Below are 115343 nucleotides of genomic sequence, written 5' to 3' on the forward strand. Positions count from 1 at the left end.
AGACTTTCGTCCATTGCGGAAGATTCCCTACTGCTGCCTCCCGTAGGAGTCTGGGCCGTGTCTCAGTCCCAGTGTGGCCGATCACCCTCTCAGGTCGGCTACGCATCGTCGCCTTGGTGAGCCGTTACCTCACCAACTAGCTAATGCGCCGCGGGCCCATCCGTAAGTGACAGCCGAAGCCGCCTTTCAACTAAAGACCATGCGGTCTTCAGGGTTATCGGGTATTAGCTCCGGTTTCCCGAAGTTATCCCCGTCTTACGGGCAGGTTGCCCACGTGTTACTCACCCGTCCGCCGCTAACCAAACAGAAGCAAGCTTCTATTCGGTCCGCTCGACTTGCATGTATTAGGCACGCCGCCAGCGTTCGTCCTGAGCCAGGATCAAACTCTCCAAAAGAAAGTTGATTGGCTATTATTTAAATTTCGGTTGACCATACCGAAATTTTTCGATTCACGCTTCGTTTTGTTCAGTTTTCAAAGAACATTGTTCTAATAAAGCAGCTATTAAATGATAACAAATCAATCAGCTAATGTCAATCTTTTTTTATTTTATTCATCCGTTTTTCACGGACATTTTTTATTATACTTATATACCTTACATTAATCAAGTATTTTTTTCTTCTTTACTTCTTTGTCTATGAAACAGAAAAAGCGAAATGGTCACTTTTCTGTCTACTTCTTTAGAATTAAATCCATACTGGACAAAAGTTTAACTAAAAAAGTGTACCCCTATTTGAGAAAAACATGAACAAACGACGTATACATCTCCGCTACCATCAACTGAACATAAAAAATCTGTAAAAGCGAAACCTAGCTTTTTAACGATTATATCTTTAATTCAGAGGTTTATGTTGTTTTTCAACGGTCGGCCCGCTGTCACATATTTATACGATACAAACACCCCCCGGACTTGATCTCCGACCGCCGAATACATTATCTACCCTTTTTAAAAATTTGTATTGATTATAGCTAGATCCTCTTTGATAAAACTAAAAGTATTTCTACTCCTTTTAAAATCATCCTCTATTTTTTAACTGCTTAACACTTGAAAGAAATACAAGGCGCAAATTATGATTTATCTAAATTAATGCTAATTTTTCGATTCGTAAGTCTCTAATCTACTGACTAAGCATAGATATCATTTAACGCTTGCTACTCATGATCGCATCATCAAAAAAGGAATGGGAAAAATAGAGATGGTTTGCTTACTTTCATTAAAATATTTATTCTCCATCCATCTCAGACGAATAAATGACCTCTTCGATAAAAAGATGACGTTGTTCGCTTAATGAAATAAACTCATTTCCATCAATTGTTTTAACAATAGGCCGCGTCGGTTCTTCTCTTTGAACAAACACAATTTCTGCCATTTCGCCATTGGATAACTTCACCTTTGTGCCGACCGAAAACATTGTTAAATGATTCAATAAGATTTGTATGACTTCCATGCTTAGTTTCCCAAAGTTATCTACCTGAATTTGTTCAAGCGCTTTAAACGGTGATTCTTTTTTCCGATAGAGACGCTCAGAAACCATGGCATGATATACATCCGCTACGGAAACAATCTTACTATATGGATGAATTTGCTTGTCATTGATCCCAAACGGATATCCGCTTCCATCATTTCTTTCATGATGCTGTAAAACAGCTAATTTTACTCCTTCCTGTAAAACAGGGATTTTCTGAACCATCTTATACCCTAAAATGGTATGTTCCTTGACCTCTTTATACTCTTCAGCCGTAAGGGCGGATTTTTTCATAATAATTTTTTCATTAATTTTAGCCATACCACAATCACAAAGAATCCCTGCTAGAGCAATTTGATAACATGCTCCTTTTCCATAATTCAGATGCTTCCCTAAAAACCCTGACAATAACCCGATACAGACCGCATGATGGTATAAATAATCTTCTTTCGTTGTATAACGATATAGGGTAAGCAGTTCTGTTCGATTATCGATAAAACGGTCAAGCAAAGGAATAATAATTGAACGAATTTCTCCAACATCAATAGGAGAACCTGACTGCCAAGATTGAAATGCTTTTTTGTATCGTTGTACTGCTTTTAAATAAAGAGCCATAATATCTTCCGTACTTTCATTATTTTGCTCATCGCTTTCCTTTTTTACTTCGATAATTTCTAGAGGCCTAAAGGGTTGGCCATTTGCTAATACCGGCTCTACATAAACATCTTCAATCAAAAATTTTTCCAACACATTTAAAAGCAACGGAGTTAATACAGTGTTCTTAGGAATAATTGTTTTCTTTGTTTTTCCAATTACATCGGCTGCTAGAATACATCCTTCTTGTAACTGATTAATTTTGACACGAATCATTTTATTCCCCCAGTCTAACAAGACACAATTCCCCGTGTATTATAAAAAGCTGACTCGAGGATGCGGGCTCTGTTCCTCGAATCAGCAATGTTAATCCATTAGTCTTCCTGTCTATCCTCAGCTTCCTTTTCTTCCTCTTTTGGTACTTTTGCAACTGTGGCAACATATTCGTGTTCATTATCACCTGATAGCCGGATCAATTTAACTCCTTGCGTATTCCGTCCCATTCTCGAAATATCGCTGACAGCAATCCGGATCAAAACGCCATTGGTGGTGATCAACATAAGATCTTCTTCGCCTGTTACAGTCTTTACAGCTACAACTGTGCCATTTTTTTCAGAAATATTGCATGTTTTTAACCCTTTTCCGCCACGACTTTGCACTCGATATTCTGAAGCACCTGTGCGTTTTCCGTACCCGTTTTTCGTTACTACAAGCACATCATGATCTTCCTCTAGAATCTCCATTCCGACTACTTCATCGCCACCTTCTAACGTGATTGCCTTAACCCCCGTTGCATTTCTTCCCATTGTTCGCACCTCTGTTTCAGGGAAGCGGATGAGCATACCATGTTTCGTTCCAACGATCACGTGTTTAGAACCATCTGTCAATTTTACAGAAATAAGCTCATCTCCTTCACGCAAGCTAACAGCAATCAAGCCATTATTGCGAATATTGGCGAATGAAGATAGCGGAGAGCGTTTAGCAATTCCTTCTTTTGTTGTAAAGAATAAAAAGGAATTATCGTCAAATTGGTCGATCGTAATAATCGTATTGACCCATTCATCTTTATCGATTTCTAATAAATTAATAATTGGTATTCCTTTAGCTGTTCGGCCGAATTCAGGAATTTCGTATCCTTTCGAACGATATACTTTCCCTTTATTTGTGAAAAATAAAATGGTATGGTGGGTCGATGTGATCAAAAGGTGCTCCACAAAATCGTCTTCACTTGTATTCATTCCTTGAATTCCTCGGCCGCCACGCTTTTGACTCTTGTAGGTAGATAAAGGAAGGCGTTTAATATAGCCTTTATGCGTGAGCGTCACGACAATATTTTCACAAGGAATCAGATCCTCATCATCAAATTCTTCAACGCCTCCGCTTACAATCTCGGTTCTCCGTTTATCATTAAATCGCTCTTTTATTTCTGTGAGCTCATCACGAATAATTTGCAGCACTTTTTCTTCATCCGCTAAAATCTCTTTAAGTTGGGCAATCAACTGAACCAACTCTTGGTATTCTTGTTCAATCTTTTCTCTCTCTAACCCTGTTAGTCGTTGCAGGCGCATGTCTAAAATGGCTTGTGCTTGTCTTTCCGTAAGTGAAAATTTTTGCATCAAACCTTCTTTAGCGATTTCTGTCGTTTGTGAGTGCCGAATTAAATGGATCACTTCATCCAAATGATCCAAAGCGATGCGCAGCCCTTCAAGAATATGAGCTCTCGCTTCCGCCTTTTTCAGCTCATAAGCTGTCCGGCGGCGAATGACGATCTTTTGATGATCTAAATAATGCATCAGACACTCTTTTAGGTTTAAAACTTTTGGCTCTCCATTCACGAGCGCAAGCATATTGATTCCAAAGCTTGTTTGCAGTGCTGTTTGTTTATACAAGTTGTTTAAAATCACCTTGGCATTAGCGTCTTTTCGAACCTCTATTACGATTCGCATGCCGCTACGATCCGATTCATCACGCAAATCGGTGATTCCATCGATTTTTTTCTCGCGTACAAGTTCAGCAATCCGCTCGATCAGCTTGGCTTTATTCACCTGATAAGGAAGCTCCTGAACAATGATCGTTTCTTTCCCATTTGCTTTTTGCTCAATTTCCACTTTCGCTCTTAAGGTAATTGAGCCTCTTCCTGTTTCATATGCTTTCCTGATTCCGCTGCGCCCAATAATTTGTCCTGCAGTAGGAAAATCAGGTCCCGGTATAAATTCCATTAATTCAGCAACGGTCATTTCCGGATCTTGACTTAAGGCTAAAAGCGCATCAATTACTTCTCCCAGCTGGTGGGGAGGAATATTTGTCGCCATTCCGACTGCAATTCCTGAAGATCCATTGACTAGCAAATTAGGAAATCTCGATGGTAACACCGCCGGTTCCTTTTCCGATCCATCATAGTTATCTTGGTAATCAATGGTGTCCTTATTGATATCCCGCAACAGCTCCATCGATATCTTAGACATTCTTGCTTCTGTATAACGCATGGCTGCGGCTGCATCGCCGTCAATAGAACCGAAGTTACCATGTCCATCCACCAGCATATAGCGATAGTTAAAATCCTGAGCCATCCGCACCATCGTGTCGTAAACAGCTGCGTCACCGTGCGGATGATATTTCCCGATCACTTCACCAACAATCCGTGCTGATTTTTTATAAGGTTTGTCCGCTGTCATCCCTAAATCATGCATCGCATATAAAATACGACGATGGACTGGCTTTAATCCATCCCGAACATCTGGCAAAGCCCTTGAAACAATAACACTCATAGCATAATCAAGAAATGACGATCTCATTTCTTGGCTGATATTCACTTCGCGAATTCGAGGATTACGATTTTCTGACATGTTTACGTACCTCCCTTATAAACTCATTTTCCAGATGGGGAGGGTGGCATTTGAACACTCTCCAATACATAATGAAGGATTAACCTATACGAAGCCAACACTTTTCTTTTCATCCACGCCGGCAAGGTGTTCTTGCCGACATGGATAGATCTGGACATTGCTTCTTTATGCATATCAATGATAAAAACCATCAAAACCGATGTTCCGTAGATATAGAAATCGATTCTCAAACATCCATCTTAAATATCTAGATTTTTGACATACTTTGCGTTTTCCTCGATAAATTGTCTTCTTGGCTCAACCTTGTCTCCCATTAAAACCTCAAATATCTCGTCAGCTTCAATCGCATCTTGAAGGCTTACTTGAAGCAGCGTCCGCGTTTCAGGATTCATGGTTGTTTCCCATAGCTGCTCAGGATTCATTTCACCAAGACCTTTATACCGTTGAATGGTCGGTTTTGGAGTTTCTGGCAGTTCGGACAAGACTTGCTCTAGTTGACGATCATTGTAAGCATATTCCACCCGCTTGCCTTGCTGAATTTTGTAAAGAGGCGGTTGAGCAATATAAACGTATCCCTTTTCAATAATTTCCCGCATATAACGGTAAAAAAACGTTAGCAGCAGCGTCCGAATATGCGCTCCATCGACATCGGCATCCGTCATGATGATGATCTTATGATATCTTGCTTTTGTAATATCGAAATCTTCACCAATTCCTGTTCCTAACGCTGTTATAATTGTTCGCACTTCATTGTTCGATAAAATTTTATCTAGACGGGCTTTTTCAACATTGATAATTTTTCCGCGCAACGGTAAAATCGCTTGAAAATGGCGATCTCGTCCCTGTTTCGCAGATCCGCCCGCTGAGTCTCCCTCTACTACATACAATTCGCTAATAGAAGGATCCTTTGAAGAACAATCTGCCAGTTTCCCTGGCAAATTGGATATTTCAAGCGCACTTTTTCTCCGCGTTAGCTCGCGCGCTTTTTTTGCCGCTAAACGGGCACGCGCTGCCATCATTCCTTTTTCGATGATCTTCTTGGCAACAGTTGGATTCTCTAGCAAAAAGGTTTCAAACTGCTCTGAGAAGATGGCATCTGTTACTGTTCTTGCATCGCTATTTCCAAGTTTCGTCTTTGTTTGCCCTTCAAATTGCGGCGCAGGATGCTTCACAGAAACAATCGCCGTGAGCCCTTCCCGCACATCTTCCCCGGTTAAGTTAGCATCATTGTCCTTAAAAATGTGGTGTTTGCGTGCATAATCATTAATAATACGGGTTAATGCTGTTTTAAAACCCGATTCGTGTGTTCCGCCTTCATGTGTATGAATGTTATTAGCGAACGAATAAATATTGCTGCTGTAGCTGTCATTGTATTGCAAGGCGATCTCAACGGAAATTCCATCTCGTTCCCCATCGATATAAATAGGCTCATCATGAAGCACTTCTCTTGTTCGGTTTAAGTGTTGAACGTATGATTTAATTCCGCCTTCATAATAGTATTCGTTCTTTCGGTTTTCGTCTCGTTTATCTTCAAGACTAATTTTAATCCCTCGATTTAAAAAGGCTAATTCCCGTAATCGAGTGGCCAGCGTCTCGTAATCATACTCTGTCGTTTCGGTAAAAATCTCAGGATCTGGTTTAAACCGAGTAGTAGTGCCTGTCCGATCCGTTTCGCCAATAACTTGTAAATCCGCACAAGGAATCCCGCGTTCATATTTTTGATAATGAATTTTTCCTTCACGATAAACAAATACTTCTAATTCTTGTGACAGGGCATTTACAACAGAAGCACCAACTCCATGAAGCCCTCCAGATACTTTATATCCGCCGCTACCAAATTTTCCGCCGGCATGGAGCACCGTCATAATGACTTCAACAGCCGGTCGACCCATTTGTTCTTGAATGCCGACTGGAATACCACGACCATTGTCAACCACGGTAATACTGTTATCTTTTTCGATTGTTACAGAGATTTCTGTACAATACCCAGCCAACGCTTCATCAATACTATTGTCAACAATTTCCCAAACTAAATGATGTAAGCCTTTGGGACCCGTTGATCCTATATACATGCCTGGCCGTTTCCGTACAGCTTCAAGGCCTTCCAATACCTGAATTTGCCGTTCATCATACATATGTTCGATTTTTTGTTCCATTGTCATGTTAATCACCTACGCTTTCCTTTGAAAAACGATCAAACATCCCCGGTGTCCGGGGAACAAATATGACCGGAACTCACTTGATAGATCGCTGCTTCCTTTATGACATCATGTTGAATTCCGTCAATACTTGTTGTAGTAACAAAGGTTTGAACTTTCTGGCGGATGGTGTTAAGCAGATGTGTTTGCCGAAAATCGTCCAGTTCCGAAAGTACATCGTCTAATAAAAGAATGGGATAATCGCCTGTTTCAGAAAAGATCAGTTCAATTTCGGCCAATTTGATCGATAAAGCTGTTGTTCTTTGCTGTCCCTGTGAACCAAATGTCTGTACATCTCTTCCATTGACATCAAATGACAAATCGTCACGGTGAGGACCAGCAAGTGTCGCACCTCGCTGAATTTCCTTCTCCTTTATTTTAACAAATTTTTCAGTATATGCTTCTATTATTCTCGACAATTCCAGCTCTTCTGATACCTGAACAGAAGGATGATATTGGATTTGCAGCTTTTCCAATCCTCGGCTGATTTCGCGATGAATGGGCTCAGCCCATTTTTGCAGCAGCTGGGAAAATTCATATCTCTTTAATGTAATTTTCGCGGCAAGCTCTATCAGCTGTTCTGTTAATACATCTAAAACAGCTTCATCATGATGCTGCTTCGTTTGCAACAGCTTCAAATAATGATTCCGCTGCTGCAATATCTTTTGGTAGCGGCTTAAATCATGCATATAAACAGGGGAAATCTGCCCCATTTCCATATCAATAAAACGTCGTCTTACTTGCGGCCCGCCCTTGACTAAATGCAAATCTTCAGGAGCAAATAAAACCACATTAATGTGTCCGATATATTGACTTAATTTTTTTTGTTCAATATGACTTATTTTTGCTTTTTTCCCTTTTTTTGAAATCACAAGCTGCAAAGCTGACGGCCCATTTTTTTTAACGGCCTTCCCTTCTATTTTAGCATATTCCTCATCCCAACGAATCAATTCTTTATCATTCGATGTCCGATGAGATTTAGCCATCGCTAAAACATAAATAGCTTCCATCAAATTCGTCTTTCCTTGCGCGTTTTCTCCCAAAATCACGTTGACTTTATTCGTAAACGACAGCTCCTGGCTGATATAATTCCGGTAATTTTTTAACGATAGATGTGTTAAAAACAAAGATTCTTCACCTACTCCAAACCTTTTACCATAAAAGTTCCGAAATCGCGAATATCGACAACATCCCCATGCTTCAGTTTTCGTCCGCGACGATTTTCTCTATCGCCGTTGACATATACTTCTTTTGTTTGTAAAAACCATTTTGCCATACCGCCTGTATCAATCGCTTGCACAAGCTTTAAAAATTGGCCAAGAGTAATCGTTTCCGTTGTGATCTCTATCGTTTGTTTCATCATTTTCACCGCTCTTCAAAAAAATGTCCATCACTTCATTTTACTAAAAAATTGATCAATAGCAAATAAAGCTGCTAGAGAGTCGGAGTAGTTCTAGCAGCTTTATTATACATTAGTACGTTCTGACTGGTAAGATCAGCTGGAGCATGGAATCGCTGTGTAGTGGACGAAGAACAAATGGACGCATGGCTCCGGTAAAGCTGATCTTGATTTCAGCTCCCTCCAGTGCTTTAAGAGCATCCATCATGTATTTAGCACTGAAAGAAATTTTTAGCTCTTCCCCTTCGACAGATTCACTCTGGATCTCCTCAGTAACTTTCCCGATTTCTGGGGATATCGATGAAATTTCTACAATGCCATCCTGTAATGTTGTCAATTTCACCACATTGTTTCTTCCTTCTCTAGCAAGCAAAGAAGCGCGGTCAATCGCTTGGAAAAACTCCTTCGCATTCACAATTACGTCTGTTTGGCTATCTGCCGGAATTAAGCGGGACGTATCAGGATAGTTTCCATCAAGCAATCGCGAGAAAAATAAAAGGTGTTTCGTTTTAAATAAAACCTGATTTTCTGTAATGACAATTTCTACATTTTCATTACTGTCATCAAGAATTTTACTTAATTCGTTTAAGCTCTTCCCAGGGATAACCACGTTATAGCCTAGACTTGCATCCATTTCGATTTTTGCTTTCCGTAAAGCAAGGCGATGACTATCTGTTGCAATACAGATCAGTTCTCCATTCTCTACCTTCCAGTTTACACCTGTCAAGATCGGTCGTGTTTCTGAAGTAGAAACCGCAAAAACCGTTTGACGAATCATCGTTTTTAGTAAATCCGTTGGAAGTTTGAACACATTCTCTTCTTTAATTTGTGGAAGTCTTGGATACTCTTCTGCATCTAAGCCGTTTAAGCTAAACTCCGCTTTTCCTGAACGGATGATTGTAACAAATTGATTTTGAACTTCTATTTCGACGTTGTCTTCTGGAAGTTTTTTAACGATTTCGGCAAAAAAACGAGCCGGTAATACAATACTGCCTGGTTGCAGGACTTCTGCAATAATTGTTCCTTCTTCTTCAGCTGGAATAGATGATTCAATAGATATATCTGAATCGCTTCCAGTCAGTGTCACTTCTTGAACAGTTGCTACCATTTTAATACCAGAAAGAATCGGGATCGTTGTGCGTGAAGAAACAGCTTTCATGACATCTTGAACGCTACGAACTAAGTGATCTTTTTGAATGGTAAGTCGCACGAATCGCACCCTCCTAAACTAGAATAAAAGTAAATTTATTTTATATAAAAAATAAGTAATAGTAGTAATAGTAGCTGTTAACATGTGGATAAGCCGAAAAATCGCAAAGGAAACACAGTCATCCACATGTGGATAGACTGTGCACAACTTTTTATATTATTCACACTATCTATCAATGTTTCAATTTTTCTTGAATCTCTTTTATTTGTTTTTGCAGCTGCACATCCGTTTGCAGCAAAGTTGAAATCTTCTCATGAGCATGGATCACAGTTGTATGGTCGCGTCCTCCAAATTCTTCACCGATTTTTGGCAAAGAACAGTCCGTCAGCTCCCGAGATAGGTACATAGCGATTTGCCTCGGAAAAGCAACCGATTTTGTTCGTTTTTTCGCCTTGAAATCTTCCAGCTTGAGATTGAAATGCTGCCCGACTACGCGTTGAATATCTTGAATGGTGATGACCTTCGGTTTGGAGCTTGGGATGATATCCTTTAGTGCTTCTGCAGCAAGATCCGCGTTAATTTCTTTATTAATAAGCGATGAATATGCCACAACTCGGATGAGAGCTCCCTCAAGTTCACGAATGTTGGAATCAATTTGATTAGCGATGTAAAGCATAACCTCATTCGGAATATCGAAGCCTTCTGCCTTTGCTTTTTTGCGAAGAATAGCAATTCTCGTTTCTAAATCTGGAGGAGTTATATCGGTTATAAGTCCCCATTCAAATCGTGAACGCAGGCGGTCTTCAAGAGTTGGGATTTCCTTTGGCGGCCGATCGCTAGAAATGACGATTTGTTTACTTTCTTCATGAAGCGTGTTGAATGTATGGAAAAATTCTTCTTGTGTTTGTTCTTTTCCAGCTAAAAACTGAATATCATCAATTAATAGGACATCAACATTTCGATATTTGTTGCGAAAGTCATCGGCTTTATTGTCACGAATTGCATTAATAAATTCATTAGTAAATTTTTCAGAAGATAAATAAACGACTTTGGCTGATGGATTATGTTCAATCACATAATGGCCGATCGCATGCATGAGATGGGTTTTTCCCAAGCCGACTCCTCCATATATGAAAAGAGGGTTATATGCTTTTGCTGGCGCTTCTGCTACTGCTAAGGAAGCGGCATGGGCAAAACGATTTCCGGATCCGATGACGAACGTATCAAATGTATATTTTGGATTTAGCATGTTTTGCGGAAAATCTACCTGCTCATCATCCAATTTACGCTGCTTTTTCGTCACCTGTTTAAGATCGATATCTTCCTCGTTCGAGTTGTGAGGAATGATAAATTTAATAGTTAGCTCTTCTCCAGTGATATCATAAATGGTTTCGCCGATTAAATGAGCATAGCGGGAATCCAGCCAATCTCTTGCAAATTCATTTGGGGCTACAATGACGAGTGTATCACCTTTTAGGGAGTGAGCTTTCGTTGATTTCAGCCAGGTTTCAAAGCTGGGTTTACTGATTTTTTTTTCGATCTCCGCAAGCGCCTTATTCCATAAATCATCAATATTTTCCACCCGTTGGCCCTCCTTTTTACACAAAGGGTTGTTCAATCTTTGTACAACTTTTTTAAGCGATGCATATAAATTTATAAAAATACGCTGTGGAAAAATAATATAATTAGGAAGGAAAACGACATTTCGACAGAATCCACTTAGTGTGGATAGCTTTTTCTACAACCGTGAATAAATTGTCCACACATTATCCACATTTTGTGGATAAAAAAATTATACACAAGAATAATCCAGAGTGAAAACAAGAATATGATATCAAATAAACTAGCGTGTTGCAATGATTTTTGATAAATATCCACAACGCCCATACACTGTGGAAAATTATTATCCACATGGTAAGAAGTTGTGAAAAAAATGTCGATAAATGTTGTGAATAAATGAAAAGCAAGAGAAAATATATCCACAGGATAAAAAGTGACTGAAAGATCCACCTGGAACGGTTGACATTTCACTAAATTGTTCAATATAATTAGAAAGACTGCCTGTAACAGTTATTCCTCAGGGAGGTGTCATATAATGAAACGCACATATCAACCAAATAAGCGCAAACGCAGTAAAGTTCACGGCTTTCGCGCACGCATGAGCACAAAGAACGGACGTAAAGTGCTTGCACGTCGCCGCCGTAAGGGAAGAAAAGTATTATCCGCGTAGGCCACTGAAACCTCAGTGGTCTTTTTTCTAAGCTATCTGCCCAAACTCTACGGAAGAATATGGAGTGTTGCGATTGGGGATGAAAAAAAAATACCGCATAAAAAAGAATGAGGAATTTCAACAAGTATTCCAAAAAGGCCATTCCATGGCCAATCGTCAATTTGTAATTTATGTATTGGATCGGCCAGAGCAGCCGTATTTTCGGATTGGCTTGTCCGTAAGTAAAAAAATTGGAAAAGCGGTCGTCAGGAATCGAGTAAAGCGTTATATTCGCCAGACTTTTCTAGAATTGCGAGATCAGGTTGCTACTGCAAAGGACTATGTGATTATTGCAAGACGGCCTGTTTCTGAAATGAATTATGCGGAAGTGAAAAAAAGCTTAATGCATGTGCTGAAAAAAGCTGGAGTATTAGAGAATCATTCTTTTTGATCAGAATGATGGTAAAATACATATACAGAAACCGGATTTTGGACATGTTAGGAGGGAAATGTAGTGAAAAGGCGAATTTGGTTAACGATCGCACTTGTTGCATTTATAGCTCTATTAGCGGGGTGTTCACAAGTAAATCAGCCGATCACATCGGAGAGTAAAGGGTTTTGGAACGAGTATATTGTTTATCCGCTTTCGTGGTTGATTAAATATGTGGCGCACCTATTTGGTGGAAACTACGGTTTGTCGATCATCATTGTTACCATTTTGATCCGGCTTGTTATTTTGCCTCTGATGATTCAACAGACGAGAAATGCGAAAGCGATGCAGGCATTGCAGCCTGAGTTACAAAAGCTTAGAGAAAAGTATAGCTCTAAAGATATGGAAACGCAACAAAAATTACAGCAAGAGACGATGATGCTATTTCAGAAACATGGCGTGAATCCATTAGCCGGTTGTTTTCCGCTCATTATCCAAACCCCGATCTTAATTGGTTTTTACCATGCCATTATGCGAACAAGAGAAATTGCCGATCATAATTTCCTATGGTTCGATCTTGGAGCTAAAGATCCGTATTTTATTTTGCCTGTTGTAGCTGGGGTAGCGACATTTATTCAACAGAAAATAATGATGGCAGGGACTGAGCAGCAAAATCCGCAGATGGCGATGATGCTTTGGATTATGCCGATTATGATTATTGTTTTTGGTATTAACTTTCCAGCTGCTTTATCTCTTTATTGGGTAGTAGGAAATATCTTTTCTATTGTACAAACCTATGCTATTAAAGGTCCTGATTTAAAATCTAATCATTCAGGGGGACAGAAAAAGTGAAGGAAGTAACCGCGACCGCTTCGACTGTTGATGAGGCTATTCAGCTTGCATTAAATCAATTAGGCGTTTCAAGAGATCGCGTGGAAATTGACGTATTAGAGCAAGGGAAAAAAGGGTTTCTTGGTATTTTAGGCAATAAACCAGCGGTTGTAAAGGTAAAAGTACATCCTGATCCAATTGAAGAGGCAGAAATTTTTTTGAAAAATGTGATTGAAAAGATGGGGATTCCAGCGAGTGTGACGAAAAGTGAAGCAGGACATGACAAAGAAATTCAGTTTACCATTAGCGGTGAAAAGATCGGTTTGTTAATTGGCAAACATGGACAAACATTGAATTCTCTCCAGCTATTGACACAGCTGGTGGCGAACCGCTATGCCAATGGCTATGTTCATATCACAGTTGATGCTGAAAACTATCGGGCGCGGCGTCGCGATGTGTTGATGCAGTTGGCTGAAAAATTGGCGGAAAAAGCGGTGAAAACAAAAAAAGAAGTGAAATTAGAACCGCTGCCGGCATATGAGCGAAAAGTCATTCATTCTGCTTTAGCTAATAATCGGAAAGTTAAAACTTTTTCCGTTGGAACAGAACCTCATCGGTATATTGTTATAGCTCCCGTGCATGAGCAAATAAGCAAGGAATAAGATGTTTAAACATTCATAAAACGCGGGGGAAGGGGCTATCTCATCATTTGAGAAAGCCTCTTTTTTCTGTTGCTTTCGCAAAAAATAAGATCCATGCGCATAGAGACTGTCCTTGCGCTTAGTTCCATGAAAAAGAGATTATCGACGGTTGAAGCATGTGATATGCGCCCGCTTTTTGAACAATGAGCGATTTCTTGGCAATCTGCTTGTCCGCTCTCCCTGATTAAATCATGAGTTTTGTTTTTGTAATAAAGGAATAAATCATCCATGGGCAAGAGATAAAACGTTTATTTTGTTATTATTGTTATTCACATGTGGATAAGTTAAAATTGATAATGATTACTTTGATTACTTCCTGAATTGTGGATTATTTAATGATTGCAAGCGATTCTCTTGTTTACAATATAGATCATAGACAAGGATAGAAGAGAGGTGAAAATATATGGAGTTTGATACAATTGCTGCGATTTCTACTCCGATGGGGGAAGGCGCCATCGCCATTGTTCGTTTGAGCGGAAGCGAAGCCATTGCTATTGCGGATCGCCTTTTCAAAGGAAAAGGGAAAAAACGTCTGAATGATGTGCCTTCACATACCCTCCATTATGGGCATATTATTGACCCGGCTGATGGTCGTACGGTGGAGGAAGTAATGGTTGCTGTTATGCGGGCGCCTAAGACGTTTACAAGAGAAGACGTCGTCGAAATTAACTGTCATGGGGGGCTAGTTTCCGTTCACCGTATCTTGCAGCTTGTTTTGACAAATGGGGCTCGTTTGGCTGAGCCGGGCGAATTTACAAAGCGGGCATTTTTAAATGGTCGCATTGATTTATCTCAGGCTGAAGCGGTGATTGACTTAATTCGTGCAAAAACCGATCGAGCGATGAATGTGGCTCTTAATCAAATGGAAGGGCGATTATCAAAAATGATTCGCCAGCTGCGGCAAACGATTTTAGAAACGCTTGCTCATGTGGAAGTGAACATTGATTATCCTGAATATGATGACGTAGAGGAAATGACGCATCGACTGCTTCTCGAGAAATCGCAGTATGTTCATTCGGAAATCGAACGGCTTTTACAAACGGCGCACCAAGGAAAAATATTGCGAGAAGGGCTGGCAACCGTCATTATCGGTCGCCCGAATGTTGGAAAATCATCTTTGTTAAATAGTCTTGTTCATGAAAATAAGGCAATTGTCACAGATATTCCGGGAACGACAAGAGATGTTATTGAAGAATATGTCAATGTCCGTGGTGTTCCGTTAAAACTGATTGATACAGCGGGAATTCGCGAAACAGAGGACGTCGTCGAGCGAATCGGTGTTGAACGTTCAAAGCAAATGGTGAAAGAGGCGGATTTGGTTTTATTTGTTTTAAATTACAATGAGCCGCTGACTGAGGAAGATGAGCAGCTTTTTGAAAGTGTAAAAGAGAAGGATGTTATCATCATTGTGAATAAAACGGATTTGCCGCAAAGAATCGATATGGAACGTGTAAAACAGCTTGCAAATGAACATCCGATTATCGCCACTTCTTTATTAGAGGAAAAAGGCATTGACCAATTGGAAGAGGCTATTTCTACGTTATTTTTTGCCGGAGCGGTGGAAGCTGCGGATTTGACATATGTGTCAAACTCAAGGCATATCGCTTTGCTCCATCAAGCGAAAAAAGCGATTGAGGAAGCCATTGCGGGAATAGAGGCAGGAGTCCCAATTGATATTGTACAAATTGATTTGACAAGAGCATGGGAATTGTTAGGAGAAATTGTAGGGGATACGGTACACGAAAGTTTGATTGATCAGCTGTTCTCTCAATTTTGTTTAGGGAAATGAAAAGGAGGTTGTTTCAAATGGAGTATCATGGCGGATCATATGATGTCATCATTGTCGGTGCTGGCCATGCCGGATGTGAAGCAGGACTGGCTGCAGCGCGAATGGGTGCCAAGACGTTAATGATTACGTTAAACCTGGATATGGTCGCTTTTATGCCATGTAATCCGTCTATCGGCGGCCCTGCCAAAGGAATTGTTGTTCGAGAAATTGATGCACTAGGCGGGGAAATGGGGAAAAACATCGATAAAACATACATTCAAATGAGAATGTTAAATACGGGAAAAGGTCCGGCTGTTCGCGCGTTACGAGCGCAGGCAGATAAATTTTTGTATCAGCATGAAATGAAGAAAACGCTTGAGCGTGAACCGAATTTGACGCTTCTTCAAGGAAAAGTAGAGCGGCTAATTGTTGAAGAAGGCGTGTGCAAAGGGGTCATGACTCATACGGGCGCTCAATATTACGCAAAGACGGTTGTCATTACGACGGGAACATTTTTGCGTGGAGAGATTATTATTGGCGATATTAAGTATTCAAGCGGTCCAAATAACCAACAGCCGTCCATTAAGCTGTCAGAGCATTTAGAGGAGCTCGGTTTTCAGCTCGTACGATTCAAAACGGGAACTCCTCCGCGAGTCAATAGCCGTTCGATCGATTATAGCAAAACAGAAATCCAGCCGGGAGATGATACTCCACAGGCATTTTCATATGAAACAACGGAATACATTACAGATCAGTTGCCGTGCTGGCTGACTTATACGACGGAAGAGACGCATCGCATAATTGATGAAAACTTGCATTTATCGCCGATGTACTCGGGAATGATTAAAGGAACGGGCCCGCGTTATTGCCCATCAATTGAAGATAAAATTGTCCGTTTCCACGATAAACCGCGTCATCAAATTTTCTTGGAACCAGAGGGCCGGAATACGGAAGAAGTATATGTACAGGGGCTTTCCACCAGCTTGCCAGAGCATATTCAACGAAAAATATTGTCAACGATTCCGGGACTTGAGCAAGCGCAGCTGATGAGAGCGGGCTATGCGATTGAGTACGATGCCATTGTTCCAACCCAACTATGGCCAACGCTAGAAACAAAAGTAGTGAAAAACTTATATACAGCTGGACAAATCAACGGTACCTCCGGCTATGAAGAAGCGGCGGGGCAGGGCATTATTGCTGGAATTAATGCGGCCCGCAAAGCGCTTGGAAAAGAAGAGCTCATTTTAAGCCGCTCTGATGCTTACATTGGCGTACTGATTGACGATCTTGTGACAAAGGGAACCAATGAGCCATACCGCTTGTTGACATCCCGGGCAGAATATCGCTTGTTGCTCCGACATGATAATGCCGATTTGCGTCTTACAGAAATCGGGTATAAAATGGGATTGATTTCCGAAGAGCGTTACCAGAAGTTTTTAGCGAAGAAAGCAGCGATTGAAAAAGAGAAAAAACGTCTTCAAGCATGGATCATTAAACCAACAGACCAAGTTCAAGAGGTCATTCGTCAGGCGGGAGGCAGCGAATTAAAAGATGGCATTCGAGCTTCTGATTTATTGAAGCGTCCAGAAATGACCTATGAGCATATTCAGCTGCTTGCTCCAGCTGAAGAACAGCTTCCGTCCGATGTGGTGGAGCAAGTAGAAATCCAAATCAAGTATGAAGGATATATCGAAAAGTCACTTCAGCAAGTAGAACGTTTAAAGAAAATGGAAAACAAAAAAATTCCTGAAGATATTGATTATGATGCAATTACAGGCCTTGCGACCGAAGCTCGCCAAAAATTAAAACAAGTCCGGCCTCTTTCTATTGCGCAAGCTTCGCGCATTTCAGGAGTAAATCCTGCAGATATTTCGATATTATTAGTGTATTTAGAACAAGGAAGAATTGCTCGCGTGTCGAATGAATAACATAGTGAAGGGATTGGCATATGGATACCAAACAGTTTCAGAGCCTATTGGAGGAGAAAGGGATTTCTCTTTCTCCCCGACAATTGGAACAATTTCAAATCTATTATAAGCTGTTGATTGAATGGAACGAAAAAATGAATTTAACAGCGATTACGGATCAATCGGGGGTTTATTTAAAGCATTTTTTTGACTCCATTTCTCCTGCGTTTTATTACGATTTTTCAAAGCCAATGTCGCTTTGTGATGTCGGGGCTGGAGCCGGATTTCCGAGCATTCCGTTGAAAATTTGCTTTCCGCATCTGAAATTGTCGATCGTCGATTCGCTGCAAAAGCGCATTACTTTTCTTCACGCTCTTGCCTCAGCGCTCGAATTGGAAGATGTCGCTTTTTATCATGACCGTGCCGAAACGTTCGCTAGACGAGAAGGGATCCGAGAGGCATTTGACGTTGTCATGGCTCGGGCGGTTGCTCGAATGTCTGTGCTCAGTGAGCTATGCCTTCCATTGGTGAAAGTAAATGGGACATTTATTGCCATGAAAGCAGCGGCCGCTCAAGAAGAATTGGAACAAGGAAAAACAGCGATTAAAGTTCTTGGTGGAGAAGTTGCAGCCACTCATTCATTTACGTTGCCGATCGAAGAGAGCGAGCGGACCATTATTTTTATTCATAAGAAACGGAAAACAACCAAGCAGTATCCTCGGAAACCAGGGATTCCAAATAAACTTCCAATTGAATGAGAACGCCGACTGGGAACATTGTTAAAACAGGGGAGAGTTTTTAAAGGTGGTGTAGAGGGGAATGAAGCATCCTTTTTCGCGCTTCTTTAGTTTTGGAGAAAAGGAACAAGAAGAAATGATTGAAAAACATGAGAATGAAGAAGTAAGAAAAATTCCAGTATCGCAAATTGTTCCGAACCGTTTTCAACCACGAACCATTTTTGATGATGAGAAAATTGCCGAGCTCGCTTTAACGATTCGAACACATGGAATCATTCAGCCGATTGTTGTTCGTGAATGTGAAAATGGCAAATATGAAATCATTGCAGGAGAAAGGCGCTGGCGTGCCGTTCAAACGCTGGGATGGACAGAAATTCCAGCCATTATCAAAAATTTAAATGATAAAGAAACCGCTTCAGTTGCTTTAATTGAAAATTTGCAGCGCGAAGAATTAACGCCGATTGAGGAGGCGCTGGCGTATGCCAAGCTATTGGAATTGCACCATTTGACGCAGGAAGCGCTGGCGCAGCGGTTAGGGAAAGGTCAGTCCACTATTGCCAATAAGCTTCGTTTACTAAAATTGCCTCAAGAGGTTCAAGAGGCGCTATTGCAACGAACGATTACAGAGCGGCATGCGCGAGCGCTCATTGTTTTAAAGGATCGGGACAAGCAATTAAAGCTTTTAAAAGAGATTATTGAAAAACAATTAAATGTCAAACAGACAGAAGATCGCGTATCAAAGATATTAGAAGCCAATCGTCCAAAGCCCAAGCCGAAACGAAAAGCTTTCAGCAAGGATATGCGAATCGCTGTCAATACCATTCGCCAGTCATTAGCGATGGTGGCTGATAACGGTCTTTCGATCGATTCTGAAGAAGAAGATTTTGAGGATTATTATCAAATTACAATTCGTATCCCGAAAAAATAAATGATTCAATGCGACCTCATCATATCGCGTGTGATGAGGTTTTTATTTCATGCGATGCATAGAAAATACATCCATTTTTTTTGTTTCATGATAAAATAGGACATATGAGTACGATTGTTAGAGGTAGGTGTCACCGTGGGCAAGATCATTGCAATTGCAAATCAAAAAGGCGGAGTAGGGAAAACGACAACGGCTGTGAATTTAGCAGCTTGCTTGGCACATATAGGAAAAAGGGTCTTGCTTGTCGATATTGATCCACAAGGGAATGCTACAAGCGGCATCGGAATTGAAAAAGGCGATGTAGATGAGTGCGTTTATAATGTCCTAGTAGAAAATATGAAAGCCAAAGATGTAGTAAGGCCGACAAATATTGAAAACTTATATATGATTCCAGCTACGATTCAATTAGCTGGGGCAGAAATTGAATTAGTTTCTGTGGTTTCACGCGAAATTCTTTTAAAAAAAGCTCTTGAGCCTTTAAAAAATGTATATGATTTTGTATTGATTGATTGTCCTCCATCCCTTGGGCTGCTTACATTGAATGCATTGACAGCCGCAGATGCCGTATTGATTCCTGTGCAATGTGAGTATTATGCGCTTGAAGGATTAAGCCAATTGTTGAATACGATTCGCCTCGTGCAGAAGCATTTGAATACGCAATTAAAATTGGAAGGCGTCGTGTTAACGATGCTCGATGCCCGAACGAATTTAGGGCTTCAAGTCATTCAAGAAGTGAAAAAATATTTTCGGGAAAAAGTATATGACACGATCATTCCGCGCAATGTTCGCTTGAGCGAGGCACCGAGCCATGGAAAGCCGATTATCCTTTATGACGTGCGTTCAAAAGGGGCAGAAGTGTATTTAGAATTGGCAAAGGAGGTGGTCGCGCGTGGCTAAAGGACTTGGAAAAGGGATTAATGCGCTATTTTCGAATTTGGAAGTAAGCGAGGAAGAAACGATTCAGGAGATTCAGATTAAAGAGCTGCGTCCCAATCCTTATCAACCTCGGCAAACATTTCATCCGGAATCGATTGAAGAGCTGAAGCAATCGATTATCCAGCATGGAATTTTGCAGCCGCTCATTGTGCGAAAAAGCATTAAAGGCTATGAAATTGTAGTGGGAGAGCGGCGATATCGCGCTGCTAAAGAAGCGCATTTAAAAACGGTTCCTGTTGTGGTGCGCAATTTGACAGAGCAGCAGATGATGGAATTTGCGCTCCTTGAGAATCTTCAGAGAGAAGATTTAACTCCTATTGAAGAAGCCAAGGCCTATCAAACTCTTATGGAACATCTTCAATTAACGCAAGAGGAGCTGGCCCAACGCATTGGAAAAAGTCGTCCGCATGTTGCGAACCATTTGCGGCTTTTATCGCTGCCAAAAGAAATTCAGCAATTGATTACCGATGGAACGTTATCGATGGGGCATGGCCGCGCTTTGTTGGGATTAAAAAGAAAAGAAAAAATGAAAGCGATTATTGAAAAGGTGATAGCGGAGCAATTAAATGTTCGCCAGCTTGAAAAGCTTATTCAGGAGACGAACGAGCGTGTTTCACGTGAAACAGTCAAACCCAAAAAAGAAAAGAGCGTTTTTGTTAAACAAAGTGAGTCATTATTAAGAGAAAAGTTTGGCACAAATGTGACGATTAAGCAAAATCGTAAGAAGGGCAAAATTGAAATCGAATTTTTCTCCAATGAAGATTTAGAACGAATTTTGCAGTTATTAAATGTACAACTGGATGAATAGCCGAGCCATCAGCCTTTGATGGTTTATTTTTTTCTTTCTTCGCAGTTGGTGCCAATAACATAGTATATCTTTTATGAGACTGTCTTTGAAGAAGAGCTACACATATTATGAACAGAAAGATCCGTTTTTCTTTTTTGGTGATTTTACTTTATTTACGAACAACAGACATTGGAAAAGCATGGATGCATATTGAGCATCATCCGCTTTATCTAGGGAGGCAAATTGTTTTGGTGTTATTAGGAACAATTGTGAATGGGATTTGCATTATCATCGGATCTTTATTAGGTAAAATATTCCACAAGATTCCTGAGCAAATGAAAGGGACCGTTATGAGCGGAATTGGTCTTGCTGTGACCTTGCTTGGAATACAAATGGGGCTAAAAAGTGAGCATTTTTTAATTGTCATTTGCAGTCTTGTTTTTGGCGGTATGATAGGGGAACTGTGGAATCTGGATCATCAATTAAACAAGCTTGGACAATGGCTGGAAAGAAAAGTAGGAGGACACAACCAAGGAAATATAGCCAAAGGATTTGTAGCAGCTACATTGCTGTTTGTGGTTGGAGCCATGGCGATTATTGGAGCTATGGACAGCGGTTTACGAGGAGATCATCGGGTTTTATATACTAAATCGATGATTGACGGATTTACAAGCATCATTCTTACAACAACAATGGGAATCGGAGTCATTTTTTCTGCTGTTCCTGTTATGCTATATGAAGGAATCATCGCTTTATTAGCAACACAAATCCAAGCATGGGTTCCGAAAGAATTAATGAATTCATTTATTGCCGAATCAACTGCAGTAGGCGGTATTTTAATTATGGCTATCGGCTTGAATTTGTTAGGAATCACAGCGATCCGTGTCGCTAATTTGTTGCCAAGCATCCTTATGACCGCTGTGATTATAACCGCTCTTCATTTCTGGTAAAGTAAAAATCCCTTCTTGTATTATAGAATCAAGAGGGGATTTTTGCTTTAGAAAGGCTTCATTTGTTCTTGATTTAGGGCGGTAGCGGCTAAATACTCTTGACGCTTCAGATAGCGGTCTGCTTCATAAATGCCGTTTGCAATCGTTTTAGCCATATTCATTACTAAATGAAGACGGGTATTTTGCAAAACAAAAAATTCCATAAATCCACTGACATTGACGACTCCTGTAATATGAAGATCTCCAACCGGAGGAAGTTGCTTGTTTACACCGGCACCTGGCCGGACGGGCCCTTCAGCAACTGTAATGGCGCCAACGCTTTTTAATCTTCCAAGACAAGCATCAATGGCGATCATAAAAACATTGTCATGAAGAACGCGAATCCCATTAATTTTCTCCTCTAAATTTACTGCATGAATCGGTTCTTCCAATGTTCCATATACTTGAAAATAAGACAAATTCTTTTCTTTGAGCATGGTCCCGACAAGAGGACCGAGCGAGTCTCCGGTTGATCGGTCTGTTCCAATACAAACAATGGCTAATGGTTGCGTGATCGGCGAAGAAAGCAGGGAAATAAGGCGCATCGCAATCCAAGTAGAGGCTCCTTGTTCATCATGGAAAACTCGTTCTTTTTCATTTTTGGAATGAAAAAAAAGCGAAGAGATACTCATGAATATTCACTCCTGATATCAAGTAAGTACTAAACAGTATACGGAAAAAACAAGAATTATATACATTGGGATTCTAGTTTTCTTATACGGCACAGGATGCTGTGAAACGAGGAAGTTATAACAGAGCTTAATCGGAAGCTGTCACGCTACAAAATCATTTGAAATATTGGTACAATGATTGGTATGTATAATAGTGATTAAGAGGTAATTTAACGTATGTAGGAAGAAGATGAAAGGTGAAAGAGGATGAAAAAAGCTTATGAAAATGTTTGGGAATTTTTTTCTAATGAAGATTTTTGGGCCAAGATTGGCATTGGAAGTGTAAAAATCATTGCGATTATTTTGGTGGCAATAGTGATCTCCAAGATTTTAAAAATGGCCGTTCATAATATTTTTAAAATGCGCCAAAAAGCGCCGATTCGTTTTTCAGAAAGACGAGAAGCGACATTATTAAAACTGCTCGATAACACGATTACGTATGTTATTTACTTTATAGCATTTGTGATGATTTTAGATACATTTGACGTGAAAGTAAGAACGCTGCTTGCTGGCGCAGGGATTGTTGGGTTGGCGGTTGGTTTTGGTGCCCAAAGCTTGGTGAAAGATGTCATTACAGGGTTTTTCATTATTTTTGAGGATCAGTTCTCGGTGGGTGATTATGTTCGAATCGGCAATTTTGAAGGATATGTAGAAGCCATTGGACTAAGGGTAACCAAAATAAAAAGCTGGACAGGCGAAGTTCATATTTTGCCTAATGGAACCATTACACAAGTAACGAACTTTTCATTGCATAATAGTGTCGCAGTTGTTGATGTGAGTGTTTCTCACGATGGAGATCTTGAACGAGCAGAGGAAGTCATTCGCCAGCTGTTGAGCGAACTTCCAGAGAAATATGAGGATATGGTGGCTGCACCTGAGCTTTTAGGTATTCAAAATTTGACAAGCTCAGAGGTTGTCCTTCGAGTGACCTGTGAAACAAAACCGATGCGCCATTTTTTTGTGGCTCGGGCATTGCGCAAGGAGATTAAACTGCGCTTGGATGAAAATGGAATTGAAATTCCATTTCCAAAGCTTGTTCTGTATAATCGCGAAGGCGAAGAAGGTTTGCCTCAACCACGAGCAAAAGCTGATGCGTAAAGGAGGAGGAATCAATGGATAAAGAGTTTAGTCTGCATGACATTGTAGAAATGAAAAAAGCGCATCCGTGTGGAACGAACCGCTGGAAGGTGATTCGCATGGGAGCAGATATTCGCATCAAATGTGAAGGCTGTGCCCATAGCGTGTTGCTCCCGAGGAAGGAATTTGTTCGTAAGCTGAAAAAGGTGCTGGAAAAGCATGAGGAGTAATTCCTCATGCTCTTTATTAAAGAGGGGGAATGGAGGAAATGCCAGACGTTCATATCTCATCGTGTCCTTTAAATTGCTGGGACACATGTGGATTGAAGGTGACGGTCCATGATGGCAAAGTAATCAAAGTGGATGGAGATGACCGCCACCCAATTACTCGAGGGAAAATTTGTGGACGAGGACGTATGCTGGAGGCACGGACCAATTCCCAAGAGCGATTGCTTTACCCTTTGAAAAAAGTGAATGGAACATTTATGCGGATCTCTTGGGAACAAGCATTGGATGAAATTGCAGAAAAAATGCGGGAGATTAAGGAAAAGTATAAGACTACAGCTGTTCTTCATAGCCATGATTACGCGAATAACGGACTACTAAAAAATTTGGATCGCCGGTTTTTTAATTGCTACGGAGGAGTTACGGAATTAATAGGAAGCATTTGTTGGGGAGCTGGGATTGAGGCGCAAAAGTGGGATTTCGGCAACGCTTACAGCCATGCTCCCGAGGATATTTACAATAGCAACAATGTAGTGATATGGGGCAGAAATGTTGCCCGCACGAATATGCATTTATTCGGACACCTTCAGTCTGTCAAGAAGCAAGGAACGAAGCTCGTTGTCATTGATCCGATTTCCAATCAAACAGCACAAATCGCGGATTTGTATGTGTCTGTAGCGCCAGGAATGGATGGCTTTTTAGCGATGGGAATTATGAAGGAGCTGCTGCGCCTTGGCCTTGAAGATCGGCATTTTATTGAAACCTATACAGTCGGATTCGAAGATCTCCAGAATTTATTGAACCAGATCACAATGGAGGAGATTGAACAATTAACCGGGGTTGCGCGCGAGATCATGAAAGAGTTAGCCCTTATATACGGAAACCGTCCAACGATGACGTATTTGGGACTTGGAATGCAGCGTTATGCTAATGGCGGAAATACGATTCGATTGATTGATGCTGTAGGAGCTTTAAGCGGAAATATTGGCATCAGTGGCGGTGGCGTCAATTTTGGCAATTTGCAGGTTGGTCAAAGCTTCAATATAGAAGCCTTGACTTTGCCGGAGCGGAAAACGGCATCTCGTACATTTCCGATGATGAAGCAAGCCGAAGGAATTTTGCAAGCCACTGATCCGAATATAAAAATGGTTATTGTAACATGTGGAAATCCATTGACTCAAGTACCCAATACCAATCTAGTGAAACAAGCCTTTCAATCAGTGGAAACGGTGGTTGTTTTTGAACAGTTTATGACGGATACAGCGGAGATCGCCGATTATGTACTGCCGACCACAACGGTATTTGAGGAGGAGGATCTTTACTATTCCTCGATGTATCATGCTTATGTCAATTATGGTCCTGCTCTTGTTCAAGCTCCAGGAGAAGCGAAACCAGATCTTTGGATTTGGACAAGCTTAGCCGAACGGTTAGGATTTGCAGACGATTTTGCCTTTTCAAGAGAAGAATTTTTAAAGATGGGGCTTGATGGGCTTGAAAAATACGGGATCACGTTAGAAAAGCTAAAGCAGGAAAAGCATTTGCTGTTACCTGTTCACCCGGTCCCATGGAATGATTATCGCTTTCAGACACCGAGCGGTAAATATGAATTCACATCTTCCTTCGCAGAACAAAAAGGGATGGATGGAAAATTAAAAATCATGTACCCAGCTGAATCGAAAGCGGGAAATAAGCGATTAGCGGAAAAATATCCATATCGTTTGCTGACGATCCATCCGCTGCGTTCCAATCATTCGCAGCATTATCATTTGATTAAAGCCATGCAATCAATCAAAATTGAGATTTCCCAAGATATTGCAGTGGAAAAAGAGCTGTCGGATGGAGATATGGCAAGGCTGTTTAATGAGCGGGGCGAGCTTATCGGCAAGGTGAAAGTTCTCGCGAAAGCTCATCCAAAAACGATCAATGTCGATGAAGGACAATGGGGAAAATTTGGTGGAAGTGTGAATGTACTCACGCCTGATGGCGAATCTGATAACGGTTTGGGAAGCACGTTATATGATTGCTTAGTAAACATTGAAAAAATTAATCCATGAACGCGCTTGTCATTTTATTTTTTACTCTCTATAATGAGGAAAGATGTTGACGGTTAGAGGAGTGGAAGCAATGGGATTAACAGCAGGAATTGTTGGTTTGCCGAATGTGGGAAAATCAACACTATTCAATGCGATTACAAAAGCTGGAGCAGAGTCTGCGAACTATCCATTTTGTACAATTGAGCCGAATGTTGGAGTGGTTGAAGTACCTGATGAACGTTTAAAAAAATTAACGGAGCTTGTCAACCCGAAAAAAACGGTGCCAACCGTGTTTGAATTTACTGATATTGCCGGCATTGTCAAAGGCGCAAGCAAAGGAGAGGGGCTTGGAAATAAATTTTTGTCGCATATCCGTCAAGTCGACGCAATTTGCCAAGTCGTTCGCTGTTTTGCTGATGAAAATATTACCCATGTAGCAGGGGAAGTCAATCCGCTTTCCGATATTGAAACCATTAACCTAGAACTCATTTTGGCTGATCTTGAAACCGTTGATAAGCGGATAGATCGCGTAGGAAAATTAGCGAAGCAAAAAGATAAAGAAGCGGTATTCGAGTATGAGATTCTTATGCGTTTAAAAGAAACATTTGAAGCGGGAAAGGCCGCGCGGACGTTGTCTTTTACGGAAGAAGAAATGAAGGTGGTAAAACAGCTTCACCTATTAACCATCAAACCAATGCTGTATGTAGCGAACGTAGGGGAAGAGGACATTGCCGATCCATCTGCCAATCCGTATGTTCAGCAAGTTCGTGAATTTGCGCAAAGCGACCATGCTGAAGTGATTGTTGTTTGTGCAAAAGTAGAGGAGGAAATTGCCCAACTGGACGAGGAAGAAAAACAAATGTTTTTGCAAGAACTAGGAATCGAACAATCAGGACTCGATCAGTTAATTCGGGCTGCATATAACTTGTTAGGACTAGCCACTTATTTTACAGCCGGGGAACAAGAGGTTCGTGCATGGACGTTCCGTAAAGGAATGAAGGCTCCGCAGTGCGCCGGAATTATTCATTCGGACTTTGAAAGAGGATTTATTCGTGCTGAAACGGTTTCTTACGACGATTTGCTTGCTTGCGGTTCCATGGCAGCAGCGCGTGAAGCAGGGAAAGTTCGTTTAGAAGGAAAAGATTACGAGGTTCAAGATGGCGATATTATGCATTTCCGTTTTAATGTATAGTATTGCATTGATCTTTTAGCCATGATATAATCAGAAAATGTGAGTAATGCATATTGCTCCTTGCTCTTTTCATAGAGCCGTTTAGACCAAAAGGAGGTGACTGGAATGAGAAAATATGAAATTATGTATATTATCCGCCCGAACATGGATGATGAAGGAAGAAAAGCAGTAGTTGAACGCTTCAACGGCATCCTAACAGAAAACGGTGCGGAAATCACGAACGTAAAAGAATGGGGTAAACGTCGTTTAGCTTATGAAATCAATGACTTCCGCGACGGTTACTACATGATCGTAAACGTGATGTCTGAGCCAAAAGCGGTACAAGAATTCGACCGTTTAGCGAAAATCAGCGAAGACATTATTCGTCATATCGTTGTTAAAGAGGAAGAATAATTCCGTGATTTTTAAGGAGTGGTTCTGATGATTAACCGCGTAATTCTTGTAGGGAGACTTACAAGAGATCCAGAATTGCGCTATACTCCAAGTGGAGTAGCTGTTGCCACGTTTACATTAGCTGTTAATCGCCCGTTTACAAACCAGCAAGGCGAACGTGAAGCAGATTTTATCAATTGCGTCGTCTGGCGTCGTCCAGCAGAGAATGTGGCGAACTTCTTAAAAAAGGGAAGCTTGGCTGGCGTGGATGGCCGTTTGCAAACGAGAAGTTACGAAGGGCAAGATGGAAAGCGTGTGTACGTAACCGAGGTGGTTGCTGATAGTGTTCAATTTCTTGAGCCTAAAGGTAGTACGGAACAGCGTGGTGCAGCAACAGGCGGCTATTATGGAGAGCCTTATCCATTTGGACAAAATCAGAACCCGCGTCACACAACCGACCCAGGCTATAGTCGCATCGATGAGGATCCGTTTGCCCATGATGGACAGCCTATTGATATATCCGATGACGACTTACCGTTTTAATCATAGATCGCAAAGACGGCTTTGGATCGTACAAGCACCTGCTTGCGCGTGAAAAGCCGAAACGAGACATTTGAACGTAAACTTCATTTTGGATATCATAATTGAAAAAAGAAAGGAGGAAAATAAAATGGCAGGACGTAAAGGCGGACGCGCAAAACGTCGCAAAGTTTGTTATTTCACAGCAAACGGAATTACACACATCGATTACAAAGATGTGGATACGTTAAAGAAATTTATTTCTGAGCGCGGCAAAATTTTACCACGCCGTGTAACAGGTACAAGCGCGAAATATCAACGCAAATTAACGGTAGCAATTAAACGTGCTCGTCAAATGGCATTGTTGCCATACGTAGCGGGTGAATAAAAGAAAAAGCAGTAAGGGGGGACGGCATCCTTACTGCTTTTTTTGATGATAGGAGGGATTCGGTTCGGATGAAAAATACATATGTGCTGACAGAAGCGGCGATTCAGCTGGCGATTTTTATTGTACTATTTTTAATCTTTTTGTACGTTCCATTTTTATCGGTGGTTGCGCTTTTCTTTTTATCTCTCCCTTTTATCGTGTTTACAATGAGACATGGCTATGCTCCAGGATTCATGTTGCTGGCTGTGGCGCTTATTGTCTCTTCCCTAATCGGTTCATTATTATCGCTACCCGTTGTGCTGATGTTTGGAACAAGCGGAATTGTGATCGGCATTATGTTTGCAAAAAAGAAAAACCGCTACTTAATTTTAACAGTAGCGACTCTTGTGTTTTTGGTCAATATCGTGCTTGATTATATTATTTCAGTCAAATTTTTTAACTTAGACATTATTGCTCAAACGCTTTCAATGCTAAAAGAATCCTTTCATGCCTCTATGCAAATCATGAAAGGAATGGGACAAGAGCCTCCGAAAGAAATGCAAGATCGCTTCCAACAAATGTTGGAGTTTGTGCAATACATTATACCGTCCGTGTTTGTTTTATCAGCGCTTGCTGCTGCTTATTTAACGATCATGGCTTCGATTCCGATTTTAAAACGCTTAAATATGCCGATAGGAACGTGGCCTCCTTTTCGTCATATTATGCTACCAAAGCCGCTTTTATGGTATTACCTGATTATACTATTAGCGACATTTTTTCCATTAGAAAAAGGATCCTTTGTCTTTATTGCCGTTATTAATCTCTATTATGTATTACAGCTTTTGTTTTTGATTCAAGGTTTTTCTTTCCTCTATTATGTCGCTGAGCAGAAAAAAATGGCAAAAAGCATCGTTGTAGTCGGAACGTTGTTTTGCTTCTTTCTCCCTTTTTTGCTTTATGTTATTGTAATATTAGGTATAATTGATTTAGGATTCGAATTACGGAAACGCATTCGCTAGGCGATGGGATTATTTTTATGGTTTAGGAGCTGACATGAATGTCTCATTTTTATAAAAAGAAGGCATACCGCTATCCCCTTTATGCATTAATGATGATTGCGCTCGGACTAATAGGAGTGATCGCTTATTTCCAATGGATTTTGGGGTTAGCCAGTTTTTTGCTCCTCGCTTTTGTGCTTTATTATGTCGTAAAATCGCAGCGTACGCTCTATACGGAGCTTGAACAGCATATTTCTAATTTATCCCATAGGCTAAAAAAAGTGGGCGAAGAGGCCTTGATGGAAATGCCGATTGGGATCATGCTGATTAATGACGATTATGTAATTGAATGGACAAACGTATTTTTGACATCCTGCTTTGGGGAGCAGACGTTGGTAGGCCGCTCGTTATATGATGTTGCTGACCAATTAATTCCGCTGATTAAACAAGAAGTTGACACAGAAATGATTGATATTCATGATCGGAAATTTCAAGTCATTATTAGGCGGGAAGAAAAGCTGTTATATTTCTTTGATGTAACTGATCAAATTGAAATCGAAAAACAATATGAAGCAGAACGAGTCGTATTAGGCGTTATTTTTCTCGACAATTATGATGAGATTACTCAAGGAATGGACGATCAATCAAAAAGCCAGCTGAACAGCCAAGTCACTTCGATGCTGAATAAATGGGCGCATGATTATGGATTATTCCTTAAACGAACATCCTCTGATCGCTTTGTCGCTGTATTAAATGAACAAATTTTACAGCAGCTTGAAAAAGGCAAGTTTGCGATTTTGGATGAAGTTCGCGAACATACCATGAAGGATAATGTTCAATTAACATTGAGCATTGGCATTGGTACAGGCGTTTCTTCGCTACCGGAGTTAGGGGCGCTTGCCCAATCTGGTTTGGATTTAGCGCTTGGCCGCGGAGGCGATCAGGTGGCAATCAAACAAGCGAATGGGAAAGTAAAATTTTACGGCGGGAAAACAAATCCGATGGAGAAACGCACGAGGGTGCGTGCCCGTGTGATTTCCCACGCATTAAAAGAGCTAGTTGTTGACAGTGACAAGGTCATGATTATGGGACATAAATATCCGGACATGGATGCATTAGGCGCTGCCATCGGTGTGTTAAAGCTTGTTCAGCTTAATCAAAGAGAAGGGTTTATCGTTTTGGATACGAATCGTATTGATGCAGGTGTTCAACGGCTGATTGAGGAAATTAAAAATTACCCGGAACTTTGGTCAAGATTCATTAAACCGGAACAAGCGCTTGAGCTTGTCAGCGATGATACCTTGTTAATTATTGTGGATACGCATCGTCCTTCACTAGTGATTGAAGAGAAACTAGTGTTTCGGACCGATAATATTGTGGTGATTGACCATCATCGCCGCGGTGAAGAATTTATTAATAATCCGCTGCTTGTATATATGGAGCCTTATGCTTCATCAACCTCAGAACTCGTAACCGAGCTGCTTGAATATCAACCGCAGCGCATGCGGCTGACGATGCTAGAGGCAACATCGCTGCTAGCAGGAATTGTGGTTGACACGAAAAGCTTTACGCTGCGAACCGGCTCTCGTACGTTTGATGCTGCTTCATACTTGCGTGCTCAAGGAGCCGATACGGTATTAGTGCAAAAGCTGCTCAAGGAAAATATCACCAACTATGTAAAAAGAGCTAAAATCATTGAAAATGCCTCTATTAACGCGAAAGGAATCGCTATTGCGAAAGGAAGCCCAAATGAAGCATATGACCAAGTTCTAATCGCTCAAGCGGCTGATACGCTTCTGACATTGAATGGGGTAGTGGCTTCCTTTGTGATTTCGAAGCGCACAGATAATCTGATCGGAATTAGCGCCCGTTCGCTCGGAGACATCAATGTTCAGGTCATTATGGAGAGCCTGGGAGGCGGCGGCCATTTAACGAATGCTGCCGTTCAGCTGGCTGATACAACGGTTGAAGAAGCAGAGCATCGTTTGCGTGCAGCCATTGACGAGTATTTAGAAGGAGGAAAAAAATCATGAAAGTTATTTTTCTAAAAGATGTAAAAGGAAAAGGCAAAAAAGGCGAAATTAAAAATGTGGCAGACGGTTATGCTCAAAACTTTCTTTTTAAGCAAGGGCTCGCCGTTGAAGCGACTCCTACTAATTTAAAGGCGCTAGAAGCACAAAAAAATAAAGAAAAACGTCAAGCAGAAGAGGAATTGGCAAAAGCGAAGCAGTTAAAAGAGCAATTGGAGCAACTGACGGTACAGCTATCAGCAAAAGCTGGTGAAGGCGGTCGCCTCTTCGGCTCCATTACAAGTAAACAAATTGCAGAAGCGCTGCAAAGCCAATTTCAATTGAAAGTGGATAAACGCAAAATTGAATTAGAGGATGCGATTCGTGCATTAGGCTATACAAATGTACCTGTTAAACTTCATCCGGAAGTAACGGCAACATTAAAAGTACATGTCAGCGAACAAAAATAACCTGATAAAAAATGTGATTTTATGGGGAATCCCCCATACAAATCACATTTTTCTTATGAGAATCGTTACCCAACAGCATCAAAAAGGTGGTGAAAGAGATGAATGATCTATTTGCAGAGCGCATTCCGCCACAAAATATTGAAGCAGAGCAAGCCGTACTTGGTGCGATTTTTCTTGATTCTTCGGCGCTGACTCCCGCTTCTGAGCTTTTAATACCAGAAGATTTCTACCGTGCTGCTCATCAAAAAATTTTCCACGCGATGCTCAAAGTGGCTGATAAAGGAGAGCCTGTCGACTTAGTAACAGTAACTGCAGAGCTGGTAGATTCCAAAGCGTTGGAAGAAGTGGGGGGAGTATCATATTTAAGCGAATTAGCTGATGCGGTTCCCACTGCTGCCAACGTTGAATATTATGCGCGCATTGTGGAAGAAAAATCGATTTTGCGCCGTTTAATTCGTACAGCCACCTCTATTGCGCAAGATGGCTACACACGTGAAGATGAGGTTGATGTACTGCTGAACGAAGCGGAAAAAAAGATTATGGAGGTGGCGCAGCGGAAGCATTCTGGTACGTTTCAAAATATAAAGGATGTGCTTGTTCAGGCGTACGACAATATTGAAATGCTTCATAACCGCAAAGGGGAGATTACTGGAATCCCGACCGGCTTCACTGAGCTTGATCGCATGACGGCTGGATTTCAGCGCAGCGACTTAATCATTGTTGCTGCTCGTCCCTCTGTTGGAAAAACCGCTTTTGCGTTAAACATTGCGCAAAATGTGGCGACACAAACGAACGAAAACGTTGCCATTTTTAGCTTAGAGATGAGCGCTCAACAGTTGGTTATGCGGATGCTGTGTGCCGAAGGAAATATCAATGCCCAAAATTTGCGGACAGGAAAGCTGACCTCTGAAGATTGGGGAAAATTAACGATGGCGATGGGAAGCTTATCGAATGCAGGAATTTATATTGATGATACCCCTAGCATTCGCGTCAGTGAAATTCGGGCGAAATGCCGCCGCTTGAAGCAAGAGAGTGGTCTTGGGATGGTATTGATTGATTATTTACAGCTCATTCAAGGAAGCGGAAGGAATAGAGAGAATCGCCAGCAAGAAGTATCTGAAATCTCCCGCGCGCTAAAAGCGCTGGCCCGTGAGCTAGAAGTACCCGTTATTGCTTTATCGCAGCTTTCCCGCAGCGTTGAACAGCGTCAAGATAAACGGCCGATGATGTCCGATATTCGCGAATCGGGAAGTATTGAACAGGACGCGGATATCGTCGCCTTTTTATATCGCGACGATTATTATGATAAAGAATCGGAGAATAAAAACATTATTGAAATTATTATTGCTAAACAACGGAATGGTCCTGTTGGCACGGTGCAGCTCGCCTTTATTAAAGAATATAATAAGTTTGTAAATTTAGAGAGACGTTTTGATGATACACAAATTCCTCCAGGAGCCTAAAAGCTGAACGGTTCTTTGGATAAGCATTTCTATTTTTATACGAATAAAAAAGAGAAATATCTATCCAATGTTCGTGTTTCGTTGACTTTAGTCAATAAAAGTGCTACACTTACTATGTTTACATTGAGTAAAGTGGAGGTGCTCGCCATGTCTTCGGTAGTTGTTGTTGGGACACAGTGGGGAGATGAGGGAAAAGGAAAAATTACCGACTTTTTATCAGAAAATGCAGAAGTGATCGCAAGGTATCAAGGCGGAAATAATGCGGGACATACGATTGTTTTTCATGGAGAAAAGTATAAGCTGCATCTCATTCCATCAGGAATTTTTTATAAAGATAAAATATGTGTAATCGGAAATGGAATGGTGGTTGATCCGAAAGCTCTTATTGCTGAGCTGCAATATCTACATGATCGGGGCATTTCAACGGACAACTTGCGTATCAGCAACCGTGCTCATGTGATTTTGCCATATCATCTAAAGCTTGATGAAGCGGAAGAGGAGCGCAAAGGAGCCAATAAAATCGGCACAACTAAAAAAGGAATCGGTCCGGCGTATATGGATAAAGCAGCCCGAATCGGCATTCGTATTGCTGATTTATTAGATCGTGACGTATTTGCGGAAAAACTTGCCCGCAATTTACAAGAGAAGAACGTTTTATTTGAAAAAGTGTACGGAATTGAAGGATTGAAACTTGAGGATATTTTTGAAGAGTATTATGGATACGGACAACAAATTGCGCAATATGTATGCGATACATCTGTCGTGCTAAATAACGCTTTGGATGAAGGACGACGTGTGCTATTTGAAGGCGCGCAAGGCGTCATGCTGGATATTGATCAAGGAACGTATCCGTTTGTGACTTCTTCTAATCCAGTGGCTGGCGGCGTTACAATTGGGTCAGGAGTAGGACCGACAAAAATTAAACATGTGGTAGGAGTAGCGAAAGCATATACAAGCCGTGTCGGCGATGGCCCGTTCCCAACGGAATTACATAATGAAATTGGCGATCGCATTCGCGAGGTTGGAAGAGAATATGGTACAACAACAGGGCGTCCACGCCGCGTGGGCTGGTTTGATAGCGTAGTAGTCCGCCATGCTCGCCGAGTCAGCGGAATTACGGATTTATCATTAAATTCCATTGACGTATTAACAGGAATTGAAACGTTAAAAATTTGTGTGGCTTATCGCTATAAAGGAAATATCATAGAGGAATTTCCGGCAAGCTTGAAGGTGCTAGCGGAGTGCGAACCCGTCTATGAAGAGCTTCCAGGCTGGACGGAAGATATTACAGGCGTCAAAAGCTTAGACGAACTGCCAGCGAATGCTCGTCATTATGTAGAGCGCATTTCACAGCTGACAGGCATCCCGCTTTCTATTTTCTCTGTTGGTCCAGATCGTTCGCAAACGAACGTCGTTCGCAGCGTGTATGCCTAACGATTAGAAATAAAGCATAGATACGAGCGGTATCTATGCTTTTCTTTTGCCGAATTGGCAATGGGTAGTAAGTGAATTCCCGTAAATAACATGATACATTATTAATATGGAGCTTTTTTTGCGAATGAATCCATCGGATAAGGAAAGGATGTGAATGATGATGGAAAAACGAATTCTTGTGGTAGATGATGAAAAACCAATTGCTGATATTTTACAGTTTAATTTGCAAAGAGAGGGCTATGAAGTCATTTGTGCATATGATGGTATAGAAGCATTACAAAAAGTGGAAGAAATTGAACCTGATCTCATTTTGCTTGATATTATGCTTCCGCAAAAAGATGGCATGGAGGTATGCCGAGAGGTGCGGAAAAAATATGATATGCCGATTATTATGTTAACAGCAAAGGATTCTGAGATTGATAAGGTACTTGGATTGGAGCTAGGAGCTGATGACTATGTCACGAAGCCGTTTAGTACAAGAGAACTGTTGGCACGCGTTAAGGCGAATTTGCGCCGTCATCAGCCAAATGCTAATGTTCAAGATGATGAAGAGAACGATGATATAAGCGAAATTACAATCGGATCGCTTGTCATTCGGCCAGATGCTTATATTGTATTAAAGAGAGGAGAAACGATTGAACTAACACACCGTGAATTTGAATTGCTTCATTATCTAGCGAAGCATATTGGACAAGTCATGACGAGGGAGCATTTACTGCAAACGGTGTGGGGATATGATTATTATGGAGATGTCCGCACTGTGGATGTGACGGTTCGCCGTTTGCGAGAAAAAATTGAAGATAATCCTTCTCATCCGACATGGATCGTGACGAGACGCGGTGTAGGATATTACTTGCGCAACCCAGAACAGGAGTAAAGGAAGCATCATGAAAAAAGTAGGCCCATTTCGTTCGATTCATTTTAAGTTTGTGCTGATTTATGTCTTATTAATTCTCGTTGCGATGCAAATTATCGGTGTGTACTTTGTGAGAGAATTAGAAACACAGCTTGTTCAAAGCTTTAAAACTTCGCTGAATGAGCGAATCACATTGCTTGCTTATAACGTAGATCAAGCAATGAACAAAGACCGAGATGCTAAAAGTCCAACATTGGAAGAAGAAATTCGCTCCCTTCTTCATGATTTTGTCTCGCAGGATATTTCAGAAGTCAGTGTTATTGATGATAAAAGCAAGGTGCTGGCTACTTCCAATCCTTATATGCAAAACATTGTCGGAAAACGGACAACGGAAATTTTTGTCAAGCGGGCGCTTGTGACGGGCGAAATGGTTGACCGAGCATTCATTGACCAGAAAACGGGCCATCGGATGTATATTTCTGCCACTCCGATTAAGATGAATAATGAAATTAAAGGAGCCATCTATGTGATTGCATCTATGGAAAATGTATTTTCACAGATGCGGCAAATCAACAAGATCTTTGCTACCGGGACAGGAATTGCCCTAGCTATTACAGCGGTACTAGGGATTTTGCTCGCTCGTACGATCACCCGGCCCATTTCTGATATGCGCAGACAGGCATTAGCCATGGCAAAAGGCAATTTTTCAAGAAAAGTAAAAGTATATGGATATGATGAAATTGGCCAGCTCGCCATGACATTTAATAATTTAACGAAGAAGCTAGAGGAGGCGCAGGCCACAACAGAAGGAGAACGGCGCAAATTAGCTCTTGTGCTTACGCATATGACAGATGGCGTTATTGCGACGGACCGCCGTGGCAAGATTATTTTGATTAACGATGCGGCGCTCAATATTTTAAATGTTTCACGTGAAACAGTGCTTTCCAGCTCGATTGTTGATGTGCTTGGATTGGAGGATCAGTATACATTTGAAACATTAATTGAAGAAGGAGATTCGCTCATTTTAGACTTTAGTACGGAGGAGGAACTTTATATTTTGCGCGCCTCCTTGTCTGTGATTCAAAAGGAAACAGGATTTGTCAACGGTTTGATCGTTGTACTGCACGATATTACAGAACAAGAAAAAATCGATCAAGAGCGAAGAGAATTTGTAGCTAACGTTTCACACGAGCTAAGAACGCCACTGACAACGATGAAAAGCTATTTGGAGGCGCTGGGAGAAGGATTATGGAGAGATGAACAGATTGCTCCACGGTTTATTGAAGTAACACAGACAGAAACGGAACGAATGATTCGATTAGTCAATGATCTGTTGCGGCTTTCGAAATTAGATAGTAAAGACTATAAGCTAAATAAATCTTGGGTTAATTTCTCGAGATATTTTCATAAGGTGATTGATCGTTTTGAATTGACGAAAAACGAAAATATAACGTTTATTCGCAAAATCTCTGACGAAGCGATCTTTGTTGAAATTGATGAAGATAAAATTACGCAAGTACTTGATAATATTATTTCAAATGCATTAAAGTATTCTCCTCAAGGCGGTAATATTACATTTCGTGTAAAAGAGCTGAATAACGAAATTTTAGTCAGCGTGACAGATGAGGGAGTTGGTATTCCTAAATCTGATCTCGCTAAAGTATTTGACCGTTTTTATCGCGTGGATAAGGCGCGCTCTCGAAAGCTAGGTGGAACAGGGCTTGGATTAGCGATTGCCAAAGAGGTCGTTGTTGCCCATGGCGGGAACATTTGGGCAAAAAGCCAAGAGCATAAAGGAACGACCATTTTCTTTACATTACCGTTGGAACGGATTCAAGAGGATGAATGGGATGAGGTATGAAACAGCGAAAACGATTGTGTTGACGGTTTTGGTGTTAACAAGCATTTTGTTTACATGGGGGCTATGGACCTATCACCCAAAATATGATGTGATCCAAAATGGTGAATACGTCCAAAACGTATCTGTCAGTAATGCGCAAGTAGATCCATCGATGATTGTACGTCCTTCGCAAATATTGATTCATAAAAATGCAGCTCATTACGGATTGATAGAAGAAACGGAAATAAATAAATTGTTTAAAAACATGAAAAAGTGGACGTTTGATGATTTTGAGAATGTTTCCTCGACGGTATCCAAAGAAAGCTTTTTGTCTTTTATTCATGGAAGAGGGAAAATAGAAATTATTTACCCTGACGAAATTCCGATGAATATTTATCAAACCATTTTTCGAATTGACGATCGAGGGCTAGATAGTATTGGCTTTGATACGATCATCATTCCTGTAGAAAAACATTCAAGTCTTACGGTTTATTTTGTCTCTACAGAACGCCGTAAAATATACAAGGCTACGGCCAAGGATGTTCCATTTGAAGAAATCAATCAGTTATATGAACATACGGAGAAGCTACCGCGTTATTTTGCTTACAACGTAAGTGAAACAAAAACGTTGTTTCTACCAGAAAAAGAAATGACAATGGATCGTTTGCAATATTATACAGATGAGCTTGATACAGATAAATTTAAAGAGGCCTTATTTAGTGATCCGAGCTTCGTAAAAAAGGACATCTTGACATTTGGAGAGGAATATACAGATGGATCGCGGCTGATGGATGTTGACTTTTTGCAAAAGCTGCTTTTATATGTAAATCCAGCGGCTAAATATACAATTGGGCCATCCAGTGAAGAAAGCGCATCCTTGATTCAAAAAAGTATTGATTTTGTCAATGAGCATGGCGGTTGGACCGACATGTACCACTTTGTCCAATGGGATCGTGAAGAACGAAAAGTTGTCTTTCGTCTTTTTGTGAACAATCATCCCGTTTTCAATAACTATGGAATGTCAGAGATTGTTCAAATTTGGGGAGCAGCTGAAATCAACAAATACCAACGTCCGCTATTTCGCCTCGAAATTCCAGATCGCACAAGCGTACCAGTTCAACTACAGTCCGGACGGCAAGTGATTCAACAGCTGGAAAAAATAAAAGGCTTTAAAAAGGAATTGCTGACGGAGGTCACGTTAGGATATGAGCTTGTGAAAGATCAAGAAAGAGAAAAGGTGGTTGTATTAGAGCCGGATTGGTTTTATTTATATAATGGAACATGGAAAAAGTTCTCTGATGATGACTCAGACGAGATGAGGGGAGGCAATGCTGTTGGATTGGAATAAAACAAAGACGATTTTTATTATTACTTTCCTCATCCTGGATCTTTTTTTAGGGTATCAGTTTATCCAAAAACGCAACAGCAGCCAATTAGATGTTCTTTTAGAAGAGACCATTGAAGAACAGTTAGCAGCGAACGGCATCACGTATGTAGATATACCAAAAGAAATTAAAAAGGCCTCCTATGTTAGCGGTAAAAGCAAGATCTTTACTCGAGATGAAATTGCCAAATTAAAGAATCAAAAAATCACAGCAAGCAACCAATCCGTGCTACAAGCAACCTTTATCCATCCGGTAGCTATTGGCGATTTTGAAGATGCTTACAGTTTAAATCAATTTTTGCAGCAAAACATTATTCATGGGAAGGATTACGCGTTTTGGGAATATGATAATAAATCGAAAACGATTACTTGTTATCAAAAATATAACCGCAGAATGATTTATAAAAATTCAAGCGGCAAGCTGCTGCTGCACTTAAATGAGAAAAATGAAGTCGTCTCATATGAACAAACGCTATTGGACGATCTAGAGGAATATGATAAAAAGCAAGAAATTATTCCGGCGATTAAAGCGATCGAAACATTGTATAAAAAAGATTATTTAAAGCCGAAGGACCGAGTGACGAAAATTGAGATCGGATATTATGGGCTTGTGCAATTTACGGCTTCACAAGTGTTAACACCAACATGGCACATTGTAGTGAATGAAAAGAAAGATTATTTTATTCATGGCTTTGAAGGACAGATCATTAACGATAAAGGAAATGTGTTGGAGTGAATAAGATGATGCAGTTTAGCGTCCTGGCAAGCGGCAGTACAGGAAATGCTTTTTATATTGAAACAGAAAAGCAGCGCTTACTTGTAGATGCGGGACTTAGCGGTAAACAAATGGAGGAGCTCTTTAAGCAAATCGAACGTTCTCCGCAAAATTTGACCGCGATTTTGGTCACGCATGAACATAGTGATCATATTAAAGGACTAGGAATCATGGCGAGAAAATATCAGCTACCGATTTATGCCAATGAAAAAACATGGAGGGCCATGGAAGGGTTAATAGGTGACATTCCGACAGAACAAAAATTTATCTTTCCATTAGGGGATGTCCGTTCGTTTGGTGATTTAGATGTCGAGTCATTTGGAGTATCCCACGATGCAGCAGAGCCGATGTTTTATGTGTTCCATCATGATGGCAAGAAGCTCGCGTTAATTACTGATACAGGATATGTGAGCGATCGAATGAAAGGAACGATTCAACATGCCGATGTCTTTGTGTTTGAAAGTAACCATGATGTCGAAATGCTTCGGATGGGGCGCTATCCTTGGAGCATTAAACGACGCATTTTGAGCGATGTCGGACACGTGTCTAATGAAGATGCGGCACTGGCCTTGACCGATGTCATTGGCGATCAAACAAAGAGAATTTATTTGGCCCATTTAAGCCAAGATAATAACATGAAAGAACTCGCTCGAATGACAGTTGAACAAACATTAGAAAATCGGGGATTTGGGGTCGGACAACAGTTTGAAATTTGCGATACGGACCCGAAAGTGCCAACCAAGCTGGTGTATGTTTAACATTGATTTTGCAAAGGATGGACTATTGCCATTGAAAATGGATTTTTGTTAAAAGCGGGCAGTATAATAGAAAGAGGCACGACCTTTGAATGGAAAGGATTGGTGAGTCGCACGTGGGATATTATGATGATCATTATGGGGAGTATCGTCAAAAGCGGAAAGGCAACCGCAGAGGTGCATTTTTTTCCGGACTGGTTGGTGCGATTTTAGGAGCATTGCTGGTGACCTTTTCGATTCCTGCGCTATCAAGGTGGGATGTACTCCCGTATAATGTAACACCAAAGCAAGGAGAAGAACAAACGGGGGAACCGGGCCATTATCCAACGGTTCAAAAAAACGTCTCCGTCAATGTTACTTCTCAAGTGACAAAAGCGATTGATAAGGCATCTGATGCGGTGGTCGGCGTCGTAAACATTCAAGAAGCCAGCTTTTGGTCTGAAGGTGGTGAAGCTGGTACAGGCTCAGGCGTCATTTACAAAAAAGCGGATGGAAAAGCCTTCGTTGTTACAAATAATCATGTTGTCGAAGGCGCCAGCCAATTGGAAGTGAGCTTAAAAGACGGGACGCGGGTGCCAGCGAAACTGTTAGGCACCGATGCATTAACAGATTTAGCCGTTCTTGAAATCAATGCCCAAAAGGTTGGGAATGTAGCTGAGTTTGGAAATTCTGATGCCGTGACGCTAGGAGAACCAGTAATAGCGATTGGGAATCCGCTCGGCCTGCAATTTGCGGGATCTGTTACCGAAGGGATCATCTCAGGAAAAAACCGGACCATCGAAGTGGACTTGGATCAAGATGGATTGCCGGATTGGAATGCGGAAGTATTACAAACAGACGCTGCCATTAATCCTGGAAACAGCGGCGGAGCCCTTGTTAATATTGAAGGGCAAGTGATCGGCATTAATTCAATGAAAATTGCCCAAGAAGAAGTTGAAGGAATCGGCTTTGCGATCCCGATTAATTTTGCCCGCCCTATTATCGCGGATTTAGAACAATATGGACAAGTGCGCCGCCCTTATATGGGAGTCGAGCTTCGTTCGCTAAGTGATATTTCGTCCTACCATTTACAAGAAACGCTGCATTTGCCGCCTGATATTACTGAAGGAGTAGCGATTATTCAAGTAAGACCAGGGTCTCCGGCAGATCGTGCAGGACTTAGACAATTTGATGTCATCGTTGCATTAGATGATCAAAAGGTGAGCGACGTACTTGACCTTAGAAAGTACCTGTATACGAAAAAAGCCATTGGCGATAACATGAAAGTGACCTTTTATCGCAATGGGAAAAAGGAAACTGTGACCATGAAGCTTACGAAAGAATCACTTTAAGGGGAAAGAATCTATCCAGCAGGCCCAAAGAAAACAAGGAGCGGAATAGGACGCTCCTGTTTTCTTTGTCCACAAGTGGATAAAGGGGAGAGAACGATGATTATGTGTTGTGAAGAACATATGGAGCTGGCCATCGATGTGTATGTGGATAATCATGAAAAAGCGCCAGAAATTTATCCTTTACCTGTGGATAAGTATGATGGAATATGCGAATATTGTTCTCGTCAAGCCGCATATATAGTGGGGAACTAATGTTTCTTCACAATATGTGGATAGATGTTGTGTATATGTGGATAAATTTTGTTGATAGGATGTTTATAAAGTGGGGATGACTTGTGAATATAACGGTTTTATCGGTAGGGAAATTAAAAGAAAAATATTTAAAGCAAGGTATTGAAGAATATGTGAAAAGGCTGTCTGGGTATGCGAAAATGGAAATCATTGAAGTCGCTGATGAAAAAGCGCCGGAGAATTTAAGCGACCAAGAAATGAAGCAAATCAAAGAGAAGGAAGGTGAGCGGATTTTAGCCAAAATCTCAGATGATATGCACGTCATTGCTTTGGCGATTGATGGGAAGATGAAGTCATCTGAAGAATTTGCCATCCATTTAGATAAGCTAGCCACCTATGGTACGAGCAAAATCGCTTTCGTAATTGGAGGCTCGCTCGGATTAAGTGAAAAGATAATGAAGCGGGCCAATGAATCACTTTCTTTTTCAAAAATGACCTTCCCGCACCAGCTGATGCGGCTTATTCTTCTTGAACAAATTTACCGCGCGTTCCGGATTAATCGTGGAGAACCGTATCATAAATAGCAGTAAAGCAAAAAAAAGAACGGCTTAGATAGGCAAGCAGGGTATAGCCTCTGGTTATCGCTCAATAACAAAGATGTATTTCATATGGATAAAGTTGTACGGTATCTCTTTTATCATAGAAAGGCTGCAATTCGCTGCGGTTAAAGAGGGAAACCTTAGGTTGCGGGGGGATAGCAACTAAGGCTATCTTTACTTTTAAGATGAGTTATCACCATAATGGATTGTAAAATGAAGAAAGAAGGTGACGACTGAATTGAATTTTGCAGAGAAGCTAAAAAAGGAAAGAAAGAATAAAGGCTGGTCTCAAGAAGAATTAGCGGAAAAACTTTTTGTGAGCCGGCAGTCTGTTTCAAAATGGGAAAATGGACAGAATTACCCTAGTATTGAAATCATTATAAAGTTAAGCGATCTTTTTGATGTCACCATTGATGAATTGTTAAGGAGCGATGAAGAATTAACTGAAAAATTGATAAAGGATAGCAGAAAATTAGCGTATCCGAAACTAAAAGCATTTTTTGATGTATTGATTTTTATAGGTGTTATTTTTTTGATTATAAAAATAGGAGTTCTCATTCTAAATAAGTTAACAGAGATGGATATGACGTTATATGGAGGTGCATTTTTTTGGAATTTTGGACCACTCATCTTAATGGTCGGTGGTAGTATCGGTTCGAGTATCGTTAAGGACAAATATAAGGAGTAATCGTAGCAAATGGTTTATTGGTGATGGCGGAGAGATAAAGACAGCGAGGATGATATGGCATGCTTGATATAATAAAAAAAGTCATGATCAAAAAGAATGGCCATCATCAATGGAATGGCAAAGCCGATATGAAGGCCATATGTGAATGATAAAAAATCATGGATACGGAATGGCAAAAAACATATCCCCCAAAAATCCAGGGACTCTACCCACTCCCTGGATTTTTGTTGCATGGAAATTTATGCCGAAACAGATGGCTCCCATAGAACAAATTATACGTCTTGCCTTCCGACCGTAAGTTTTTATAAATACTGTTTCGTTTACAATTGATACATCATAAAGGCAACAGCTGAATCGATATTATCATGGGTTTTCCATGATAATAAGCCTTATCAGATGGCGCTCTAAACTTGGTCTGAGCATTTTGTAGAATGTGCCGCTAGTTTCCCATTACGTTTGACATTCTTACTGTCTCATCTATATAATTCTCTTATTCATTAAGATAATTAGGTGATAAGTATTTAAATAGTGAAATAATTCACTAGTAACATCGTAAAGGAGGGAGTGACATGTCAGAGCAGCCATCAGCCAATAACGATTTCATTCCTTTACTTATTCAGGAATGGAGGAAATTTAGCGCTGCTCTTGTTATATATAATGAAGGAGTTGCCGCTAAGCTTCATTTAAATGCGACAGATTTAAAGTGCAGGGAGCTGCTCAATCAGACGGGCCCCATTACTGCGGGACAACTGGCCCAGCTAACGAACCTTACAACGGGGGCTATTACTGGGGTTATCGACCGGCTTGAAAAAGCGGAGCTTGTGAAACGAGTGCCAGACCCTCAAGATCGCAGACGCGTAATTATCCAGCCTTTGTCTGACCGAGATGGGGAAATAAGGGAATTGTTTAAGCCTTTACACGATTCTCTTTCGCGTCTATTTCAACAGTATAGTGAAGAAGAGTTGCGTTTGATTTTAGATATGTTACTCCATCTTAATGAAATGCCTTGTTTCCAAAAGAGGAGAAAAAATTAACAGATCATAAATAAAAGGGGAATGTCTATGAACTTGCAAGAAAGCAAAGTTGGATTCGTTGTAGTCGGTCTATTATTAGGAATATTAATGGCTTCAATGGATAATACGATTGTATCCGCTTCAATGCCAACCATTGTAGGGGAGCTTAATGGGCTAGATCAATTTATTTGGGTGACTTCGGCATATCTCGTAGCGACGATGGCTAGTATGCCGATTTTTGGGAAATTATCAGACATGTATGGCCGGAAACGGTTCTATTTATTAGGCCTGACTATTTTTGTTATCGGTTCGGCTCTTTGCGGAGCCGCACAGAGCATTGTGCAATTAAGCATTTATCGGGCCATTCAGGGAGTTGGCGGAGGCTCATTAATGCCGATTGCCTTCACCATTATTTTCGATATTTTCCCTCCGGAAAAACGGGGAAAAATGACAGGATTATTTGGCGCTGTGTTTGGTTTATCTAGCGTCATTGGTCCGTTATTAGGCGCATATATTACCGATCAAATTAATTGGCGCTGGATTTTTTATATTAACTTGCCTTTAGGGATTTTATCTTTATTTTTGATTGCTCAGTTTTATAAAGAAACGCTTCAGCTGAAAAAACTTAAAGTTGATTGGTTTGGGGCCCTTACTTTAGTTGGTTCCGTTGTCAGCTTGATGTTTGCGTTAGAGCTTGGCGGGAAAGAGTATGATTGGAATTCTGTCCAAATTATTTCTCTATTTTTGATTTTTGCTGTCCTTTTCGTATCCTTTATCTTGATTGAACGGAAAGTATCAGAGCCGATCATTTCATTCAGCTTATTCAAAAGACAGCTCTTTGCAGCAACACAAGCCGTGGCATTTTTTTATGGGGCCGCCTTTATTATTACAACGGTCTTAATTCCTCTTTTTGTTCAGTCTGTATACGGAGGAACGGCCACTAACTCGGGGATTATTTTAATTCCGATGATGCTTGGCTCAGTGGTGGGAAGCCAAGTGGCGGGCCGATCTGTGAGATGGTTCAGCTATCGTAGCATTATGCTTGTTTCTGTTGTTTTATTTTTTATGGGCATGTTTCTATTAAGCACATTAGATGTCAATACGGCCCGCTCCACTGTGACGGTTTTTATGATTATAGCCGGCCTTGGCATGGGCTGCTCCTTCTCTTTGTTAAGTATGGCAACACAGCATAAGATCGAACCGCAAAAACGGGGAATTGCGACATCGACAAATACGTTTTTTAGAACATTAGGAATGACCATTGGAGTGACCATTTTTGGCACGATCCAAAACCATATATTAAAAGGTGATTTAAAAGATGTGTTCGGCCATATGAGCGGATTTGCTGGAAAATTGGATTCAAACACTTTATTATCAGCGGATGTTCAAGCAAAAATACCGCCAGACATCCTTCATAAAATTGCGGATGCGATGGCCCATTCTGTTGCTACCACTTTTAAATGGACATTAGTGCCCATCCTATTAGCATTTATATCCATTGTTTTGATGGGCAAAGAAAGAATGGTAATTCCGGTCAAAGAAAAAAGCGGCGAACAAGTTTCATAATCAGCATCAAAAGGATCAGGGAAAAGCCCCCTGATCCTTTTGATCATTTTAGGAACAGACTTTCTAAAAGATGACTCATTCCATCTTTATACATGGAGAATGTTTCTTGCCGTTTGCCAACGCGACATAAATTAGCTGCTCCCATAAGCAATACAAACGGACGGACGCTTTGGCGGAGAGCATTTTTCCCGTATGGGTATGTACAAGCTCATTATTAGTCATTCATTGTTCATATTCTGTTCATAAACGTGTGTTACCATCAGTCATGTACTCAGTTGTAGAGGAGGAAATGAAATGGGACATATCCAGCGAACAGTGTCAGACAATGGTCATTGGGCTATTGAAGCGCACGGACTTGTTAAAGTTTTTGGCGATAAACGAGCGGTTGATGGAGTTCATCTCAATGTGCGTGCGGGTACGATTTACGGCGTACTTGGGCCGAATGGAGCGGGGAAGACCACGACCGTCCGAATGCTGGCGACCTTGTTGCGGCCGGATGAAGGATCAGCGCGCATTTTTGGCTATGATGTGGTGAAGGAACCGCAAATTGTGCGACAGTTGATTGGCGTGACAGGCCAGTATGCATCGGTGGATGAATCGCTCAGCGCGATCGAAAATTTAGTGATTTTTTCTCGTCTGCTGGGATTAAGCCGCACAGAGGCGCGTCGTAAAGCGGCAGAGCTGCTGGAGGAGTTCGGCTTGACCGAAGCGGCGAAACGCCCGTTGAAGCATTTCTCCGGAGGGATGCGGCGCCGTCTCGATTTAGCCGCAAGCTTGATTGCCCAGCCGCCACTTATTTTCTTAGATGAACCGACTACAGGACTGGATCCGCGCACACGCAATCAAATGTGGGAGACGATTCGTCGCTTAGTAAAGCAAGGCTCAACCGTCCTTTTAACAACCCAGTATTTGCAAGAGGCTGATGAGCTAGCTGACCGAATTGCCGTCATTGATCGCGGTCGAGTGGTTGCTGAGGGAACAGCAGATGAGCTGAAAGCGTCCGTCGGCAGTTCGTCGCTACAGTTGAAAATTCAGCAGGAAACGGATATCGAGAAGGCTTGTCAGACCGTTGAAGGGGTGCTGAAGGTCCGAGCCAATGTGTCATTGGAAACGGGAAAAATTACGGCGCCGATGGCAGACGCCGACCGAGTGACGGATTTGCTGATCGCTCTTCGCGAGGCCGGAATCCATTTAGCTGAGTTAAGTGTTCAGAAACCAACGCTTGATGAGGTCTTTCTCACCATTACTGGACATGGGGTGAAGGAAGACGGGGACATTTTTGCGACATCTAACGAAAAAACGGAGGTGGGGATATGAGACATTCTGCTAGCGAGCTCATGGCTAAGCGTCAACTAAAAAGCAGATTAAGCTTTGGCCAGACGGTACGCAACTCGTTGACGATGGCCTATCGGGGTATCTTGAAGATCCGGCGCACACCGGAGCAATTATTTGATGTCACGCTCCAGCCCATCATCTTTACGTTAATGTTTACCTACATTTTTGGCGGAGCGATTGCGGGAAATGTGCAAAGCTATTTGCCGATTATCATTCCAGGTATTCTTGTGCAGACCGTGATCGGGACATCGATTGTGACGGGGGTTCAATTGCGCGAAGATATGGACAAGGGCGTGTTTGACCGTTTTAAATCACTGCCTATTGCCCGTATTGCTCCACTTGCGGGCGCTCTTTTAGCCGACACCATCCGCTATACCATTGCGACCGTTCTTACCTTTGTGATGGGGTATATCATGGGCTATCGTCCAGAAGGGGGACTAGGTTCTGTCGTCATCGCTGCGGTTTTTGTCATTGTGTGTTCTTGGGCAATCAGCTGGATCTTCGCTTTTTTTGGCGTTATTGCCCGTACGGCTTCAAGCGTACAAGGAATCTCGATGCTTGTGCTGTTTCCTCTTACTTTTCTTTCTAATGCTTTTGTGCCAGTCAAGACAATGCCTGATTGGCTCCAATGGTTTGCGAAGATCAATCCGATCTCACATATTATTACCGCTGTCCGCAATTTAATTAACGCTGGAACCATTGGCTGGGATTTCGCCGTTTCCCTCATCGGCGCCGCAGTCATCGTAGCCATCTTTGCACCTATCACGGTCCGTGTATATATGCGTCGGGCATAAACAGGATATCGTGCGCTCATTCATGCACGGTATCCTAATAAATCACACTCAACATCATGATCTTGTTTTCCATGATCATAGAATTCGCTTGGTTATATCAAGCAATGAAATACCAAGCGAAACGGGTACAGGCGAGTCAGCGACGAAACAGCTAGAAAAGAGCAAAATAGTTCACATTTTTCATTGAAATGATTTATAATTTTAATTAAGAAACTTCTTCCACGCGAAAATACCTCACCAGCAATAAGACCGTTTTGATGAAGGACGTCTTTCTTCCTAAAGAAATGGATGATTACATGACTGCAGGAAGCTGATAAGGTGTTCTTTTTTATGGAAAAAAATTGATTTCACATGAGAAGATGGAGGGATTCTGTATGAAGAAGTACGCCATTGTTTATTGTGAAAATCAATTTGGCTCCATGGATGGAAAAACGGCCAATGGATTAATCCGCAGTTCAGGCTTGTATGACATTACAGCGGTGATTGACAGCACAAAAACAGGAAGGGATTCAGGAGAGTTTTTAGATGGCAAAAGGAATGGGATTCCTATTTGCAAAAACCTTCAAGAGGCCATCGCTGTGTCTAAGCAAAAGCCAAGCTACTTCATCCTCGGTATTGCCCCTGCTGATGCTTTCCTAAAAGAAGAAGAACGAAGAGTCATTATTCAAGCGATGGAAGCCGGAATGAATATCATCAACCCGCTTCAGGAGTTTCTTACAGAAGATGAAGAAATGATGCGTATCGCCAGCCGATGCGGCGTGGAAATCCGTGACATTCGCAAGCCGAAACCAAAAAAAGAGTGGACCCTATTTACAGGACAAATATTACAAATACCGACACCGATTATTGCCGTGTTGGGAACGGATGGGGCATGTGGAAAACGAACCACGGCCATGATCCTTGACAGGGCATTGCAGAAACGCGGCTACCGAACCGCTTTTATCGCAACCGGACAAACAGGGCTGATTCAAGGAGCTTCCTATGGGTTTGCTATGGATGCGTTTCCATTGCAATATATGATTGGCGAACTGGAGCGCGAGATTGTGAGAGCCTATGAAAATGAAAAACCCGATATAATGATTGTCGAAGGACAGGGAGCATTAAGCCATCCTGCCTATGTCAGTTCAGCGGGAGTTTTAAAGGGAGCAAGACCTAAAGCTGTGATTTTGCAGCATCCTCCCAAACGAAAAACGCTAGGGGATTTTCCGTTTATGAAAATGCCGACTGTCCAAAGTGAAATAGATTTAATCGAACATTTCGGCCAAACAAAGGTCATTGCCATCACTTTGAACCACGAAGGAATGTCGGATCAAGAATTGACAAGGACGATAAGAGAGTATGAGCAGAAGTTCCATCTGCCCGTGACAGATGTTTTAAAAATAGGTCCTGATAAAGTAGTCGATCGAATCATTGAATATTTCCCATCATTGCAAAATAAGGCTCAATCTGGGGTGGCGATATGATGAAGGAAATCGCCCCAAGAGTGGAAATCGATCTTAGAAAAATCAAACACAATGCTCAAGTTTTAAAAAAGCTATATGGAGAAAAAGGAATTCAAATTACCGGAGTGGTCAAAGGAGTCGGAGCCAGTCTGGAGATTGCCAAGACGCTTATTGAAAGCGGAATAACCAGCTTGGCGGATACGAAAATCGTCAATCTCAAAAGAATGAGAATGGCTCAATTGAACGCGACATTCATGCTGATCCGAACTCCTGCGTTGAGTGAGATCGAACAAGTGGTTCAATTTGCCGATATGAGCATGAATACCGAGATTGAGGTCATTCGGGCCCTTTCAGCAGAAGCGGTAAAGCAGCATAAGGTGCATTCTGTGATTCTAATGGTAGAAATGGGAGATTTACGTGAAGGAATTATGCCTGAGGATGTCCCAGACTTTATTCGTCAAGTTTTACCGCTTCCGGGAATCCGAATGGCTGGTCTTGGCACTAATTTTGCTTGTTTTGGCGGAATCATTCCAACGGAACAGAAAATGAAGGAATTTTCGGATTTGGTGAAAACCATCCAAAAACAATTTTCATTATTGCTTCCATATGTTTCGGGAGGAAATTCTGCTAACTACCAGTGGTTTAAGAATACGAAAGATGTCGGCATGATGAATCACATTCGGCTTGGAGAATCTATTTTTTTAGGACGAGAAACGGTTCATGGGTCGCCTATTCCAGGGTTATATCAAGATGCCTTTTGCTTAGTGGCAGAGGTCATTGAGTCGAAATGGAAACCGTCGGTACCGTTTGGAGACAGAGGAAGAAACGCGTTTGGAGAAACCGTATCATTTAAGGACAGGGGCATGATCCGCCGCGCGATTGTAGGAATCGGGCGGCAAGATGTACTAGTAAGCGGACTGACTCCTGTAACGCCTGTTGAGATACTCGGTTCCAGCAGCGATCATATCATTCTCGATGCCAAAAGCAGCTCTTTACGTCCAGGAGATGAGGTCAGATTTTCCTTGAATTATGGAGCGATGCTTTCTGTTATGACGTCTCCTTATGTTTATAAAAAGTATTTGCACGCTAGCGAAAAAGATGATAGCTCTGTTAACAGGACATCAGCTTAAGCGTAAGCAAATAAGAGAATCCTTTCTCCCCCCTGCACGCAGGAGATGGAACAGCGTACCATGAAAAAGAAGGCGCGCTTCCATTTTTGCGTGCAGGGGAAATTTTATGGCGAAAGTCTATCCATCTAATTGGATGTCTCAACATTTTCTCCTCAAAATAAGTAGGGATGGAGGTCGCGTGATTGGTTATTCGGTTCTCGGTCACGCTGAGGAGTGATCGAGACAAGTCTTTGTGCTTTTGAATGGGGATATATAGCGTCCAACTAGATATTGTTTCTCTTTTCTAAAGATCCGTTATAAGCTTATAGAGAGAGGTATATGAAACAACGGCAAACTGCAACAGCGGTGATGGATGCTGGGAAACTAAGTTGTATATACATAAGTGGATGGGGCTGTCATAAGACACTTACATTTTACTCAATGAAAAAAGATGGGGGAGAAAATGGATGAAAATTGTCATTGCGCCTGATTCATTTAAGGAAAGTTTAGCCGCTATCGAGGTCGCTCGTGCGATTGAGAAAGGGTTTCGCGAGGTATTTCCCGAGGCGGAGTATGTATGCATGCCAATGGCTGATGGAGGAGAAGGAACGGTTCAAGCGTTGGTTGCGGCTACGAAAGGCCGGATTGTGGAACGAGAAGTCACAGGACCTTTAGGAGAACCTGTTCAGGCGTGTTTTGGGCTGCTTGGTGATGGAAAAACAGCGGTCATCGAAATGGCAGCCGCCTCAGGCTTGCATTTAGTCCCTAATAACAAACGAAATCCATTGATAACGACAACAAAAGGGACAGGAGAGTTGATCCGGGCCGCTCTTGATGAAGGAGCGAACCACTTGATCATCGGGATCGGCGGAAGCGCGACAAATGACGGAGGAGCAGGAATGGTGCAAGCATTGGGAGGCCGTTTGTTAGATAAACATGGAAAAGACTTGGACCCTGGCGGAGGAAATCTTGCTAAGCTTGCATCGATTGACCTTTCCTCATTAGACCCGAGACTGAGCCGGGTTAAAATAGAAGCGGCTTGCGACGTAGTAAATCCGTTAATCGGCCGGCAAGGGGCGGCAGCCGTCTTTGGTCCGCAAAAAGGAGCGACACCGGAAATGGTGCTGCAACTTGAGCAAAATTTGCGTCATTATGCGGATATGATTGAACGGACCGTCGGAAAACGAGTACATGATGTTCCCGGAGCTGGTGCGGCGGGAGGATTAGGAGCGGGCTTACTTGCTTTTTTGAATGCGGAACTAAAACGAGGGATCGACATCGTGCTGAACGCTGTGCAATTCGAGCGACGCATCCGTGGAGCCTCGCTTATTATTACGGGAGAAGGACGCATCGATGGACAGACGATCTACGGAAAGGTGCCAATCGGTGTAGCAAAAGCCGCCAAGCCATATCACATTCCGGTTTTAGCTATAGCGGGTTCGCTGGGAGACGATTGCAGCGCTGTACTATGTCAAGGCATTGATGCCATTTATAGTATTGTTCCCGGCATTATTTCGCTGACGAAAGCAATCGAACAGGCAGAATATTATATAACACAAACAGCGAAAAATATCGCAGTAGCATGCAAAATAGGCATGAATATGAAGTAAAACATCCTGTTTTAAGGATGTTTTTTATTTTGGAGTAAAAATACAGTTAAAAAAATAGTAAATTTATTTTATAATATTTAATGATTCTGTTATTTAACAATATAATTGTTTTTTTTCTGTTATTAAACAAAAAGGGAGGAATTTTCTTGGAGCAGTTTATTGAACGGTTAAATCAGCTGATTTGGAGCCCTGCTCTTATTTATCTTTGCATCGCGGCAGGTTTATTCTACTCGGTGGCCACTCGTTTTTTGCAGTTGAGATACTTAAAGGATATGATAAAGCAAATGTTTGAAGGCCGCAGTTCAGAAGCCGGCATTTCTTCATTTCAGGCGCTGTCGCTTGCGTTATCTGGGCGCGTCGGTACCGGAAACATTGCAGGTGTCGCGACAGCCATTGCTTACGGCGGACCAGGTGCTGTTTTTTGGATGTGGCTAATTGCTTTTTTAGGTGCAGGTTCAGCCTTTGTGGAAGCTGCTTTGGCACAAGTATATAAAGTCAAGCAGGATGGGCAATTTCGCGGCGGGCCCGCCTATTACATTGAAAAAGGCTTAAAAATGAAATGGTATGCGGTCTTGTTTGCAGTTGTTACTGTTTTGGCTACAGGTGTGCTGTTGCCGGGAGTACAAGCGAATAGTATTGCCGCGGGAATGAAAAATGCGTTTGGAGTGAGTCCAATCATAACTGGTATTGGATTGGTGCTGATTTTAGCAACGATTATTTTTGGCGGAGTCAAACGCATTGCACGTGTTGCAGAGTTTGTCGTTCCATTTATGGCACTAGGCTATATTGTCGTTGCTTTGTTTATTGTTTTCTCGAATATGGCTCAGATTCCAAGTGTGCTTGCTTTAATTTTTCGAAGCGCTTTTGGCGCGGATGCCGTATTTGGCGGGATTTTCGGTTCTGCCGTTGCTTGGGGAGTGAAGCGAGGCATTTATTCCAATGAGGCAGGACAAGGTACAGCGCCGCATGCAGCAGCAGCGGCTGAAGTGTCGCATCCGGCCAAACAAGGATTGGTGCAAGCTTTTTCTGTATATATTGATACATGGTTTGTATGTTCTGCCACGGCATTTATGATTTTAATTACTGGGATGTATAATGTGACGCCAGAAGATGCGGCGCCGATTGTTCAAACGCTTGGCAATGTGGAGCCAGGTCCGATTTATACGCAAAAAGCGGTGGAAACCGTCTTCCCTAGCTTGGGTGCCCCATTTGTGGCGATTGCGCTTTTTTTCTTTGCCTTCACCACAATTATGGCTTACTATTATATGGCTGAGACGAATGTTACGTATATTATGAGGAAAATCAACATAAAGTGGCTGCCAATTGCATTAAAGGTGCTTATTTTGTTGATGGTTTTTTATGGAAGTGTTAAAACAGCGGAAATGGCGTGGGCGCTCGGCGATATCGGCGTTGGAAGTATGGCATGGCTCAATATTGTTGCGATTCTTCTTTTATCGAAGACAGCTTTACGAGTGTTTAAAGACTATGAGAATCAGAAAAAGGCTGGAAAGGACCCTGTATTTGATCCAGTCAAATTAGGAATTAAAGACGCGGAGTTTTGGGAAAAAGAGTATCAGTCCTCTGAAAAATCAGCATAAGAAAAGCTGTCCGATCGGACAGCTTTTCTTATGCAATCCAATAATAAGGCTTCTAGCATAAGCGATCCTTTACCTATAAGAGAGAAGTGAGCTCTTAGTAAAGCCGGGTAAAACAATGATGGAATGATATGAGAAAATCATCATGTTTATATACTAAGAATCCTTTAATCCAGAGCATCTTCGTTTATTTTCGTAAGCGGCTGTTGGGCAGGGCCTTCTACGACATCGCCGCAAACCGAAAATCGAGAGCCGTGGCAAGGGCAGTCCCATGTGCGGTCTCCGCTGTTCCATTCCAGTTCGCAACCCATATGTGTACATGTTGTATCAACGAGAAATAATGAACCGTTCTCATCTTTATACGCCCCTGCCCTCTTCCCGTTTACGAGCACGACAGCTCCTTCTCCGTTAGCCAGATCTTGCGGCGTCCGAATGACAGGCTCTATTTTTCCCTCGATAAGGTGTTTTGCGACATCTAAATTTTGTGTAATAAAATGCTTGACGCTTGGATCAGCATAAAAGCGTGACGGTGTGTAAAGGTGATGATAGCGGTTTTCTCGCCCTGTAATGAGATCGGTCAGAAGCAAACCAGCGACCGTTCCATTGGTCATCCCCCATTTTCGGTATCCTGTCGCGACATAAATATTAGGGGTATGGGCTGTCATCGCGCCGATGTATGGAACTTTATCTAATGTCGTTAAGTCTTGGGCAGACCAGCGATAGGGAATCGACGTCACTGGAAACATATCTGAGGCGAAGGATTGAAGAGCCTCATAATGCTGAATGGTAGGGACTCCCTGCCCGGTTTTATGGTTTTCTCCACTCACTAAAAGCAATTTTTCTCCGTTGATTGTGGTGACATAGCGAATCGAACGTTTCGGTTCATCTGCGCTTAAATACATGCCGCCAGGGTAATCTCCCTCTATTTGTACACCGAGAACATAGGAGCGCTCCGCATACATTCGCGAAAAATAAAAGCCACCGTCATAAAAAGGAAAATGGGAACAAACAGCGAGATGCTGGCATGTTATTCGTTTGTTATTGCGTGTAATGACCGTTAATGTATTTCCTTTTTCGACATCTTTTGCAGGAGTCTGCTCATAAATGAGTCCGCCCGACTGTGTGATCTCTTCAATGAGATGCGTTAAATATTTTAAAGGGTGAAATTGTGCTTGCTGTTTCATGACAAGAGCAGCTTTGCTGGGAAGCGGCAGCGGAAGATCTTCCACCAATTCCCCTTTGATTCCAAGCTTTTCATATGCTTTACATTCGTTAATGAGCTTTTGAATAGAGGATGAGGAGTGAGTGTATATGTACGCATCCTCTTCTTTCCAGTCACAGTCAATGTTTTGCTCATGTATGATGGTTTGGATCCATCGCATAGCTTCTGTACAAGCTTCATAATAAAGCTGAGCTTTTTCGGTACCAAGGTGATGAATCAATTCATCGTAAATAAGATCGTGCTGGGCTGTAACTTTTGCGGTTGTATGTCCCGTTGTTCCATTTAGCAATTGGTCGGCCTCGATTAGAGCCACTTTGCTCCCTGCTTTTGTAAGCAAATAAGCAGTCGTAATGCCGGAAATACCGCCTCCGATAATAGCGACATCGACATGGATATCTTCATTTAACGAAGGGAATTCGGGAAGTTTGACAGATGAACGCCAATAAGGCTCAACAGATAATGGAAGAGACTGCACGATTTGTTACCTCCTTCAGTATTTTTGTCCATATACATAAATTTCCTTGAATTTTAAAAATTATCCCTGCCATTTTCTTTTTTTACCATTATCCGCAATACACAAGAAAGGTGATAAAATAAAAAGCATAGGATGCCGGTTTTATTTTTATAAAATAGCATAAGAGGGAGATTGGAAGTGAATAAATATACAAATAATCCGGATGAACATTCACTGGTTATGTCAGACAATTTAATTTTAGAACACTACGGATTGAATGAGTTGAACTTTGAATCAGTGAATCATTATCGCGAAAAATTTGCAGCTGTAAAGCCGCAGCACCCATGGAATGGACTTGAGACAAAAGAATTTTTATACAAAATTGGTGCATGGGGAAAGCTGAGAAACAGCAGTAAAGAAGGCGTCACGGTTGCCGGACTCATCATGTTCAGTGAAGAAAGAATTATTACAGAAGTATTGCCGCAATATTTTCTGGAATATCGCGAAAGCACGGGGGAAATGGAAGCGGCTAACTGGGAAAAACGATTTACTTCTCAAGACGGAACATGGTCTGGCAATGTATATGATTTTTATTTTAAAGTCATGAATCATATGGACAGTAGTCATTCATTTGTACAATCAGCGCTCCATGAAGCAGTTATCAATGCTTTAGTTCATGCTGATTACTCTGGAGAGGGAGGGATTGTCATTGAAAAAGAACGAAATATCGTTCGCCTCTCCAATCCCGGTTTGCTCCGTATTCCAGCTGAATCGGCGTTTTCAAGCGGAATGAGCAATTTACGCAACCCTAATCTATTTAAAATGTTTATTCTAATCGGCCTTTGTAAACGGGCAGGATCCGGATTAAAGCATATTCAATCGATATGGGATGCCCATCAATGGAAGCAGCCTGAATTTATTCAACAGAATCATCCAGAACGCACGGTTTTTACCATGATGTTTTTTCCAGCTGATATTGTGGCAACATATGAAACAGATCACCAAAAAACGATAGAACAGGAACAAGATGAAGGACTAGACGATTGGATCCATGCAGATATAGATAACTCCGTAAATAAAGTTGATAACTTAGTAAATAAGGACTTGAACTTACTAAATAACGACCATAACTCCATAAATAAATCTGGTTACTCTATAGATAAACGCGACTACTCCGTAAATAAACCGGATAACTCTTTAAATAATGTGTTGAACTCCATAAATAAATCTTCGAACTCCGCAAATAAACGGTTGAACTCCGTAAATAAAATGGAGTATATGGATTCGGATATCCATCATGAGGAAATAGATGAACAGCTATGGAAAATAGCTGAACTGGCACGTAAGAAAAAAAGGCTTCATCCAAGCGTCATGGAGCAAATGATTTTACAGCTTTGTGCGCAACGGCCACTGATGTTAAAAGAATTAGCCTATTTATTAGAAAGAACATCTGATGGATTGCGTAATAATTACTTGGCTAAGCTGCTAGAGGAAGGAAAGATTCAATTAAAGTACCCAAATCAGCCCAACCATCCGAGACAAGCCTATATGACGAAACAGCACTCCCGTATAGATGAGATGTAACATCATCCGCCGAGAAATCTCCCACCTCTAACCGAAGTGGAGGTGGGAGAGGTTCATTGTTCTCATCTTTGGATCTTTATTGGAGGTTACTTTTCGTTTCATTCATGTGACCAAGAAGAAACCTTGTTACTTTTCTTTACAAACTCGCTTCGTTTGCTATTCAGCTGTATTATAATCGAAGAAGATCATCGAAATAGTAAAAAAACGAGCCTTTCGCTTCCTTTCAGAAAGGTTCGTTTTTTATTTAGAGGTTAACGTGCTGGCACATTATAAATACAAGATGATTTTCACCGACATCGTTTGCTCAATCTTTCGCTGTGCTTATAAATAAAAAAGAAATCTAGTTGCTCCATGAGTGGAACCTCTCCATAATATTTCATTCTATGTTTATATTGTTGAAAATATTTAGTAAATTTTGTAAGAATAATATTTCGTGATTCGAAATATTGAGTAAAAAAGCCCTAGAAATGAGTATTAGATAGCATTATCCAAAGTATTTTGTGCAAAAAAGTTTTTTCTAGGAAAAAAATAAAGCTTGTTAATTTTGAAAATTCATATTATATTTTTCTTAAAATATAAAAAATTTTTAAAAGTCTAAAAAGGGGGATACGAATGGTCTTCAAGAAAACCTTCTCAATTTTAGCAACAGCGACACTATCAGTCGGCTTGTTAGCGGGATGTTCTGGAGGGAACAAGGATCAAAACGCTAGCAATGGAGGAAGTGGAGGCAGCAGTGGAAGCAATGTCATTAAGATTGCGACGCAAACGCCGCTTTCCGGTGGAAGTGCGACATTGGGCGAGTCGATTAAATTGGGTGCCCAGCTGGCATTAGAAGAACAGCAAGCAAATTTTGAAAAGCTTGGATTTAAATTGGAGCTTGTTCCTTATGATGACCAAGGTGACCCGAAAAAAGGGGTAGCAAACGCTCAGCTTATTGGAGCCGATAAGCAAATTTTTGGTGTAGTAGGACATCTTAACTCAGGCGTAGCCATTCCTTCGTCAGAAATTTATGAAAAATACAGCATTCCGATGGTTTCCCCAGCAAACACAGCAACTGACGTGACAGACCGCGGCTTAAAAACAGTTAACCGCATTTGTGCCCGCGATGATTTCCAAGGACCTGCAGGAGCGAAATTCGCAATCGAAAAGCTTGGAGCGAAAAAAATCTTCATTATCCAAGACAAAACCGCATATGGTAGCGGCTTGGCAGAAGCATTTAAAAAGGGCGCTGAAGATCTAGGCGCTCAAGTGGTCGGCTTTGAAGGAATTACAGTCGGCGAAAAAGACTTTAACGGCGTGCTAAACCAAGTGCTAGCGAAAAAGCCGGACCTTGTATACTTTGGTGGCTTGTATACGGAAGGTGGCCAGTTGATTAAGCAAGCGCGCGATAAAGGAATTATGGTACCGATCATGGGCGGTGACGGCTTTGACTCATCGACGCTTGTGCAAATCGCTGGAGACGCAGTAAAAAATGTATATATGACATCTGCGGCTGGTCTTACGACAGCGACAGATGCTGGAAAGCAATTTGCCGAAAAGTATAAGCAAAAATTTGGAAAAGATATCGAATCTTATTCTGCTTATGGTTATGACTCCATGGGAGTATTGCTAAAAGGAATTGAAAATGCCATTAAAGAAAACGGAAACAAGCTTCCTTCGCGCCAGCAAGTGGCTGAGGGCGTTCGCAAAGTTCAAGAATATGAAGGAGTGGTTACAAAGGTAAGCTTTGATGAAAAAGGCGACAATAAATATGCGAAAATCTACATTTATAAATTTGACGAAGCAAAATATCCAGCTAAATTGGAGGATGAAGTAAGTAAGCAGTAATCATAGTTGGAAAAGGTGGGGAAGATCATTGCTCCCTTTTCCTTCAATTTAAAGTTTAGAGTGTTACTGGGCGCCTAGCTTAGTTCATTGATGACAAACAAAGAACATTTGTTGTCTGTAGCCATCAAGCTAGGCGCCTTTCTGATGGAAAAGTAAAAGTAGCAAAAACAGGCAGGTGAACAGAATGATTGAACAAGTATTGCACACATTGCCTCAAGTGCTGATTGACGGTTTAGCACTGGGAGCTGTATATGCGATTGTTGCATTAGGATATACGATGGTTTATGGAATTTTAGAATTAATTAACTTTGCTCACGGCGAGATTTTTATGACAGGGGCGTTTGTAGGAACGGCGATTTTATTGACGTTTTCTGGATTGGGTTGGATTACCTCTATGCCAGCCATTATTACTTTAGTGTTGGTGTTAATCGTTACGTCGGTACTTACCGGTTTGCTTGGAATGGGTATTGAGAGGGTTGCTTATCGCCCGTTGCGTAATGCGCCGAAGCTTATTACATTAATCACGGCGATCGGCATTTCGTTTTTGCTTCAAGATCTTGTCCGTTTTATTACAGAATTGAAAAATGGCAACTATATTTTAACAGGACCAAATTTATTCAATAAGCAAATTGGAATTGAAGCCTCTTCAATCTTGTCCGTATTTAATGATGCATCGGTAAAATCCTCGTTTTTCATTGTATTAGGTGTCGCTATCGTGATGATGATCACATTGGACTTTTTCGTGAATAGAACCAAATGGGGAATGGCGATGCGCGCTGTTGCACAAGACCGGGAAACAGCGGCGTTGATGACGGTAAACGTGAATAAAGTCATCGCTCTGACATTTTTTATTGGCTCAGCATTAGGAGGAGCCACGGGAGTATTGTTTGCAGTTCAATACGGAACGATCGATCCGTACATTGGCTTTATTCTAGGGCTAAAGGCTTTTACGGCAGCGGTTTTAGGCGGTATTGGCAACATCCGCGGTGCGATGTTTGGCGGGATTCTCATCGGTTTGCTTGAGATGTTTGCCGCGGCGAATTTGCCGATCGTTTCCCACGGAGTTCTCGGCGCAGAATATAAGGATGTATTTGCTTTTGCTATTTTAATTATCGTATTAATTTTCAAGCCGGAAGGTTTATTCGGAAAAGTGACAGTAGAGAAAGTGTAGGTGATCGACATGAAAAATTGGCTGAGTACGATTCAAGCGAACAAGCGCCTTCAGGCAATCATGATCGGATTGTATATTGTTGTGACATTTCTGAGCTTATATTTGGCTCAAAAATCTGTTATCGCTTTTTTATTGCTCCTTGCTTCCTTATTATTATTGTATTTTACCACATTTTCCAATCGCATCAAATGGCTGGTGGCCGGCTTAGTGATGGTGGTACTGCTCCCCTTTGCCGCTAGCCAAGGGGAAGCGTATCAATCTTATATGGAAGTGGCAACGTTAGTCGGCATTTATATTGCAATGGCACTCGGATTGAATATTGTTGTAGGGATGGCAGGGCTTTTAGACTTAGGATTTGTCGCCTTTTTTGCCATCGGGGCTTACACATATGGCATTTTTGCCACATCGCAGGCAAATAATTTTATGCCGTTTGGACATTATCCTCTTTCTGGAGAAAGCTTTTGGGTATTTATTTTTATCGGATGTCTCGCTGCGGCGTTATTCGGAATATTGCTAGGGATTCCTGTTTTACGGGTTAAAGGAGACTATTTAGCGATTGTTACGTTAGGTTTTGGAGAGATTATCCGCATTATTTTCAATAACTTGGATAAGCCGGTGAATATCACGAATGGAGCCATGGGGCTTGCATCGGTTCAGCCGCCTAAATTATTCGGACTGGACTTTATGTATCCAAGCCAATTTTATTACATCGTATTAGTTATTTTACTGGTAGTTATTTTCGCGGTTCGCCGTTTGGAATACTCAAAAATCGGCCGTGCATGGAAAGCGGTGCGGGAAAATGAGATTGCCGCCCAAGCGATGGGGATTCATCTTGTGCGGACGAAGCTGATGGCGTTTGCCGTCGGGGCATCGTTTTCCGGAATGATGGGGGTCGTATTTGCTGCCAAGCAAACGTTTGTTGACCCGACAAGCTTTACGCTGCTTGAATCCATCACGATTTTAGTCATGGTGATTTTAGGAGGAATGGGCAGTGTGCCAGGCGTCATCCTTGGTGCCGCTCTTGTGACGATTCTAAATCTCCAAGTGTTAACAGAGCTGACAAACTGGCTCAATCAGCTTAGCTTAAACGGTGTGATCAGCATTCCTGACGCTCTTTCGCCAGCGAAAATGCAACGGTTTATTTTCGGAGCTATTTTGATTTTATTTGCACTTTACCGCCCGCAGGGATTATTGCCGGCGAAAAATCCGGTATTTAAAAAAGAGGATTTAACAGACACATCCGGACATCCGCCAATGAATGCCGGCGTACAAAAGGAGGGAGCACAGCATGTCCATCTTGACAGCTAAAAATTTAACGAAGCAATTCGGCGGACTTGTCGCTAACAGCAACATCGACATGGACGTGGAAAAGGGTTCGATTACAGCTGTGATTGGTCCGAACGGTGCCGGAAAAACGACGTTTTTTAACATGGTGACAGGCGTTTACCAGCCGACAAGCGGTGATATCTTATTAAATGGCGAATCCATTGTAGGGTTAAAGCCGCACCAAGTCACGCGAAAAGGCATTGCTCGTACCTTTCAAAATATTCGCTTGTTTGGGGCGATCACCGTTCTAGAGAATGTGATGGTTGGTATGCATACGCATCTTCATGGCGGACTGTTCGGTACGATTTTTAATTTACCTCATATAAGAAAAGAAGAGAAGGATGCAAGAAAAGAGGCTTATCGTTTACTAGAATATGTCGGTCTCGAATCGCTATTTAATGAAGAAGCACAAAATCTGCCATACGGAGCGCAGCGTAAGCTAGAAATCGCCCGCGCATTGGCGACGAAACCGAAAGTGCTGCTGCTGGATGAGCCGGCGGCCGGGATGAACCCGAAGGAGACGAGTGAGCTAACAAAGCTTATTTATAATATGAGAGAAGAGCTTGATTTAACGATTATTTTGATTGAACACGACATGAAGCTTGTCATGGAAATTTCCGAGCATATTGTGGTGTTGGATCATGGGGAAAAAATTGCCGAAGGTACACCTGATGAAATACGTAACAATCAAAAAGTCATCGAAGCTTATTTAGGAAAAGGCGCGGCTGCAACAGCTTCATAAAGGGAGGACCTCGCAGATGAGTTTATTACGTTTAGAGAATATTAATACGTTTTATGGCGGTATTCACGCTTTAAAAGGAATTACGCTTGAGGTGAATGAAGGGGAAATCGTTACGCTGATCGGCAGCAATGGCGCCGGAAAATCGACGACGCTGAAGACGATCAGCGGGCAAGTCAAACCGAAAAGCGGCACGATTTTGTACAATGGAAAGGATATTACGAATACGCCTCCGCATGTCACAGCTTTTGATGGAATTGCCCATGTGCCGGAAGGACGACGCATTTTCCCGCGTTTAACGGTAAAGGAAAATTTAGAAATGGGGGCATTTTCTGTAAAGGATCGAAAAGTCATTGAGGAGCGTATGGAACGCGTGTTTCACTACTTTCCTAAAATTAAAGAGCGGCTTCATCAAAAAGGCGGCACGATGAGTGGTGGAGAGCAGCAAATGCTAGCCATTGGCAGAGCGCTGATGATGCAACCAAAGCTCTTAATGCTAGATGAGCCATCGATGGGGCTTGCGCCGATTATCGTTGAACAAATTTTTGAAATTATCCATGAGCTCAACGAAGAAGGGATGACGATTTTGCTTGTCGAGCAAAACGCGTTCCAAGCGTTGCAAATTGCTCACCGTGGTTATGTGATTCAGACAGGGGAAATCGTCATGACCGGACCTGGACAAGAGCTGCTTGTCAATGAGCAGGTGCGCGAGGCTTATTTAGCGTAGACGGAAAGGGCTCTATATAAAGAGCCCTTTTTCATTTGCTGGATACCTTGAAATTTTGTACAATGAAATTCGTTCTTAGAAATTTTGATAGGAACGAAGGTGAAGCCGATGAACGATCAAGAAGCAAAGGCGTTCATTGAACAATTAAAGCAAGAGGGTTTATTAACAGAAGAAAACCAACCTATTTGGGAAATGATTGTACCTGAGCGATTAAAGCGAATGTATGATGTGTTAAATAAGAGAACTCGCCATATTACGATATTAACGGAAGCGGTAGATGATCCGCATAATCAAGCGGCTGTGCTACGTTCGGCGGAGGCTTTTGGACTACAGGATATATATGTGGTCACAGGACAAGCGCCGTTTCAGCCGAATCCTTTTGTGACGAGAAATGCGGATAAATGGCTGACGGTTCACCAGAAATCGGATATCTCCACGGCTATTCGAGAGTTACAATCTGCCGGATACCAAGTACTGGCGAGCTATTTAGGGGAAGGAACCATTGCGCTTCATGAGATGGATGTGTCGCGTCCCACGGCGCTTCTGTTTGGCAACGAGCATCGCGGTGTATCAGAGGAAGCGCTTCATTTAGCTGATGGAACGTTTATGATTCCGATGCATGGCTTTGTACAAAGCTTTAACATATCAGTAGCGGCTGCTTTGACGCTCTATGACGTGACACAACGGGCGCGGAAGCAGGCGGGGGAAGCGTATTATTTAACGCTTTCTGAGAGAAAAGAACTATATGAAAAATGGATGTGGCACACCCTTCATCCGCGTACAAGAAAAATGATGAAAATGCGCCTGGGAAAATAAAGCTGATCCTTCCAAAAGGATCAGCTTTATTTTGAATTTGGGGGTTTTTCATATTTTATCCACACAAATGAATATTTCATGAACAGTTTTTGAACACATTGTGACAAATATTTTTCTGATTTATGAACTTTTTTCATAATTAGTTTCAAACATTTTTACTTTTGATATGTTAGAAACGGATTAAAACAATTTCTACGTAACAGTGTTATCTTGTTTGTGAAGGGGGAAGCAAAGCGATGAAGCAGAAGATATGGAAATGGGCTTCGTTGCTTCCGTTATCTTTAGTGCTGTTATTAAGCGGTTGCAGCGAAAATATGCTAGTCATGCGGCCAAAAGGGCCAGTAGCCAAAACGCAATACGATTTAATCCTTTGGTCGATTGGATTTATGCTGCTCATTATTGTCGTCGTATTCGTATTATTTACCGTTGTACTGATTCGCTATCGGGAAAAACCGGGGATGGAAAATTATGAACCAGAAGAAGAAGGAAACACATTGCTGGAAATTGTCTGGACAGCCATCCCGATTCTTATTGTTACAGCATTGGCCATTCCGACTGTAAAGGCTACCTTTGCTTTGGAAAAGCCAACGACGGAGAAAGTAGAGCCTATAACAATCCATGTAACAGCAGCGAACTGGAAATGGATTTTTAGCTATCCGGATCAAAATATTGAAACGGTAAACTATGTCAATATTCCTGTAGACGTTCCCGTCAAGTTTAAATTAACATCTGCTGGTCCGATGAACTCGTTCTGGATTCCGCAATTAGGCGGACAAAAATATGCAATGGATAGTATGGAAACGGAGTTGTTTCTAGAAGCAGATGAACCAGGCTCATACATGGGACGGAGTGCGAACTTCTCAGGAGAAGGCTTTACTCATATGGAGTTTGAAGTAGTGGCCCAAACACAAAAAGAGTTTAATCAATGGGTCAAAGAGGCACAAAGCACAGCTCCTAAATTGAGTGAAACGAAATATGAAACCATTTTAAAACCAGGGCTCGTTGGCAGAATGACATTCTCCAACACACATCTTGAATGGATCGACCATTCCAAACAGAACAGCCATCATGCGGGAGAGGCTGACGAACAAGCAAGATTGTGCAATCCGCTTGAGGGCAACGGGATAGTAGTAGAGTAGGTTTCGAAGAACATGAAGATAGGGAGCTGTTGTTTGGCGTGCGAGAGATGGTTGGTCAATAGAATGAGGATGTGAGCGATCAACAGCTCCTAAACAATATGTGGCAAAGAGGCTCTTTGTTAGGTAAATGACGTTTTGAGCACGTCCCTTGCAGATCGGGCATGCGAAACGATTCGTGAAGGGAGAGAGCGTGTCAGATCGATGAGAGACCGTATCGTCAAGGACAAAGGGACGAAGACGTGCATTCAATGGAAGGAAGGAGGAACAGGTGCATGAAGTGGAGCGAGTTTTTTGTAACAGGGGAACCGCTGATCTATGCAGCCGATGTAGCGATCGTATTAACGGTTATTGGTATTGTTTTCGTTCTTACGTATTTTAAAAAATGGAAATGGCTTTGGGACGAATGGTTGACAACTGTTGACCATAAAAAAATCGGAGTCATGTACATTATTTCCGCGGTGCTGATGTTGTTCCGCGGCGGTGTGGATGCGCTGCTTATGAGGGCGCAATTAACAGCACCAAACATGAAATTTCTCAATTCAGAACATTATAATGAAATTTTCACGACTCACGGTACGATCATGATTTTATTCATGGCGATGCCGTTTATCATCGGGTTGATGAACATTGTCGTACCTTTGCAAATCGGAGCGCGTGATGTCGCGTATCCTTATTTGAATGCGTTAAGCTTTTGGTTATTTTTCGTTGGGGCGATGTTGTTTAATATCTCCTTTGTCATTGGGGGATCGCCGAATGCCGGTTGGACTTCGTATTTCCCGCTTGCTGGCAACGAATTTAGTCCAGGTGTTGGGAATAACTATTATGCAGTTGCTTTGCAAATTTCTGGTATCGGTACGCTGATGACGGGGATTAACTTTCTCGTGACCATTTTAAAAATGCGTGCGCCAGGTATGACTTTGATGCGCATGCCAATGTTTACATGGACGATTTTAATCACGTGCGTATTAATTATTTTCGCGTTCCCAGTGTTGACAGTCGCATTGGCGCTTATGACGTTTGACCGTCTATTTGATACACAATTCTTTACGATGGCGAATGGCGGGATGTCGATGCTTTGGGCGAACCTATTCTGGATTTGGGGACATCCGGAAGTATACATTGTCATTTTGCCGTCGTTTGGAATTTTCTCTGAGGTAGTGAGCACGTTTGCTCGCAAACGTCTTTTTGGTTATAAAGCGATGGTCTATTCGATTGTAGGAATTGCCTTTTTAAGCTTTATCGTTTGGGTGCATCACTTCTTTACAATGGGAGCTGGAGCAGCCGTTAACTCATTTTTCTCGATTACAACGATGGCGATTGCCGTTCCGACAGGTGTGAAAATTTTCAACTGGCTCTTTACGCTTCGTAAAGGGAAAATTCGTTTTACAACAGCGATGCTTTGGTCATTGGCATTCATACCGAACTTTGTCATTGGTGGGGTCACCGGTGTCATGTTAGCCATGGCTGCGGCGGATTATCAATATCATAACAGCTATTTCTTAATTGCCCACTTCCATTACGTGCTCATTGCCGGTACGGTTTTTGCTTGCTTTGCCGGATTGCATTATTGGTATCCAAAAATGTTCGGGCATATTCTAAACGAACGTTTAGGAAAATGGACATTCTGGCTGTTTATGATCGGATTTAATATTTGCTTTTTCCCAATGTATTTCTTAGGATTAATGGGGATGACGCGACGTATGTATACGTATTCTGAGGGGCTTGGCTGGACGCCGCTTAATGTTGTCGCATCCGTTGGTGCGGTTCTAATGGGAATCGGTTTTATCGTGCTTTGCTATAACATTTATTATAGCGCGCGCTACGGAGAACGCGATATGACGGGAGATCCATGGGATGGCCGTACACTTGAATGGGCGACGTCTTCCCCGGTGGCACATTACAATTTTGCGATCACCCCTGAGGTGAAGGATTTAGATGCATATTGGGAGATGAAGAAATCCGGAAAGGGCTTCGAAATTGATGAGGAAAAATTAAAACCGATTCATATGCCAAGCAATTCCGGTCGTCCGTTCCTTATTTCCATCGCCTTTTTCTTTGCGGGCTTCGGCCTTGTATTTAAATGGTTTTGGTTGGCGATTATCGCAACGATCTTTATTGCTCTTGGATTGATTCTCCGTTCATTTGACGATGATGACGGCTATTATATCAGCGTAGATGAAATTAAACGTACGGAACGTTTGTCGGGAAAGGGGGCATAAGAGATGGCAGAAGCAGCTCATCAGTACGATGAAACGATGCCATTGGAGTATCGAACAGAAGAAAGCCGCCTAAATATTCTAGGGTTTTGGATTTTTCTTGGCGCTGAGGTCGTGTTGTTTGCGACCTTATTCGCCACCTATCTTGTTTTATTCCAACGGACGGGCAGTGGTCCAACGACCGGTGACTTGTTTCAAATAAAAGATGTCATGATTGAGACCTTGCTTCTTTTAACAAGTAGCTTTACGTGTGGGCTTGCGGTGTTTGAGATGCGCCGTCGCCGCTTGGCCGGTTTGTTAACATGGCTTTTAGTGACGCTTCTTTTAGGGGCAGGATTTATTACGGTTGAAATTCGCGAGTTTATTCATTATGTGCATGAGGGCGCGACGATGCAGACAAGCGCGTTCCTTTCGAGCTTTTTTGTGCTCGTTGGGACGCACGGAGCGCACGTGAGCCTTGGAATTGGCTGGATGATTTTAATTATTATTCAGCTGTTGCAGCGTGGTCTTACTCCAAGAACGGCGCGTAAAGTGTTTATCGTCAGCTTGTACTGGCATTTTCTTGATGTTGTCTGGATTTTCATCTTTACTTTAGTTTATTTGACAGGGATGGTGATGTAAGATGGGAGCAAACCATCACCATGAGACATTTCCTTGGAAACATATTGTCGGGTTTATTTTATCTCTTGTGCTCACATTTATCGCATTATGGGTGGCTCTGTCGTCAGGCTGGACCATAAAAGCGATTCTTGGCGTGATTGTGGCGCTAGCGGTGTTGCAAGCGGCATTGCAGCTGTTTATGTTCATGCACATGACGGAAAGCGACAGCGGCAGAGTTCAAACCATTAATATGCTCTATAGCTTTTTTATCGCCGTTGTTGTTGTCGCTGGTTCGATTTGGGTTATGTGGTTCGTTTTATAATACAAAAGACCGATCTCTGTTACAGAGGTCGGTCTTTTTTGTGTATTCGTGTATGACTAAGCTGGATTCGATGGCTGAGCGGATGCCTCGCATGTCGCGTCATCAAATGATCCACTTTGTCCGAAACTCGTCTCTTTTTGAGGTGAGACGTGTTTTCGTTAAAGTGGAGGACAAAGGTTTTTTATAGCACTTTCGATAAAAATGATTTTGTCCGTTCGTGTTGCGGGTTGTCGAAGATGTCGCTTGGCGCTCCTTCTTCGACGATATAGCCGCCGTCCATAAACAGGACGCGGTCGCCAACCTCGCGAGCAAAGCCCATTTCATGTGTGACGACAACCATCGTCATTCCTTCGTTGGCTAACTGCTTCATAACGGATAATACTTCTCCGACCATTTCCGGATCTAATGCCGATGTTGGTTCATCAAACAGCATCACCTTCGGCCCCATGGCTAAGGCGCGGGCGATCGCGACGCGCTGAGCTTGACCGCCAGAGAGAGAGTCAGGATAGACGTTCGCTTTATCTTGAAGGCCGACTTTTTTCAAGAGCTCCAATGCCGTTTCTTTCGCTTTTTCTAGCGTCCATTTGCGGACTTTGACAGGAGCTAGCGTAATGTTATCCAGTACGGTCATATGCGGGAATAAGTTAAAGCGTTGAAACACCATACCGACCTCTTCCCGCACTTTGTTGATGTTCGTGTTTTTGTCTTTTAAATGGAATCCATCGATTATAATATCGCCCTCGTCAAAGTCTTCAAGCAAATTTAAACAACGTAAAAAGGTGGATTTTCCTGAACCGGATGGGCCGATGACGACCACAACCTCGCGTTCTTTAATGTGTGCATTAATTCCTTTTAATACTTCAAGATCGCCAAATGATTTTTTTAAATTTGTCACTTTAATCATTGGTTCGAATACTTCCTTTCCAAATAATTTAACAATTTACTAAGGGAAAGGGTTAAAATTAAATAAATAAGCGCGACCGTTAAATATGGCTCCCATACGCGATAATATTGTCCCTGTGCGGCTCTCCCCCAATACATGAGCTCCGGGGCCGCAATGACAGCACCAAGAGAGGAGTCTTTTATTAAGACGATAAATTCATTCGCAAATGGTGGAATCATTCGTTTTAACGCCTGCGGTAAAATAATATAACGCATGGCTTGGGTATGGGTCATTCCTAATGAACGGGCGGCTTCCATTTGTCCCTTGTCGATGGATTGAATGCCGGCGCGGAAAATTTCCGCGACATAGGCTGCAGAGTTTAAGGATAAGGATACAGCCAGTGATACGGTAGCGCTTGGCTGTGCAAAGAAAATAGGCATTAACCCAAAATGGACTAACAGCATTTGGACTAATAGCGGTGTACCGCGGAAAAAGTTCACATACCATTCAAATGGGAAGCGAATAAGCCGATTGGTGGACATTTTGCCTAGACCGATGGCAAGTCCGAGGATTGAACCGACAACAATGGAAATAATAGATACAAAAATCGTGATCCCTAGACCTTTTAGAAAAAAGGGGGCATATTCCTGAATAATATCAAAACGGAAATCCATTCTCCTCACCTTTCTTATAAAAATTGCGTAACTAGCGACGAATAGTTACGCAATTTTTACCGATTATGATGATTGTTGTTTTAATAAATTATCGAGATTTGGTTCTTTCCCGAACCATTTTTGATAGATTTCAGTATATTTGCCGCTGTCGATGACTTTTTTCAGCGCTTCATCAATTTTTGGCTTCAAATCGCTTCCTTTAGGAAACATAAAGCCGTAAAATTCTGGTTGAAAGTTTTTTGGATCTTCAATCGTTTTTAGTTTTTTATCAGGATTGTTTTTCACGTATTCGTTGGCCACACCGTTATCTGTCACAACGGCCTCCACGCCGCCGTTTAAAAGATCCATAATCGCGACGACGGTATTTTCAAATTTTTTAATGTTTTTATTTTCAACCCCAAATAACTTTTCCACGGCTGCTTGTCCCGTCGTTCCATTTTGCACGCCAACCATTTTGCCTTTTAAATCAAGAGCGTTTTTGACTGGGCTATTTTCTTTTACAAGAATCATTTGAATGGATTCGAAATATGGGATAGAAAAATCATAGGTTTGTTTCCTTTTTTTGTCGATGGTAATTCCAGAAACACCCATATCCAATTCTTTACCGCTTTGTAAAGCTGCGAATAAAGGATCCCAGCCGGTGTTTTTTAACTCATATTTGATGCCTGCTTCCTTCATGACAGCATCTAACAAATCAACATCAAACCCTACAATTTTTCCTTTATCCATATATTCAAATGGTGCGAATACAGCATCTGTTCCGACAATGATTTTTTTGTTGTTGTCTCCGCTTTCTGAAGATGGATCGGATGATGATTTGCCGCCACACCCTGCTAAAGCCACAAAGAGAGCAAGTATCACAGCAAATACCGCCATTTTTTTCATTATTTCCTTCCCCCTTTATATTGTAAAAAATATAAAAAATAACATTAATTTCTCATTTAGTTTCAGCTGATCGATTTCTTCAAGTGTTTCCTAGGACGATTATCATACTACCAGCATTCGTTTGTTTATGCAATACTTTTTATAAAAACAATTTTTGTAATATTTAGAAACAAAGAGAAGAAGATGAGTTCTTTTAGAATAATATGTAATTGAATTCATTGGTTCTTAAAGCATATTAAAAATGTAAATGTAAAATTATACATTTTCAAAAAATGTTTTATTTCAATAAATATATTATAAATTAAGACGATTGAGAAAACAAAATATATTTTTATAATAGAGGAAGAAATAATGCAATCTAAATACAATTGAATTATTTATTATTTTTTATTTGTCTGAATATTTTTTAAATATATGTTGAAAATGCCTAAAAACATTGATTTTTAGCGGCTTTATTGTTGTTATACTACAGATGGAAAAATATGATTACTATTGCATAAATAATATTCTTTCGTTTATGATGTTATTGACTAGAGACAACAAAGGAAGGGGAGAACACCATGGTATTAATTTCGGTCACGATTTATATGATCGGGATGTTACTGATTGGATATTGGGCATATAAGAGAACATCAAATCTCTCTGATTATATGCTGGGCGGACGTACATTAGGTCCTGCGGTTACAGCGCTCAGTGCCGGGGCTTCCGATATGAGCGGATGGCTTTTAATGGGATTGCCTGGAGCGATGTATGTACAAGGCTTAAGCGCTTCTTGGATTGTCATTGGTTTAACGCTTGGAGCTTATGCCAACTGGTTGTACGTGGCACCGCGCTTGCGCGTTTATACAGAAGTCGCTAATGATTCAATTACCATTCCAGAATTTTTGGAAAACCGCTTTGGGGACACATCGAAGCTATTGCGTTTAATTTCCGGTCTTGTCATTATGATTTTCTTCACATTTTACGTATCTTCTGGATTAGTATCCGGAGCGGTCTTGTTCCAAAACTCTTTTGGCACAAGCTATCATACAGGACTATGGATTGTTGCGGGAGTAGTTGTGGCTTATACGCTGTTTGGCGGATTTTTAGCCGTTAGCTGGACAGACTTTGTTCAAGGCTTGATTATGTTTATTGCTTTAATTCTTGTGCCTGTTGTCACCCTCTTTCATACAGGGGGCGTAGGCGATACGATGAACACGATCCGTCACATTAATCCGGATTTGTTAAATTTATTCAAAGGGACCACCTTGCTTGGCGTGATTTCTTTGTTTGCTTGGGGACTTGGATATTTCGGACAACCACATATTATCGTTCGATTTATGGCGATTTCTTCTATTAAGGAAATGAAAAACGCTCGCCGCATTGGAATGGGCTGGATGATTTTTTCTGTCGTTGGGGCTATGTTGACCGGGTTATTTGGAATCGCTTACTATTTTGAGTCAGGAGCAAAGCTAGCGGATCCAGAAACGGTATTTATTAAGCTTGGCGAAGTTTTATTCCATCCGTTAATTACGGGATTTTTGCTCGCTGCGATTTTAGCGGCGATTATGAGCACGATTTCATCGCAATTGCTCGTTACGTCCAGTTCATTAACGGAGGATTTATATAAAGTATGGTTCCGTCGCTCAGCTTCTGATAAAGAGCTTGTTCTTATTGGCCGATTGGCTGTTTTGTTCGTGTCATTGGTCGCTGCTGCGCTCGCTTTCAAGCAAAACGATACCATTTTACGCCTTGTCGGTTATGCATGGGCTGGATTCGGTTCTTCTTTTGGACCTGTTATTTTGCTAAGCTTATGTTGGAAGCGGATGACCAAGTGGGGAGCATTAGCCGGAATGGTTGCAGGAGCTGCAACGGTCATCCTTTGGACGCAGTCGGATTATTTGAAAAACCTGCTATATGAAATGGTTCCTGGCTTTGCGGCAAGCTTGCTCGCGATTATTGTCGTTAGCTTGTTGACGAAACAGCCATCCGATAAAGTTCTTGATCAATTTGACCAATTTAAAAAAGCGTTATAAGGAAACAGCCTTTCCTGAATGGGAAAGGCTGTTTTGCTTTTGGGCTAAGGACCGACTCGGATAGAGTTTCGAGACTCAAGTCGCACGATGTCCTCATCGTTGAGCCACGGCCGCAGGTGATGCAAAAGATTTCTAATTTCGTTCCGTTGACATCGGTCGTTGATCTCATGCAAGGAGGATGGACAGGAAAGCTGTTTGTATCAGACTGGTTGTTCGATTTTATTTTTCTAGCGGTTCTCTATGTAGGCAGCATTCTTATTGGAACTAGATATTTTAGATGGCAATAGCAGAAGAATCCATGATTCCTTAGAGGAGATCGAACGGGTTCCATGTTTCCAGATTTTTGGCCATCCGGCTATATGAAGACGGTTGGATGTTTTTAAAGCGATAATGTAAAGAAGGGTTCGTTAGCCTCCAAACAGAGGCTTTTCTTTCATTAAAAATAAAAAACCGGGTACCGCCATGATCGACGGTACCCGGTTTTGCATTATGCTTGAACGGCAAATTGTTTTTCGAGCGCTTCTTCAACTGATACGTATTCGTAGCCAAGGTCACGGGCAACGGCTTCATATGTGATTTCGCCATTTGCGACATTGACGCCAAGTTTTAATGCGGCATTGTCGGCAATGGCTTGACGTACCCCTTTATTTGCGATTTGTAGCGCATATGGAATGGTTACGTTTGTCAAAGCAATGGTGGATGTTCTTGGTACAGCGCCAGGCATGTTGGCAACCGCATAGTGAACAACCCCGTGTTTTTCATATGTTGGGTTGTCGTGTGTTGTGACATGGTCGCTTGTTTCCACAATGCCGCCTTGGTCGATCGCAACATCGACAATGACAGAACCAGGCTTCATGTTTTTCACCATTTCTTCTGTTACAAGCTTAGGCGCTTTGGCACCTGGAATGAGGACAGCGCCAATCACAAGATCCGATTGTGCGACAGCTTGGGCAATGTTCATTGGATTTGACATAAGCGTTGTAATTTGGTTGCCAAAAATGTCGTCAAGTTCGCGAAGACGGTCAGCGCTCAAGTCGATGATCGTAACATCTGCACCTAGGCCGATCGCCACTTTCGCTGCGTTTGTTCCGACGACACCGCCGCCGATAATCGTGACTTTGCCGCGGCTGACGCCTGGGACACCGCCAAGAAGAATGCCTTTTCCGCCTTTTGGCTTTTCTAAAAATTGTGCGCCGATTTGTGCGGACATGCGTCCAGCGACTTCACTCATTGGTGTTAAAAGCGGAAGCGTGCGGCCAACTTGTACAGTCTCATAAGCGATGGCGATCACGCCTTTTTCTTTTAACGCCCGCGCTAATTCAGGCTCTGCCGCAAGGTGCAAGTATGTGAATAAAATTAATCCTGGGCGGAAATAGTCGTATTCACTTGCAAGCGGCTCTTTCACTTTCATAACCATATCAGCTTGCGCCCAAACGTCTTTCGCGCTATCAATGATTTGCGCACCAGCGCTTGTATAGTCTTCGTTTGTGAAACCGCTTCCAATCCCTGCGTCTTTTTCGATAATCACTGTATGACCAGCTTGAACGAATGACATAACTCCAGCCGGAGTGATTGCCACACGATTTTCGTTATTTTTAATTTCTTTTGGTACACCAATAATCATGGATGAGTTCCTCCCTCATATTGTCCTTACTTGCAGTATACACAGTTTCCATGATTTTTTCTTTGTTTAGAAAAGAAAAAGAAGCAGCATTATTTTGTGGATTTCCACAAAATTAATGCAACGCTTCATATTTGGCCAATTTAATATCGATATATAATTTGACTTTTTGGTTCATATTGTGCAAATCGATTTCACCAATTTCGGCGATGCGCTTGAGCCGATATGAAAGGGTGTTGGGATGGATATTTAACGCCTTTGCGGTTTCATTGACATTGCTGTCGTGATCGAAAAAGGCTTCATACGTTTCGATGAGGTTGGTATGATGCTTCTCATCGTAGGCCTGCAGTTTTGTCAGCGCTGAATTTGCAAATTCTCCTTGCTGTTTTTTTTCTAACAATAAATCAAAAAATTGATAAATACCTAATTGTTGATATCCATAAATGGAAGAAGTTTGCTCAGGAAACTTTTCTTTCATTGATAAAACGGTCAGTGCTTCCTTGTAGCTTTTTTCAATGCACTCAAACGTTTCATAAATGCCGCCAAAGCTGCTTTGAATGCTGTTAATATGGAAGCGTTCCTTCATTTTTGTCGCAAATGAGGAGATAAATTGATTCAATTCATACAATGGCTGATCGGCTGATTTTGGAGCCGCCAATAAAATGAAATCGTTTCGTTCAACGGTATACAATAGAACTTGAACTTGTTGAGTGGTTTGTAAAATGTAAGAAATTTGTTTTTCTAAATCGCTTGTAATGCCGTTGGCAAAGCGGAAGACAAGAACGGAAAAACGTGGGGCGGCCGGAATTTGCATCGCGCTAAAATTTTCATGAATTTCTTCATTTGTTTTAATATGGCCAGTAAGCAATTTCCAAAAAAATTCTTGCACCCGTTCTTCTCGTTTATTTTTGCGCATGTACAGCTGCAATACTTTATTTTTAGCCGCCTTTGCTGCTTTTTTCAGCAATTCCATATCATCCTTGGAAAGGGTTCTCCCTGTTTCTAGCGCCCAAATAAATCCAATCACCTCATTATTTTTCCAAATGGATACGGCCACTCGATTCCCGAGACCCACATCAGAGATCGTTTCTACGCGCAAAGGCTCTTCGCTACTTAACAACGCAGGAATGACTCCTGTTTTCCAGAGGCTATTAATGACTTTCTCTGGAACACGGCGGCTAATAATAGTGGCGGTCCGTGCCGGATCTGTATAGTCATCATGGGCGCTGTAGGCGATGAGCCGATGGTTCGCATCTTCAATCGTAATCGGGCATTGCAACAAATCACTGATGCGATCGGCAAACTCTTCAAGACTGTCGAAATTCGCTTTAAATGGATCTTCTTTATGTATCATGTCATCCCCGCTTCCAAACGAAATAATAGTTTCAGCTCATAGGACTGATCTGCCAGTAAAGCATGGTACGGATTATTTTTTGTCCATCGTTAAACATCGGTATGGTTGATCTAGAATCAAACAGAAAAGCCATGTTGATCGTACAAGTCATGGCTGGCAAATTAGGATGTATTTTTATTGTAGCAAAACAGAAAAGAAAATAAGCAATGATTTGCCGCTGTTTTGTAAACAAGCGATAAAAGGGATATTTTCTTAAGATTGGGCGATCGACCAGCGCTGTTTCACAGAACGATGAATAAGTCTGAAAACGGCGTTGTTTGGCTGTGGTCTATAGATAACATTTGTTTAACAATCCCCCAAAAAGTTTCCCGCTCTTAACGGAGTGGGGTAGGAGAGGTTCATGGTTTAAGTTGTATTTATATCGTTTGTTTATCCTCGATATTTGTTAAAATAGTAGCGATAAGGAAACGTGTGGATGGATGAATAAAGATCGAAGCATTCTATGCTTTCTTTTATCATAATCACAAGCGTACTTTTTCAAAACCACTATCCATCAGCACGAAAGGATGACACAGAAAAGCGGGGGAAGAGGATGAAATGGCAGACAAAGCAACAGTTAAAGCAGCTGCTCTGTCAGTTAGTGCAGCATGCAAGTGTAAGTCATTCAAAAGCGGAGGTCGAGCTGGCGCATTATATTGCGCAACAGCTTGGTACACTTGAGTATTTTCAAGCGAACCCATCTCTTGTGCAACTGCACCCGACAGGAGACGGCCGCTATTTTGTCACAGCGCTTGTTAAACAAGAGGAGCAGGTAGAAGATACGATTGTTCTTGTCAGCCACTTTGATGTGGTCGATGTACAAGATTATGGAATTTGGAAGGATTGGGCATTTTCTCCGGAGACGCTGACCCAGTATTTTTATCATCATAAGGAGAAGCTGCCGGCAGCTGTTCAAGCAGACTTAGCACAAGGGGAGTGGCTGTTTGGCCGCGGGGTCATGGATATGAAATGCGGGCTGGCTTTACATATGTCGCTTATCGAGCAGGCATGCCACGGCTATTTCCGTGGAAATGTATTGCTTCTAACCGTGCCGGATGAAGAAGTGAATTCAGTGGGCATGCGGGCGGCTGTGCCGGCGCTGGTTGAGATGGCGAAAAAACATCGCCTGAATTATCGGCTTGTTCTTAATTCAGAACCGATGTTTACGCGTTATCCAGGCGATCAAACGAATTATATTTATACAGGTTCCATCGGCAAAGTGCTGCCAGGGCTTTATTGCTATGGGAAGGAAACGCATGTTGGTGAGCCATTAGCGGGATTAAATGCGAACGGGATGGTTTCGCAAATTGTGAATGAACTAGAGTTGAATGTTGATTTTTGTGAGCTGTTTGGTCAAGAAGTGAGCCCGCCGCCGACAAGTTTGTTCCAGACCGATTTAAAAGAGGATTATTCTGTACAAATTCCGCATCGTGCTGTAGCGCTATTTAATCTATTTTTGCAGCAAAAATCAATGGATGACATTACAGAATCGTTACGGCAATTAACAAAGCGGGCAGCGGAAAAGATTGAACAGCGATATCGTGAGCAAGCTCTCCGTTTTGCGCAAATGGAGCAATCTGCGCCGAGATCGCTATCCATTCATGTGTGGACGTTTGCTGAACTGCGACAAAGGGCGGTCGAGATGTTTGGAACGGAAAAAGTGGAGAAACTTGAACAAAGCGTGCTAGCGAATGGAGACGGAAAAGATGAGCGGCAACGGACGATTGAGCTCGTGGATCAGCTAGCCATTCTTTGCAAAGATTTAGGACCGATGATCGTATTATTTTATGCGCCGCCTTACTATCCAGCTGTGAATTCCAGCGATGATCCGCTTGTTCTTTATCTCGTTGATCAGTTGCGGGCGTACGCCAAGGAAAAAGATGATGTCTCCCTTGTACAGCAACATTATTTTGGCGGCATTTCCGATTTAAGCTATGTTGGATTGCATCAACCGCTCTCTGCTTTAAGAACACTCACCGCCAATATGCCGCTATGGGGCCAAGGATATGATCTTCCTATTCAGGCGCTGGCGGAGTTTTCTGCGCCTGTGCTAAACGTTGGCCCGATTGGCCGTGATGCCCATCAGTGGACAGAGCGTTTGAATGTGCCATTTGCTTTTGAAACACTGAGGAATTGGTTAACATATGTGATCGAACAAGCTTTTTCATTCCGAACAAAGGAGTAAGCCTCCTTTGTTTTTTTGTTTGAATAACGGGGAATATATCAATATAATGAATGGTATAGATTGACACCTGTCAATAAAGGAGGCTTGTCATGAGTCAATATGCAATTTCACAGCGAAAGCTTTTAGGAATTGCCGGCTTAGGCTGGATGTTCGATGCCATGGATGTGGGCATGCTGTCATTTATTATTGCGGCGCTGCAAAAAGAATGGGGGTTAACGGCTCAGCAAATGGGCTGGATTGGCAGCATGAACTCGATTGGCATGGCAGTAGGAGCGCTTGTGTTTGGACTTTTAGCAGACAAGATTGGAAGAAAGCAGGTCTTTATTTTGACGCTTTTATTATTTTCGTTAGGAAGTGGATTGTCTGCTTTAACGACGACTTTAGCAGCGTTTCTAGTGCTGCGCTTTATTGTGGGGATGGGCCTTGGCGGAGAGCTGCCAGTCGCCTCAACATTAGTGTCTGAAAGTGTTGCGGCCAGTGAGCGCGGGAAAGCGGTTGTCTTGCTGGAGAGCTTTTGGGCGTTGGGTTGGCTTTTATCAGCATTGATTTCCTATTTCATTATTCCGTCCTATGGGTGGAAGTTCGCCTTGCTTTTGTCAGCGATTCCTGCCCTTTATGCGCTTTATTTACGGTTGAATTTGCCTGATTCTCCGCGATTTACGAAGCCGAAAGCAGAAAGCAATGTTCTGGCGAATGTGATCAAGGTATGGTCTTCTGCTTACCGCCGTGAGACGATTATGTTATGGGTGCTTTGGTTTGCTGTTGTATTTTCCTATTACGGCATGTTTTTATGGCTCCCGAGCGTGATGGTCATCAAAGGATTCAGCTTGATTCAAAGCTTTCAATATGTCCTGATTATGACGCTGGCGCAATTGCCGGGATATTTTAGCGCTGCTTGGCTGATTGAGCGGCTCGGGCGAAAATTTGTGCTTATCGTTTATTTAACGGGGACAGCGGTCAGCGCCTACTTTTTTGGCAACGCGGAATCGCACGCCTTTTTAATGCTTTTTGGCATTTTGCTTTCATTTTTTAACTTGGGGGCATGGGGTGCTTTGTATGCTTATACTCCAGAGCAGTATCCGACCTCGATTCGCGGAACGGGAGCAGGGATGGCTGCTTCATTCGGTCGGGTTGGCGGCATTTTAGGGCCGCTGTTAGTCGGCTATCTTGTCGAGCAAAAAGTGGGAGTGACCACAATTTTTACGATTTTTTGCATTTCTATTTTTATCGGTGTTTTGGCCGTATGGATATTAGGAAAGGAAACCAAACAGCAGGAGCTAGCATAAGAATTGACAAATAAGAAAAGGAGCGATACTTTTAGTATTATCGCTTCTTTTTATTTTGACAAAAGCAGAAGCCGCTATTTTTATTAACCTGTCGCCATTTTTTTCGTTAGTCGCTTCGTCGCTTTTTTTAGGTGAGACGGTCCAGATGGTGCAATGGCTCGGCTTTTTGTTGGTCGTTATCGGTGTTTTGTTTGCATCTGGAGCATTAGAGCAAGGGATGCGGCAGTCCCTGCGTAGAAAAATAATGGGGTGAAGGCAGTGACGCGACGATGAAACCATTTGTTTCGATTGTTGTTCCTACTTATAATCGACCGTATCCGCTCGCCGAGCTGTTGGAGTCGTTAAGCAGGCAAGTATACCGCCATTTTGAAGTGATCATTGTCAATGATGGCGGTGAACGTGTTGATCATATTGTCGCATTGTATCCAGAGATGCGCATTCGTTTGATTCATTGTCAGGCGAATGTCGGTCATGTGGAAGCGCGAAATATCGGAGTAAAAAAGGCGCGAGGCGAGTGGATCATGCTCTGCGACGATGATGATTTATTGCTGCCTTGCCATCTTGAGCGGATGGTGGAAGCGATGGTTGATGCGGATTTTGTATATTCCGATGTGGAAATCTTTCACTATCGAATGGATCGGGGACAGCGCATACCGCTCCGTCGTTTTTTGTTCGCTTATGAATATGATCAAGAAGCCATGCGGAAATTCTCCACCTATGTGCCATCCGGCAGCTTATATCGAAAGGAGATCCATGAGTCGATCGGCTACTTTGATCCTTTTGTACATAATTACTGGGATTGGGATTTCTTTTTGCGTGTGTCTGAGGTGTTTCGCGTGAAGCGCGTTGCGGCGGCCAGCGTCTTGTACGCCTTTTCCGACGAAGGGGATCATTTATCGCGACTGATGGACAACAAACGGCAAATGTATTTAGACCGGCTTAGCGCAAAGCATCGCCTTGGGAAGCTGCCAACGAAGAATTTTTGGCTTTTGCTTCAAGAGCCGGAGGTGGCAAAGCGAAAAGCAAACAGTGAGGTTATTTGGGATGGAGCGCCGATCGTGTCGCGCTTAAGAAGAAAAATATAAAAAATAACTCCTGGCATTGACGAACATTTTTTATTTTTGTTATGATAAATAGCAAAATATGATATTGTAACGATGATGGATCAATAGTAGTTGTCCCTCTCTTCCATAGCGAGCCGGGGGCGGTGGAAGCCCGGTGAAGATGGTCAATGAAGCGGCAATCCGGAGTTGCTTTGGTACAAAGTGGATGCGGCATACGCATCAACTAGGGTGGAACCGCGGGAGTCACGCTCTCGTCCCTAGGCGCAAGGCCTAGTGGCGAGGGCGTTTTTGTTTGAAAAAATAAAGGAGGAAAAAAGATGTCAGTGACAATGGATCAAATCGTTGCTCATGCGAAGCATCGCGGATTTGTCTTTCCAGGATCAGAAATTTATGGCGGACTAGCCAACACATGGGACTACGGTCCGCTTGGTACAGAGCTCAAAAATAATATTAAGCGGGCATGGTGGAAAAAGTTTGTTCAAGAATCCCCTTATAATGTCGGCTTAGATGCCGCTATTTTAATGAATCCAAAAACATGGGAAGCATCAGGCCATTTAGGCAACTTCAATGATCCAATGATCGACTGTAAACAATGTAAAGCGCGTCATCGGGCTGATAAGCTCATTGAAACAGCTTTAGAAGCAAAAGGAATCGAAATGATTGTTGACGGGCTGCCATTTTCCAAAATGGAAGAACTGATCAACGAGCATCATATCGTTTGTCCGGATTGCGGCAGTCAAGATTTTACCGGCATTCGTCAATTTAACTTAATGTTTAAAACGTTCCAAGGCGTGACCGAATCAAGCGCCAATGAAATTTATCTTCGACCAGAAACCGCGCAAGGAATCTTTGTCAACTTTAAAAATGTGCAACGTACGATGCGCAAAAAGCTTCCATTTGGTATTGCGCAAATTGGGAAAAGCTTCCGCAATGAAATTACACCAGGGAACTTTACATTCCGCACGCGCGAATTTGAACAAATGGAGCTGGAGTTCTTCTGCAAACCGGGCGAGGAGTTGAAGTGGTTTGATTACTGGAAGCAGTTTTGCGAGCAATGGCTGTTATCATTGGGAATGAAAGCCGAGAATATCCGTCTTCGCGACCATTCGGAAGAAGAATTGTCGCACTACAGCAATGCGACTACGGATATCGAATATAAATTCCCGTTTGGCTGGGGAGAGCTCTGGGGGGTTGCTTCTCGTACGGATTATGACTTGAAGCAGCATATGGAGCATTCTGGCGAGGATTTTCATTACATCGATCAGGATACGAATGAACGCTATATTCCATACTGCATTGAACCGTCGCTTGGGGCGGACCGCGTCACACTTGCTTTTCTGATTGACGCGTATGACGAAGAAGCACTTGAAGACGGAACGACGCGCACCGTCATGCGCCTACATCCAGCATTGGCGCCGTATAAGGCGGCGGTGTTTCCGCTATCGAAAAAGCTTTCTGAGGGGGCGCGCCAAGTTTTCGCTGATTTATCCAAATATTTTATGGTCGATTACGATGAGTCTGGATCAATCGGTAAACGTTATCGCCGCCAAGATGAGATTGGCACGCCATTCTGCATTACGTATGATTTTGATTCAGAGCAGGACGGCATGGTAACCGTGCGTGATCGCGATACGATGGAGCAAACGAGAGTGCCGATTACCGAGTTAAAAAGCTTTCTTGAAGAAAAAATTCAATTTTAACATAATCCACCGCACCAAGAAGTCTTCCACCTCTAAACGGAGTGGAGGTGGGGGAGGTTCATCGTCGGGACATTTGCGGTAAGATGCGGTTGAACATTCATGGACTCTCTCCTGAGAGTCCTTTTTGCCTGTCATTTGCTTTTTCACCTTCCTGCGCTTCGTTTGGTGGCTCCGACAAGCGGTGCGAATAAAAGCTCGCCATCCTCGTCGGGGATCACTCCTACACTCTATCCACCAATCTTTCGCTTACACATACATTGTTAAAAAATGGAATAAAGCGATCTCGGCGATGCTGTCGGGGCATTTCTAATGTTTTAAAAAATAGAAATATTAACAAAAATTCTTGAATGCCAAATTTATTTTATGGTAAATTTTACATAAAAGGTAATATTAATGGTATAAAGCAGGGAGAAGGTCATCCTGAGTATTGAAAAAATTCGTATAAAAAACTTTTCCTTTCTTTAATGGGAATATATCCGTTGTAAAATGAAAGGGCTCTTCTATGGGAACTGCTCCTTTTGCTGTTTGGTTGCACTTTCATTTGAAGGAGATCCTCATGCAAGGGCTATTTTTTACGCTTGTCTGATTTTATCCAGCACCACGGGAATAAATAATTCATAATTTAGGGGGAAATGATGAGAAGAAAAATCTATCAAATTTCTATTTTCAAGTCATTGCGGTATAAAAATTTCTTTTTATTATGGTTAGGATTGTTTATTTCCAATATTGGAACTTGGTCACAAATGTTTGTAGAACAATGGTATATTTATAGTGTGAACTACTCACCACTTAGCTAAAGCTTGAAGTGGGAGCTTCTCAGTTCCACGACGAAAGCCGCCTTTCGTCTCCCTGAGCGTGACTTCGGGTCGTTCCAACCCTAGATGTCCGACAATTCGGAGTTCTTTTGTACCTTGGATATTTTACGCATGGAAGGATCAGCTTGGTTTTCGCATTTTATTTTCTCCATGCAACCTCCTATATCCAGTTATGAAAGAACGACATAGGTTTATTTTACCACAGGGTCAGACAATTGAACAGGCAAAAGCCTGTCCTTGTCCGAAGTCGATTCATCTCCCACTTTCATCAAGCTTCGCAAGATTTAGAAGTGGGAGACTTCTCGACTGAAGAATGTTAAATAAGTCTCCGTTAGATGTAGGACTTTTAACTACTATGCAATTACTTCCTAATACGCTTTTTATGATTATTGGTGGAACTTTAGCAGATCGAATAAACAGAAAGAGATTGTTATTGTTTACCCAAACAAGTATGGCTGTATTGACACTTATTATAGCTACGTTCATATTTTTAGATAAAATGAGTATAGGATTGCTATTAGTCCTGAATTTCCTTTATGGAATATTCGTTGCACTTGATATACCAGCTAGGAGATCTTTAGTTCCTAAGATGGTGCCAAAGGAATTTATAGGTAATGCAAATGCTCTATATGGAGCTACTTTTCAGATTGCATTATTTTTAGGGCCTATAGTTGGGAGTTTTATTACTAGTATGTTGGGATTTAAGTTTACCTTCTTCTTTAATGCCTTTACTTTTATTGTTATTATACTCTGTGTGTGGAAAATGAACGTTCCCAAGGAAAGTACTACTATCCATATTGAAAGTAAATTTTTGGATGATTTAAAAAATTCACGCAGTATATTCATAAGCAATAAAGCAATCTTTATGATGATCATTCTTGGATTTTTGAGTGCATTAATTTCGAAAATTGATTTTTTGCTTCCCGCATATGTAGATACATTAAATTCTAGCAATACAGAAATATTGGGATTATTGAATTCCTCCATAGGTTTAGGTCTTTTGGTTAGCGCCATTATATTTGGAAAGTACGATAGGAGCTTCCAGCAAAAGTCGAAACAACTTCTACTATTTGGGTTTCTTGTAATTTCTATATGTACTACTTTCATTCCATTTATAAAGTTCTATTTAGTTTCTGTCGTCATCATATTTGTTCGTTCACTATTCACACAATTTTGTTCTCTGATTATCATTTCCCAACTCCAATATTACACTAGTGACGAATACCTAGGTCGAGTGATGGGAGTATATAGTTCATTCATTGCTTTTTCTGGACTATTCTCTCTTCCAATATCGTATTTGGTAGACAAATTTTCTGTTGAGTTTGCTTTTATTCTATTGTCCATTATTTCCCTTTTCTCTGTCTTTGTTCTTCTTAATCGTAAAATGAACCAAGCACTTAACCAAACACATAATATGTAATGTCTTGTTCCGGTGCAACGAAACTTAGGCTGACTGTAAGCAATCTGTCAAACTCGGACATGCTGATGCCCGAGCTCGACAGTCACTAGGCAAACGTCCTTTTTCGCCTCACGAACTGCTTGCTTGTCGATGCGAAGCGTTCCATCCTTCCATTGACGCAAGCATTTTTCATAGGACGGAGACCCCTGTCTACTTGACAGGGGTCGATTCATTGTGAGGTTACTTTAACACCGCACAACGATAGAACAGTTTATACAAGAGGTCTGATTGTGATACATTAATGGTAAAAGAATGAAGAAAGGGTTGTGACGATGGCCATTTTAAAGAATGATTGGGCTCCTTTGTTAGAAGAAGAATTTCAAAAGCCGTATTATATTAAACTGCGGGAATTTTTGAAAGCGGAATATCAGACGAGAACGATTTATCCGGATATGTACGATATTTTCAATGCCCTTCATTATACGCCTTATAAGCAAGTCAAAGTCGTCATTTTGGGACAAGACCCGTATCATGGCCCCAATCAGGCGCATGGACTCAGTTTTTCAGTGAAGCCGGGCGTTCCGCTGCCGCCTTCTTTATTAAACATCTTTAAGGAATTGCAGGATGATCTTGGCTGCTATATTCCAAACAACGGTTATTTAGTCAAATGGGCTCAGCAAGGGATTCTTTTATTGAATACGGTATTAACCGTTCGCCGTGGAGAAGCGAATTCTCATAAAGGTAAGGGATGGGAGATCTTTACAGACCGTGTCATTGAGCTCGTGAACAGCAAACAAGAACCGGTGGTTTTTATTTTGTGGGGACGTCATGCCCAAGCGAAAAAAGAGCTGATTACGAACCCTGCCCATTATATGATTGAAGCGCCGCACCCGAGTCCATTTTCTGCCGCACGCGGCTTTTTTGGCAGCCGTCCGTTTTCCAAAACCAATGCTTTTTTGAAAAAAACAGGGAGAGAACCAATTGATTGGCAAATTGAAAATATGGGATAGAGCTGTCCGTTATTTGCCAGACTCAGGATCATCCGTTTTCAAGCGAGTCTGATAGGGGAAAATCACCAGTTGTAGACAAAATCCAAATGGACTTTGTCTACAACTTAGGATGACGTGCTTTCGCTTTATTCTAATTCGTAAATCCGCGCCTCATGAGGACGCATGTGCAAGGTATTCCCCGTCTCTTGCACGTCCTGATAATTGGTGAGCAAGAGCTGGCGGTTTGTAGCGGTTAAAGCTTTCGGCAGCTCGTAATGGTTGGCGTGGTCACAATGGTTAAGCACGACGAGAAGACGCTGTCCTTCCCATTCGCGCGTGTAAGCATAAATATACGGCTCGTTTTCGGTGTAGTCGCAGAAGGTGCCGTATACCATTTCAAGGCGCTCTTTTCGCAGTTGAATGAGCTTTCGATAATAATGATAGACTGAATTTGGATCGGCAAGGGCTTGTTTGACGTTAATGGTTTTATAGTTAGGATTGATTTTGATCCATGGCGTCCCTGTCGTAAAGCCTGCCTGTTCGCTGTCATCCCACTGCATAGGTGTCCGCGAATTGTCGCGGCTTAACGGCTGCAAGCTTTCAAGCACCTCCTGCGGGTCGCGTCCTTTCGCGACTTCTTCCGCATATTTATTTTTCATCGCAATGTCGTTATAGTCTTCAATCGATGGGAAGCGGACGCCCGTCATGCCGATTTCTTCTCCTTGATATATGTATGGAATTCCCGGCAGTGTATGGAGCATGGTGGCAAGCAATTTTGCCGATTCCATGCGATACTCCTGATCATTTCCATAGCGCGTCACCTGTCGCGTATGATCATGGTTGTTTAAAAATTGCGAGTTCCAGCCTTTTCCCCATAATGCTTCGTACCAGCGTTTTTGAATTTGTTTAAAGCGGAGCGGATCCCAGCTTGGCATTTCATCGCATACTTCAAAATGGAACAGCGTATGCAATTCTTGCCGATCTTCTGCTACATATTTTAACCCCTCTTCCGGAGTGACAAAGGCGACTTCGCCAACGGTAAAAATGTCGTAATGACGAAACACTTTTTCGTTCATTTCCTTTAGGTAATCGTGCAGCCCCGGATGATTGGTCAAATAACGAATATCATTTGGGTTGGCGGCATCAGGAAATCCATCCGGTTTAGCGAGAAGAGCAATGGCATCTAAGCGAAATCCATCAATGCCTTTATCAAGCCAAAATCGCATCATTTCATAGATGGCTTCACGCACTTCAGGGTTTTTCCAATTTAAATCTGGCTGTTCAATCGCAAAGGAATGAAAATAGTACTGTCCTGTTGTTTCATCCAATTCCCAAGCGGATGGAGTGAAATAAGACCGCCAGTTATTTGGCTTGTCGCGCCAAATGTACCAGTCGCGCTTTGGATTGTCTTTGGATGAACGGGATTCTAAAAACCAAGGGTGTTGGTCGGATGTATGGTTAACGACAAGATCCATAATGAGCTTCATGTCGCGCTTATGTACTTCATGGAGCAAGGTTTCCCATGTCTTCATGTTTCCGGCTTTATCCATGATTTGATAATAGTCGGAAATATCGTAGCCGTTATCTTTATCTGGTGATTGGTAGCATGGGTTAAGCCAAATCACATTAACGCCGAGATGCTGAATATAGTCCAGTTTTTCCATTAGACCTTGCAGATCGCCGTAACCATCGCCGTCGGAATCGTAAAAGCTTCGCCAGTAAACTTGATATACGACCGCTTCTTTCCACCATGTTTTTTTCACAGCTTTCACTCCTCTCAAACTATCTTAGCTTGAAATGTTTTTATATATAGAATACCATTGAATCAACATGAGAAGAAAGATGGGAGTGAAAACGTTTTGGATGTTTCAGTAACAACGATTTTAACGAAAATGTCGGAACAGCTTCAAAAAGCTCGGTCGATACAAAATGAACAGCAGCTTCGCGAACATGTTGCCGCCATTCGAGTTCTTTGCGATCTGATTTTAGAAGGAGAGCTTCAAGCGGCGCATGTTGCGGCTTCTTCATTTGAACCGCTAGTATTAGAAACAAAAACAGAGCGGATGGACATCGGGGATGATGCGAATGGGCCATCTTTGCTCGATTTTTAACATCATTCATCCAGAAATCCCCGCCTCTTAACGGAATGTAGAGGGAGGGTTTTTCTTTTGATGGTGAATGCGATATGATAAGAGTGGAACTTATATCAACGAGGGGAAGAAAAAGGATGAAGCTATTTGTCTTGCTGGGAGCTATCAATGGATTTTTAGCTGTCGCTTTGGGAGCATTTGGTGCACATGGACTAGAAGGAAAAATTCCCGAACGTTATTTAGAAATCTGGAAAACGGCTGTGCATTATCAGATGTTCCATGCTGCTGGTCTTTTTGTTGTCGCGCTTTTATTGGCCAAATGGCCCAACGCAGGATCGCTTCAAGCAGCGGGCTGGTTTATGTTCGCAGGTATTGTCTTGTTTTCGGGAAGTTTGTATGTGTTAAGTTTAACACAAATCAAACCGCTTGGGGCGATTACGCCATTTGGGGGCGTGGCCTTTTTAATTGCGTGGGCGCTGATCGCTTACGCGGCTGTAAAATATTGAAAAAAACAGGTTGTAGACAAAATCCAAAAGGACTTTGTCTACAACCATTTTAGGGGCTCTCCACTTATGATGGTTTTAATGAAGGCGTTTGTCAACAATCTGAAAAGGGCTGCGTTTGGCAGCCCTTTTGCCTTATCATCGAGGAGAGTAGGAGCTTAATCCAGCGGCACTGCCTGCGTATGGATATTCATAGGCAATCTCTTCATCAAAAGTCACATAATTAAGGTAAATCATCGGAAGCAAATAGCGCTTTCCATTTTGCGGATCACTTAAAATTAAATGATCTCGTCCAGCTGCTTCGATCGTGCCCCGAAAAACTTTGGCGTTCCATTCCCGATTGTTTTCAAAGGTCATATAAACGGTAGCCATTTTCCCTTTGTTTAAACGTAAAATATTTTCAATATAAGACTCTTCGAGCGGCAGCATCCCGGCTACCGGCTGGCTGGCAGTTGTGGGAGTTTGGGCTGCGAACGAAGGGGTCTGCATTCCAAATCCAGCCATTGGCGCGGCAGCCGGTTGATATGGTACAGCTTGTTGAGAGTATGGATAAGTGGTTGGATAATAGCCTTGCGGATAAGCATATCCATAAGGATAGGATACATAACCTTGGCTTTGTTGACGATCTTCTTCATACGTCATCTCAAGACCCTCCTATGAAAAGTAGATTAATATACTCGCGGACAATTGCTTCGCGTTGGTGCAAAGAAGCAATGTGATTTATAACGGCCGACGTTTTGCTGATTAAACCATTGCGGTGGGCAGTCGCCTTCCGGTTTGAAAAACCAAAGTGAATTCGTAGCTGGATGATAACGCCAGCCGCGAATCACTTGGCGGGCTAGCTGAATATCGAGATCTCTCGCTGCTTGGTAAAAGTATCCTTTTTGTGTGGCTTCAAAGCCGCCAGGTCTTTGAAAGACCATTTGCCGGATTGTGCGCAACCCTCGAAAATCAAGACAATCGGCGATTACCCGATTGACACCGACGTTGCCAACCATCAACATTCCGAGCCGTCCTTCTCCTTCCGCTTCTGCCCGCATCAGTCTTGCCAGCAGTTTAACATCCTCTGTATTGGTAGCTACAACAGCCAATATTGTCACCTCATTCTGTCTTTGTTCTCGACAATAATAGGCTATTGTAAAAGGAGAAAATGGTGACAATGAAAGGAGACATTTTTATTTTTATAGTTATGGGCAAGGAGGAGATGATATGACAAAAAAATTCGGGATGTCTGTTTATTTTGACATCCCGAATGCATCAAGCCGGAACTTGGCATGCCACGCCCTTTGGCGCGACAGAGGCAAGTCCATGATGGGCCTTAGTTTGTACTATACATGAAAAAAGGAAGAGATTTTATCTTGCGGAAGTTGATTTCCAACAAAGAAGGAGCCGAAATCTCCATAGCGAGCGCTGACCTCATCAAAGCGCATTTCATAGACTAGCTTTTTAAATTGCAATGCATCATCTGAGAACAAGGTAACGCCCCACTCGTAATCATCAAATCCGACAGAGCCTGTAATGATTTGCACGACCTTGCCGGCATACTTGCGCCCTGTCATTCCGTGTGCTCGCATCAGGTTGCGGCGCTCTTCCATCGGAAGCATATACCAGTTGTCGTTTCCTTGGCGGCGCTTGTCCATTGGATAGAAGCAAATATGTTTGGTTTTTGGCAAAATTGGGAACAAACGGCGGCGAACCTCTGGATTTTCGTAAGGATCCCCTCCATTAGAAGGCAAATAATTGCTTAGTTCAACGACGGATACATACGAATAAGCCGGTACAAGATATTCTGCTAGCTTTGTTTTGTTGAATGCTGTTTCAATTTCATTTAGCTCTTCCATTGTCGGACGCAAAATCATGAACATGATATCGGCTTTTTGGCCGACTACTGTATAAATGGCATGGCTGCCTTCGTTATTGTTTTCTGTTTGCTGCCATTTTTCTGCTAATGATAAAAATTCATGGATGGCTTCCTGCCGCTCATCATCTGTGAGCGTTTTCCAAGCGGACCAATCCACTGAACGGAAATCATGGAGACAATACCAGCCCTCAAGCGTTTGTGCTGCTTCACTCATCATTTTCCACTCCTTATGTATAAATGATCTTTTGTTACTACTATACCATAGTTTGTCCCGGAAACGCTCGAAAAACAAATGGTCTTGTCCATGCCTGAATTATTTTAATAAAAAGACTATTGTTTGTAAGGGGTTACCTTGGTTGCTTTTCCATACAATAAGAGTATGCTAGTAGATAAGGAAGTTTATTGAATTGAGGAGGATTATGTGTGAGTGATTTATTTTCTATTTTAAAACAAAAAGTAACAGGAAAAAATATATCGATTGTATTTCCAGAAGGAACAGATGAGCGGATTTTGACCGCTGTCAGCCGCTTAGCACGTGAACAGGTGCTGCGTCCCATATTAATCGGTAACAAGGCGGCCATTCAAAATCAAGCAGCTGAAATCGGAGTTGAGCTTGCACATATAGAGATAATAGACCCGGAAACATATGGAAAAATGGATGAGCTTGTTCAAGCATTTGTTGAGCGCCGAAAAGGCAAAGTGTCTGAAGAAGATGCTCGCCGTATTTTGTTAGATGAAAATTACTTTGGAACGATGCTTGTATATACTAATCAGGCGCACGGCTTAGTTAGTGGTGCGGCGCACTCGACGGCTGATACAGTGAGACCAGCCTTGCAAATTATTAAAACAAAACCAGGCATTCGTAAAACATCAGGCGTGTTTATTATGGTGCGCGATGAGGAAAAGTATGTATTTGCGGATTGTGCGATTAATATTGCTCCAGACAGCCAGGATCTAGCGGAAATTGCGGTTGAGAGCGCTCATACGGCGCGCATGTTTGATATTGAACCGCGTATTGCGATGCTAAGCTTTTCAACAAAAGGATCGGCTCAATCACCAGAAACAGAAAAAGTGGTGGAGGCTGTTCGTCTTGCTAAGGAAATGGCGCCGCAGCTGACTATTGATGGCGAGTTTCAATTTGATGCGGCGTTTGTGCCGTCTGTCGCGAAAAAGAAAGCGCCTGATTCCGTGATTCAAGGCGATGCTAATGTCTTTATTTTCCCAAGCTTAGAAGCAGGAAATATCGGTTATAAAATTGCTCAGCGCCTGGGCCATTTTGAAGCAGTTGGTCCCATTTTACAGGGCTTGAATAAGCCTGTGAATGATTTATCGCGCGGCTGCAACGCGGAAGATGTGTATAAGCTTGCTCTGATTACCGCTGCTCAAGCGCTTCAATAAGAGCAGAGAGGTTTGACGGCGTCGTCGAACCTCTTTTTTATGATATAATGAATGTAAACTATGGCAGCAAGGAGATTGATTCATGGCAAATGAGCTGTTACAGCAGCCGAGATGGCGAATTATTGACCAATCACATTTAGGTCCAATCTTTGATGCAAAGCAATCATTTGCGATTGATGATACGCTCTGTACAATGGTGGGACAAGGGGGATCAGAAGCGGTTGTCCGTACATGGGTGCATCATGATACGATTGTATTGGGCATTCAAGATACGAAACTCCCGTATTTGCGTGAAGGGATTTCTTTTTTGCAGGAGCAAGGCTACCGCGTAATGGTTCGCAATTCAGGAGGGCTTGCCGTTGTGCTAGACGAAGGTGTGCTGAATATTTCGCTGATTTTCTCAGAAACGAAAAAAGCGATTGATATTAATCAAGGCTATGAAGCGATGTGGGCGCTGATTCAGCAAATGTTTGCTTCCTATGGAGCGATCATCGAAGCGAAAGAAATCGAAGGCTCTTATTGCCCAGGCAGCTACGATTTAAGCATTAACGGCAAAAAATTTGCCGGTATTTCGCAGCGGCGCGTGCGCGGGGGAGTGGCTGTGCAAATATATATATGCGTTCATGGAAGCGGTTCAGCTCGCGCGGAGCTCATTCGCCAATTTTATGAGCGCAGTTTGCAGGGAGCGCCAACAAAATTTATGTATCCGCGCATTGTTCCGGAAACGATGGCATCATTGTCTGAACTGCTGCATGTGCCGCTGACGATTTCAGATGTGATGCTTCGTTTGCTGCAAACGTTGCGCTCGTTTGGAGCAGAGCTATATTCTTCTGTCTTAACGCAAGAGGAATGGTCGCTATATGAACATCATTTGCAGCGGATGATCGAACGGAATGAAAAAACGCTGTCGCAATAAAAGAGCGGTGCTCTGAGAACGGATTGGACAGCGTCACGATCATCAAAATAGTAGAAACATCAGAGGCATAAAGCCATGGTCATATAGAGATAACGAAAAGATTCCACTTATATCCGATTCAAATATGTATTGTTCTATTTTTTTGGCCGTACCACCATCGAAATTGGCTTATTTGCAAATGAAAAATATGAATGAATCGAGCGGTATCTATATAATCTAACCATTTTTCACTATTTTTTGTCCATTGAAGCCTTTTCCCTTTTCATTGATGGCGATTTTCAATCTGAATATAGTAAATAAAAGGTGACCCTCGAAGGAATGCTTTCTCCTTTATTGGGGTCACCTTTGTCATTATTCGGCGATTTTTTCTAAATTGCCGTTTTTGTCCATTTTGAATTTTAGCATTTGCCGCTCCTCTTCTTCTTGCAACGTAATTTTTCGAGCGCGGTTCATAATGCGTAGCATCGTTTCGTATTCTTCACGAATGGTAGAAGATTCTTCTTCTAGTTTCGCAATTTTCGTTTCTAATTCGTCATTTTTAGCTGCCAGCTCTTCTTTTTCTTGCCGCAGCCGTTCATTTTCACTTTTAAGCGCCTCGGCATTGACGCTAGTCGATTGGAATGATTGCAAAAAGGCAATGACATGATCAAGTGTCATCGTTGTTTGCTCAGGAGAATGGGTGATTTCTGTTATTTCTCCCAATTCTTCAAGAGCAGGAACGGGTGGTGTATACAACAATTTTTTGCGAACGGCTTGATTTTTGCCAAGTAGCCGCTGTCGCTCTTTTCTTTGTTTTTTCGCCAGTTGCAGCGCTGTTTCGTAGCGGCTGCGAACGACTGCGTTCCAGCGGAATCCGCAAGCGGCAGACGTGCGGTTAAGTTTGTCTCCTACTTCCTCAAAAGCATTGAGCTGCGTGCTTCCTTCACGCACATGGCGCAATACGGTTTCCGCAAGCAGCAAATCATCTTCTTCTGTCCATGCATCTTGTCGTTGTTTCATAATTTCTCAACTTCCTTTCTTAATATTATGGTCACTTTATGAAAAAAGCTAGCTTTGCTTTTAGCAGGAAAGCAAGCTATATGAAGCATCCATGATCCATATCTGGACGGGCTGCCAACTGCGGGCAGCTAAATGGATTGGCGTCATGTCAGGCTGGGCTGTTGGTTAGTAGTAGCATAGACAAAAATAAGAAAGTCTATACAATTTTTTGAGTTTTTGTGAATAAAAAATTGCAAGTTTTACAAGAAAGATACAAGCTCAATGCCGCCTGAAGGTGATCTCTATATCGACAGAAGCCCATCGCTCTCCTTATAGATAGAGGTGCTAAGGAAGGTAGGACATATCACCGATTCAAAAGCAGCATTCTATTTTTTTGGAGGAAAGCTGGTTACTCTTTTATGGCGGTTTTTCGAGCCAAGTCGATATCGCTGGTGGAAATAGCTGAACAACAGGATTGTTGTTGTTCATTTTTGGTCGATGGAGTTGATTGGAAAATCAATTTACAGTTATATAGCTTGCATTGTGGACGAAGAAGAGGTAGAATACTCGTTAGCGCAAAAACGTTGGAAAGGATGACGTTCAAAATGGCCAACGAGTTTCGGGTGTGCGATGATTGTCAAGCCACTAATTTAAAAACGTTGCTGCCTCGGCTGAAAAAATTGGATCCAAATGCAACGATTCAAATCGGCTGCCAGTCGTATTGTGGGCCTGGCCGCAAAAAATCGTTCGCTTTTGTCAATAATCGTCCGATCTCTGCCGCAAATGAAGATGAATTAATCGAAAAAATTATGCAAAAGCTCAAAAAAGCTTAAAAAATCGCCTTCATTTTTATGAAAGGTGATTTTTTGTTTCTATTTTTAGGAAATATTAATCATAAAAAATCAAGTATTTTTTTGCATGAGAAAACACCTTATAATAGATTCATGCTATGAATGGAAGAGGGGATTATATGTCATATCCCGGCGGTCAATTAAGTGAAGAGAAAGTCTTCAAAGACCCTGTTCATCGTTACATACATGTTCGCGATAAGATTATATGGGATTTAATAGGAACAAAAGAATTTCAACGATTGCGCCGCATTAAGCAGCTAGGCACCACTTACTTAACGTTTCATGGTGCGGAGCACAGCCGTTTTAACCACTCGCTTGGCGTCTATGAAATTATCCGCCGCATTATTGATGATGTGTTTGTCGGCAGGGAGCATTGGGATCATAGTGAACGGCTGCTTTGTTTATGTGCGGCGTTATTGCATGATTTAGGTCACGGTCCGTTTTCACACTCATTTGAAAAAGTATTCCACCTCGATCACGAAGATTTCACACAGGCGATTATTTTAGGAGACACGGAAGTTCATGCGGTTTTAAAAAGAATGGGGGATGACTTTCCACAGAAAGTGGCAGAGGTCATTGCCAAAACGTATCAAAATAAGCTTGTCGTCAGCTTAATTTCGAGCCAAATTGACGCTGATCGCATGGACTATTTGCTTCGCGATGCCTATTATACAGGCGTCAGCTATGGAAACTTCGATATGGAACGCATTTTGCGCGTCATGCGCCCGCGTGAAGATCAGGTCGTCATTAAGCGAAGCGGTATGCATGCAGTTGAAGACTACATTATGAGCCGCTATCAAATGTATTGGCAGGTCTATTTTCATCCCGTAACACGCAGTGCGGAAGTGATACTGACGAAAATTTTGCACCGGGCGAAAACTTTGCATGAAGAGGGCTATATGTTCCGAACGCATCCGCATCACTTCTATTCTCTTTTTACGGGGCAGGTGATGCTGCATGATTACCTTAAACTGGATGAAGCGGTGATTCTGTACTACTTTCAACAATGGCAGGATGAGAAAGATGAGATTTTGCGGGATTTATGCCGCCGCTTTGTTCATCGCCGTTTATTTAAATATGTGGAATTTAGTCCGACCAATGAGCAAATGAAGAAGCTGATGGAGCTGACTGCTTTATTTAAAAAGGCGGGGATTGATCCAGACTATTATTTGGTGGTTGATTCCTCGTCTGATCTTCCATACGACTTTTACCGTCCCGGGGAAGAAGGGGAACGGTTGCCGATCTATTTGTTAATGCCAAACGGGGAACTTCGTGAGCTGTCAAGGGAATCGGTGCTTGTGGATGCGATTTCTGGCAAGCGCAGAACCGATCATAAATTGTATTTTCCGGACGATTTTCTGCAGGATTTTTCGACAAAACGTACGGCAAAGAAAAAGATTCTTGAAATACTTGAGGGTTAGGAGATGACAAGGGGTGTTAACAGAACACGCAAAGATTGTAAAGGCATTTGCGGCGGCTGGGGAAATTGTAGGGCGAAAAAAGCTCCAAAAGATGATTTATATTGCCAAGAAATTAAATTTCCCTTTTTATGAGAAGTTTGACTTTCATTTTTATGGGCCATATTCAGAGGAATTGACATGGCGCATTGAAGAACTTTGCAATCTCGGTTTTTTAAACGAAGTAAAAGAGAAAAAAGGAGGCTATTTCCAATATCGCTATACGCTGACGGAAGCGGGAGCGGATTTTTTAAAGCATTATGATATTCATATGCCGCATTTAACAGAATGCCTCCAAGATATGAATGAACAAAATTCACGATTTCTTGAGCTTGTGTCTACCATCCTTTATTTTGACAATTTCAGCAAGGATGCAGTAAAAGAAAAAGTGTTTTTGGTAAAGAGCAAGCAGCGTTATACAGAAGAAGAGATTGAGCAGGCTTATCGATATATTGAGCAATTGCGTCATAAAACAGAAGCTCCTGTTTGAGGGTTTACAGATGGTGGACAAAGTCAACATGGACTTTGCCTACACCTTTTTACATCAGACTGGCTTGAAAACGCTTGGCAGACAAGGAACGCAGCCGAGTGAGGACGCGAATGGAACAAGAGATGGTCATGAGCGGACGACCGGGGTCCGTGACGCAGGATAAAAGCGTTTGTTAACGGTTTGAGAAGCCCCTCTGAGCTGAGGGGCTTCTTTTTAATGGGGCAAAAATGCGAGCTGGTAGAAAAACAGCACGGCGAAAATATAGACGAGCGGATGGACCTCCCGCCACTTCCCGCGTGTTACCTTTAGCAGCGGATACGAGATAAAGCCTAGCGCGATCCCTGTGGCAATGCTCGATGTGAGCGGCATACTCAGGATAATGAGAAACGCCGGGAACGCCTCATCTAATTCATCCCACTGAATGCGAGCAATGCTTCCCATCATTAAACTGCCCACGATAATAAGGGAAGGAGCCGTAATGGCTGAAATTCCAGAGACAGCGCTGACTAGGGGTGCAAAAAAGGCGGATAGGACAAATAAAATGGCAACCGTCAAAGCTGTCAATCCCGTGCGTCCGCCTGCTGCTACTCCGGCAGATGATTCAATATAAGCGGATGTTGGGCTGGTACCAAAGATGGCGCCGACAGTTGTCGCGACAGAATCAGCCAACAGGGCTTGACGAGCGCGCGGCATGGTTTTTCCTTTCATTAAACCAGCTTGCTGCGCTACGCCGATCATTGTGCCAGTTGTATCAAAAATCGTCACAAGCAAAAAGGAAAAAACAACCGCATATAAACCATATTGCACAACATCGCCAATGGCAGTGAAAGGGTTGGCGATGATGAGTCCTTTAGGAAGCGAAGGCATCGCAGCAATCCCCTGATCAAATTTGAGCTGTCCCGTAAAATAAGCGACCACACCCGTGATGATCATGCCAATGAAAAGCGCCCCGTTGACGCGAAGCGACATTAAAATAAGGGTAACAGCTAAACCAATAAGCGTCAGCCAAGCAGAAGGGGCGTGTAAATCACCCAGCGCCACTAAATTTTGTGGGTGCGCCTTAATGATTCCTGTTAAGCGCAAGCCAATAAAAGCAATAAATAGGCCGATTCCAGCCGTAATGCCATGCTTTAAGCTTTCAGGAATCGCTTCAATGAGCTTGTGGCGTAACGGCGTTAGCGATAAGATAACAAACAAGATTCCTGCTACAAAGACAGAGGAAAACGCGACTTCGTAGGAGATGTTCCCATGCGATCCGACAACGGAATATGTAAAATAGGCGTTCAGGCCCATGCCTGGCGCGATCGCAATAGGATAATGAGCGAAAAGCGACATCCATAGCGTTCCGACCACAGTGGCAATGATCGTTGCCATAAATACTTGTTGAAATGGTACGCCGGCATCTGATAAAATGACCGGATTGACAACAACGATATAGACCATCGTTAAAAATGTCGTGAGCCCAGCGATGATTTCTGTTTTTATATTTGTGCGATATTCCGATAGCTTAAACATAGGCACCTCCAAAAATACGAACGTTTTATCAAACATATATTATATTATTCGTTTTTTATGGGGTGTGCAATAAAAAAATAAGGAAGCCGGTCATAGGGCCTCCTCCAATCGCTATGTACGTTTATTCGTCGCTAAGACGCTTGCCGCCGATAGCGTAATGGTTTTTTGACATTTCTTCAATAAACACAACGATTTTTTCTTTTGGCGCTCCTGTCGTTTCGGCGACCGCTTCTGTCACCTTTTCGACAAGCGCTTTTTTCTGTGCTTCGGTGCGGCCTTCAAGCATTTTTACCGTTACATAAGGCATGATTGCCCGCCTCCTTTTTAAGAAAATCACTTTTATTATAGCATCAGCTAGGGAGTGCATGTGCACTTTTTGTGAGGAATCATGTATACTTAATTTTAGTAAATATTATAGAAAAAAGGAGAAAAGTCAACGTGGACATTTTGCCATACTCGCTCGGTGAAATCCCTTATGTGCTGATGGCGCTGGCCATTGCTTTTTCAGTTCATGAATTTGCCCATGCTTATGTCGCCTATAAATTTGGTGACCCGACGGCAAAAAATCAAGGAAGGCTGACGCTGTCGCCGTTAGCTCATTTAGATTTGCTGGGGACGCTACTTATTTTTCTTGCCGGTTTCGGTTGGGCGCGCCCTGTGCCTGTTAATCGGCATCATTTTAAAAATCCGCGTTTAGCCGGCATCCTTGTCTCCATTGCGGGACCGATCAGCAACTTATTGCTGACGGCAATAGGATTTCTTGTTTGGTACAGCATGATTCGCTTTGGAGTCATGACGATGATTCCTGACTGGTTTGCCGCGGGATTCGATTTATTTTTCCAAATCTTCATCAGTTTAAATGCGTTGTTATTCGTGTTTAATTTGTTGCCGTTTCCTCCATTGGATGGATACCGGATGATTGAGGATCTTGCGCCTCGCCATGTGCGGGCGAAAATGACGCAATGGGAAAACTACGGCGCGCTTATCTTTCTGATCCTCGTGTTGACGCCGCTTGATCGATATACGATCCATCCGATTTTTAATATAGCGGTTCCTTTTGTGTTGCAGCAGATGCAATCATGGTTTTCATCCATTATTTTTTAAAGGGGTGTTTACATGGAGCAAAAAAAGAAAAACATCGGTTTTAATATTATTAAAAGTGATCCGACAGCTGGGCATGGCGGATTTGGAGCAGGCGCGCTAAGCTTGGACAACGTATCGCCTGTCATTATCGATGTGGAAGCTGGCGAAGCGTTTGTTGATATTGGGGCGATGCATGCTCGAAGCGTAGTGGAAAAAGGAATTAAATTTACGCCTAACCGCGATGAAGTACCGAATGGAAAACCTTATTGGCTTGTGTGGGTGACGATTGATCGAGCAGCCGAGGGGCCTTATTATGCAGGGGTCACTGCGTGTGAAATGACAGTGGATCGCCAAGCGCGTCGCGGATACAAGGTGCTTCCGGATCATGTCAATAAGCTTGATAAATCGCTGAAGCGGCTCATTCTTATCGACCATATGGACGAACGATCGAAGCGAGTGCTGGCTGACTTTTTAAAGCAGCATGATCGCGGGATGTGGGATCGCTCTAGCGATGAATTGAAGAATGGATTGGAATTTAAGTAATATTTATCCATATATATGGCTTTTTTGTGAACGTATGTAGGCGAGTACTTGAGCTTTTTTTGGAAAAAGAGTAAACTAAATCTACATGCATAACACAATAAAACTAGGACAGGAAAACCCTCAAGCGACATTTGCTTGAGGGTTTTCTTTTTGCTTAAAACCATTTGAATAGCTTATCAAACCAGTTCGGTTCATTTTCTTCTTTATGATGAGGTGCCTTTTTCTTTTTCTTATCAAGGTGTTCCGTACAATATTCAGTCGGTTCTGTTCCAGCCACATAATACGTGAGCCGTTTTATAGGGCATGCTTTTGTGGCTAATTTTCCGTTATCGGGATTGATATATACTCCGACGACTCCTTTTGTTGGTTTAAATGATTGAACCGGTTCATTTTTTAAGCTGTTTTCCATAAATTTGACCCAAATCTTTTTAGCGTATTGTTTTTCTGCCAGCTTCGTAATTTTTTCTCCGCGATCGTATCCTGTCCATACACCAGCTACCAGCTGCGGCGCATAGCCGATCATCCAGCTGTCCGTTTCGGTTGTTCCGGATTTTCCTGCGTATGGACGAGTAATATCATGAAGAACGGCTTGCCCAGTGACGGTCGTGTAATCGTTAAGCTTTGGATCGAACATGCCTGTCATCAGCTGAGTCGTTACATAAGCCGCATCGCGGTTAAGAATTTGCTTTGATTCTGCGTTGTATTCGTAGATCGTTTCTCCTTTATGGTTGACAACTTTCGTTATAAATACAGGCTCGACCTTCTTTCCATTATTATCTAATATACTGTAGGCATTGACCATTTCAATCACTCTTACTGGCGATGTTCCCAGCGCCAGTGACGGCACTTGCTTTAATGAACTGGTAATCCCCAGCTTTTTGGCGGTTTGCACAAGCTTGTCTTCGCCAATAAATAGATGGGTTTTTACGGCAAAGACATTATCAGAAAGAGCGATGGCTTGCGCTAGTGTGATGGTATCATTAGCGTAATAATTATTATAATTATGCGGCGTATAAGTGGCCTTGCCATCGTCAAATGTAAAGGTGGTTAATTCGCTGCGCATTTCTGTTGATGGCGTAAAGCCTTGGCGGATCGCTGCATAATAAAGGAACGGCTTAAATGTTGAACCTGGCTGCCGTTCGGCTTGAACCGCTCGGTTATAAGGACTTTTATTGTAATCTCTTCCGCCGACAAGTGCTTTGACCTCGCCAGTATGAGGATCCATCGCTACAAATGCCACTTGAATCGCTGATGCTGGATCGATCGTGTCGCGAATTTGCTGTTCAGCAATGGTCTGCATCTTCGGATCTAAAGAAGTATAGACGCGCAAACCACCCATTTCAATGGTTTGTTCATCAATTCCTAATTTGTTACGCAATACATCCTTTACTACATCTTGAAAATAAGGAGCGATTTGCTTTTTTGTGACTTCGTGATTTCGCGAATAGACAAGCGGCGCTTTATATGCTGCTGCTGCCTCTTTTTTCGTAATATATCCGCTTTCAACCATGGATTGCAGCACAATTTTCTGTCTCGACTTGGCTCGTTGCTCGTTATTGAACGGCGAGTAGTAGGAGGGGCCTTTCGGAATGCCGGCTAACATGCTGGCCTCGCTTAGTGTGAGTTGTTTAGCTGATTTTCCAAAATAATAATTAGCGGCCGCTTCAATTCCATAAACGCCGTGTCCGTAATAGATTGTATTTAAATATCCTTCTAAAATTTCCTGTTTACTATAGTTTACTTCTAAGCGAATGGTATATAATGCCTCTTGCAATTTTCTCATCCATGTTTTATCTAAGGTTAAAAATAAGTTCCGGGCATATTGCTGTGTGATCGTGCTGGCTCCTTGCACTTTACTCATGGCTTTTATATCAGCAATGACGGCAGCGGCGATCCGCTTGGTATCAAAGCCGTGATGCTCAAAAAAACTTCGATCCTCCACGGCGACGGTGGCTTGAATAACAGACGGAGAGATATCGCGCAGGTTCACCCAGTAACGCGTTTGTCCGTTATCGCTTTCCCCGATTTTTGTGCCGTCATCAGCATAAAAAATCGTCGTTTGCGGTACAGCCAAGGGAGGCGCTCCTTCAATTTTCGCCAGCGCAATGACCCCTGCTAGGCAGAGGGTGAATAAGATTGCTAGGATAAGGGTTATAAATATAAATGCACGAATGTATTTGACTGTTCCGCGGAACCGGCTGCTTGGGATGATTTCCAATGTTCATCACCTCATCGATGTTATTGATATTAGTATGAAAAAATTTTTCCCATTTTAAACATTTTTCTAGCAATTTTCACTTGAAATTTTGCTAGATTGCTCTATACTTTTTCATGTTTGGTTTTTTTGTGTGAGGAAATAATCATTGTATATGAATGCTAATCAAGAAAGGGTGTTCAGTATGGAACTATGGTTTACGGAAAAACAGACAGAAAATTTTGGAATTACTGCGAAAATTAAACGCACTTTACATACAGAACAAACGCAATTCCAAAAGCTTGATATGGTGGAAACAGAAGAGTTTGGAAACATGCTGATTCTTGATGGAATGGTCATGACGACGCAAAAGGATGAGTTTGTGTACCATGAAATGGTCGCACACGTTCCTCTGTTCACACATCCAAATCCGGAGAATGTGCTTGTGGTTGGCGGCGGCGATGGTGGAGTCATTCGCGAAGTTCTTAAGCATCCAAGTGTCAAAAAGGCAACACTTGTTGAAATCGATGGCAAAGTCATTGAGTATTCGAAGCAATATCTTCCTGAAATCGCTGGGAAATTAGAGGATTCGCGCGTCGAAGTGAAGGTAGACGATGGGTTTATGCATATTGCGCAAAGTGAAAACGAATACGATGTCATTATGGTAGACTCAACAGAACCGGTTGGTCCTGCAGTCAATTTATTTACAAAAGGCTTTTATGCAGGCATTGCGAAAGCGTTAAAGGAAGATGGCATTTTTGTAGCGCAAACAGACAACCCTTGGTTTAAAGCAGATTTAATTCGCAATGTTCAACGCGATGTACGCGAAATTTTTCCGATTACGCGCCTCTACATTGCCAATATTCCTACGTACCCTAGCGGCATGTGGACATTCACACTAGGTTCGAAAAAATATGATCCGCTTGCAGTAAGTGATGAACGTTTCCATGAAATCGAAACGAAATATTACACGAAAGAGCTTCATAAAGCATGCTTCGTGTTGCCAAAATTTGTGGCGGATTTAACGAAGTAAAGGAGAGGTGCTTATGCGATTCGATGAAGCGTATTCTGGCAATGTCTTTATTAAAAGCCATCCGAACTTTGAAGAAAGTGAAGCCGTGATTTATGGCATGCCGATGGATTGGACGGTCAGTTACCGTCCCGGCTCCCGTTTTGGCCCGGCACGCATTCGCGAGGTATCAATCGGGCTTGAAGAATACAGCCCATACCTAGATCGTGAGCTGGAAGAGGTCAAATTTTTCGATGCTGGGGACATTCCGCTTCCGTTCGGCAATGCCCAACGGAGCTTGGATATGATTGAAGAGTTTGTAGACCGCATTTTGGCAGCCGATAAATTCCCGCTTGGCATGGGCGGTGAACATTTAGTTTCTTGGCCGGTGATGAAAGCTGTATATAAAAAATATCCCGATTTGGCAATTATTCATATGGATGCCCATACAGACCTGCGCGAGCAGTATGAAGGCGAACCGCTTTCTCATTCAACGCCAATCCGTAAAATTGCTGAGCTCATTGGACCGCAAAATGTATACTCGTTCGGTATTCGCTCAGGGATGAAAGAGGAATTTCAATGGGCGAAAGAAAACGGCATGTATATTGCTAAATTCGAGGTGTTAGAGCCGCTTAAGCAAGTGCTTCCGACGCTTGCGGGACGTCCTGTATATGTGACGATTGATATTGATGTGCTAGATCCAGCGCACGCACCAGGAACAGGCACCGTAGATTGCGGAGGCATCACGTCAAAAGAGCTGCTGGCTGCCATTCACGAAATCGCACGGTCAGATGTGCATGTAGTCGGTGCTGATTTAGTGGAAGTAGCACCGGTTTATGATCATTCGGAACAAACAGCGAACACAGCAAGCAAACTAATCCGCGAAATGATTCTCGGATGGGTGCAAAAACGAAAATAAACAAACCCCGTCTTTGTCAAAAGACGGGGTTTTACTTCATACTCACGCCTGCGTCCATTAGAATATATCAATAGTGGACAGTTCAACTGGTCCATTTTTGATAAAATTTTGCTTGAAGTGGCCTTGGAGGCTTGAAAGCATCCGGTTTCAAGCGAGCCGCTTTGTTTTCTTGTCTTCGCACTCTTGAATATCATCACACCATTTCTTATACTTATTAAAGTTATAACATGTTTATAAGGGTGTGTCCAACGATGGAAAAGGCCAACGGAACACCGATCCGTCTGAAGCATGTAACGGATATTCGGGACGGAAGCCGAAAAGAGACAATTGTATTGGAAGCGCATGGTCTATATTACATAAAAGAAAATGCTTCGTATTTAACATTTGAAGAAAGCCAAGACATCGGCAACGTGAAAACCGTTGTAAAAATAACGAAAGATGAGGTCGTCGTGATTCGTTCTGGAGCGGTTCAAATGCGCCATGTGTTTCGAAAAAAGCAAGAAACATCAGGAAACTACCGAACGCCGTTTGGAGTATGGACCATGAAAACGAAAACGGATCATATCGAATATTGGTATGAAGAAAAAACGAAAAAAGGGAAGCTATTGCTATCTTATACATTAGAAATGCAGCATGAGCGAGTGGGTCGCCACGCCGTAACGATCACATTTAGGGAGGAATTATGATGAATATTGTGGAACAGGTGAAGGAGCAGTTAAAGAAAGAAATCAAGCAAGCGGTAATCAAAGCGGGCCTTGCGACAGAACAGGAAGTGCCCAATGTTATTTTAGAGGTGCCAAGAGAAAAGGCTCACGGCGATTACTCGACCAACATGGCGATGCAGCTTGCCAGAGTGGCTAAAAAAGCACCGCGTATGATTGCAGAAGAACTGGTCCGCCATTTTGACAAAACGAAGGCATCGATTGAAAAAATTGAAATTGCCGGTCCTGGGTTCATCAACTTCTACATGGATAATAGCTATTTAACCAACTTAATTCCGCTCATTATTGAAGCAGGCGCATCCTACGGGCAAACGAATGTCGGACAAGGACAGCGCGTGCAGGTCGAGTTTGTATCAGCCAATCCGACTGGGAGCTTGCATTTAGGACACGCGCGTGGAGCCGCTGTTGGTGATTCCTTGTGCAATGTTTTAGAAAAAGCGGGATTTGAAGTGACACGCGAATACTATATTAATGATGCAGGCAATCAAATTTTCAATTTGGCGAAGTCGGTGGAAGCTCGTTATTTCCAAGCGCTTGGCCTTGATAAAGACATGCCGGAGGACGGCTACTATGGCGAAGATATCGTTGAGCTAGGAAAACAGCTGGCTAAAGAGCATGGAGACAAGCTTGTAGCTTTGGACGAAGAGGAACGTTTAAAGCTGTTTCGCGAATACGGCCTAAACTACGAAATGAATAAAATAAAAAAAGATTTGGAGGATTTCCGCGTCCACTTTGATGTATGGTATTCGGAAACATCGTTATATCACAACGGTAAAATCGAAAAAGCGCTGCAAGCGTTGCGAGAGAAAGGGCATATTTATGAGCAGGATGGCGCTACATGGTTCCGTTCGACAGCCTTCGGCGATGATAAAGATCGTGTGCTCATCAAACAAGATGGTTCTTATACGTATTTGCTTCCAGATATCGCCTATCATCAGGATAAACTGCAACGCGGTTTTACGAAGCTGATTAACATTTGGGGAGCCGATCATCATGGCTATATTCCGCGCATGAAAGCGGCCATTGAAGCGCTCGGCTATGATCCGGCGGTATTGGAAGTCGAAATTATTCAGCTAGTAAGCTTATATCAAAACGGCGAGAAAGTAAAAATGAGCAAGCGTACCGGCAAGGCGGTGACGATGCGCGATTTAATGGAAGAAGTTGGCTTAGATGCGACTCGTTATTTCTTTGCGATGCGTTCAAGCGATACCCATTTAGATTTTGATATGGACTTAGCGGTTTCGCAATCGAATGAAAACCCGGTATATTATGCACAATATGCTCATGCGCGCGTCTGTAGCATTCTTCGTCAAGGAGCCGAGCAGAATTTGACATATGAAGGGGCACAGAAGCTCGAGTATATTCAATCTGAAAAAGAAATCGAACTCTTGAAAAAGCTTGGCGAGTTTCCGTCTGCTGTTTCTGAAGCGGCTTTGAAGCGCACGCCGCATCGAATTACCAACTATGTTTTTGATCTGGCTTCTGCTTTGCACAGCTTTTACAATGCGGAAAAAGTAATTGATCCGGAAAATAAGGAAAAAAGCCAAGCGCGCTTAGCTCTTGTTAAAGCTGTACAAATCACGCTGCAAAACGCTTTAGCTTTAATTGGCGTGTCGGCGCCAGAAAAAATGTAATCGCCTATTTTATTTTTTGAATATCATATTAAGTGAAACAGGAAATGGATATATTTGTATTGAAGGCAACACAAATATATCCATTTTTTTTGACTCCTCATTTTGCAGAGAGTATGTTAAGATGTGTAAGGGCTGTCGATAAAAGTAGATATATGTCGAAAAATGGACAGCGGACATGAACGGAGGAGAATGTCATGAAAGAAGTAATGATATCATTACTGACCGGCATGGTCGTCGGTTTTTTATTTACCCTATTTCGTCTGCCGATTCCAGCTCCGCCGGCGCTGGCGGGAATTTCAGGAATTATTGGCGTTTATCTCGGCATGAAAGTATTTCAGTGGCTGAGTGTATTTTGGAAATAAAAATGTTGGGGAAAAAGCCCCAACATTTTTTATAGCCATTCAGAAAGAAGGAGAGATAGCGATTCTTTGCCGCGGTCCCATATGGTTCGTTTTTTCCAAAAATCGATCGTCAATCGTTCAGAGCGGGAAAGGTCGCGTTTAATCACCTGATGCATGTGCTGCATAAAGGAACGGTCATAAATCAAGCAATTTATTTCGCCATTTAAAAACAAGCTGCGCTTATCGAAATTAGCGGTGCCAATATCGCATACGCGATCATCGATCATGATCGTTTTCGCATGGTAAAATCCTTGATAAAAACGATAAATTTCCGCTCCCGCATTTAATAAGCGGTAGAAATAGGGAAAGGCGGCTTCCTTGACAAATAGATGATCCGCTTTGAGCGGAACGAGAATGGTCACCGCGACTTGGCGTTCTAATGCGTCAAGCAACGCGTTCATTACTTTAGCACTAGGAATAAAATAAGGGGAACCGATGATGATTTGCTGCTGTGCTTGGCGGATCAGCGCAATGAATTCATTTTCAAGTCCTTGCCCATTTGTCGCAATGAACTGATGGGTAATGGGGCCTTTATCTGCTCGTGGAAAGTGCGGCTGGCGTGTCGTGAGCTTTTCTTTTGTCGCGGCTTCCCAATCATCAAAAAACTGTGTTTGCAAATCCGCTACCCCTTCTCCGGTTATTTTTAAATGATAATCACGCCAATCTCCAAAATCCGTATCCTGGCCAATGTACTCTTTGCCAATGTTGAAACCGCCAACATAGCCAATCATTCCGTCAATGACGGTTATTTTTCGATGATTTCTGCGATTTAGCTTGTAAAAGAAATAAGGGAATGTAGGTTTTCGGCTATAGGCAAACTGGACACCACTTTTTCGCAAAGAACGAATAATTGGTTTAGGAAGTCCAAAGCTGCCGATCCAGTCTACAAGCAAACGGACTTCCACTCCTTCTCTTGCCTTTTGCTGTAAAAGAGAAAAAAAATATTGACTAATGTCGTCCGTTTTGACAATATAAAACAAAATATGAATATGATTTTTTGCTTGTTCGATTGTTTGGAAATAATCGAAGAATAAATGTTTTCCATTGGTAAACAGCTCTATGTTGCCTTGGCGCATCGGGTATTCTTTTTTGGCATTTCCGCTTGTCCGTCTGCGCCCTATTTGTACATCTATTATAATCAGTACAACGAAAATGACAATGACCCACAAAATCATCATTGTACGTTCCTCCTGTCTGCATCGATCGTTATTAATGTTCCCTAAATGAAAAAAATTAGCACCTGCCCCAGCAAAACGTTGTTGACTGAATGCTCATTCATTATTAAAATAAAGCCAAGGGGTATAATTCTGAAAATTTCTTTTGTTATTAATATTATTTTTATTGTTAATGGAAAAACAAGGGGGAAAGGAGCATTAGAAATATGAATGCGTTATTAGTGATGAACTTCCTTGCGTTTTTGCTTGTAACCGCTTACGCTGTGTATTTATTTGCGTATCTTGTAAAAACGCGCATTGCTTACATTAAGCTAGGAAAGAAAGTGGAATTTGACCAAAAGGTAAAAGAAAGGCTAGATAAAATTTGGGTGAATGTATTCGGGCAGAAAAAGCTTTTGAAGGATAAAAAAAGCGGTTTAATCCATGTCGTTTTTTTCTATGGATTTATTCTTGTTCAATTTGGGGCTATTGATTTTATTATGAAAGGAATTGTACCAGGAGCCCATCTTCCATTAGGGCCGCTTTATCCAGGATTTACGTTTTTCCAAGAAATCGTGACTCTCCTCATTTTAATTGCCGTATTTTGGGCGTTTTATCGCCGATATATTGAAAAGCTTGTGCGCTTAAAACGCGATTTCAAGGCTGGATTAGTGTTAATTTTTATCGGGGGGCTTATGCTTTCTGTGTTGTTTGGAAATGGCATGTCCATGATTTGGCACGCCGAGGAAGCAACATGGAGCGAACCGATCGCCTCTCTTGTCGCTGGTGCGTTTTTCTGGGTAGGAAAAACAGGAGCGACTGTACTTTTCTATGTCGCATGGTGGATTCACTTGCTGATCCTGCTTACCTTCTTAGTATATGTCCCTCAGTCGAAGCATGCACACTTAATTGCAGGTCCAGTGAATGTCTTCTTTAGTCGTTTATCCCGACCAAAGCTTGAGAAAATTAATTTTGAAGATGAGACACAGGAATCATTTGGCGTTGGAAAAATTGAAGACTTTAAGCAAACGCAGCTGATCGATTTATATGCTTGTGTGGAATGCGGCCGATGTACGAACATGTGCCCAGCCACAGGAACGGGCAAAATGCTTTCGCCGATGGACTTAATTTTAAAGCTGCGCGATCATTTAACGGAAACAGGAGCGGCTGTGACCTCCAAAGCTCCATGGGTGCCGGCATTTGCGTTTAAAAATACGCGAGGCAATCAGCTGGCGTTTGCCGCACAAGGCTTGCAGGAGCAAGCAGCTACGCTCGAAATGCCAAGCTTAATTGGCGATGTCATTACTGAAGAAGAAATTTGGGCCTGTACGACATGCCGTAACTGTGAAGATCAGTGCCCAGTCATGAATGAACATGTCGATAAAATTATCGATCTTCGCCGTTATCTTGTATTAACAGAAGGAAAAATGAACCCCGATGCCCAACGTGCCATGACCAATATTGAGCGCCAAGGAAATCCATGGGGGCTCAATCGAAAAGAGAAAGAAAATTGGCGGGAGCTGCGCGAGGATGTTCTTATTCCGACGGTGAAGGAAATGCAAAAAGCCGGCGAAGAATTTGAATATTTATTGTGGGTGGGTTCAATGGGCGCATTTGATAATCGAAGCCAAAAAATCGCTTTAGCATTTGCGCGCTTATTAAACGAAGCAGGCGTCAAGTTCGCCATTTTAGGAAATAAAGAGAAAAACTCCGGTGATACCCCACGCCGGCTCGGGAATGAATTTTTATTCCAAGAATTAGTGAATAGCAATATCACTGAATTTGAAAAAGCAGGTGTCAAAAAGATTGTAACAATTGATCCACATGCTTATAACACATTTAAAAATGAATATCCAGATTTTGGATTCGAAGCGGAGGTTTATCATCATACGGAACTTCTTGCCAAGCTTGTGGAGGAAGGGCGATTAGTACCGAAATATGAAGTGAATGAAACCGTTACGTTCCATGACTCTTGCTATCTTGGGCGCTATAACGAAGTATATGAGCAGCCGCGCAGCGTTTTGCGAGCGATTCCAGGCGTTAAGCTTGTAGAAATGGAACGCAACCGCGAAAAAGGAATGTGCTGTGGCGCCGGTGGCGGTCTCATGTGGATGGAGGAAACGACAGGAACGCGCATTAACGTTGCACGTACGGAACAGGCATTGGCTGTCAATCCAACGGTGATCAGCTCCGGATGCCCATATTGCTTAACGATGCTGACGGATGGAACAAAAGCGAAGGAAGTAGAGGAAAAAGTGGCGACGTATGATATTGCCGAGCTTTTAGAAAAAGCGGTATTTGGTGACGAAAACCAAAAGGATATGGTATCTTAAAAAAAATTGAATAAATAATTCGTATTTTTAAAAATAATTAGTATAATAGAAGAGGGAGGTGTGCGAAATGTACACCTTTCTCCTAATCTATTGTATCGAGCGAGCGTTCAGTCTGTATTTTGTAATCGCTTTCTAATTCGAACAGTCCATCGTACAGACTGCTGACACTTAAACATGGCTTAAGTGGATAAATATAGTTCAAAGGGGAGAGGAAGATGGGAAAAACGGTTATTTTAAGCGGAGTGCGTACGCCGTTTGGAAAATTTGGCGGAGGACTTAGCTCATTAACGGCTTCACAATTAGGCGGTATCGCTATGAAGGAAGCGCTTCATCGGGCTAATCTTAGCGCTGAACAAATTGATGAGGTCATTTTAGGAACTGTTCTACAAGGAGGGCAAGGACAGCTCCCTTCACGCCAAGCGGCTCGCTATGCCGGAATTCCGTGGGAAGTGCGCACGGAGACGGTTAATAAAGTATGTGCCTCTGGTATGCGGAGCGTAACATTGGCTGACCAAATCATCCGCGCTGGAGATGGCGAAGTGATTGTCGCCGGAGGAATGGAATCCATGAGTAATGCACCGTATGTTTTACCAAAGGCACGCTGGGGGCTCCGCATGGGCGATTCGACAGTAAAAGATTTAATGGTGTATGACGGTCTCACATGCAGCTTTACAGGTGTCCATATGGGCATATATGGAGGCGAGACGGCCAAAGAATTAGAAATTTCCCGGCAGCATCAAGACGAGTGGGCGTATCGCAGCCATCAGCGCGCGATCGCGGCGATCGAGGCAGGGTTGTTAGCAGAAGAAATTGTCCCGGTTGAAATACCGCAACGCAAGGGTGGAACGTTGTTGGTGGAGCATGATGAATCACCGCGTAAAGATACATCGCTTGATAAATTAGCAAAGCTGTCTCCTGTATTTGATCCGTCTGGCACGATTACAGCCGGCAATGCTCCAGGAGTCAATGACGGAGCAGCTGCGCTTGTTTTAATGAGCGAAGAACGAGCGCTAAGAGAAGGAAGAAAGCCGTTAGCGACCATTATCGGTCATGCTGCGATAGCTGTTGAGGCAAAGGACTTCCCAAAAACACCAGGGCTTGTCATTAATGAATTGCTCAGAAAAACAGGAAAAAAAGCGGAGGAAGTCGATTTGTTTGAGATTAATGAAGCGTTTTCAGCAGTCGCTTTAGCCAGCATCAAGATTGCTGGATTAGACCCTGAAAAAGTGAATGTGAATGGCGGGGCGGTCGCACTAGGACATCCGATTGGTGCAAGCGGCGCGCGGATTATTATCACGCTCATTCATGAATTGCAACGTCGCGGCGGCGGCATCGGAATTGCGGCTATTTGTAGCGGCGGCGGTCAAGGGGATGCCATTATGGTACAAGTATAAACATTACCAAGGCCCGCAGCTGTACATGGAATGAATAGTGTGGAAAATAAGCCTTGTAGACAGAGCGGGCCATTCTTGACAAGAGGCCAATCGCGATTGATCGACCTATTTCAATGCTGAAGATTTTATAAAAAGTTTGATTGATGGAGGATAGAAAGATGGATGTAAAAAAAGTAATGGTAATTGGTGCCGGTCAAATGGGATCAGGTATTGCGCAAGTATGTGCCATGGCTGGATATGATGTGTTTTTGCATGATTTAAAACAGGAATATGTAGATCGCGGCCTTGCTACGATTTCAAAAAATTTAACGCGACAAGTCGAAAAAGGAAAGCTGACTGAAGACGAAAAAGCAAGTATCTTGCATCGCCTTACCCCTTCTCTAGATCTACAACATGCAAGCGAAGTAGATTTAGTCATTGAAGCGGTTGTGGAAAATATGGAAGTGAAAACAAAGCTGTTTGCGCAGCTTGATGAAATGGCCCCTGCGCATGCCATTTTAGCAACGAACACATCCTCGCTTCCGATTACAGAAATCGCCGCAGCAACAAAACGACCAGAGAAAGTGATTGGCATGCATTTTATGAATCCAGTTCCTGTAATGAAGCTTGTCGAAATTATTCGGGGGCTGGCAACCGCTGAAGAAGTCTATCAAACGATTGAAGATATGACCCACAAGCTCAATAAAGTACCTGTCGAAGTAAACGATTTTCCAGGATTTATTTCAAACCGTATTTTAATGCCGATGATTAATGAAGCGATTTATGCGCTATATGAAGGTGTAGCGACAAAAGAGGCGATTGATGAGGTCATGAAGCTCGGTATGAATCATCCGATGGGACCATTAACCTTAGCAGATTTTATCGGCTTAGATACATGCCTTTATATTATGGAAACGCTTCACGAAGGATTTGGCGATGATAAATATCGTCCATGCCCGCTGTTGCGCAAGTACGTAAAGGCTGGATGGCTTGGACGCAAAACAGGAAAAGGCTTCTACACATATGAATAATCAACAGATGGTTTGACAGGATCCAACAAAGAGGTGACAAACATGAATTTACATTTTACAGAAGAACAAGAAATGATGCGCAAGATGGTCAGAGAGTTCGCAGAAAGTGAAATTGCCCCGTTTGTAGAGCAAATGGAGAAAGGAGAATTCCCTCGCCCCATCCTCAGCAAGATGGCGGAGCTCGGTTTAATGGGAATTACGATTCCAGAAGAGTACGGCGGGGCAGGAATGGATTTTGTTTCGTATATTATTGCGATTCATGAAATTTCAAAAGTCAGCGCAACGGTCGGCGTGATTTTATCTGTGCATACATCTGTCGGCACGAATCCTATTCTTTACTTTGGAACGGAGGAGCAAAAAAGAAAATATGTGCCGAAGCTTGCAAGCGGTGAATATTTAGGAGCCTTTTGCTTAACAGAGCCTAGCGCAGGTTCAGATGCGAAAAGCTTAAAGACAAAGGCCGTTCGCCAAGGAGATTATTATATCTTAAACGGTTCAAAAGTGTTTATCACAAACGGCGGGGAAGCAGATACGTATATTGTATTTGCCCGCACAAATCCAGACGAAACAGGAAGCCGAGGCATTTCTGCTTTTATTGTGGAAAAGGATACGCCAGGATTTATCATCGGAAAAGATGAAAAGAAAATGGGGCTTCACGGTTCACGAACCGTACAAATCTCTTTTGAAGATGCGAAAGTGCCCGCGGAAAATTTATTGGGCGAAGAAGGACAAGGCTTTAAAATCGCCATGGCCAACCTTGATGTTGGGCGCATCGGCATTGCTGCCCAATCGCTCGGTATTGCGGAAGCAGCGCTTGAGCATGCAACGGCTTATGCAAAGGAAAGAATCCAATTCGGCAAACCGATCGCTGAACAGCAAGGAGTGGGGTTTAAACTTGCTGATATGGCGACAGCGACGGAGGCTGCCAAGCTGCTCGTTTATCGTGCTGCCTTTTTGCGCGCAAATGGAATTCCGTGCGGCAAAGAAGCATCAATGGCTAAGCTGTTTGCATCGCGAGCGGCTATGGAAAATGCCATTGAAGCGGTACAAATTTTCGGGGGGAACGGATACACCGAAGATTATCCGGTAGAGCGCTTATTCCGTGATGCAAAAATTTGTGAAATTTACGAAGGAACAAGTGAAATTCAACGGTTAGTGATTAGTAAACAATTATAAAAACGGGGGAGAGGACATGAATTTCCAATTAACAGAAGAGCATGAAATGATACGAAAAATGGTGCGGGATTTTGCTAAAAATGAAGTCGCGCCAACAGCGGCAGAGCGCGATGAAGAGGAGCGCTTTGACCGCAGTATTTTCGATAAAATGGCCGAGCTTGGCTTAACCGGCATTCCATGGCCGGAAGAATACGGCGGCATTGGCAGTGATTATTTAGCTTATGTGATTGCTGTGGAAGAGCTATCAAGAGTTTGCGCTTCGACAGGCGTAACATTGTCGGCCCACATTTCTTTGGCAAGCTGGCCTATTTATAAATTTGGTACTGAGGAGCAAAAACAAAAGTATTTACGCGCTCTTGCAACTGGCGAAAAACTTGGAGCTTACGGCCTTTCGGAGCCAGGGGCAGGATCGGATGTTTCTTCCATGAAAACGCGGGCGGTGCTTGACGGGGATCACTATGTGCTAAACGGCTCGAAAGTATGGATTACGAACGGCGGAGAAGCGGAAATTTATGTTGTATTCGCGGTGACAGACCCAGAGAAAAAGCATAAAGGCATTAGCGCGTTTATTGTAGAAAAAGGAACGCCAGGATTTTCGATTGGCAAAAAAGAGAAAAAACTTGGTATCCGTTCTTCGCCAACAACCGAGCTTATTTTTGAAGATTGCCGCATTCCGAAGGAAAATCTTCTCGGTCAAGAAGGGGAAGGCTTTAAAATTGCCATGATGACATTAGATGGCGGGCGCAACGGCATCGCTGCACAAGCAGTAGGCATCGCGCAAGGAGCATTGGATGCGGCGGTGGAATATGCAAAAGAACGCGTTCAATTTGGCAAGCCGATCATCGAGCAGCAGGGAGTCGGATTTAAGTTGGCGGATATGGCGACAGCCGTTGAGGCGTCTCGCTTGTTAACCTACCAAGCAGCATGGCTAGAATCCAATGGTCTTCCATATGGCAAAGCGTCAGCGATGGCCAAACTGTTTGCTGGAGACACAGCGATGAAAGTAACGGTAGATGCGGTTCAAGTTTTTGGTGGATATGGATATACAAAAGATTATCCAGTCGAACGCTTTATGCGTGACGCGAAAATTACGCAAATTTATGAAGGAACACAAGAAATTCAACGAATTGTCATTTCAAGAATGCTCACAAAAGAATAAGCGGAGCGATCCACGATGAATATGAAAAAACGAGAAGTCCCAGCATCTGTAAAGGATGAACGCCTTGTGAAAAAAAGGCGCAATGAAATGATTAAAGGGGCCATTTCCCTTTTCAAGCAAAAAGGATTTCATCGTACCACAACAAGAGAAATTGCGAAAGCATCAGGGTTTAGCATCGGAACTTTATATGAATATATCCGTCAAAAAGAAGATGTGCTGTATTTAGTGTGTGACCGCATTTACGATGAAGTACGCGAACGGATGGAAAAGGACATTGATACTCATCATGGAACAATTGAAAGCTTTAAATTGGCGATCGCTCATTACTTTAGGGTGGTCAATGAATTGCAGGACGAAGTCCTTGTCATGTACCAAGAAGCAAAATCATTAACGAAAGATTCGCTCCCATATGTTCTTAATAAAGAACTACAAATGGTCGGAATGTTTGAAAATATTTTGCAGGCTTGTGTGCAAAATGGCGTGTTTGAATTAACAGAACAAGAAATTCAGCTGTTTGCCCATAACATTTTTGTGCTAGGGCAAATGTGGGCGTTTCGCCGTTGGGCGCTGCACAAAATGTATACATTGGAAGAATATATTGAATTGCAGACGGATTTGTTATTAAGGGGTATTTTGGAAAAACGGTCATAATGACAATAAGGGGGAGAGAGGATGGCTCACATTTACCGTCCGAAACATCATGTTCGTTTTGTGACAGCCTCTAGCTTATTTGATGGCCATGACGCTTCAATTAATATTATGCGCCGCATTTTACAAACAAGCGGCGCCGAAGTCATTCATCTAGGGCATAACCGCTCGGCAGAAGAGATTGTCAATGCGGCCATTCAAGAAGATGTTCAAGGCATTGCTGTTTCTTCTTATCAAGGAGGACACGTCGAATTTTTTAAATATATGTATGATCTGTTGCAGGAAAGAGGCGCTTCCCACATCCGCATTTATGGCGGAGGGGGCGGCGTCATTATTCCTAGGGAAATAAAAGAGTTACATGACTATGGAATTGCCCGCATTTTTTCGCCAGAAGACGGTCGTGTTCTCGGCTTACAGGGAATGATCAATGTCATGTTGGAAGAGTGTGATTTTCCAACGGTTCGAACGATCACGGATGAACTTGAACGCTTGCCAAATGGCGACGTTCAAGCGGTTGCCCGCCTGATTACCTTATGTGAAAACCGGATGGATACGGCAACAGAAGTCGCCGCTGCTGCGGAGACGGTTCTTGATAAAATAAAAGAGCTGACAAAGCCTGTTCCGGTTGTAGGGATTACAGGAACGGGGGGAGCAGGAAAAAGCTCGTTAACCGATGAATTAATACGCCGCTTTTTAAATGAAATTCCTGATAAAAAGGTGGCAATTTTATCAGTTGACCCAACGAAGCAAAAAACAGGTGGTGCGCTATTAGGAGACCGCATTCGTATGAATTCCATTCATTCTCCGCGAGTCTATATGCGCAGCCTAGCCACTCGTAGCTCTCGTTCTGAGCTTTCATTGGCGATTCAAGATGCGATTGAAGTCGTAAAAGCAGCCGGGTTTGATTTAATCATTGTTGAAACGAGCGGAATCGGTCAAGGGGATGCTGCGATTACCGAAGTGTGTGATATTTCCATGTATGTCATGACGAGTGAATTCGGTGCACCGACACAGCTTGAAAAAATTGACATGATTGATTATGCGGATTTAATCGTGATCAACAAATTTGAGCGCAAAGGTTCTGAAGATGCAAAGCGCCAGGTGCAAAAGCAATATCAGCGCAGCCATCAATTGTTTGATAAAGATTTATCAGAAATGCCGGTATATGGAACGATTGCAAGCCAATTTAATGATCCGGGCACGAATACATTGTTTGTCGCTTTAATT

The 115343-nt window shown here is 42.4% G+C and carries 104 protein-coding genes and 1 rRNA gene (2 of these 105 only partly in view); 81 read left to right on the plus strand and 24 right to left on the minus strand.

Annotated features, from left to right (window positions below):
- The 8 genes from GFC28_RS12990 to dnaA all read right to left on the minus strand — a co-directional run.
- A 16S ribosomal RNA gene (locus GFC28_RS12990) occupies positions 1–395 on the minus strand; it reaches 1160 nt to the left of the window's first position.
- 826 nt (positions 396–1221) lie between these two features.
- A complete protein-coding gene (locus GFC28_RS12995; RefSeq protein WP_044745140.1) occupies positions 1222–2334 on the minus strand; it encodes an HD-GYP domain-containing protein in 1113 nt (370 codons plus the stop codon).
- Positions 2335–2432: 98 nt separating this feature from the next.
- Entirely contained in the window at positions 2433–4904 is a 2472-nt protein-coding gene (gyrA, locus tag GFC28_RS13000) for a DNA gyrase subunit A (RefSeq protein WP_044745141.1), read from the minus strand.
- A 239-nt stretch (positions 4905–5143) separates the two neighbouring features.
- Positions 5144–7066, minus strand: coding sequence for a DNA topoisomerase (ATP-hydrolyzing) subunit B (gene gyrB / locus GFC28_RS13005; RefSeq protein WP_044745142.1), 1923 nt, complete (start codon positions 7064–7066; stop codon positions 5144–5146).
- Between the two features lie 32 nt (positions 7067–7098).
- Positions 7099–8229 carry a DNA replication/repair protein RecF gene (gene recF, locus GFC28_RS13010; RefSeq protein ID WP_044745143.1) on the minus strand — a complete coding sequence of 377 codons (1131 nt, stop codon included), beginning with the start codon at positions 8227–8229 and terminating at the stop codon, positions 7099–7101.
- Between the two features lie 11 nt (positions 8230–8240).
- Complete coding sequence (yaaA, locus tag GFC28_RS13015; protein WP_044745199.1) at positions 8241–8462, minus strand: S4 domain-containing protein YaaA; 222 nt, start codon at positions 8460–8462, stop codon at positions 8241–8243.
- Positions 8463–8574: 112 nt separating this feature from the next.
- Positions 8575–9711 (minus strand): DNA polymerase III subunit beta, encoded by a 1137-nt coding sequence (gene dnaN, locus GFC28_RS13020; protein WP_044745144.1) that lies wholly within the window; start codon positions 9709–9711, stop codon positions 8575–8577.
- Between the two features lie 172 nt (positions 9712–9883).
- Complete coding sequence (gene dnaA / locus GFC28_RS13025) at positions 9884–11233, minus strand: chromosomal replication initiator protein DnaA (RefSeq protein ID WP_044745145.1); 1350 nt, start codon at positions 11231–11233, stop codon at positions 9884–9886.
- A gap of 513 nt (positions 11234–11746) precedes the next feature.
- Between dnaA and rpmH the strand changes: the two genes are divergently transcribed.
- The 11 genes from rpmH (at position 11747) to GFC28_RS13080 (ending at position 21835) form a co-directional block, all read left to right on the plus strand.
- A complete protein-coding gene (gene rpmH / locus GFC28_RS13030; RefSeq protein WP_003397591.1) occupies positions 11747–11881 on the plus strand; it encodes a 50S ribosomal protein L34 in 135 nt (44 codons plus the stop codon).
- A 79-nt stretch (positions 11882–11960) separates the two neighbouring features.
- Complete coding sequence (rnpA, locus tag GFC28_RS13035) at positions 11961–12311, plus strand: ribonuclease P protein component (protein ID WP_044745200.1); 351 nt, start codon at positions 11961–11963, stop codon at positions 12309–12311.
- Between the two features lie 63 nt (positions 12312–12374).
- Complete coding sequence (spoIIIJ, locus tag GFC28_RS13040; RefSeq protein WP_044745146.1) at positions 12375–13142, plus strand: YidC family membrane integrase SpoIIIJ; 768 nt, start codon at positions 12375–12377, stop codon at positions 13140–13142.
- Positions 13139–13783, plus strand: coding sequence for an RNA-binding cell elongation regulator Jag/EloR (gene jag / locus GFC28_RS13045; RefSeq protein ID WP_044745147.1), 645 nt, complete (start codon positions 13139–13141; stop codon positions 13781–13783). Before spoIIIJ ends, jag begins: the two co-directional genes overlap by 4 nt.
- A 442-nt stretch (positions 13784–14225) precedes the next feature.
- Positions 14226–15611, plus strand: a complete 1386-nt coding sequence (gene mnmE, locus GFC28_RS13050) for a tRNA uridine-5-carboxymethylaminomethyl(34) synthesis GTPase MnmE (RefSeq protein WP_044745148.1) — start codon at positions 14226–14228, stop codon at positions 15609–15611.
- Between the two features lie 17 nt (positions 15612–15628).
- On the plus strand, positions 15629–17518 hold the full coding sequence (mnmG, locus tag GFC28_RS13055; RefSeq protein ID WP_044745149.1) for a tRNA uridine-5-carboxymethylaminomethyl(34) synthesis enzyme MnmG: 1890 nt from the start codon (positions 15629–15631) through the stop codon (positions 17516–17518).
- A 20-nt stretch (positions 17519–17538) separates the two neighbouring features.
- The gene (gene rsmG, locus GFC28_RS13060; RefSeq protein ID WP_044745150.1) at positions 17539–18255 is read left to right on the plus strand and encodes a 16S rRNA (guanine(527)-N(7))-methyltransferase RsmG; all 717 of its coding nucleotides are present in this window, start codon (positions 17539–17541) and stop codon (positions 18253–18255) included.
- Positions 18256–18316: 61 nt separating this feature from the next.
- Entirely contained in the window at positions 18317–19162 is an 846-nt protein-coding gene (gene noc / locus GFC28_RS13065) for a nucleoid occlusion protein (protein WP_044745151.1), read from the plus strand.
- A 135-nt stretch (positions 19163–19297) separates the two neighbouring features.
- Complete coding sequence (locus GFC28_RS13070; RefSeq protein ID WP_044745152.1) at positions 19298–20059, plus strand: ParA family protein; 762 nt, start codon at positions 19298–19300, stop codon at positions 20057–20059.
- Positions 20052–20906: a ParB/RepB/Spo0J family partition protein gene (locus tag GFC28_RS13075; RefSeq protein ID WP_044745153.1), complete on the plus strand. Its 855-nt coding sequence runs from the start codon at positions 20052–20054 to the stop codon at positions 20904–20906. Before GFC28_RS13070 ends, GFC28_RS13075 begins: the two co-directional genes overlap by 8 nt.
- A 227-nt stretch (positions 20907–21133) precedes the next feature.
- Positions 21134–21835, plus strand: coding sequence for a DUF554 domain-containing protein (locus GFC28_RS13080; protein ID WP_044745201.1), 702 nt, complete (start codon positions 21134–21136; stop codon positions 21833–21835).
- A 47-nt stretch (positions 21836–21882) separates the two neighbouring features.
- Here GFC28_RS13080 and yyaC read toward each other — a convergent pair whose 3' ends face one another.
- Positions 21883–22506 (minus strand): spore protease YyaC, encoded by a 624-nt coding sequence (yyaC, locus tag GFC28_RS13085; protein WP_044745154.1) that lies wholly within the window; start codon positions 22504–22506, stop codon positions 21883–21885.
- 246 nt (positions 22507–22752) lie between these two features.
- Here yyaC and GFC28_RS13090 point away from each other — a divergent pair, with 246 nt between their 5' ends.
- From GFC28_RS13090 to GFC28_RS13225, 29 genes are all read left to right on the plus strand, one after another.
- A complete protein-coding gene (locus GFC28_RS13090) occupies positions 22753–23643 on the plus strand; it encodes a mechanosensitive ion channel family protein (RefSeq protein ID WP_044745155.1) in 891 nt (296 codons plus the stop codon).
- A 14-nt stretch (positions 23644–23657) separates the two neighbouring features.
- Complete coding sequence (locus GFC28_RS13095) at positions 23658–23852, plus strand: DUF951 domain-containing protein (RefSeq protein ID WP_044745156.1); 195 nt, start codon at positions 23658–23660, stop codon at positions 23850–23852.
- A gap of 38 nt (positions 23853–23890) precedes the next feature.
- Positions 23891–25900: a molybdopterin-dependent oxidoreductase gene (locus tag GFC28_RS13100; protein ID WP_044745157.1), complete on the plus strand. Its 2010-nt coding sequence runs from the start codon at positions 23891–23893 to the stop codon at positions 25898–25900.
- Positions 25901–25970: 70 nt separating this feature from the next.
- Positions 25971–27071 carry a redox-regulated ATPase YchF gene (gene ychF, locus GFC28_RS13105; RefSeq protein ID WP_044745158.1) on the plus strand — a complete coding sequence of 367 codons (1101 nt, stop codon included), beginning with the start codon at positions 25971–25973 and terminating at the stop codon, positions 27069–27071.
- Positions 27072–27176: 105 nt separating this feature from the next.
- Positions 27177–27464: a 30S ribosomal protein S6 gene (gene rpsF / locus GFC28_RS13110; protein WP_044745159.1), complete on the plus strand. Its 288-nt coding sequence runs from the start codon at positions 27177–27179 to the stop codon at positions 27462–27464.
- A 27-nt stretch (positions 27465–27491) separates the two neighbouring features.
- On the plus strand, positions 27492–27986 hold the full coding sequence (gene ssb / locus GFC28_RS13115) for a single-stranded DNA-binding protein (RefSeq protein WP_044745160.1): 495 nt from the start codon (positions 27492–27494) through the stop codon (positions 27984–27986).
- 127 nt (positions 27987–28113) lie between these two features.
- A complete protein-coding gene (gene rpsR, locus GFC28_RS13120; protein WP_027408127.1) occupies positions 28114–28350 on the plus strand; it encodes a 30S ribosomal protein S18 in 237 nt (78 codons plus the stop codon).
- Between the two features lie 68 nt (positions 28351–28418).
- A complete protein-coding gene (locus tag GFC28_RS13125; protein ID WP_044745161.1) occupies positions 28419–29348 on the plus strand; it encodes a YybS family protein in 930 nt (309 codons plus the stop codon).
- Between the two features lie 38 nt (positions 29349–29386).
- Complete coding sequence (locus GFC28_RS13130) at positions 29387–31360, plus strand: DHH family phosphoesterase (protein WP_044745162.1); 1974 nt, start codon at positions 29387–29389, stop codon at positions 31358–31360.
- A complete protein-coding gene (gene rplI / locus GFC28_RS13135) occupies positions 31357–31806 on the plus strand; it encodes a 50S ribosomal protein L9 (protein ID WP_044745163.1) in 450 nt (149 codons plus the stop codon). The genes GFC28_RS13130 and rplI overlap by 4 nt, the downstream gene beginning before the upstream one ends.
- A gap of 98 nt (positions 31807–31904) precedes the next feature.
- Positions 31905–33269 carry a replicative DNA helicase gene (gene dnaB, locus GFC28_RS13140; protein ID WP_044745164.1) on the plus strand — a complete coding sequence of 455 codons (1365 nt, stop codon included), beginning with the start codon at positions 31905–31907 and terminating at the stop codon, positions 33267–33269.
- A gap of 147 nt (positions 33270–33416) precedes the next feature.
- The gene (locus GFC28_RS13145) at positions 33417–34703 is read left to right on the plus strand and encodes an adenylosuccinate synthase (RefSeq protein WP_044745165.1); all 1287 of its coding nucleotides are present in this window, start codon (positions 33417–33419) and stop codon (positions 34701–34703) included.
- A 160-nt stretch (positions 34704–34863) separates the two neighbouring features.
- A complete protein-coding gene (gene yycF / locus GFC28_RS13150) occupies positions 34864–35580 on the plus strand; it encodes a response regulator YycF (RefSeq protein WP_044745202.1) in 717 nt (238 codons plus the stop codon).
- 10 nt (positions 35581–35590) lie between these two features.
- Positions 35591–37420: a cell wall metabolism sensor histidine kinase WalK gene (gene walK, locus GFC28_RS13155; RefSeq protein WP_044745166.1), complete on the plus strand. Its 1830-nt coding sequence runs from the start codon at positions 35591–35593 to the stop codon at positions 37418–37420.
- A complete protein-coding gene (locus tag GFC28_RS13160) occupies positions 37401–38747 on the plus strand; it encodes a YycH family regulatory protein (RefSeq protein WP_044745167.1) in 1347 nt (448 codons plus the stop codon). Before walK ends, GFC28_RS13160 begins: the two co-directional genes overlap by 20 nt.
- Entirely contained in the window at positions 38734–39519 is a 786-nt protein-coding gene (locus GFC28_RS13165) for a two-component system regulatory protein YycI (RefSeq protein ID WP_044745203.1), read from the plus strand. The genes GFC28_RS13160 and GFC28_RS13165 overlap by 14 nt, the downstream gene beginning before the upstream one ends.
- 8 nt (positions 39520–39527) lie before the next feature.
- Positions 39528–40316, plus strand: a complete 789-nt coding sequence (locus tag GFC28_RS13170) for an MBL fold metallo-hydrolase (protein WP_044745204.1) — start codon at positions 39528–39530, stop codon at positions 40314–40316.
- 113 nt (positions 40317–40429) lie between these two features.
- Positions 40430–41644, plus strand: a complete 1215-nt coding sequence (locus GFC28_RS13175; protein ID WP_044745205.1) for a S1C family serine protease — start codon at positions 40430–40432, stop codon at positions 41642–41644.
- A gap of 96 nt (positions 41645–41740) precedes the next feature.
- The gene (locus GFC28_RS18955; RefSeq protein WP_082063770.1) at positions 41741–41896 is read left to right on the plus strand and encodes a CxxH/CxxC protein; all 156 of its coding nucleotides are present in this window, start codon (positions 41741–41743) and stop codon (positions 41894–41896) included.
- Positions 41897–41979: 83 nt separating this feature from the next.
- Entirely contained in the window at positions 41980–42459 is a 480-nt protein-coding gene (gene rlmH / locus GFC28_RS13180; protein WP_044745168.1) for a 23S rRNA (pseudouridine(1915)-N(3))-methyltransferase RlmH, read from the plus strand.
- A 253-nt stretch (positions 42460–42712) separates the two neighbouring features.
- A complete protein-coding gene (locus tag GFC28_RS13185) occupies positions 42713–43162 on the plus strand; it encodes a helix-turn-helix domain-containing protein (RefSeq protein WP_044745169.1) in 450 nt (149 codons plus the stop codon).
- A gap of 569 nt (positions 43163–43731) precedes the next feature.
- Complete coding sequence (locus tag GFC28_RS13190) at positions 43732–44196, plus strand: MarR family winged helix-turn-helix transcriptional regulator (protein ID WP_044745170.1); 465 nt, start codon at positions 43732–43734, stop codon at positions 44194–44196.
- A gap of 27 nt (positions 44197–44223) precedes the next feature.
- Positions 44224–45741 carry an MDR family MFS transporter gene (locus GFC28_RS13195; RefSeq protein WP_369818730.1) on the plus strand — a complete coding sequence of 506 codons (1518 nt, stop codon included), beginning with the start codon at positions 44224–44226 and terminating at the stop codon, positions 45739–45741.
- A 294-nt stretch (positions 45742–46035) separates the two neighbouring features.
- On the plus strand, positions 46036–47058 hold the full coding sequence (locus tag GFC28_RS13200) for an ATP-binding cassette domain-containing protein (RefSeq protein WP_044745172.1): 1023 nt from the start codon (positions 46036–46038) through the stop codon (positions 47056–47058).
- Positions 47055–47870: an ABC transporter permease gene (locus GFC28_RS13205; protein ID WP_044745173.1), complete on the plus strand. Its 816-nt coding sequence runs from the start codon at positions 47055–47057 to the stop codon at positions 47868–47870. The genes GFC28_RS13200 and GFC28_RS13205 overlap by 4 nt, the downstream gene beginning before the upstream one ends.
- 374 nt (positions 47871–48244) lie before the next feature.
- Positions 48245–49333: an N-acetyltransferase DgcN family protein gene (locus tag GFC28_RS13210; protein ID WP_044745174.1), complete on the plus strand. Its 1089-nt coding sequence runs from the start codon at positions 48245–48247 to the stop codon at positions 49331–49333.
- Entirely contained in the window at positions 49330–50442 is a 1113-nt protein-coding gene (locus GFC28_RS13215; RefSeq protein ID WP_197431032.1) for an alanine/ornithine racemase family PLP-dependent enzyme, read from the plus strand. Before GFC28_RS13210 ends, GFC28_RS13215 begins: the two co-directional genes overlap by 4 nt.
- A 446-nt stretch (positions 50443–50888) precedes the next feature.
- Positions 50889–52031 (plus strand): glycerate kinase, encoded by a 1143-nt coding sequence (locus GFC28_RS13220; protein WP_044745176.1) that lies wholly within the window; start codon positions 50889–50891, stop codon positions 52029–52031.
- Between the two features lie 146 nt (positions 52032–52177).
- Positions 52178–53629 carry an alanine/glycine:cation symporter family protein gene (locus GFC28_RS13225; protein ID WP_044745177.1) on the plus strand — a complete coding sequence of 484 codons (1452 nt, stop codon included), beginning with the start codon at positions 52178–52180 and terminating at the stop codon, positions 53627–53629.
- Between the two features lie 164 nt (positions 53630–53793).
- Here GFC28_RS13225 and GFC28_RS13230 read toward each other — a convergent pair whose 3' ends face one another.
- A complete protein-coding gene (locus tag GFC28_RS13230; RefSeq protein ID WP_044745178.1) occupies positions 53794–55323 on the minus strand; it encodes an FAD-dependent oxidoreductase in 1530 nt (509 codons plus the stop codon).
- Positions 55324–55500: 177 nt separating this feature from the next.
- Between GFC28_RS13230 and GFC28_RS13235 the strand changes: the two genes are divergently transcribed.
- From GFC28_RS13235 to qoxD, 11 genes are all read left to right on the plus strand, one after another.
- Positions 55501–56886 carry an ATP-binding protein gene (locus GFC28_RS13235; RefSeq protein ID WP_044745206.1) on the plus strand — a complete coding sequence of 462 codons (1386 nt, stop codon included), beginning with the start codon at positions 55501–55503 and terminating at the stop codon, positions 56884–56886.
- Positions 56887–57498: 612 nt separating this feature from the next.
- Positions 57499–58713, plus strand: coding sequence for a branched-chain amino acid ABC transporter substrate-binding protein (locus GFC28_RS13240; RefSeq protein ID WP_044745179.1), 1215 nt, complete (start codon positions 57499–57501; stop codon positions 58711–58713).
- Between the two features lie 184 nt (positions 58714–58897).
- A complete protein-coding gene (locus GFC28_RS13245) occupies positions 58898–59884 on the plus strand; it encodes a branched-chain amino acid ABC transporter permease (protein ID WP_044745180.1) in 987 nt (328 codons plus the stop codon).
- Positions 59885–59893: 9 nt separating this feature from the next.
- Positions 59894–61192: a branched-chain amino acid ABC transporter permease gene (locus GFC28_RS13250; RefSeq protein ID WP_044745207.1), complete on the plus strand. Its 1299-nt coding sequence runs from the start codon at positions 59894–59896 to the stop codon at positions 61190–61192.
- On the plus strand, positions 61173–61952 hold the full coding sequence (locus GFC28_RS13255) for an ABC transporter ATP-binding protein (RefSeq protein ID WP_044745181.1): 780 nt from the start codon (positions 61173–61175) through the stop codon (positions 61950–61952). The genes GFC28_RS13250 and GFC28_RS13255 overlap by 20 nt, the downstream gene beginning before the upstream one ends.
- A gap of 16 nt (positions 61953–61968) precedes the next feature.
- Positions 61969–62676, plus strand: a complete 708-nt coding sequence (locus tag GFC28_RS13260) for an ABC transporter ATP-binding protein (protein WP_044745182.1) — start codon at positions 61969–61971, stop codon at positions 62674–62676.
- Positions 62677–62784: 108 nt separating this feature from the next.
- The gene (locus GFC28_RS13265; protein ID WP_044745183.1) at positions 62785–63492 is read left to right on the plus strand and encodes a TrmH family RNA methyltransferase; all 708 of its coding nucleotides are present in this window, start codon (positions 62785–62787) and stop codon (positions 63490–63492) included.
- Between the two features lie 236 nt (positions 63493–63728).
- The gene (gene qoxA / locus GFC28_RS13270) at positions 63729–64631 is read left to right on the plus strand and encodes a cytochrome aa3 quinol oxidase subunit II (RefSeq protein WP_044745184.1); all 903 of its coding nucleotides are present in this window, start codon (positions 63729–63731) and stop codon (positions 64629–64631) included.
- Between the two features lie 272 nt (positions 64632–64903).
- Positions 64904–66850, plus strand: coding sequence for a cytochrome aa3 quinol oxidase subunit I (gene qoxB, locus GFC28_RS13275; protein ID WP_044745185.1), 1947 nt, complete (start codon positions 64904–64906; stop codon positions 66848–66850).
- A gap of 3 nt (positions 66851–66853) precedes the next feature.
- Positions 66854–67468 carry a cytochrome aa3 quinol oxidase subunit III gene (qoxC, locus tag GFC28_RS13280; RefSeq protein WP_044745186.1) on the plus strand — a complete coding sequence of 205 codons (615 nt, stop codon included), beginning with the start codon at positions 66854–66856 and terminating at the stop codon, positions 67466–67468.
- Between the two features lies 1 nt (position 67469).
- Entirely contained in the window at positions 67470–67769 is a 300-nt protein-coding gene (qoxD, locus tag GFC28_RS13285) for a cytochrome aa3 quinol oxidase subunit IV (RefSeq protein ID WP_044745187.1), read from the plus strand.
- Positions 67770–67950: 181 nt separating this feature from the next.
- Here the strand turns inward: qoxD and GFC28_RS13290 are convergent, their stop codons facing one another.
- The 3 genes from GFC28_RS13290 to GFC28_RS13300 all read right to left on the minus strand — a co-directional run bounded on the left by GFC28_RS13290 (position 67951) and on the right by GFC28_RS13300 (position 70211).
- On the minus strand, positions 67951–68673 hold the full coding sequence (locus tag GFC28_RS13290) for an amino acid ABC transporter ATP-binding protein (RefSeq protein ID WP_044745188.1): 723 nt from the start codon (positions 68671–68673) through the stop codon (positions 67951–67953).
- The gene (locus GFC28_RS13295) at positions 68670–69326 is read right to left on the minus strand and encodes an amino acid ABC transporter permease (RefSeq protein ID WP_044745189.1); all 657 of its coding nucleotides are present in this window, start codon (positions 69324–69326) and stop codon (positions 68670–68672) included. Before GFC28_RS13295 ends, GFC28_RS13290 begins: the two co-directional genes overlap by 4 nt.
- Positions 69327–69389: 63 nt before the next feature.
- Positions 69390–70211: a basic amino acid ABC transporter substrate-binding protein gene (locus GFC28_RS13300; RefSeq protein WP_044745190.1), complete on the minus strand. Its 822-nt coding sequence runs from the start codon at positions 70209–70211 to the stop codon at positions 69390–69392.
- 560 nt (positions 70212–70771) lie between these two features.
- Between GFC28_RS13300 and putP the strand changes: the two genes are divergently transcribed.
- The gene (putP, locus tag GFC28_RS13305) at positions 70772–72226 is read left to right on the plus strand and encodes a sodium/proline symporter PutP (RefSeq protein WP_044745191.1); all 1455 of its coding nucleotides are present in this window, start codon (positions 70772–70774) and stop codon (positions 72224–72226) included.
- A 487-nt stretch (positions 72227–72713) separates the two neighbouring features.
- Here putP and ald read toward each other — a convergent pair whose 3' ends face one another.
- Both ald and GFC28_RS13315 read right to left on the minus strand, forming a co-directional pair.
- Positions 72714–73850 carry an alanine dehydrogenase gene (ald, locus tag GFC28_RS13310; RefSeq protein ID WP_044745192.1) on the minus strand — a complete coding sequence of 379 codons (1137 nt, stop codon included), beginning with the start codon at positions 73848–73850 and terminating at the stop codon, positions 72714–72716.
- Between the two features lie 112 nt (positions 73851–73962).
- Positions 73963–75201 carry a PucR family transcriptional regulator gene (locus tag GFC28_RS13315; protein ID WP_044745193.1) on the minus strand — a complete coding sequence of 413 codons (1239 nt, stop codon included), beginning with the start codon at positions 75199–75201 and terminating at the stop codon, positions 73963–73965.
- Positions 75202–75793: 592 nt separating this feature from the next.
- On the opposite strand from GFC28_RS13315, the gene GFC28_RS13320 reads away from it, so the two are divergent.
- The 7 genes from GFC28_RS13320 to GFC28_RS13350 all read left to right on the plus strand — a co-directional run bounded on the left by GFC28_RS13320 (position 75794) and on the right by GFC28_RS13350 (position 84699).
- Positions 75794–77425 carry a M20/M25/M40 family metallo-hydrolase gene (locus tag GFC28_RS13320; protein ID WP_044745194.1) on the plus strand — a complete coding sequence of 544 codons (1632 nt, stop codon included), beginning with the start codon at positions 75794–75796 and terminating at the stop codon, positions 77423–77425.
- 89 nt (positions 77426–77514) lie between these two features.
- On the plus strand, positions 77515–78711 hold the full coding sequence (locus GFC28_RS13325) for an MFS transporter (RefSeq protein WP_044745195.1): 1197 nt from the start codon (positions 77515–77517) through the stop codon (positions 78709–78711).
- Positions 78712–78736: 25 nt separating this feature from the next.
- Positions 78737–78964: an EamA family transporter gene (locus GFC28_RS13330; RefSeq protein ID WP_257723006.1), complete on the plus strand. Its 228-nt coding sequence runs from the start codon at positions 78737–78739 to the stop codon at positions 78962–78964.
- 16 nt (positions 78965–78980) lie between these two features.
- Positions 78981–79796 (plus strand): glycosyltransferase family 2 protein, encoded by an 816-nt coding sequence (locus GFC28_RS13335; RefSeq protein ID WP_044745197.1) that lies wholly within the window; start codon positions 78981–78983, stop codon positions 79794–79796.
- Positions 79797–80092: 296 nt separating this feature from the next.
- Positions 80093–81475 (plus strand): glycine--tRNA ligase, encoded by a 1383-nt coding sequence (locus tag GFC28_RS13340; protein ID WP_044745198.1) that lies wholly within the window; start codon positions 80093–80095, stop codon positions 81473–81475.
- Positions 81476–82603: 1128 nt separating this feature from the next.
- A complete protein-coding gene (locus GFC28_RS13345; protein ID WP_044741490.1) occupies positions 82604–83710 on the plus strand; it encodes an MFS transporter in 1107 nt (368 codons plus the stop codon).
- Positions 83711–84021: 311 nt separating this feature from the next.
- A complete protein-coding gene (locus GFC28_RS13350) occupies positions 84022–84699 on the plus strand; it encodes a uracil-DNA glycosylase (RefSeq protein WP_044741491.1) in 678 nt (225 codons plus the stop codon).
- A gap of 125 nt (positions 84700–84824) precedes the next feature.
- On the opposite strand, the gene GFC28_RS13355 is transcribed toward GFC28_RS13350, so the two are convergent.
- Positions 84825–86441 (minus strand): glycoside hydrolase family 13 protein, encoded by a 1617-nt coding sequence (locus GFC28_RS13355; RefSeq protein WP_044741492.1) that lies wholly within the window; start codon positions 86439–86441, stop codon positions 84825–84827.
- A 96-nt stretch (positions 86442–86537) separates the two neighbouring features.
- On the opposite strand from GFC28_RS13355, the gene GFC28_RS13360 reads away from it, so the two are divergent.
- Complete coding sequence (locus tag GFC28_RS13360; RefSeq protein WP_044741493.1) at positions 86538–86789, plus strand: YwdI family protein; 252 nt, start codon at positions 86538–86540, stop codon at positions 86787–86789.
- Between the two features lie 116 nt (positions 86790–86905).
- Positions 86906–87274: a DUF423 domain-containing protein gene (locus GFC28_RS13365; RefSeq protein WP_044741494.1), complete on the plus strand. Its 369-nt coding sequence runs from the start codon at positions 86906–86908 to the stop codon at positions 87272–87274.
- 135 nt (positions 87275–87409) lie between these two features.
- On the opposite strand, the gene gerQ is transcribed toward GFC28_RS13365, so the two are convergent.
- The 3 genes from gerQ to hemQ form a co-directional block, all read right to left on the minus strand.
- Positions 87410–87913, minus strand: a complete 504-nt coding sequence (gene gerQ / locus GFC28_RS13370; RefSeq protein WP_044741495.1) for a spore coat protein GerQ — start codon at positions 87911–87913, stop codon at positions 87410–87412.
- 26 nt (positions 87914–87939) lie between these two features.
- Positions 87940–88362 (minus strand): cell wall hydrolase, encoded by a 423-nt coding sequence (locus GFC28_RS13375; protein WP_044741496.1) that lies wholly within the window; start codon positions 88360–88362, stop codon positions 87940–87942.
- A 237-nt stretch (positions 88363–88599) separates the two neighbouring features.
- The gene (gene hemQ, locus GFC28_RS13380; protein WP_044741497.1) at positions 88600–89346 is read right to left on the minus strand and encodes a hydrogen peroxide-dependent heme synthase; all 747 of its coding nucleotides are present in this window, start codon (positions 89344–89346) and stop codon (positions 88600–88602) included.
- A 209-nt stretch (positions 89347–89555) separates the two neighbouring features.
- On the opposite strand from hemQ, the gene pta reads away from it, so the two are divergent.
- Positions 89556–90530 carry a phosphate acetyltransferase gene (gene pta, locus GFC28_RS13385; RefSeq protein ID WP_044741498.1) on the plus strand — a complete coding sequence of 325 codons (975 nt, stop codon included), beginning with the start codon at positions 89556–89558 and terminating at the stop codon, positions 90528–90530.
- Between the two features lie 82 nt (positions 90531–90612).
- Positions 90613–91446 carry an octanoyl-[GcvH]:protein N-octanoyltransferase gene (locus tag GFC28_RS13390; RefSeq protein WP_044741499.1) on the plus strand — a complete coding sequence of 278 codons (834 nt, stop codon included), beginning with the start codon at positions 90613–90615 and terminating at the stop codon, positions 91444–91446.
- Positions 91447–91797: 351 nt separating this feature from the next.
- Here the strand turns inward: GFC28_RS13390 and GFC28_RS13395 are convergent, their stop codons facing one another.
- The gene (locus tag GFC28_RS13395) at positions 91798–92445 is read right to left on the minus strand and encodes an RsfA family transcriptional regulator (protein WP_044741500.1); all 648 of its coding nucleotides are present in this window, start codon (positions 92443–92445) and stop codon (positions 91798–91800) included.
- A 584-nt stretch (positions 92446–93029) separates the two neighbouring features.
- On the opposite strand from GFC28_RS13395, the gene GFC28_RS13400 reads away from it, so the two are divergent.
- The 4 genes from GFC28_RS13400 to GFC28_RS19355 all read left to right on the plus strand — a co-directional run bounded on the left by GFC28_RS13400 (position 93030) and on the right by GFC28_RS19355 (position 95385).
- Positions 93030–93257 carry a YuzB family protein gene (locus GFC28_RS13400; RefSeq protein ID WP_044741501.1) on the plus strand — a complete coding sequence of 76 codons (228 nt, stop codon included), beginning with the start codon at positions 93030–93032 and terminating at the stop codon, positions 93255–93257.
- 137 nt (positions 93258–93394) lie between these two features.
- Complete coding sequence (locus tag GFC28_RS13405) at positions 93395–94696, plus strand: HD domain-containing protein (RefSeq protein WP_044741502.1); 1302 nt, start codon at positions 93395–93397, stop codon at positions 94694–94696.
- 13 nt (positions 94697–94709) lie between these two features.
- Entirely contained in the window at positions 94710–95222 is a 513-nt protein-coding gene (locus tag GFC28_RS13410) for a YwgA family protein (protein WP_044741503.1), read from the plus strand.
- Between the two features lie 10 nt (positions 95223–95232).
- Positions 95233–95385, plus strand: a complete 153-nt coding sequence (locus tag GFC28_RS19355; RefSeq protein WP_156487537.1) for a hypothetical protein — start codon at positions 95233–95235, stop codon at positions 95383–95385.
- A gap of 50 nt (positions 95386–95435) precedes the next feature.
- Here the strand turns inward: GFC28_RS19355 and GFC28_RS13415 are convergent, their stop codons facing one another.
- Both GFC28_RS13415 and GFC28_RS13420 read right to left on the minus strand, forming a co-directional pair.
- Positions 95436–96737 carry an NCS2 family permease gene (locus GFC28_RS13415; RefSeq protein WP_044741504.1) on the minus strand — a complete coding sequence of 434 codons (1302 nt, stop codon included), beginning with the start codon at positions 96735–96737 and terminating at the stop codon, positions 95436–95438.
- Positions 96738–96858: 121 nt separating this feature from the next.
- Positions 96859–97110 carry a 2-hydroxymuconate tautomerase gene (locus GFC28_RS13420; RefSeq protein ID WP_255357518.1) on the minus strand — a complete coding sequence of 84 codons (252 nt, stop codon included), beginning with the start codon at positions 97108–97110 and terminating at the stop codon, positions 96859–96861.
- A 110-nt stretch (positions 97111–97220) separates the two neighbouring features.
- Here GFC28_RS13420 and GFC28_RS13425 point away from each other — a divergent pair, with 110 nt between their 5' ends.
- Entirely contained in the window at positions 97221–97841 is a 621-nt protein-coding gene (locus tag GFC28_RS13425; RefSeq protein WP_082063398.1) for a site-2 protease family protein, read from the plus strand.
- A gap of 12 nt (positions 97842–97853) precedes the next feature.
- Positions 97854–98363 carry a YwhD family protein gene (locus tag GFC28_RS13430; protein WP_044741507.1) on the plus strand — a complete coding sequence of 170 codons (510 nt, stop codon included), beginning with the start codon at positions 97854–97856 and terminating at the stop codon, positions 98361–98363.
- Between the two features lie 154 nt (positions 98364–98517).
- On the opposite strand, the gene GFC28_RS13435 is transcribed toward GFC28_RS13430, so the two are convergent.
- A complete protein-coding gene (locus GFC28_RS13435) occupies positions 98518–100581 on the minus strand; it encodes a transglycosylase domain-containing protein (protein ID WP_044741508.1) in 2064 nt (687 codons plus the stop codon).
- Between the two features lie 181 nt (positions 100582–100762).
- Between GFC28_RS13435 and speE the strand changes: the two genes are divergently transcribed.
- From speE to GFC28_RS13460, 5 genes are all read left to right on the plus strand, one after another.
- Entirely contained in the window at positions 100763–101590 is an 828-nt protein-coding gene (gene speE, locus GFC28_RS13440) for a polyamine aminopropyltransferase (RefSeq protein WP_044741509.1), read from the plus strand.
- Between the two features lie 13 nt (positions 101591–101603).
- Positions 101604–102485: an agmatinase gene (speB, locus tag GFC28_RS13445; RefSeq protein ID WP_044741510.1), complete on the plus strand. Its 882-nt coding sequence runs from the start codon at positions 101604–101606 to the stop codon at positions 102483–102485.
- A gap of 251 nt (positions 102486–102736) precedes the next feature.
- On the plus strand, positions 102737–103171 hold the full coding sequence (locus tag GFC28_RS13450) for a YwiB family protein (protein ID WP_044741511.1): 435 nt from the start codon (positions 102737–102739) through the stop codon (positions 103169–103171).
- The gene (gene argS / locus GFC28_RS13455) at positions 103171–104841 is read left to right on the plus strand and encodes an arginine--tRNA ligase (RefSeq protein ID WP_044741512.1); all 1671 of its coding nucleotides are present in this window, start codon (positions 103171–103173) and stop codon (positions 104839–104841) included. Before GFC28_RS13450 ends, argS begins: the two co-directional genes overlap by 1 nt.
- Before the next feature lie 194 nt (positions 104842–105035).
- Positions 105036–105203 carry a XapX domain-containing protein gene (locus GFC28_RS13460; protein ID WP_044741513.1) on the plus strand — a complete coding sequence of 56 codons (168 nt, stop codon included), beginning with the start codon at positions 105036–105038 and terminating at the stop codon, positions 105201–105203.
- Positions 105204–105232: 29 nt separating this feature from the next.
- Here the strand turns inward: GFC28_RS13460 and cls are convergent, their stop codons facing one another.
- A complete protein-coding gene (cls, locus tag GFC28_RS13465) occupies positions 105233–106420 on the minus strand; it encodes a cardiolipin synthase (protein ID WP_044741514.1) in 1188 nt (395 codons plus the stop codon).
- A 203-nt stretch (positions 106421–106623) separates the two neighbouring features.
- On the opposite strand from cls, the gene GFC28_RS13470 reads away from it, so the two are divergent.
- The 7 genes from GFC28_RS13470 to icmF all read left to right on the plus strand — a co-directional run.
- Positions 106624–108729 carry a heterodisulfide reductase-related iron-sulfur binding cluster gene (locus GFC28_RS13470; RefSeq protein WP_044741515.1) on the plus strand — a complete coding sequence of 702 codons (2106 nt, stop codon included), beginning with the start codon at positions 106624–106626 and terminating at the stop codon, positions 108727–108729.
- 215 nt (positions 108730–108944) lie between these two features.
- Positions 108945–110123 (plus strand): acetyl-CoA C-acetyltransferase, encoded by a 1179-nt coding sequence (locus tag GFC28_RS13475; RefSeq protein ID WP_044741516.1) that lies wholly within the window; start codon positions 108945–108947, stop codon positions 110121–110123.
- A 158-nt stretch (positions 110124–110281) separates the two neighbouring features.
- Complete coding sequence (locus GFC28_RS13480; RefSeq protein WP_044741517.1) at positions 110282–111133, plus strand: 3-hydroxybutyryl-CoA dehydrogenase; 852 nt, start codon at positions 110282–110284, stop codon at positions 111131–111133.
- 42 nt (positions 111134–111175) lie between these two features.
- Positions 111176–112309 (plus strand): acyl-CoA dehydrogenase, encoded by a 1134-nt coding sequence (locus tag GFC28_RS13485; protein ID WP_044741518.1) that lies wholly within the window; start codon positions 111176–111178, stop codon positions 112307–112309.
- A gap of 16 nt (positions 112310–112325) precedes the next feature.
- Positions 112326–113468, plus strand: a complete 1143-nt coding sequence (locus GFC28_RS13490; RefSeq protein ID WP_044741519.1) for an acyl-CoA dehydrogenase — start codon at positions 112326–112328, stop codon at positions 113466–113468.
- 21 nt (positions 113469–113489) lie between these two features.
- Positions 113490–114119, plus strand: a complete 630-nt coding sequence (locus GFC28_RS13495) for a TetR/AcrR family transcriptional regulator (protein WP_044741591.1) — start codon at positions 113490–113492, stop codon at positions 114117–114119.
- Between the two features lie 21 nt (positions 114120–114140).
- Positions 114141–115343 carry the beginning of a fused isobutyryl-CoA mutase/GTPase IcmF gene (icmF, locus tag GFC28_RS13500; RefSeq protein WP_044741520.1) on the plus strand. The gene runs 2055 nt beyond the window's last position, so only the first 1203 of its 3258 coding nucleotides appear in the window; the start codon lies at positions 114141–114143; the stop codon falls past the right edge of the window.

The sequence above is a fragment of the Anoxybacillus sp. B2M1 genome (genome assembly GCF_001634265.1).
Lineage (GTDB): Bacteria > Bacillota > Bacilli > Bacillales > Anoxybacillaceae > Anoxybacteroides > Anoxybacteroides rupiense.

Bases quoted from the DNA above. Each gene is read 5' to 3' on its own strand.
- qoxD (WP_044745187.1), top strand. From the start codon at position 67,470: ATGGGAGCAAACCATCACCATGAGACATTTCCTTGGAAACATATTGTC.
- GFC28_RS13090 (WP_044745155.1), top strand. From the start codon at position 22,753: ATGAAAAAAGCTTATGAAAATGTTTGGGAATTTTTTTCTAATGAAGAT.
- GFC28_RS13210 (WP_044745174.1), top strand. From the start codon at position 48,245: ATGAAGAAGTACGCCATTGTTTATTGTGAAAATCAATTTGGCTCCATG.
- GFC28_RS13295 (WP_044745189.1), bottom strand. From the start codon at position 69,326: ATGGATTTCCGTTTTGATATTATTCAGGAATATGCCCCCTTTTTTCTA.
- GFC28_RS13200 (WP_044745172.1), top strand. From the start codon at position 46,036: ATGGGACATATCCAGCGAACAGTGTCAGACAATGGTCATTGGGCTATT.
- dnaB (WP_044745164.1), top strand. From the start codon at position 31,905: ATGAATGATCTATTTGCAGAGCGCATTCCGCCACAAAATATTGAAGCA.
- GFC28_RS13345 (WP_044741490.1), top strand. From the start codon at position 82,604: ATGTTAAATAAGTCTCCGTTAGATGTAGGACTTTTAACTACTATGCAA.
- GFC28_RS13300 (WP_044745190.1), bottom strand. From the start codon at position 70,211: ATGAAAAAAATGGCGGTATTTGCTGTGATACTTGCTCTCTTTGTGGCT.
- GFC28_RS13320 (WP_044745194.1), top strand. From the start codon at position 75,794: ATGAAATGGCAGACAAAGCAACAGTTAAAGCAGCTGCTCTGTCAGTTA.
- GFC28_RS13130 (WP_044745162.1), top strand. From the start codon at position 29,387: ATGTCTCATTTTTATAAAAAGAAGGCATACCGCTATCCCCTTTATGCA.
- GFC28_RS13325 (WP_044745195.1), top strand. From the start codon at position 77,515: ATGAGTCAATATGCAATTTCACAGCGAAAGCTTTTAGGAATTGCCGGC.
- GFC28_RS13195 (WP_369818730.1), top strand. From the start codon at position 44,224: ATGAACTTGCAAGAAAGCAAAGTTGGATTCGTTGTAGTCGGTCTATTA.
- rpmH (WP_003397591.1), top strand. From the start codon at position 11,747: ATGAAACGCACATATCAACCAAATAAGCGCAAACGCAGTAAAGTTCAC.
- walK (WP_044745166.1), top strand. From the start codon at position 35,591: ATGAAAAAAGTAGGCCCATTTCGTTCGATTCATTTTAAGTTTGTGCTG.
- GFC28_RS13490 (WP_044741519.1), top strand. From the start codon at position 112,326: ATGAATTTCCAATTAACAGAAGAGCATGAAATGATACGAAAAATGGTG.
- rpsR (WP_027408127.1), top strand. From the start codon at position 28,114: ATGGCAGGACGTAAAGGCGGACGCGCAAAACGTCGCAAAGTTTGTTAT.
- GFC28_RS13100 (WP_044745157.1), top strand. From the start codon at position 23,891: ATGCCAGACGTTCATATCTCATCGTGTCCTTTAAATTGCTGGGACACA.
- GFC28_RS13315 (WP_044745193.1), bottom strand. From the start codon at position 75,201: ATGATACATAAAGAAGATCCATTTAAAGCGAATTTCGACAGTCTTGAA.
- GFC28_RS13205 (WP_044745173.1), top strand. From the start codon at position 47,055: ATGAGACATTCTGCTAGCGAGCTCATGGCTAAGCGTCAACTAAAAAGC.
- GFC28_RS13485 (WP_044741518.1), top strand. From the start codon at position 111,176: ATGAATTTACATTTTACAGAAGAACAAGAAATGATGCGCAAGATGGTC.
- rplI (WP_044745163.1), top strand. From the start codon at position 31,357: ATGAAAGTTATTTTTCTAAAAGATGTAAAAGGAAAAGGCAAAAAAGGC.
- GFC28_RS13475 (WP_044741516.1), top strand. From the start codon at position 108,945: ATGGGAAAAACGGTTATTTTAAGCGGAGTGCGTACGCCGTTTGGAAAA.
- noc (WP_044745151.1), top strand. From the start codon at position 18,317: ATGAAGCATCCTTTTTCGCGCTTCTTTAGTTTTGGAGAAAAGGAACAA.
- GFC28_RS13405 (WP_044741502.1), top strand. From the start codon at position 93,395: ATGTCATATCCCGGCGGTCAATTAAGTGAAGAGAAAGTCTTCAAAGAC.
- qoxB (WP_044745185.1), top strand. From the start codon at position 64,904: ATGAAGTGGAGCGAGTTTTTTGTAACAGGGGAACCGCTGATCTATGCA.
- GFC28_RS13245 (WP_044745180.1), top strand. From the start codon at position 58,898: ATGATTGAACAAGTATTGCACACATTGCCTCAAGTGCTGATTGACGGT.
- GFC28_RS13265 (WP_044745183.1), top strand. From the start codon at position 62,785: ATGAACGATCAAGAAGCAAAGGCGTTCATTGAACAATTAAAGCAAGAG.
- speE (WP_044741509.1), top strand. From the start codon at position 100,763: ATGGAACTATGGTTTACGGAAAAACAGACAGAAAATTTTGGAATTACT.
- yycF (WP_044745202.1), top strand. From the start codon at position 34,864: ATGGAAAAACGAATTCTTGTGGTAGATGATGAAAAACCAATTGCTGAT.
- ychF (WP_044745158.1), top strand. From the start codon at position 25,971: ATGGGATTAACAGCAGGAATTGTTGGTTTGCCGAATGTGGGAAAATCA.
- GFC28_RS13470 (WP_044741515.1), top strand. From the start codon at position 106,624: ATGAATGCGTTATTAGTGATGAACTTCCTTGCGTTTTTGCTTGTAACC.
- cls (WP_044741514.1), bottom strand. From the start codon at position 106,420: ATGATGATTTTGTGGGTCATTGTCATTTTCGTTGTACTGATTATAATA.
- speB (WP_044741510.1), top strand. From the start codon at position 101,604: ATGCGATTCGATGAAGCGTATTCTGGCAATGTCTTTATTAAAAGCCAT.
- GFC28_RS13340 (WP_044745198.1), top strand. From the start codon at position 80,093: ATGTCAGTGACAATGGATCAAATCGTTGCTCATGCGAAGCATCGCGGA.
- GFC28_RS13250 (WP_044745207.1), top strand. From the start codon at position 59,894: ATGAAAAATTGGCTGAGTACGATTCAAGCGAACAAGCGCCTTCAGGCA.
- GFC28_RS12995 (WP_044745140.1), bottom strand. From the start codon at position 2,334: ATGATTCGTGTCAAAATTAATCAGTTACAAGAAGGATGTATTCTAGCA.
- GFC28_RS13400 (WP_044741501.1), top strand. From the start codon at position 93,030: ATGGCCAACGAGTTTCGGGTGTGCGATGATTGTCAAGCCACTAATTTA.
- yaaA (WP_044745199.1), bottom strand. From the start codon at position 8,462: ATGAAACAAACGATAGAGATCACAACGGAAACGATTACTCTTGGCCAA.
- gyrB (WP_044745142.1), bottom strand. From the start codon at position 7,066: ATGACAATGGAACAAAAAATCGAACATATGTATGATGAACGGCAAATT.
- rnpA (WP_044745200.1), top strand. From the start codon at position 11,961: ATGAAAAAAAAATACCGCATAAAAAAGAATGAGGAATTTCAACAAGTA.
- ssb (WP_044745160.1), top strand. From the start codon at position 27,492: ATGATTAACCGCGTAATTCTTGTAGGGAGACTTACAAGAGATCCAGAA.
- GFC28_RS13365 (WP_044741494.1), top strand. From the start codon at position 86,906: ATGAAGCTATTTGTCTTGCTGGGAGCTATCAATGGATTTTTAGCTGTC.
- mnmG (WP_044745149.1), top strand. From the start codon at position 15,629: ATGGAGTATCATGGCGGATCATATGATGTCATCATTGTCGGTGCTGGC.
- qoxC (WP_044745186.1), top strand. From the start codon at position 66,854: ATGGCAGAAGCAGCTCATCAGTACGATGAAACGATGCCATTGGAGTAT.
- GFC28_RS13430 (WP_044741507.1), top strand. From the start codon at position 97,854: ATGGAGCAAAAAAAGAAAAACATCGGTTTTAATATTATTAAAAGTGAT.
- GFC28_RS13480 (WP_044741517.1), top strand. From the start codon at position 110,282: ATGGATGTAAAAAAAGTAATGGTAATTGGTGCCGGTCAAATGGGATCA.
- GFC28_RS13125 (WP_044745161.1), top strand. From the start codon at position 28,419: ATGAAAAATACATATGTGCTGACAGAAGCGGCGATTCAGCTGGCGATT.
- rsmG (WP_044745150.1), top strand. From the start codon at position 17,539: ATGGATACCAAACAGTTTCAGAGCCTATTGGAGGAGAAAGGGATTTCT.
- qoxA (WP_044745184.1), top strand. From the start codon at position 63,729: ATGAAGCAGAAGATATGGAAATGGGCTTCGTTGCTTCCGTTATCTTTA.
- GFC28_RS13350 (WP_044741491.1), top strand. From the start codon at position 84,022: ATGGCCATTTTAAAGAATGATTGGGCTCCTTTGTTAGAAGAAGAATTT.
- GFC28_RS13190 (WP_044745170.1), top strand. From the start codon at position 43,732: ATGTCAGAGCAGCCATCAGCCAATAACGATTTCATTCCTTTACTTATT.
- GFC28_RS13335 (WP_044745197.1), top strand. From the start codon at position 78,981: ATGAAACCATTTGTTTCGATTGTTGTTCCTACTTATAATCGACCGTAT.
- GFC28_RS13390 (WP_044741499.1), top strand. From the start codon at position 90,613: ATGGCAAATGAGCTGTTACAGCAGCCGAGATGGCGAATTATTGACCAA.
- GFC28_RS13460 (WP_044741513.1), top strand. From the start codon at position 105,036: ATGAAAGAAGTAATGATATCATTACTGACCGGCATGGTCGTCGGTTTT.
- GFC28_RS13095 (WP_044745156.1), top strand. From the start codon at position 23,658: ATGGATAAAGAGTTTAGTCTGCATGACATTGTAGAAATGAAAAAAGCG.
- GFC28_RS13290 (WP_044745188.1), bottom strand. From the start codon at position 68,673: ATGATTAAAGTGACAAATTTAAAAAAATCATTTGGCGATCTTGAAGTA.
- ald (WP_044745192.1), bottom strand. From the start codon at position 73,850: ATGATTATTGGTGTACCAAAAGAAATTAAAAATAACGAAAATCGTGTG.
- GFC28_RS13255 (WP_044745181.1), top strand. From the start codon at position 61,173: ATGTCCATCTTGACAGCTAAAAATTTAACGAAGCAATTCGGCGGACTT.
- gyrA (WP_044745141.1), bottom strand. From the start codon at position 4,904: ATGTCAGAAAATCGTAATCCTCGAATTCGCGAAGTGAATATCAGCCAA.
- GFC28_RS13450 (WP_044741511.1), top strand. From the start codon at position 102,737: ATGGAAAAGGCCAACGGAACACCGATCCGTCTGAAGCATGTAACGGAT.
- GFC28_RS13170 (WP_044745204.1), top strand. From the start codon at position 39,528: ATGCAGTTTAGCGTCCTGGCAAGCGGCAGTACAGGAAATGCTTTTTAT.
- argS (WP_044741512.1), top strand. From the start codon at position 103,171: ATGAATATTGTGGAACAGGTGAAGGAGCAGTTAAAGAAAGAAATCAAG.
- yyaC (WP_044745154.1), bottom strand. From the start codon at position 22,506: ATGAGTATCTCTTCGCTTTTTTTTCATTCCAAAAATGAAAAAGAACGA.
- gerQ (WP_044741495.1), bottom strand. From the start codon at position 87,913: ATGACGTATGAAGAAGATCGTCAACAAAGCCAAGGTTATGTATCCTAT.
- GFC28_RS13495 (WP_044741591.1), top strand. From the start codon at position 113,490: ATGAAAAAACGAGAAGTCCCAGCATCTGTAAAGGATGAACGCCTTGTG.
- GFC28_RS19355 (WP_156487537.1), top strand. From the start codon at position 95,233: ATGGTGGACAAAGTCAACATGGACTTTGCCTACACCTTTTTACATCAG.
- GFC28_RS13215 (WP_197431032.1), top strand. From the start codon at position 49,330: ATGATGAAGGAAATCGCCCCAAGAGTGGAAATCGATCTTAGAAAAATC.
- GFC28_RS13145 (WP_044745165.1), top strand. From the start codon at position 33,417: ATGTCTTCGGTAGTTGTTGTTGGGACACAGTGGGGAGATGAGGGAAAA.
- GFC28_RS18955 (WP_082063770.1), top strand. From the start codon at position 41,741: ATGATTATGTGTTGTGAAGAACATATGGAGCTGGCCATCGATGTGTAT.
- GFC28_RS13415 (WP_044741504.1), bottom strand. From the start codon at position 96,737: ATGTTTAAGCTATCGGAATATCGCACAAATATAAAAACAGAAATCATC.
- GFC28_RS13160 (WP_044745167.1), top strand. From the start codon at position 37,401: ATGAATGGGATGAGGTATGAAACAGCGAAAACGATTGTGTTGACGGTT.
- GFC28_RS13220 (WP_044745176.1), top strand. From the start codon at position 50,889: ATGAAAATTGTCATTGCGCCTGATTCATTTAAGGAAAGTTTAGCCGCT.
- GFC28_RS13240 (WP_044745179.1), top strand. From the start codon at position 57,499: ATGGTCTTCAAGAAAACCTTCTCAATTTTAGCAACAGCGACACTATCA.
- GFC28_RS13260 (WP_044745182.1), top strand. From the start codon at position 61,969: ATGAGTTTATTACGTTTAGAGAATATTAATACGTTTTATGGCGGTATT.
- mnmE (WP_044745148.1), top strand. From the start codon at position 14,226: ATGGAGTTTGATACAATTGCTGCGATTTCTACTCCGATGGGGGAAGGC.
- rpsF (WP_044745159.1), top strand. From the start codon at position 27,177: ATGAGAAAATATGAAATTATGTATATTATCCGCCCGAACATGGATGAT.
- putP (WP_044745191.1), top strand. From the start codon at position 70,772: ATGGTATTAATTTCGGTCACGATTTATATGATCGGGATGTTACTGATT.
- GFC28_RS13425 (WP_082063398.1), top strand. From the start codon at position 97,221: ATGGCGCTGGCCATTGCTTTTTCAGTTCATGAATTTGCCCATGCTTAT.
- hemQ (WP_044741497.1), bottom strand. From the start codon at position 89,346: ATGAGTGAAGCAGCACAAACGCTTGAGGGCTGGTATTGTCTCCATGAT.
- GFC28_RS13395 (WP_044741500.1), bottom strand. From the start codon at position 92,445: ATGAAACAACGACAAGATGCATGGACAGAAGAAGATGATTTGCTGCTT.